The organism is Flavobacterium sp. UBA4197 (genome assembly GCF_002379575.1).
Lineage (GTDB): Bacteria > Bacteroidota > Bacteroidia > Flavobacteriales > Flavobacteriaceae > Flavobacterium > Flavobacterium inviolabile.
Genome location: NZ_DFUB01000033.1, coordinates 118,185 through 233,527 on the forward strand (window position 1 = coordinate 118,185; position 115,343 = coordinate 233,527).

At 40.1% G+C, this 115,343-nt stretch carries 113 protein-coding genes, 1 other RNA gene and 1 riboswitch (2 of these 115 cut by a window edge); of the genes, 61 read left to right on the forward strand and 53 right to left on the reverse strand.

Annotated features, from left to right (window positions below; translation table 11 throughout):
* From B3394_RS17235 to B3394_RS17260, 6 genes are all read left to right on the forward strand, one after another.
* On the forward strand, window positions 1-1,538 hold the 3' portion of the coding sequence (locus B3394_RS17235) for a hypothetical protein (RefSeq protein ID WP_286927670.1). 49 nt of this gene lie to the left of the window's left edge; the window shows 1,538 of its 1,587 coding nt (coding positions 50-1,587); its start codon lies beyond the left edge, outside the window; its stop codon occupies window positions 1,536-1,538.
* A gap of 6 nt (window positions 1,539-1,544) precedes the next feature.
* On the forward strand, window positions 1,545-3,128 hold the full coding sequence (locus B3394_RS17240; protein ID WP_286927675.1) for a hypothetical protein: 1,584 nt from the start codon (window positions 1,545-1,547) through the stop codon (window positions 3,126-3,128).
* 5 nt (window positions 3,129-3,133) lie between these two features.
* Window positions 3,134-3,892 carry a hypothetical protein gene (locus B3394_RS17245; RefSeq protein ID WP_286927679.1) on the forward strand — a complete coding sequence of 253 codons (759 nt, stop codon included), beginning with the start codon at window positions 3,134-3,136 and terminating at the stop codon, window positions 3,890-3,892.
* A gap of 134 nt (window positions 3,893-4,026) precedes the next feature.
* Window positions 4,027-6,462: an ankyrin repeat domain-containing protein gene (locus tag B3394_RS17250; RefSeq protein ID WP_286927684.1), complete on the forward strand. Its 2,436-nt coding sequence runs from the start codon at window positions 4,027-4,029 to the stop codon at window positions 6,460-6,462.
* 18 nt (window positions 6,463-6,480) lie between these two features.
* Window positions 6,481-8,013: a hypothetical protein gene (locus tag B3394_RS17255; RefSeq protein ID WP_286927687.1), complete on the forward strand. Its 1,533-nt coding sequence runs from the start codon at window positions 6,481-6,483 to the stop codon at window positions 8,011-8,013.
* 3 nt (window positions 8,014-8,016) lie between these two features.
* The gene (locus B3394_RS17260; RefSeq protein WP_177733952.1) at window positions 8,017-8,406 is read left to right on the forward strand and encodes a hypothetical protein; all 390 of its coding nucleotides are present in this window, start codon (window positions 8,017-8,019) and stop codon (window positions 8,404-8,406) included.
* A 66-nt stretch (window positions 8,407-8,472) separates the two neighbouring features.
* On the opposite strand, the gene B3394_RS17265 is transcribed toward B3394_RS17260, so the two are convergent.
* The 5 genes from B3394_RS17265 to B3394_RS17285 form a co-directional block, all read right to left on the reverse strand.
* Window positions 8,473-9,240 (reverse strand): T9SS type A sorting domain-containing protein, encoded by a 768-nt coding sequence (locus B3394_RS17265; RefSeq protein ID WP_286927690.1) that lies wholly within the window; start codon window positions 9,238-9,240, stop codon window positions 8,473-8,475.
* Between the two features lie 19 nt (window positions 9,241-9,259).
* Complete coding sequence (locus B3394_RS17270; RefSeq protein ID WP_286927692.1) at window positions 9,260-10,426, reverse strand: hypothetical protein; 1,167 nt, start codon at window positions 10,424-10,426, stop codon at window positions 9,260-9,262.
* Window positions 10,427-10,549: 123 nt separating this feature from the next.
* Window positions 10,550-11,695 carry a hypothetical protein gene (locus B3394_RS17275; protein WP_177733957.1) on the reverse strand — a complete coding sequence of 382 codons (1,146 nt, stop codon included), beginning with the start codon at window positions 11,693-11,695 and terminating at the stop codon, window positions 10,550-10,552.
* 153 nt (window positions 11,696-11,848) lie between these two features.
* The gene (locus tag B3394_RS17280; protein ID WP_286927697.1) at window positions 11,849-12,604 is read right to left on the reverse strand and encodes a LytR/AlgR family response regulator transcription factor; all 756 of its coding nucleotides are present in this window, start codon (window positions 12,602-12,604) and stop codon (window positions 11,849-11,851) included.
* Window positions 12,605-12,610: 6 nt separating this feature from the next.
* Window positions 12,611-14,758: a tetratricopeptide repeat-containing sensor histidine kinase gene (locus B3394_RS17285; RefSeq protein WP_286927699.1), complete on the reverse strand. Its 2,148-nt coding sequence runs from the start codon at window positions 14,756-14,758 to the stop codon at window positions 12,611-12,613.
* A 479-nt stretch (window positions 14,759-15,237) separates the two neighbouring features.
* Between B3394_RS17285 and B3394_RS17290 the strand changes: the two genes are divergently transcribed.
* From B3394_RS17290 to B3394_RS17325, 8 genes are all read left to right on the forward strand, one after another.
* Entirely contained in the window at window positions 15,238-16,671 is a 1,434-nt protein-coding gene (locus B3394_RS17290; RefSeq protein WP_286927702.1) for a hypothetical protein, read from the forward strand.
* A 38-nt stretch (window positions 16,672-16,709) separates the two neighbouring features.
* Entirely contained in the window at window positions 16,710-17,117 is a 408-nt protein-coding gene (locus B3394_RS17295; RefSeq protein WP_177733965.1) for a 5-fold beta-flower protein, read from the forward strand.
* A 13-nt stretch (window positions 17,118-17,130) separates the two neighbouring features.
* Window positions 17,131-18,042 (forward strand): hypothetical protein, encoded by a 912-nt coding sequence (locus B3394_RS17300; protein WP_286927703.1) that lies wholly within the window; start codon window positions 17,131-17,133, stop codon window positions 18,040-18,042.
* Window positions 18,043-18,178: 136 nt separating this feature from the next.
* Window positions 18,179-19,402: a hypothetical protein gene (locus tag B3394_RS17305; RefSeq protein WP_286927704.1), complete on the forward strand. Its 1,224-nt coding sequence runs from the start codon at window positions 18,179-18,181 to the stop codon at window positions 19,400-19,402.
* 27 nt (window positions 19,403-19,429) lie between these two features.
* Window positions 19,430-19,792: a hypothetical protein gene (locus tag B3394_RS17310; RefSeq protein WP_286927707.1), complete on the forward strand. Its 363-nt coding sequence runs from the start codon at window positions 19,430-19,432 to the stop codon at window positions 19,790-19,792.
* 31 nt (window positions 19,793-19,823) lie between these two features.
* Window positions 19,824-20,450: a hypothetical protein gene (locus B3394_RS17315; protein ID WP_286927715.1), complete on the forward strand. Its 627-nt coding sequence runs from the start codon at window positions 19,824-19,826 to the stop codon at window positions 20,448-20,450.
* A gap of 19 nt (window positions 20,451-20,469) precedes the next feature.
* Window positions 20,470-21,621 (forward strand): hypothetical protein, encoded by a 1,152-nt coding sequence (locus B3394_RS17320; RefSeq protein ID WP_286927717.1) that lies wholly within the window; start codon window positions 20,470-20,472, stop codon window positions 21,619-21,621.
* Entirely contained in the window at window positions 21,621-21,977 is a 357-nt protein-coding gene (locus B3394_RS17325; protein ID WP_286927719.1) for a DUF1963 domain-containing protein, read from the forward strand. The genes B3394_RS17320 and B3394_RS17325 overlap by 1 nt, the downstream gene beginning before the upstream one ends.
* 197 nt (window positions 21,978-22,174) lie before the next feature.
* Here the strand turns inward: B3394_RS17325 and B3394_RS17330 are convergent, their stop codons facing one another.
* From B3394_RS17330 to B3394_RS17370, 9 genes are all read right to left on the reverse strand, one after another.
* Complete coding sequence (locus B3394_RS17330; protein WP_177733976.1) at window positions 22,175-23,104, reverse strand: hypothetical protein; 930 nt, start codon at window positions 23,102-23,104, stop codon at window positions 22,175-22,177.
* 2 nt (window positions 23,105-23,106) lie between these two features.
* Window positions 23,107-23,424: a hypothetical protein gene (locus tag B3394_RS17335; protein WP_286927725.1), complete on the reverse strand. Its 318-nt coding sequence runs from the start codon at window positions 23,422-23,424 to the stop codon at window positions 23,107-23,109.
* 370 nt (window positions 23,425-23,794) lie between these two features.
* Window positions 23,795-25,567 carry a tetratricopeptide repeat protein gene (locus B3394_RS17340; protein WP_286927727.1) on the reverse strand — a complete coding sequence of 591 codons (1,773 nt, stop codon included), beginning with the start codon at window positions 25,565-25,567 and terminating at the stop codon, window positions 23,795-23,797.
* The gene (locus B3394_RS17345; RefSeq protein ID WP_286927732.1) at window positions 25,564-27,333 is read right to left on the reverse strand and encodes a tetratricopeptide repeat-containing sensor histidine kinase; all 1,770 of its coding nucleotides are present in this window, start codon (window positions 27,331-27,333) and stop codon (window positions 25,564-25,566) included. Before B3394_RS17345 ends, B3394_RS17340 begins: the two co-directional genes overlap by 4 nt.
* Window positions 27,333-27,464 (reverse strand): hypothetical protein, encoded by a 132-nt coding sequence (locus tag B3394_RS17350; protein WP_286927737.1) that lies wholly within the window; start codon window positions 27,462-27,464, stop codon window positions 27,333-27,335. The genes B3394_RS17345 and B3394_RS17350 overlap by 1 nt, the downstream gene beginning before the upstream one ends.
* A gap of 9 nt (window positions 27,465-27,473) precedes the next feature.
* Window positions 27,474-28,151: a hypothetical protein gene (locus B3394_RS17355; RefSeq protein WP_286927744.1), complete on the reverse strand. Its 678-nt coding sequence runs from the start codon at window positions 28,149-28,151 to the stop codon at window positions 27,474-27,476.
* 16 nt (window positions 28,152-28,167) lie between these two features.
* Complete coding sequence (locus B3394_RS17360) at window positions 28,168-28,986, reverse strand: WGR domain-containing protein (RefSeq protein WP_286927745.1); 819 nt, start codon at window positions 28,984-28,986, stop codon at window positions 28,168-28,170.
* 98 nt (window positions 28,987-29,084) lie between these two features.
* A complete protein-coding gene (locus tag B3394_RS17365) occupies window positions 29,085-29,738 on the reverse strand; it encodes a tetratricopeptide repeat protein (protein ID WP_286927747.1) in 654 nt (217 codons plus the stop codon).
* Between the two features lie 173 nt (window positions 29,739-29,911).
* On the reverse strand, window positions 29,912-30,769 hold the full coding sequence (locus B3394_RS17370; RefSeq protein ID WP_286927749.1) for a tetratricopeptide repeat protein: 858 nt from the start codon (window positions 30,767-30,769) through the stop codon (window positions 29,912-29,914).
* Window positions 30,770-31,136: 367 nt separating this feature from the next.
* Between B3394_RS17370 and B3394_RS17375 the strand changes: the two genes are divergently transcribed.
* Window positions 31,137-31,709 (forward strand): hypothetical protein, encoded by a 573-nt coding sequence (locus B3394_RS17375; protein ID WP_286927756.1) that lies wholly within the window; start codon window positions 31,137-31,139, stop codon window positions 31,707-31,709.
* A gap of 25 nt (window positions 31,710-31,734) precedes the next feature.
* Window positions 31,735-31,989: a hypothetical protein gene (locus tag B3394_RS17380; RefSeq protein ID WP_286927758.1), complete on the forward strand. Its 255-nt coding sequence runs from the start codon at window positions 31,735-31,737 to the stop codon at window positions 31,987-31,989.
* Between the two features lie 107 nt (window positions 31,990-32,096).
* Here B3394_RS17380 and B3394_RS17385 read toward each other — a convergent pair whose 3' ends face one another.
* Window positions 32,097-32,225, reverse strand: coding sequence for a hypothetical protein (locus B3394_RS17385; RefSeq protein ID WP_286927760.1), 129 nt, complete (start codon window positions 32,223-32,225; stop codon window positions 32,097-32,099).
* Window positions 32,226-32,558: 333 nt separating this feature from the next.
* On the opposite strand from B3394_RS17385, the gene B3394_RS17390 reads away from it, so the two are divergent.
* The 6 genes from B3394_RS17390 to B3394_RS17415 all read left to right on the forward strand — a co-directional run bounded on the left by B3394_RS17390 (window position 32,559) and on the right by B3394_RS17415 (window position 39,600).
* On the forward strand, window positions 32,559-32,834 hold the full coding sequence (locus B3394_RS17390) for a hypothetical protein (RefSeq protein WP_286927769.1): 276 nt from the start codon (window positions 32,559-32,561) through the stop codon (window positions 32,832-32,834).
* A 148-nt stretch (window positions 32,835-32,982) separates the two neighbouring features.
* On the forward strand, window positions 32,983-33,180 hold the full coding sequence (locus B3394_RS17395) for a helix-turn-helix transcriptional regulator (protein WP_286927770.1): 198 nt from the start codon (window positions 32,983-32,985) through the stop codon (window positions 33,178-33,180).
* A gap of 2 nt (window positions 33,181-33,182) precedes the next feature.
* Entirely contained in the window at window positions 33,183-35,381 is a 2,199-nt protein-coding gene (locus B3394_RS17400; RefSeq protein ID WP_286927771.1) for a restriction endonuclease subunit M, read from the forward strand.
* A complete protein-coding gene (locus tag B3394_RS17405) occupies window positions 35,378-36,841 on the forward strand; it encodes a nucleoside 2-deoxyribosyltransferase (RefSeq protein ID WP_286927775.1) in 1,464 nt (487 codons plus the stop codon). Before B3394_RS17400 ends, B3394_RS17405 begins: the two co-directional genes overlap by 4 nt.
* Complete coding sequence (locus tag B3394_RS17410) at window positions 36,841-38,247, forward strand: restriction endonuclease subunit S (protein WP_286927797.1); 1,407 nt, start codon at window positions 36,841-36,843, stop codon at window positions 38,245-38,247. The genes B3394_RS17405 and B3394_RS17410 overlap by 1 nt, the downstream gene beginning before the upstream one ends.
* Before the next feature lie 12 nt (window positions 38,248-38,259).
* Window positions 38,260-39,600: a restriction endonuclease FokI C-terminal domain-containing protein gene (locus B3394_RS17415; protein ID WP_286927819.1), complete on the forward strand. Its 1,341-nt coding sequence runs from the start codon at window positions 38,260-38,262 to the stop codon at window positions 39,598-39,600.
* Between the two features lie 267 nt (window positions 39,601-39,867).
* Here the strand turns inward: B3394_RS17415 and ssrA are convergent.
* Window positions 39,868-40,264: a transfer-messenger RNA gene (gene ssrA / locus B3394_RS17420) on the reverse strand.
* 216 nt (window positions 40,265-40,480) lie between these two features.
* Between ssrA and B3394_RS17425 the strand changes: the two genes are divergently transcribed.
* Window positions 40,481-41,692 carry an NAD(P)-dependent oxidoreductase gene (locus B3394_RS17425; RefSeq protein WP_286927824.1) on the forward strand — a complete coding sequence of 404 codons (1,212 nt, stop codon included), beginning with the start codon at window positions 40,481-40,483 and terminating at the stop codon, window positions 41,690-41,692.
* A 125-nt stretch (window positions 41,693-41,817) separates the two neighbouring features.
* Here the strand turns inward: B3394_RS17425 and B3394_RS17430 are convergent, their stop codons facing one another.
* Window positions 41,818-42,846, reverse strand: a complete 1,029-nt coding sequence (locus B3394_RS17430) for a proline iminopeptidase-family hydrolase (protein ID WP_286927830.1) — start codon at window positions 42,844-42,846, stop codon at window positions 41,818-41,820.
* Window positions 42,847-42,955: 109 nt separating this feature from the next.
* Here B3394_RS17430 and B3394_RS17435 point away from each other — a divergent pair, with 109 nt between their 5' ends.
* The 7 genes from B3394_RS17435 to B3394_RS17465 all read left to right on the forward strand — a co-directional run bounded on the left by B3394_RS17435 (window position 42,956) and on the right by B3394_RS17465 (window position 48,365).
* On the forward strand, window positions 42,956-43,957 hold the full coding sequence (locus tag B3394_RS17435) for a metal-dependent hydrolase (protein ID WP_286927837.1): 1,002 nt from the start codon (window positions 42,956-42,958) through the stop codon (window positions 43,955-43,957).
* 57 nt (window positions 43,958-44,014) lie between these two features.
* A complete protein-coding gene (locus B3394_RS17440; protein WP_286927840.1) occupies window positions 44,015-45,001 on the forward strand; it encodes a helix-turn-helix domain-containing protein in 987 nt (328 codons plus the stop codon).
* Entirely contained in the window at window positions 44,998-45,966 is a 969-nt protein-coding gene (locus B3394_RS17445) for a helix-turn-helix domain-containing protein (protein ID WP_286927846.1), read from the forward strand. The genes B3394_RS17440 and B3394_RS17445 overlap by 4 nt, the downstream gene beginning before the upstream one ends.
* 133 nt (window positions 45,967-46,099) lie before the next feature.
* On the forward strand, window positions 46,100-46,495 hold the full coding sequence (locus B3394_RS17450) for a hypothetical protein (protein WP_177734034.1): 396 nt from the start codon (window positions 46,100-46,102) through the stop codon (window positions 46,493-46,495).
* Window positions 46,496-46,604: 109 nt separating this feature from the next.
* Window positions 46,605-47,363 (forward strand): peroxide stress protein YaaA, encoded by a 759-nt coding sequence (yaaA, locus tag B3394_RS17455; protein ID WP_286927854.1) that lies wholly within the window; start codon window positions 46,605-46,607, stop codon window positions 47,361-47,363.
* Window positions 47,364-47,444: 81 nt separating this feature from the next.
* Window positions 47,445-47,882, forward strand: a complete 438-nt coding sequence (locus B3394_RS17460) for an META domain-containing protein (protein WP_177734038.1) — start codon at window positions 47,445-47,447, stop codon at window positions 47,880-47,882.
* Between the two features lie 18 nt (window positions 47,883-47,900).
* Window positions 47,901-48,365, forward strand: a complete 465-nt coding sequence (locus tag B3394_RS17465) for a hypothetical protein (RefSeq protein WP_286927857.1) — start codon at window positions 47,901-47,903, stop codon at window positions 48,363-48,365.
* A 51-nt stretch (window positions 48,366-48,416) separates the two neighbouring features.
* Here B3394_RS17465 and B3394_RS17470 read toward each other — a convergent pair whose 3' ends face one another.
* From B3394_RS17470 to B3394_RS17530, 13 genes are all read right to left on the reverse strand, one after another.
* Entirely contained in the window at window positions 48,417-48,767 is a 351-nt protein-coding gene (locus B3394_RS17470; RefSeq protein ID WP_177734041.1) for a hypothetical protein, read from the reverse strand.
* Window positions 48,768-48,952: 185 nt separating this feature from the next.
* Window positions 48,953-50,533, reverse strand: coding sequence for an MDR family MFS transporter (locus B3394_RS17475; RefSeq protein ID WP_177734043.1), 1,581 nt, complete (start codon window positions 50,531-50,533; stop codon window positions 48,953-48,955).
* A 1-nt stretch (window position 50,534) separates the two neighbouring features.
* Window positions 50,535-51,614 carry an HlyD family secretion protein gene (locus B3394_RS17480; protein ID WP_286927865.1) on the reverse strand — a complete coding sequence of 360 codons (1,080 nt, stop codon included), beginning with the start codon at window positions 51,612-51,614 and terminating at the stop codon, window positions 50,535-50,537.
* Between the two features lie 19 nt (window positions 51,615-51,633).
* A complete protein-coding gene (locus B3394_RS17485; RefSeq protein ID WP_273244825.1) occupies window positions 51,634-52,956 on the reverse strand; it encodes a TolC family protein in 1,323 nt (440 codons plus the stop codon).
* Window positions 52,946-53,572 carry a TetR/AcrR family transcriptional regulator gene (locus tag B3394_RS17490; RefSeq protein ID WP_349677598.1) on the reverse strand — a complete coding sequence of 209 codons (627 nt, stop codon included), beginning with the start codon at window positions 53,570-53,572 and terminating at the stop codon, window positions 52,946-52,948. Before B3394_RS17490 ends, B3394_RS17485 begins: the two co-directional genes overlap by 11 nt.
* Window positions 53,573-53,954: 382 nt before the next feature.
* A complete protein-coding gene (gene trpA, locus B3394_RS17495; protein WP_286927881.1) occupies window positions 53,955-54,716 on the reverse strand; it encodes a tryptophan synthase subunit alpha in 762 nt (253 codons plus the stop codon).
* Between the two features lie 170 nt (window positions 54,717-54,886).
* A complete protein-coding gene (gene trpB / locus B3394_RS17500; RefSeq protein ID WP_286927883.1) occupies window positions 54,887-56,074 on the reverse strand; it encodes a tryptophan synthase subunit beta in 1,188 nt (395 codons plus the stop codon).
* Window positions 56,071-56,709 (reverse strand): phosphoribosylanthranilate isomerase, encoded by a 639-nt coding sequence (locus tag B3394_RS17505; protein WP_286927885.1) that lies wholly within the window; start codon window positions 56,707-56,709, stop codon window positions 56,071-56,073. The genes trpB and B3394_RS17505 overlap by 4 nt, the downstream gene beginning before the upstream one ends.
* Window positions 56,706-57,497, reverse strand: coding sequence for an indole-3-glycerol phosphate synthase TrpC (gene trpC, locus B3394_RS17510; RefSeq protein WP_286927892.1), 792 nt, complete (start codon window positions 57,495-57,497; stop codon window positions 56,706-56,708). The genes B3394_RS17505 and trpC overlap by 4 nt, the downstream gene beginning before the upstream one ends.
* Window positions 57,498-57,504: 7 nt before the next feature.
* Window positions 57,505-58,500, reverse strand: a complete 996-nt coding sequence (gene trpD / locus B3394_RS17515) for an anthranilate phosphoribosyltransferase (protein ID WP_286927895.1) — start codon at window positions 58,498-58,500, stop codon at window positions 57,505-57,507.
* An 82-nt stretch (window positions 58,501-58,582) separates the two neighbouring features.
* Window positions 58,583-59,152 carry an anthranilate synthase component II gene (locus tag B3394_RS17520; protein WP_273244837.1) on the reverse strand — a complete coding sequence of 190 codons (570 nt, stop codon included), beginning with the start codon at window positions 59,150-59,152 and terminating at the stop codon, window positions 58,583-58,585.
* 54 nt (window positions 59,153-59,206) lie between these two features.
* Complete coding sequence (locus B3394_RS17525) at window positions 59,207-60,607, reverse strand: anthranilate synthase component I family protein (RefSeq protein WP_286927898.1); 1,401 nt, start codon at window positions 60,605-60,607, stop codon at window positions 59,207-59,209.
* Between the two features lie 258 nt (window positions 60,608-60,865).
* Window positions 60,866-62,161 carry a voltage-gated chloride channel family protein gene (locus tag B3394_RS17530; RefSeq protein WP_286927935.1) on the reverse strand — a complete coding sequence of 432 codons (1,296 nt, stop codon included), beginning with the start codon at window positions 62,159-62,161 and terminating at the stop codon, window positions 60,866-60,868.
* A gap of 37 nt (window positions 62,162-62,198) precedes the next feature.
* Window positions 62,199-62,261: riboswitch (Fluoride riboswitch) on the reverse strand.
* Between the two features lie 204 nt (window positions 62,262-62,465).
* Between B3394_RS17530 and B3394_RS17535 the strand changes: the two genes are divergently transcribed.
* From B3394_RS17535 to B3394_RS17585, 11 genes are all read left to right on the forward strand, one after another.
* On the forward strand, window positions 62,466-62,612 hold the full coding sequence (locus B3394_RS17535; RefSeq protein WP_286927940.1) for a hypothetical protein: 147 nt from the start codon (window positions 62,466-62,468) through the stop codon (window positions 62,610-62,612).
* A gap of 551 nt (window positions 62,613-63,163) precedes the next feature.
* Entirely contained in the window at window positions 63,164-63,859 is a 696-nt protein-coding gene (locus B3394_RS17540) for a phosphoadenylyl-sulfate reductase (RefSeq protein ID WP_286927942.1), read from the forward strand.
* A 25-nt stretch (window positions 63,860-63,884) separates the two neighbouring features.
* The gene (gene cysD, locus B3394_RS17545) at window positions 63,885-64,790 is read left to right on the forward strand and encodes a sulfate adenylyltransferase subunit CysD (RefSeq protein ID WP_286927949.1); all 906 of its coding nucleotides are present in this window, start codon (window positions 63,885-63,887) and stop codon (window positions 64,788-64,790) included.
* 69 nt (window positions 64,791-64,859) lie between these two features.
* Entirely contained in the window at window positions 64,860-66,095 is a 1,236-nt protein-coding gene (locus B3394_RS17550; RefSeq protein WP_286927952.1) for a sulfate adenylyltransferase subunit 1, read from the forward strand.
* A 3-nt stretch (window positions 66,096-66,098) separates the two neighbouring features.
* The gene (gene epsC, locus B3394_RS17555; RefSeq protein ID WP_286927956.1) at window positions 66,099-66,911 is read left to right on the forward strand and encodes a serine O-acetyltransferase EpsC; all 813 of its coding nucleotides are present in this window, start codon (window positions 66,099-66,101) and stop codon (window positions 66,909-66,911) included.
* A 29-nt stretch (window positions 66,912-66,940) separates the two neighbouring features.
* Window positions 66,941-67,852: a cysteine synthase A gene (gene cysK / locus B3394_RS17560; RefSeq protein ID WP_286927962.1), complete on the forward strand. Its 912-nt coding sequence runs from the start codon at window positions 66,941-66,943 to the stop codon at window positions 67,850-67,852.
* A 22-nt stretch (window positions 67,853-67,874) separates the two neighbouring features.
* A complete protein-coding gene (gene cobA, locus B3394_RS17565; protein WP_177734075.1) occupies window positions 67,875-68,690 on the forward strand; it encodes a uroporphyrinogen-III C-methyltransferase in 816 nt (271 codons plus the stop codon).
* Window positions 68,680-70,338 (forward strand): diflavin oxidoreductase, encoded by a 1,659-nt coding sequence (locus B3394_RS17570; protein ID WP_286927971.1) that lies wholly within the window; start codon window positions 68,680-68,682, stop codon window positions 70,336-70,338. Before cobA ends, B3394_RS17570 begins: the two co-directional genes overlap by 11 nt.
* A gap of 21 nt (window positions 70,339-70,359) precedes the next feature.
* A complete protein-coding gene (locus B3394_RS17575) occupies window positions 70,360-72,009 on the forward strand; it encodes an NADPH-dependent assimilatory sulfite reductase hemoprotein subunit (protein ID WP_286927973.1) in 1,650 nt (549 codons plus the stop codon).
* On the forward strand, window positions 71,960-72,748 hold the full coding sequence (locus B3394_RS17580; RefSeq protein WP_286927985.1) for a DUF2490 domain-containing protein: 789 nt from the start codon (window positions 71,960-71,962) through the stop codon (window positions 72,746-72,748). Before B3394_RS17575 ends, B3394_RS17580 begins: the two co-directional genes overlap by 50 nt.
* A gap of 2 nt (window positions 72,749-72,750) precedes the next feature.
* Window positions 72,751-74,205, forward strand: coding sequence for a TSUP family transporter (locus B3394_RS17585; protein WP_273244860.1), 1,455 nt, complete (start codon window positions 72,751-72,753; stop codon window positions 74,203-74,205).
* 79 nt (window positions 74,206-74,284) lie between these two features.
* On the opposite strand, the gene B3394_RS17590 is transcribed toward B3394_RS17585, so the two are convergent.
* The 3 genes from B3394_RS17590 to B3394_RS17600 are packed head-to-tail and all read right to left on the reverse strand — an operon-like array spanning window position 74,285 to window position 75,986.
* Window positions 74,285-74,851: a YceI family protein gene (locus B3394_RS17590; RefSeq protein WP_177734084.1), complete on the reverse strand. Its 567-nt coding sequence runs from the start codon at window positions 74,849-74,851 to the stop codon at window positions 74,285-74,287.
* Between the two features lie 29 nt (window positions 74,852-74,880).
* Window positions 74,881-75,513 (reverse strand): NAD(P)H-dependent oxidoreductase, encoded by a 633-nt coding sequence (locus B3394_RS17595; RefSeq protein ID WP_286927988.1) that lies wholly within the window; start codon window positions 75,511-75,513, stop codon window positions 74,881-74,883.
* 11 nt (window positions 75,514-75,524) lie between these two features.
* Window positions 75,525-75,986 carry a MarR family winged helix-turn-helix transcriptional regulator gene (locus B3394_RS17600; RefSeq protein WP_177734088.1) on the reverse strand — a complete coding sequence of 154 codons (462 nt, stop codon included), beginning with the start codon at window positions 75,984-75,986 and terminating at the stop codon, window positions 75,525-75,527.
* 135 nt (window positions 75,987-76,121) lie between these two features.
* On the opposite strand from B3394_RS17600, the gene B3394_RS17605 reads away from it, so the two are divergent.
* The 3 genes from B3394_RS17605 to B3394_RS17615 all read left to right on the forward strand — a co-directional run bounded on the left by B3394_RS17605 (window position 76,122) and on the right by B3394_RS17615 (window position 77,698).
* Window positions 76,122-76,676 (forward strand): TlpA family protein disulfide reductase, encoded by a 555-nt coding sequence (locus B3394_RS17605; protein ID WP_286927992.1) that lies wholly within the window; start codon window positions 76,122-76,124, stop codon window positions 76,674-76,676.
* Window positions 76,677-76,698: 22 nt separating this feature from the next.
* On the forward strand, window positions 76,699-77,310 hold the full coding sequence (locus tag B3394_RS17610) for a thioredoxin family protein (protein ID WP_177734092.1): 612 nt from the start codon (window positions 76,699-76,701) through the stop codon (window positions 77,308-77,310).
* A gap of 70 nt (window positions 77,311-77,380) precedes the next feature.
* Window positions 77,381-77,698 (forward strand): rhodanese-like domain-containing protein, encoded by a 318-nt coding sequence (locus B3394_RS17615; RefSeq protein WP_177734094.1) that lies wholly within the window; start codon window positions 77,381-77,383, stop codon window positions 77,696-77,698.
* A 57-nt stretch (window positions 77,699-77,755) separates the two neighbouring features.
* Here the strand turns inward: B3394_RS17615 and B3394_RS17620 are convergent, their stop codons facing one another.
* The 11 genes from B3394_RS17620 to B3394_RS17670 form a co-directional block, all read right to left on the reverse strand.
* Window positions 77,756-78,478, reverse strand: a complete 723-nt coding sequence (locus B3394_RS17620; RefSeq protein WP_394353044.1) for a TIGR00730 family Rossman fold protein — start codon at window positions 78,476-78,478, stop codon at window positions 77,756-77,758.
* A 432-nt stretch (window positions 78,479-78,910) separates the two neighbouring features.
* Entirely contained in the window at window positions 78,911-79,300 is a 390-nt protein-coding gene (locus B3394_RS17625; RefSeq protein ID WP_273244869.1) for a nuclear transport factor 2 family protein, read from the reverse strand.
* Between the two features lie 68 nt (window positions 79,301-79,368).
* Complete coding sequence (locus B3394_RS17630) at window positions 79,369-79,788, reverse strand: MoaF-related domain-containing protein (protein WP_286927997.1); 420 nt, start codon at window positions 79,786-79,788, stop codon at window positions 79,369-79,371.
* 23 nt (window positions 79,789-79,811) lie between these two features.
* Window positions 79,812-80,651 carry an MBL fold metallo-hydrolase gene (locus B3394_RS17635; RefSeq protein WP_286928004.1) on the reverse strand — a complete coding sequence of 280 codons (840 nt, stop codon included), beginning with the start codon at window positions 80,649-80,651 and terminating at the stop codon, window positions 79,812-79,814.
* Window positions 80,652-80,794: 143 nt separating this feature from the next.
* The gene (locus tag B3394_RS17640) at window positions 80,795-81,373 is read right to left on the reverse strand and encodes a Crp/Fnr family transcriptional regulator (RefSeq protein WP_286928009.1); all 579 of its coding nucleotides are present in this window, start codon (window positions 81,371-81,373) and stop codon (window positions 80,795-80,797) included.
* 43 nt (window positions 81,374-81,416) lie between these two features.
* Entirely contained in the window at window positions 81,417-82,178 is a 762-nt protein-coding gene (locus B3394_RS17645) for a DUF2185 domain-containing protein (protein ID WP_286928014.1), read from the reverse strand.
* Between the two features lie 116 nt (window positions 82,179-82,294).
* Window positions 82,295-85,129, reverse strand: a complete 2,835-nt coding sequence (gene uvrA / locus B3394_RS17650; RefSeq protein ID WP_177734105.1) for an excinuclease ABC subunit UvrA — start codon at window positions 85,127-85,129, stop codon at window positions 82,295-82,297.
* A 148-nt stretch (window positions 85,130-85,277) separates the two neighbouring features.
* Entirely contained in the window at window positions 85,278-86,231 is a 954-nt protein-coding gene (locus B3394_RS17655; RefSeq protein WP_286928036.1) for a Fic family protein, read from the reverse strand.
* 55 nt (window positions 86,232-86,286) lie between these two features.
* Window positions 86,287-88,107: a chloride channel protein gene (locus B3394_RS17660; RefSeq protein WP_286928041.1), complete on the reverse strand. Its 1,821-nt coding sequence runs from the start codon at window positions 88,105-88,107 to the stop codon at window positions 86,287-86,289.
* Between the two features lie 83 nt (window positions 88,108-88,190).
* Window positions 88,191-88,856 (reverse strand): DNA alkylation repair protein, encoded by a 666-nt coding sequence (locus B3394_RS17665; protein WP_286928043.1) that lies wholly within the window; start codon window positions 88,854-88,856, stop codon window positions 88,191-88,193.
* Window positions 88,840-89,442 (reverse strand): acyl carrier protein phosphodiesterase, encoded by a 603-nt coding sequence (locus B3394_RS17670; protein ID WP_286928048.1) that lies wholly within the window; start codon window positions 89,440-89,442, stop codon window positions 88,840-88,842. The genes B3394_RS17665 and B3394_RS17670 overlap by 17 nt, the downstream gene beginning before the upstream one ends.
* Window positions 89,443-89,496: 54 nt before the next feature.
* On the opposite strand from B3394_RS17670, the gene B3394_RS17675 reads away from it, so the two are divergent.
* Together B3394_RS17675 and glmM are read left to right on the forward strand one after the other, a co-directional pair.
* Window positions 89,497-90,564, forward strand: a complete 1,068-nt coding sequence (locus tag B3394_RS17675) for an acyltransferase family protein (RefSeq protein WP_273244884.1) — start codon at window positions 89,497-89,499, stop codon at window positions 90,562-90,564.
* 87 nt (window positions 90,565-90,651) lie between these two features.
* Entirely contained in the window at window positions 90,652-92,040 is a 1,389-nt protein-coding gene (gene glmM / locus B3394_RS17680; protein WP_177734126.1) for a phosphoglucosamine mutase, read from the forward strand.
* Window positions 92,041-92,096: 56 nt separating this feature from the next.
* On the opposite strand, the gene B3394_RS17685 is transcribed toward glmM, so the two are convergent.
* The 8 genes from B3394_RS17685 to B3394_RS17720 all read right to left on the reverse strand — a co-directional run bounded on the left by B3394_RS17685 (window position 92,097) and on the right by B3394_RS17720 (window position 98,423).
* A complete protein-coding gene (locus B3394_RS17685) occupies window positions 92,097-93,224 on the reverse strand; it encodes a hypothetical protein (RefSeq protein ID WP_286928050.1) in 1,128 nt (375 codons plus the stop codon).
* Window positions 93,225-93,246: 22 nt separating this feature from the next.
* Entirely contained in the window at window positions 93,247-93,774 is a 528-nt protein-coding gene (locus B3394_RS17690) for a GNAT family N-acetyltransferase (RefSeq protein WP_286928058.1), read from the reverse strand.
* Between the two features lie 96 nt (window positions 93,775-93,870).
* Window positions 93,871-94,629 carry an SDR family NAD(P)-dependent oxidoreductase gene (locus B3394_RS17695; RefSeq protein ID WP_286928061.1) on the reverse strand — a complete coding sequence of 253 codons (759 nt, stop codon included), beginning with the start codon at window positions 94,627-94,629 and terminating at the stop codon, window positions 93,871-93,873.
* 98 nt (window positions 94,630-94,727) lie between these two features.
* On the reverse strand, window positions 94,728-95,246 hold the full coding sequence (locus tag B3394_RS17700; protein WP_177734134.1) for a 5' nucleotidase, NT5C type: 519 nt from the start codon (window positions 95,244-95,246) through the stop codon (window positions 94,728-94,730).
* Entirely contained in the window at window positions 95,243-95,674 is a 432-nt protein-coding gene (locus B3394_RS17705) for a GNAT family N-acetyltransferase (protein WP_286928064.1), read from the reverse strand. The genes B3394_RS17700 and B3394_RS17705 overlap by 4 nt, the downstream gene beginning before the upstream one ends.
* A gap of 183 nt (window positions 95,675-95,857) precedes the next feature.
* Entirely contained in the window at window positions 95,858-97,117 is a 1,260-nt protein-coding gene (locus B3394_RS17710; protein WP_286928068.1) for an agmatine deiminase family protein, read from the reverse strand.
* Between the two features lie 45 nt (window positions 97,118-97,162).
* A complete protein-coding gene (locus B3394_RS17715) occupies window positions 97,163-97,543 on the reverse strand; it encodes a VOC family protein (protein WP_286928072.1) in 381 nt (126 codons plus the stop codon).
* 76 nt (window positions 97,544-97,619) lie between these two features.
* Window positions 97,620-98,423, reverse strand: a complete 804-nt coding sequence (locus B3394_RS17720; protein ID WP_349677599.1) for a helix-turn-helix domain-containing protein — start codon at window positions 98,421-98,423, stop codon at window positions 97,620-97,622.
* 90 nt (window positions 98,424-98,513) lie between these two features.
* On the opposite strand from B3394_RS17720, the gene def reads away from it, so the two are divergent.
* From def to B3394_RS17755, 7 genes are all read left to right on the forward strand, one after another.
* A complete protein-coding gene (gene def, locus B3394_RS17725) occupies window positions 98,514-99,164 on the forward strand; it encodes a peptide deformylase (RefSeq protein WP_273244897.1) in 651 nt (216 codons plus the stop codon).
* Between the two features lie 434 nt (window positions 99,165-99,598).
* Window positions 99,599-100,693, forward strand: a complete 1,095-nt coding sequence (locus tag B3394_RS17730) for a porin (protein WP_286928399.1) — start codon at window positions 99,599-99,601, stop codon at window positions 100,691-100,693.
* 26 nt (window positions 100,694-100,719) lie between these two features.
* A complete protein-coding gene (locus B3394_RS17735; protein WP_286928074.1) occupies window positions 100,720-102,150 on the forward strand; it encodes an anion permease in 1,431 nt (476 codons plus the stop codon).
* A gap of 16 nt (window positions 102,151-102,166) precedes the next feature.
* Complete coding sequence (locus B3394_RS17740) at window positions 102,167-102,823, forward strand: succinate dehydrogenase cytochrome b subunit (RefSeq protein WP_286928082.1); 657 nt, start codon at window positions 102,167-102,169, stop codon at window positions 102,821-102,823.
* Window positions 102,824-102,860: 37 nt separating this feature from the next.
* A complete protein-coding gene (locus tag B3394_RS17745; protein ID WP_177734152.1) occupies window positions 102,861-104,777 on the forward strand; it encodes a fumarate reductase/succinate dehydrogenase flavoprotein subunit in 1,917 nt (638 codons plus the stop codon).
* Window positions 104,778-104,793: 16 nt separating this feature from the next.
* Window positions 104,794-105,540, forward strand: a complete 747-nt coding sequence (locus tag B3394_RS17750) for a succinate dehydrogenase/fumarate reductase iron-sulfur subunit (RefSeq protein ID WP_177734154.1) — start codon at window positions 104,794-104,796, stop codon at window positions 105,538-105,540.
* A 158-nt stretch (window positions 105,541-105,698) separates the two neighbouring features.
* On the forward strand, window positions 105,699-107,195 hold the full coding sequence (locus B3394_RS17755) for an aminotransferase class V-fold PLP-dependent enzyme (protein WP_286928087.1): 1,497 nt from the start codon (window positions 105,699-105,701) through the stop codon (window positions 107,193-107,195).
* 16 nt (window positions 107,196-107,211) lie between these two features.
* On the opposite strand, the gene B3394_RS17760 is transcribed toward B3394_RS17755, so the two are convergent.
* Window positions 107,212-108,123, reverse strand: coding sequence for a lysophospholipid acyltransferase family protein (locus tag B3394_RS17760; protein ID WP_286928090.1), 912 nt, complete (start codon window positions 108,121-108,123; stop codon window positions 107,212-107,214).
* Window positions 108,124-108,228: 105 nt separating this feature from the next.
* Between B3394_RS17760 and B3394_RS17765 the strand changes: the two genes are divergently transcribed.
* The 8 genes from B3394_RS17765 to B3394_RS17800 all read left to right on the forward strand — a co-directional run.
* Complete coding sequence (locus tag B3394_RS17765) at window positions 108,229-108,867, forward strand: rhomboid family intramembrane serine protease (protein ID WP_177734160.1); 639 nt, start codon at window positions 108,229-108,231, stop codon at window positions 108,865-108,867.
* A 49-nt stretch (window positions 108,868-108,916) separates the two neighbouring features.
* Window positions 108,917-109,603 carry an SIMPL domain-containing protein gene (locus B3394_RS17770; protein ID WP_177734162.1) on the forward strand — a complete coding sequence of 229 codons (687 nt, stop codon included), beginning with the start codon at window positions 108,917-108,919 and terminating at the stop codon, window positions 109,601-109,603.
* A gap of 135 nt (window positions 109,604-109,738) precedes the next feature.
* Entirely contained in the window at window positions 109,739-111,268 is a 1,530-nt protein-coding gene (guaA, locus tag B3394_RS17775) for a glutamine-hydrolyzing GMP synthase (RefSeq protein ID WP_177734164.1), read from the forward strand.
* 76 nt (window positions 111,269-111,344) lie between these two features.
* Window positions 111,345-113,369, forward strand: a complete 2,025-nt coding sequence (locus tag B3394_RS17780) for a LysM peptidoglycan-binding domain-containing protein (RefSeq protein ID WP_286928100.1) — start codon at window positions 111,345-111,347, stop codon at window positions 113,367-113,369.
* Window positions 113,369-113,770 carry an OsmC family protein gene (locus B3394_RS17785; RefSeq protein WP_177734168.1) on the forward strand — a complete coding sequence of 134 codons (402 nt, stop codon included), beginning with the start codon at window positions 113,369-113,371 and terminating at the stop codon, window positions 113,768-113,770. The genes B3394_RS17780 and B3394_RS17785 overlap by 1 nt, the downstream gene beginning before the upstream one ends.
* Before the next feature lie 3 nt (window positions 113,771-113,773).
* Window positions 113,774-114,214 carry a DUF805 domain-containing protein gene (locus tag B3394_RS17790; protein ID WP_177734170.1) on the forward strand — a complete coding sequence of 147 codons (441 nt, stop codon included), beginning with the start codon at window positions 113,774-113,776 and terminating at the stop codon, window positions 114,212-114,214.
* Window positions 114,215-114,218: 4 nt separating this feature from the next.
* Complete coding sequence (locus B3394_RS17795; protein WP_177734172.1) at window positions 114,219-114,449, forward strand: DUF3820 family protein; 231 nt, start codon at window positions 114,219-114,221, stop codon at window positions 114,447-114,449.
* Between the two features lie 102 nt (window positions 114,450-114,551).
* On the forward strand, window positions 114,552-115,343 hold the 5' end (the start) of the coding sequence (locus tag B3394_RS17800; RefSeq protein WP_177734174.1) for a CTP synthase. 825 nt of this gene lie beyond the right edge of the window; only the first 792 of its 1,617 coding nucleotides appear in the window; its start codon is at window positions 114,552-114,554; its stop codon lies beyond the right edge, outside the window.

Here is a 115,343-nt window from a genome sequence, read left to right on the forward strand (position 1 = left end):
AACCGATATTGACCAAACAAGAAATAATCGCCTATTGCCGTCATTTCGGACAGGCGACACCAGAACTTAATGAATTTCTGACGCGTTTCGATTTTGACGAATGGAAATGCATGCGAATTGCTTTTGATTATGTTTACGGCAAACATTCCGATAAGGACGGTGCTGTGGGTAGTGATGCCGTAGCCTATCTCGGGCTTATTGCAACAACCTTCCTTTCGCGCGAAGGTGAAGCAAAACTACAGGAGTATGTCGGTAAGGAACGTTTTATGTATCCTGAAAACAATCGCACGTCATTTCAGGTTTTCGACGATTGTCCGCTTTGGATTATCCAGGTCGTGAAAAAGGAAAAACAATATGCAGACTGTTTGTTTTTTATGCCTGCCGTTTTCTGGAAAGACGCACAGATGCGTGACGATTCCTATGGATATGAGAAATACACCGTTGGTGAGCATCACAAATGGTATGGCGACTTTGCAAAAAACCAGCGCCCGATTCAGTACTGGCGCAAAAGGATCGGTTCGTATGCACCGAATTTTATCGAACGCGAAGGAACCAACATCGAATTTGAAAAGGCACTTCCTGTTTTCGACAAGTGGCATAACCGCATTGTATATTACGATAACAGCGATTCTGAAACCATGTATTTCCACGATCTTGCCAATCCGGAAATCCGACACGAAGCAAAAGGCTATCTGGTTGATTCGTATAATGGCTATTTTTTGATCACACCGGAGGAGTACCATTTCGGACAAAAAGGCAGCCTGGTGATCACCGACAAGCAATTCAACAAAATTTCGAAGACAAAAACCAACGTCTATAATTCGTTTGAAAACGATTTCTGGAGTGTTTTTCTCGATACAAAAGGTATCGTGATGACCAGGAAAGAGACGAATGAAGAAAGACGCTTTAAATACAGCGAAGTCAACTTAAGCAATAATATTGGCGGGAACAACAGCACGGAACTTTCGATTTGGACGACAGACGATAACACCGTTTGTTTTTTCGAAAGTCGTAATTTTATTACTATCGACAAAGATTTCAATGCCACTACCATTTCACCGAGCAAACATTTCAAAAAAGAAATCCCGGCCTATTTTTATGATTGTTACATTTGGAACAAATCACTCGAACTTTCCAAAAACAGACGGCTGTTCTTTACATACGAAGGTGTCCTGATGGTAAATGCCAACGGAACACTCGAATATTTTAATCCGAAGCTTACTGAAATCACAGGCGAAGCGATTTTTTACAATGGTATTAAAGACGAAGCGTTAGGCGGAATCTGGTTCGTCACAACGAATGACCGACTGGTTTTTACGGATGAAAATTTCGAAAAAGGTTACGTGTTTAACTTTACCGAACAGTTTTCCGATCCGCATCGAAGCGATAATTATTATGCGCAACTCTATTTCGATAACGAACAAAATCTATGGACTTCGTTCTACCGCAATAAACTTTATAAAATCAACCGGGAGGAATTGGAAAACAAACTGAAAACAGCGGTTGCCTATTCTCCAAAACAACTTCAAACATTCTAAAAATCGATGGCTACACAAATTTTTGACGTTCAGTGGAACGATACACCTGCCGGAAAACCGATACTTTCAAAACCGGAAATTGTTGATTATGCGCGACATTTCGGACAAGATACTAAAGAATTGCACGAATTCCTGACGCGTTTTGACTTTGATGAGTGGGTTTGCATGGAACTTTTTGTCGATTACGTCTACGGACGAGTGGATAAAAGCGGTCGAGTAGGAAGTGATGCGGTGGAATATCTAAACATCGTTTCGGGTACTTTTTTTACCGATGAAGCCGAGCTCGCACTTCATAATTACGTCGGATTCAACAACAATAGATTTGAATACAACTACGAAGGATCGCCGCCATTCGCGCCTTTTCCGGATTGTCCGCTTTGGATTATCCAGGTTACAAGTCAGGAAAAATATGAGTCGAGTGCGATTTTCTTTATGCCTGCGATTTGGTGGAAAGATGCCCGTATGACAAGCGAATCGTATGCCTATAGTCATTTTACCGTAAATTCGAGATGGAACAAGTGGTATGGTGAACCTTTTGGGAAAAATCAGCATCAGAATATGTACTGGAGAAACCGGATCGGGAGTTATTCCCCAAATTTTATCGCGCGTGAAAACGGTTCGACGATTCCGTTCAATAGCTATAATATTCATTTCGATACCTTTAGAAATCGGGTGCTTATACAGGAATCGCGAGCTGAAGACTTACGTTATTACGATTTATCCGATTTTAAAACCGAACATACAACGCAGAATTTTCTTAAAGATAGCGAGAACGGATTTATTGAAAGTTCGGCCGACGGTTATCGCTTTTATACCGAGAAAAAATTGTTGATCACCGATGCGAATTTCAATGTGATTTCGGAATCCACTTCTAAAATTGTCAATATTTTCGAAGACGATTTCTGGAAAGTGGTGCTTGATAACAAAGGTGTTTTGATGACGAAAAAAGAATCGGGAGACGAAAAACGCTTTAAATATAGCGAACTTAAACTGACGACTTCGGCATATTCGAACAATCCGGACAGTTTGAAAATTTATGTAAATGCGAACCGTTCGGTGATTTTTTACGGAAACCGAAACCAGCTTTCGATTGTCGATGTTTCGTTTAACGTGGCGAACATGAATTTGGAGCGTCTGTTTAAAAAAGAAATCGCACCGCATTATTACGGAAACTACCAAACAAAGGCGCTTGTTATGCTTTCTGCGGAAAGACAATTACTACTGACCGAAAACGGGGTTTTCGAACTTGGAAAAGACGAAAAACCAAAAATAATCAACGAAAAACTTAAGGAAATCACCGGGGAAGCCTTGTTCTATAATGCTGTAAAAGACGAAGCTTTAAACGGAATCTGGTTTATTGCCGGTATGGATCGTTTGGTTTTTACCGATGAAAATTTTGAGAAAGGTTATGTGTTTAATTTTACCGAGCAGGATCTTTCGAGTGAGTACTTGAATATGTACCGTTGGTGTAATCTCTTTTTTGATCAGGACGGGAATTTGTGGTATTCACTTTTCGGACGAACACTTAACAAAATCGCCAGAAAGGAACTCGAATCGAAATTAAAAACAGCAATCGCTTTCGGAAAATAAAAGTTATGGAAACACAGGAATTATTGCGAACTTTTATAGTTGAGGAAGAAAAGGAACTGAATAGGGAACTGGCGAACCACTCGGGCGAACAAGGCCACAACTTCCTAAGTGAAAATTATTCGGCGCTGGTCAAAGCATTTCCGAAGGCTGTAAAACTACTGGAACCGCAGGAATTGGAGCCGTTTTATTTCCATTATATACGAAGGGGTTTACTTCCGTTAAAAGGAATCGAAAAAACCTATGCGCTTTGGGAAACGGCCTACCGAAAGCAATCCATTTTCCTCGACAAGAAAAAATACGATACTTTTTTTTCCTATTGGACCTCGATCAAAGGTTTGTTTGTTTTTGGATTTGATCATCAATTCGAACTGGATCGAAATAACGGTTATGACGATTATGTCCGATACCGTACCGTTTTCGAAAAGATCAATTCGTATTCGAGCATACCCGGAATGTTATCAAAAGTGAACTTATTTTCGGAATTCGCCCGGGATCAAGATGTGGTAACCCGGATTTCAAAAACCGTTTTGGCGCTCGAATTTATCCAGGATCATTATTGGGACAGAAATCCTGAGCAACAGTACCACTATCTGAACCTGGAGTTTTGGGGACTGATTTTTGTATTGGTTTCCAGTGATTCCGAAGTTGCCAAAGAAACAATTTCAGCATTTAAAAAAGTAGATTTTTTGCCGAAATTTGAGGATCAGATGGAAATCCTGACCCGTTTTGAAACCGCAGCAAGTCAATTCAAAAACAAAAAATAAAGCACGTTTCCTTGATAAAAATTTGCGGATTTAAAGATCCCCATGAAATTGGAAATTTTATAAATGGACTTTGCTGATAGTAGTACTAAACTTTATACAATCCGACCAACCAAAAATAAAATACTATAGAAAAAATGACGCTTGAAAACGCCAGATCCATTCTTAAAAAACACAATCTCGAAGCCGACGGAAAACACCTTTTTGATGCTTTTGGAAATATTGAAGTATTCGAAGCACTTCTGGCCGCCGGCGCAGATGCGAATCACTTTAATACCTATTTTAATGTTCCTATTCTTTCGTTAGCTTATAGTCGGAAAGAATATACGAACTTTAAATTGCTTCTGGAATATGGTGCGAATCCGGATATACCTTCGAGTGTGTTTGAGAATCGTGAACCAATTATTTTCGAGATCGCTTCTCCGCAAAAAGGAGTTGACAGCTACCTTCGACCGATGATCAAAGCCGGAATCGATTTGAATCAATGGCATCCGGAATCGGGTTATACGGTATTGCAGCACGCGGCAAGCCGCTATTATGTGTCGCTTGAAAATCTTGAATTCCTGATCGAAAACGGTGCAGATCCGAACCTGCCAAACCAGGATGGAGTAACGCTTTACGACCTGATCGACAGCGAAAAAATAAAACTTCGGAAACCGATGGTACTCGCTTTGAAGAAACATCAAACGGGTTATGTTGAGCGTCCAATCGAATTACAAATAATTCCGCCGCCACAAATACCAAAACTGGATACACATTTTTATCATTCGCCCGGTTCGTTCCGTGGGATAAAAGTGCTTGACAAGACCAACGATACGCTTACCGTAAGAATGTACCGAACCAAACAGTACGACCTCGATTTTCCGCGAACGCATACCAATTCGCTAAACATCATTTTTTCGCTTCTGGAGCATTCGGAAACAGCATCTGCCTGGAAAGATGCGGCTACCGTATTCGATTTCTGGAAAGATCACGTTGCCGTAGCACGTCACTATATCAAATCACATATTGTTTCGGATTTCGAATTAACTTTTCATGCCGATCTTTGGGAAGAAAGTGGATTTATGGCTTTCGATGAGATATCTGAAGAAAGGCGCGGAAAATTGCAACAGGCTACGATGACAATCACCGTAAACGAACCGGAAATGCTCAAAACGATCGAAGTTGGGAGCTGGGCTAAAATCCCAGAGTTTAACGTTGCACCGCTGTGGTATCTCGAAAATAAGGCAACTGCTCAGTATTATTTCTTTTATATGAGCGAAGGTGGCAGATGGATGGCAAAAGAAGGTACAATCGGTACGGAAGCAAAAGGAAAAGTTATTGGAGGTATTAGCAAAGGTTACTACAAAGAACAGAACAATAGGGCGGAAGCGTTTGTCTTTAAAAAATTAGAGGAAGGTTTTACGCTCGTCTACAAAAATTTTGATACGGCTTATAACCTCGAAGAAGGAATTGAGGAAGCCGTGCGGGAAGTCAAAATCAACGAAAACAAAAATCAGGATTATAGTGAAGATGCCATTAAGGCGATTAAAAGCAAAGACGTGGCCAGGCTTGCGGAAATTCTGAAAAAAGGTGTTCATCCGGATACGCTGAAAGAAGAATATGGAAAACTCGCGCTCGAACGCATCGCTAACGAGTATATTCCGCAGCAAGCCCATCTTGACATGCTCAAACTGATGCTCGAAAACGGAGCCGATCCGAATCATGAGCTGTATGAACACGAACCCTTGTTACAGAAAGTGTGCCGACATGCAAAAAATGAATTAGCGGATGAAATGGTACGTGCATTACTTGATGCCGGAGCGGATATTTCGACCGTCGGGTCTGAAATGTACCAATATACTTCAAATCTGCAAGCCGCTTGCCAGGGTGGTATGTTGTGGTACATTGAACACCTTCTGGAAAAAGGTGCCGATGTGCATTACAAAGATGTGAACGGCCTTTCTGCCTTGAATTATGCCGTGAGAGCGGAACGCAATGCGGTTGAAGCCATCGATTTGCTGCTTAAGAACGGAGCAGACAAAAACGATCTGAATACGTTTTACTATTCCGAAAATATGTTTGAATATGCCGAAACTCCTGAAGTTGTGTATAAGCTTGTCGATTTAGGATTTGACATCAACATGCCGACGCATCACAGTGATTATCCGGCTATTCTGACCATTGCAAAAAGAGGTTCCGTAAAAATGTTTGACACCTTCCTGAAATTAGGAGGAATGGACGAAATGCACCGTGTTCTGGATCGTCTTTATGAACCGCTGGACAGAAACAGTCAATCCACAATCGAGGAACAAATCGAAAAGATGCGATTGTTGCATAAACTGGGATATTCGTTGATTTCGATTACGGATGGCAATCCAATTGAGCGGCTTGTTGACAAAAATCTTAAAAAGCGCAAGAAAATTACCAAATGGGAAGAAAAAGCCCTGCTTGATCTTTGGGAAATGGATTGCGCACCAAGACGTCTGGATCAGCTCAACAAACTATACGAATACGTCACAAAAGTAGATTGTAAGCCGATGATCGAAAAATGCGGACAGTATATTACCGACATTCAAGCCGCATTGAACTAACCCCTGAAAACGATTCAAATGGAAAACTATTACGCCAAAGCCGTCGACTTATCCGGAATGCAATTTGACATTCCGGTAACCGAAGACGGAACGGTTCAGATATCGAGCGTGCTCAAAATAAAATCGCTCGAAACAAATGCACGCAAGGTTTTTTGCCGCAATAATGAACTTCAGACGCTTATTGCGCCAAACGCGGTTTCGGTTGGATGCAACAAAAACAAACTCACGTCGCTGCATCTCGAAAATGCCGAAAACGTGCATTGTGGTGAGAACAAAATCACGGAATTGTATGCGCCAAAAGCTACGGTTGTGAAATGTTATATCAACCAATTGACAGAATTACGACTTGACAGCGCAGTCGAAATCGAATGTTATGGAAACGACGATTTGAAAGTGATCTATGCTCCGAATTTACATAAGATCGATAGGTTTGAAAATCTTGTGCAAACCGAGAATTTTGCTTCGCGCAAAGAAATCGAAATCACAATCAAAAATCATTTTGATCGCAGAGATCCGGAAGGCTACACAACCGAAACATTTGATCTTGAAATCGCACTCGATCTGGACAAACCCAGAACAGTCGATAATGTTGCGTTCGCGATATCGATTTACGATCCGGCAGTGATGTTCGAGGTTTGCCTTATGGAACGCAACGATCAATTCGGTCAGCAGGCCAGTATCGCAGCGCAAATCGAACTTCCTTTTGTGGCAGACAAACCGATGCGTTTTGCTGTATCCGTTCCTATCCGATCATACGTAACCGGTACGAAAAACCTGCTCGACATCATTCGGGAAGCACCCGAAAGCGAACGGGTGTACGAACGGGAGTTTCACATTGACGTGACGTGTTATCTGGAATCTGAAAACACGCAGGACAAGAGTTTTACCAAAACGTTTGCGATCGGCAATCCGTTTGCAGGACGTTATCAATGGGAAACGGACTTGTTTACCGAACCCGCTACAATGGAACAGGACGAGAAATTCCTGCCGGAAGCACTTGCAAAAGTTTCGGATGATCTTGAAGACGCTTTACTGGAGCTTTTCGAATTACACAAAGACGAAATTGCGGAAATAGCCGGTTCTGTGGATGGCATTTCATACGATATCCTGCCACACGAACGCTATGCGGCCATTTCATTCCGGACTACCGAAGACGAGGAAAGATACAGTCCGGCCGATTGGGAAAACTACAGTTTGTTGGAGTACAGCAATTGTAAGTCGGAGAAATTTAAGGTGTTTTCGAAAAGGTTGTTTCAATTGTTTTTTGAAATCCAGGCGAGTTCGGATGATTTTGAAGACATAGAAACACGCATCAATGATTTGTTGTTCACGGCAATTGCCAAAGCCGTGCTGCGTTCGCCGGTTGCCGAAAAACTGAGAGTTTGCGGGATTTCGAAAGCACCGATACTTACGGACACTTTCGACAAAACGGTGGAATACATTGTTTCTGCTTCCGAATACGGTGAAGATCCGTTCAATTACTGTGAATCGGTGATTTCGGATACAGAAACAAAACCTACAGACGGACGCATCCGTCTTGATAAATTCTGATATATGAAACAGCTAAAAACCCGCGAATTACTTTATGACGGAACAGAAGGCGAATCGCTTTATGGCGAAAGCCATTACTTTTTCGGGAACAGTTTTGAGATAAAAGACATTTTGCGATACGAATTTGCCAGACTCAAAAGAAAAATTGAAAACGAAGCCTACGAGAAAATTATTTCGGATGCCGGATTTACAAGTGTAAGCTCGTTTTTTAAGCATTTGGAAGAAACCGGGGAAGTACAGTATCGTTCCCAAAACGGATTGCCTTTGTATTATGTGACGTACCTGCATATGCTATTTGTTTTTTCATTTGGCGAAACCCAACCGGCACGTTACCAGCTGTATTGTGAAGGCGTTTGGGAAATGTACGTGAATCGTTGGGAAGACACACCGTAAGCTATGGATAAAGAAAAAGCCTGTAATACTATTACAGGCTTTTATTCGACTTCATTTTTCGGGTTGTTAGCTTTTAATCATTTTCTTAGTAAAAGAATGACCATCAGGAGTGGTTATTTTTAAAACGTAAGTTCCGGCAGCTAAATCAGCAATATTTAATTGATGGCTGTCGCCGGATGTTTTGATAAGTCTTCCGTTCAGATCCAATACCGTTACTTGTGTTATTTCTTTATTGAAATGTACAGTTGAAGTAGCCGGGTTGGGGTAGAAGTAGAAATTAGAAGCCGTTGGATCATTAACGCTTAAAGTGTTTTCCACACTAACGACATTCCTGAAAGTAGATCCCCAAAGTCCCTGGTTATCTTTTAAGCGAATGTTAAAAACGTGCAGTCCGATTGCATTTGGAACAGGAATTCCATTAGCCAGCAACTTTTCGTAGGCACTATTAAAATTCCCGTCGGCAGCCAGTATAGGCGTTCCGTTGCCATAGCCCGGATCGGTGTCCCAAAAATATTCCGCCTGTACAATTCTAACAGGTTCAGATGTTACTGCAGCTTCTACATTAACAATACTTGTAAAAGTGGATCCCCATAGATTCTGGTTGTCTTTAAAACGGATGTTGAATTTATGCAAACCAACACCCGGCAGATTGATGCCTGAAGTGACAATTTTTTCGAAAGCACTGTTAAAGCTGCCATCGGCGGCTGCAATTGCGATACCATTGCCATAGCCCGGATCGGTATCCCAAAAATATTCGGCTTGCGTTATGGAAACTTGTCCCTGAACAAAGCTTGCCATAAATAAAGCGATCAATATATAAAGTTGTTTTTTCATCTCTTTGTTTCGATATAAATTATTTGGAAAAACCAGAACCTGAAACATTTAATGTTGCACCGGTTGTAATTCTTCGGGGTACGTTTAAATAATTTATTTGCGCTCTGTTGCCTCCGTCAGCCGGCCAATAATTGCTCCAGCTGTTCGAACCGCCTCCGTTTCCGGCATCATTTCTTGTCAAATCCAGATCGGTGTATTCTACTGCCGGAGAACCTGCGTTTACATTGGCACCGCTAACACTTTGATTGTTGGCGTTGATGGTAAAATTTCCCGAGGTATTCGATCCCTGATTGGCAACATTATTTAAAACAAAAGAAGTTTGTGACATGTTGTAGAAAGCCGAAACCGTTGCATTGGAGTTGTAATTGTAGATCAGAAAATCACCTCCAAGTGCCAATACATTATTGTATATCGAAATCGTTCCGGTATTTCCGGTGGTTAGATTGATGGTGATACATTCGCCATACTGACCGCCGCCATTGGTTCGTGTGTCGGCTACATTATTGGTGATTTCATTTGTACTTCCGTTTTTTACACCCCAAATGCTGATTGAACTTTGCGGAAGGAAGTTGTTTAATATTTTAAACGTATAGTTTCTTTGATAATTGGTAATACCGTAATTAACGCTATTGGCGATGATTTCTACGTCATCTGTAGCTAAACTGGTATCTTCGGTATGCGTTACAAACAGCGATCCCAAAAAATTACCGGTACATTTTCCATGCGCTATAATCGTTTCGTTATCTATAGTACATCCGGAGAGATTGGCAGTTGCATTTATTTGACCGGCATCAAAAAAGCCTATTAAAGAATTGAAGATGTTTAAAGTGGTTCTGCCACCGGTTGTTGCGCCGGAAATAGTAATACTGCCTGCATTTGCATTGTGAATGGTGACCACTCTTCCTGCAAGAGGTGTTACGACCACGGTTCCCTGCAATTTGTATTTTTGATAATTGGTTTCAGAGACAAAAGTCAAAGACTTGTTGATCGTCAGGTTTTCAATATAAGCGGCTCCTGCATTTTTTGGTTTGATAATGATCCGGTCTCCGTTTGTTGCTGCCGTAATGGCGGCACTCACGGTTGCATAAGCGCCATTGGCACCATTTTCTCTAACATATAAATCGGCTGCTGAAGCCATTGAAGTAAACAGACCTGCGATGGCAATAAAAAGTAGTCTTTTTTTCATTGTTTTTTTTTAAATTGATTGAATTCGGATTGAAAGATGATAGGTTTTTTAAAAAAAATTACCATTATCTTTTTCACAACAAGCATTAAAAAGTGAAAAAAATAATGGTAAAGAATAGCGCTGTTATTTCTCCAGTTTCATCCAGAAATAGTCATTCCAGCCTTCTATTAGTCTTGTCGGATCGGTATTTTTAGTTCTGTCCTGCTCCGGAATCTGTACGATTCTTTTATCTTTTACAGAAAAGCTGTATTTTCTCGGTTTTGCTTCTCCTTCAATGGTCAGTTCCACTTTGTAAGCTCCGTCCGTAAGGTTGGCAAATTTGAATTCTCCCGGTTTGTCTACTAATTTTAAAGCACATCGGTATTCATTCCATTTGGCTTGTTCTACCTGAGCCACATTCGGAGCACCTGTTCCGTATTGTTGTGCAAATGGCTTGTTGTCTTTTAGCACTTTCACGCTCCATTTTACACTTTTATTGGTTTTTCTGTTATTGGCCGGATTCGGTTGGAATTCTTCATGGTTAAGATAATATCCGAAAACCAGGTTACCGGACTCATCATAATTCATATAAGCATAATTATTCCACGGACCGCGTGTTACATACATTTCGTTCATAGCAGCGTAGGCGTCGGTGTTTGTTAGCTTCTGAATTTCGAAATTAAACGAATAGAACATTTTATCACCCGCGATAAAGTCAAGTCGGTATTCGCCGGTACCCCATTTTTTAACATCAATTTCAGTTCCGCCAACCCATTCGCCATCACGTTTGTATCGGCTGGTTGGTGTATTGTATTTTATTTTTTTGCCGTCGTCAAATTGTTGGAATCCGTCATATTCGAAGTAAGTGATGTATTGGTCCCCTTTATACACTTTAATTTTTAGAAATTCGGCCTGGTCATGAACGGTGTTTACGGTAGCACCAGCAGCAGTTTTGTTTGGAACAAAAGTTGCGGTGTAACCTGTAAACTGAGTTAGTCCACCAGTTCCTATATTAGTCGCATACAATAAGGAATTAAAAGTAACTGCCGGTGTTTGTTTGTACATATTCCAGTCCAGTTTTAAGGAAGATGTTCCGCTGGAAGCACCACCTTTATTTTTTACCTTTTTGGCAACTTTTTCTCCTGTATTAACAACTTCTTCGGCTGTTTTTACGGTTTCAACGGCATTATTAGCCTGATTTGCAGTTTTTTGAATCTTGTTTAAAAGCTGCGCATTGGAGTTGGTATACGCGCATAACATCAGCCCGATGATTACTAATTTTTGTTTCATTTTTTTTCTGTTTATTGGTTGAATGCAAAACCATTTTCCGGAATTACAATGCAATAATAAATCAAAGAAAAATGCGAATTTTTACCAATGTATATCCGTTTGCTTTGGGAAGATATTCGTTGGAATTGGAGAGATATTCGTTTTTAGTAAAATTTATACATGAAGGTTTTCAAGTAAAACCAGAAACTCTTCTTTTTTTCGCACAGAAAGCGGAATGGGCGTTTTGTTTTTCATGACAACCGTATTACCGCCATCCGATTTAATGAAATGGTCGAAATAAGCCATATTGATCAGGTGCGATTGGTGCGTTCTAAAGAAATTGTGAGGCGTCAGCATCGTTTCATATTCTTTAAGATTGGTGGAAACAATGAGTTTTGGCGCATTTATAAAATTAAAGGTGGTATAATTTTTATCGGATTCGCAGTGCACGATATCCTGAATATTGACCGAATAAATTCTATCGGCAGTTTTAAGCACCAGCTTTTGCAAATTTTTTGGCCTTTCAAGATTGCTAAACAAATTATTGAGCTTCATGTCAAAAATTTCACTGCTTAGCGACACTTCCGCCTTTTTAACGGCTTCTACCAAATCGACCGAATCCAAAGGTTTCAGCAGGTAATCTATGGCCGAAAAACGAAAAGCCCTGATGGCAAAGTCTTCATAACCCGTAATGAAAATTACTTTAAAATTAATTGGTTGTAGCTTTTGAAGCAAATCAAAACCGGTTCCGTCGGGCATTTCTACGTCGAGAAAAACAAGATCCGGCGATACCTGCCTGATCAGATTTATTCCGGATGTTACCGAATCTGCCTGGCCAATAATGGCAATATTAGGGCAGTTTGATTTTATGGTGGTAATATTCTTCTTTCGGATTGTTTCAATATCGTCAATGACAACAGCTCTTAACATAGGTAATTAATTTTCGTAAATGTAAGGGATTTCAAAAATAACTTTGGCTCCGACAATATTGGTATGCTGATCCAGGATATTATCGGTTTGTACCAGGAAATCCTGGTTTTTGGTATAGCTGATCAGGCGTTCTTTGGTAATTGTCATTGCCAGTGATTTGTGGTTGGTTAATTTTTTGTCGGTTTCAAATCCTTTTCCGTTATCAGTGACTTCAAAGAATAATTTGGCTTCCTTAAGATAAAAATGAATGGCAATCATACCATTTTCGGACTTGTTGCTTAAACCGTGCTTGATGGCATTTTCGATGAAAGGCTGCGTTAACATTGGCGGTAAAAAGATGGTTTCGGCATCAATAGCATCTTCGATAGAAATGGAAAAGCTGAATTTATTGTTGTATAAAAGTTGCTGGATCGCTAAATAATTCTGAGTCATTTCAACTTCTTCCGACAGCGAAATATAATTTTCGTTGGAGTTTTCAAGAATCTGGCGCGTCAGTTTTGAAAATTTACTCAGGTAATCTACTGCTTCCTTGTCTTGTTTATCCTGGATCAATCCCTGAATGTTATCGATAGAATTAAAAATAAAATGCGGATTCATCTGTGTAACCAACAGTTTCTGTTTGATCTGGTCTTTTTCGAGCAGCGTAATTGCTTGTTTTTGTTTGGTATTTCGGTAATAAAAATAACCACCCAAAAGAAACAATAAAAGTACTCCCGAAAGTCCGATAAGCCAGTTGTTTTTAACTGCCGTTTTCTTTTCGCCCTCTAATTTGATTGCCGCTACTTTTTTGCCCTGAATTAATTTTTGGTTGAGCGCTTTTTTCTCAAAATTATATTGGAGCTGTTGTTGCGCCAATTTATTCCGGGATGTTTCCAGCGCCGATTTCTTTTCATTTTCCAGCTTGATGGCTGATAATTTATTTTGCTGTTCTAATTTAACTTCCGTCAATTTCTTTTGCTGCATTATTTTTTGCTGCAGTTCTTTTCTCTCGAAATCATATTTGAGCTGTTGTTGCGCCAGCTGGTTTTTTGAAGCTTCAACATTGCTCGAATCTTTTATAATGACCGATGCTTCGTGCATTTTAAGGGCTTTGTCATATTGTCCGCTTTCTTTGTAGATTTTATACAATAAGCTGCTCATGCCCGTTCTGGAGTTCAGATTTTTTAACTTTACTGCTAAGGCATAACACAATTCGCCATATTCAGCCGCTTTTTCATAATTTTTTGATTTGTAATAGATTCGGGCAGCATTGCCATATACGCCCTGTCTGGAAACGTCATCTTTGCACAAAGCCAGTGCTTTCTCCAGAAAAGTTTGTGATTCTGCACTATTTCCCAAATCATTACTGGAACTGGCCAGCTGTACCAGCACTAAGGATTCTCCCTGCGGATCTTTGTTAGGCTTTATGGCGTCATAAGCTTTGAGGTAGCTTTTATGTGCTTCAGGAAACCTTTTAAGCCGTGTGTAGGCAACTCCTAAATTATTATTGGTGACAGCAATTTCATGCCGGTCGCCTATACTCAATTTTGAGGCAGGGACGTCATAATAAACCAGGGATTTTTTTAAGTAAACAATTGCTTTTTCCCAATCGTGTTGCGCTAAGCAGGTTGTTCCGATTTCCATGTTCACATATGATATACCCATTTCGCTTTTGATGCTTTCATAATATTTAAGCGCTTCAAAAAAGTTTTCAAATGTTTTGGACCAATCGGCCATCTTTCGATAGTAGGTACCTTTGCCAGTCATGGCCATGGCCATTTCTTTATGATTTTTGGATTCTTTCCAGTATTTTATGGCCTGATCAAAATGTTCCGGTGCTTTATCATTGCCGTCAATGATTTCTTTTTTGGCGGTATTGTAGTAATAAACTCCGGCAGCATTCAAATATTGTTGCTTTACTTTCTTATTAAGATTGCTTGATTTAAGTCCTTTCGAAAAAACAGGAAGCAATTGGTTGTAAAAAGCAATGTGCTGTTTGCTCCAGCCAACAGAGTTATCCATTGCCGTAAGAATAGTGTTTATTCGTACCGTATCGCTGATTTTAGGATTGGCGAGAATGGTTTTTAAGGAATCAATAGTCTTATCCTGAGAATAACAAGCTGAAGAAATAAATAAAAATACAATTACGGTGGCCAGCCAAGTAGTTTTAAACATAACAGAATTTTGGAGGTTATAAATTCGAGGCTAAATGTAAGTAATAAAAAAATAACTTTTTTAGAAATATACTGACAAATTCAATGTTTTAAAGTTAAGTTTTTTGGTATAAAATTTAAAGTAATACCGTTTCTTCCACTGTATAAATTCAATGGAGGTAAAAAATAAAATTACTGTTCGTGTGAAGTTTTGGAAAAGAGGAGTGAGGATATCCATTTAGCGCATTATGTGCAGTATGAGGCAATGATAATGGCTAATATGGGTGTGTTCATATCATGTAATTATTTAACGGCAGTTATTCCGGTTTTTTATTGTTTGCTACTGTAAAAATATTTTTGGCGCTACGAACTTTCATTATGATGTTACTAAATTGTTTCAAACAGCTACAAATATTCATTTATCCTTAGAATTGTGGGATTAAATTTTATCTTTAGCTCAAATAATAATAAAAATCTTATCTATTTAACATATCTACTGTAATGGACGCTAAAAAACAGGAACTAAAGAATACCATAGGCGAAGCCTATAGTCCCTACCTTGAAACCGGTAAAATTTATCATAAAGATGTGATCAAGAGTACTTATGGTTCTCAAAGTAGCGGCATATTTTATACAAAAAATGGTATAAAATATAATCATAACACAAATCTCCCTGCAAAAGAAAGAAAGGAACTAAATAAAGAGCTACGCGAATTAAGCAATAATATAAATGAGCTGCGCGGCATTGCCGACCTTGGAGAGCTTTATAACGACCTGCCTGGAAATACACAGGTACGGTTTACTTTTATTAAAGATGAGCCTGTAGCCATGCAGGTGTATGGCGTGCCCGAGCTTATTTCGGGGCTAAAGGAAGAACTCCTTGAAAATTCCATACAGGTTACGGATCAGGGCGCTTTTAAGAAAGCTGTGGGCATGGGTGCTTTTGTAAAGCAGGCAAACAAGATCAATATAGCGGGCGATTACAGTCTTGAATTTGAAAACAAAACGTTTTCGCTTAATTCTTTTTACGGGTTAGGAATGGACCTGCTGAACACTGCGTTAGACGAGCAGCTGCAACGCATCTGGTTTCGCCTGGAGCAAGATAAGCTTACCGTACAAACCGAACCGGCATTCCCCGAGCATGGGCTGCACCCTATTGAGGATGCCTCAGTAAACCTTGATCCGGCTTATGCCAAAAGGAAAGAAGCGATTACCGAAGCCATACGCCTGCGTCATGAGTTTTTCAGGTCGGTGGGTACATTGCATGACGAAATACTGTACCTGAACATTGGTGGTTTCCGTGATCACAACTGGCCGGGATATACTTCGGGAACAATTGTGGCAAAATTCCGTGTCATTTATACCGAAAATACAACCATTGTAATCACCGACGGTCTTTCGGATATTTATGCCAAAGAGCAACAGGATAAGGAATTGGTTTACAATGGAACAGGGGCGGAATACTATATTGAATTTGACAGCATAGTGCCATTCCGTAAAGTAAAAGACCATTATATGCTGGCTTTGCTGAACAGTGTAACGCAAGTGGCTTTGGGGCACGGTGAATTTAAAGGGCTGATAGAAAAATTTGAGTCGCTCACACTGCAGTTCAACAGCGACAATGTGGAGACGTGGGTGATAAAGGATAATGATTCGAATGATGAGGCGTCTACATTTTTTAACAGCTCGCAGTATGATGCCAATGAGCCATTTGGGACGTTGTTAACAATGGGGTCGAAAAACCTGCCGAAAAGCATTGGACTGAACATTGAAAATATAGTACTGGTAAGCGTGAAGCCATTCGGGAAAGAGTGGTTTAGCAGCGATAAGCTTTCCCATCCTGATGAAGCTGTAAAAACAGCTGCCCGTATGGCTATGATAAAAGGCTTTGAGGAGGACGGGTCGTTTAATACCATACCGGTTTCCTACCGGTAACAATCTTAAGTATTTAAAACTATAAAAAATAACCAAACATGAAAAAATTAGTAGTACTTCTTGCCGTACTTGGCGGCACAGCATTTTTACAGGCACAAACCATAGAATCCGGCAGCCGCAGCACGGCAGGTTATATTAAAAGCGATGGGACAATAGAGAACAGCAGCCATTCAACGGTGGGTTACATCAAGAGCAGCGGTACCATTGAAGACAAGAGTCACAACACGATAGGCTACATCAAAAGTGATGGCACCATTGAAAATAAAAGCCACTCTACCGTGGGCTATGTAAAAAAAGACGGTACAGTAGAGAACAGCAGCCATGGCACTATAGGCTATGTGAAGGACGACGGTACCGTGGAAAACTCCAGCCATGGCACTATTGGCCGTGCAAGCGGCGTAAAAAAAGAATGGGCAGCCGTAGCATTCTTCTTTTTTAAACTTTAGTTATCGGTAAAACATGAGTAAAGCAAAAAAATGGGCTGAATCGTATTTTCAGCGTCTGGATAGTATAATTGAGGAACTAAAAAAACACCCTTTAATTGACCATCTAAGTTATATCCGTTTCAAAGGGCTTTCGGATGAGGAGATAACGGCTATTGAGGCCGGACTTTCGGATGAGGTGTATTCCAATATGGATCAGGGCAGTGAAGTACCGTCATTTAAGATCGATGCATATATGAAGGCTTTTTATAACATCAGTAACGGACTGAACATTGCATGGGATTCGCACATCGTGCAGTCGTCCCTGGATAATAGCAGGGTGATTACCAACGCAGATCAGGATGATTTTGCAGTGGCCAATAATGACCTGTTGCAGGCGGAAGGATTCCTGTCATTGCTGCCCCTGAAGAACCTCATATCTTATGCTGATCTGGACATCTACGGAGACCCGCGGGAAACGAGACTTGGAAGAGAAATGAGCAACAGCGGCAGGCACTTTACCTATCTTGACTTTTATAATTTCTATTACGATACCTGTATCGCTCTTGATCCTAAGGGGAATACGCAAAACAATTTTCTTTATTCGGGTGAAGACCATAGCGCCTGTTACAACGACTATAAGGTTTCTGACTTTGTAATTTATATGGAAAACCTGCTGGCCAACTATTTTTCTGTGTTTTTGCGAAGCAATGCTTTCTACGATACAGATGCTGTTGCGGCCTTCCGGGATAATGATTATGAAGATATCGCGAAAAAAATAGCTTCGGAAAACCAATATGCTTCCATTGACGACGTACTAAAATACCATGTACAGGACGAGGAACTTCTTGAAAAATTTGGTGACCTTGACTTCCTGCAGGAAAAACCGGAAGCTATTTATGAAAAGATAGAAGAACTGCTGGATGTAACGCTGGAAGACGAATTATAGCAACAGTACCTGATTTTGAATTTAACGGAAGGTATTCAAAGTAACCGTTCCCTTAAGAAATGCAATCAGATAATTGAAGGCCCGGATCTATATGTTCCGGGCCTTAAAATTGTCACAATGATAAAAAAGATACCCAATGGAAACTACAGAAAAACCCTTTGAAATACGTTTTTATAAAGAGGCATTGTTCGACGAGGAACAGCTATTCATGGAAGTCAGCGCTGGCTGTCTGGGTGATGAGGTGAGTTGCCATGTTACACTGGATAACTATCCTGCCGAACAAACCGATAAGACCTCTGGAACGCCTTCCCTTAGCTGGGACATTCCCATAGGTTCTTCATTTTATGAAGTGATGAAAGAGGCTTTAACCGGATCTCCCGGCGAAGAACAGGAGTATTTAAAGTTTCACCTCACTATTCAATTCAGGACAGCCGATACCCCGAAAAGAATGTTGGAGGAAAAGCATACTATCCGTATCAAAAACCCGCTGTCAGGAGTAAAAAGAGAAGCATGGCCGGAGTGGAATGAACCGCAGTTTGACCTGCCTGAAATGCTGGATAAAGCGCCGCAACAGGATGATTTCGTTATCAGCGTTTCCCCGCAATATACCGGGGGCGATAGTTGGGATTTCCTTGATGGTACGGGACATTTTGTAATAATGATCCTGACCGGCATAGCACTTAAAAAGTGTGACGTCACCGCGCAATTGATGCAGGAATGGCAAAAAGAAAAATTGACGGTAGCAGTAAACCCCATGGACAAAGCCCATGAGATTACGGTTAACCTTTCTGCCAATCTACTCGACCAGGTAAAGGATCTGGGTACCTTCAGCCACGGCGAAAACGAAAAATTTGATTACTTCTTTGAACTGGAAATAACCGACGCAGCGGATAAAAAGCACAGGCGAAAGGTATCGGTACAATTGCCAAACCCGTATTATGAAGGGATACAATCCGAAAAACAGATTGCACGCGAAGCACTGGCTGAGGTATTTCAAAGAAAATACGGTGAAGACATTGCCGAGCTGAAAATAGGAGGGCAGCCGGGCTGGTGGGCCTGGAGGAAAGACGATGCACGCTTTCAATATGGCTGGAAAGATGAGGTCATTGTATTGTACCGCTACTTTGGAGCCGTAGATTATGATGCTGACGAGGATAAGGTATGGGAAGCGATGTGTGAACTTACGGAATTTGCCGATGGTGCCGGGGATTTTGTGTATGTAGACAATTACTTCGTACTAAAATATGAATTCAGCCCCGAGTGGATGGACGCGGACGACCTTGAAAAGAAGCTTGACGAGTTTGAGGAATTCGCCGGTTCGGAAGAGCTAACGAAGTTTCTCGCTGCGTATGCGGAATAACGTTAAATTATATTGCAAACAGAGATTATGAAAAATATACAACTTGCAAAGCTCGATAAATATAAGGACAATCCAAATTATGAGCTTATTGACGGCAACATATACAAAGATATTGAAGAAGATCATTACGTTTTTGCCCTTAGCTACGAGCTTGAAGGCGAAGAAGACTCACAATACCCGCTGGAAGACATACTGGATAAATTCCTGCTGCATGTGTCCGATTTTATCGACGAGGACAGTTACTATACTAACAGGGAAGTTACCCTTGAACTGGGCGGTGACCTCGATGATATCAAAGAGGCTATCGATTCGATCATCGGAAAGCGCGTATACAATGAAGAATATGATGATAATGATGGCGTTACCCGTGTGAAACTGGTGATAGCATAAATACGATAGACTTACAGCTAAAAAATAAAACATGAGTTATAACGACGAACAATACATTGCGCATTACAACCTGAAACAGCAGGCAATTGAAAATATTCTGGGACCTTCGGCAGAAGTGATCGGTCATGCCACTATTCCCTTCAGGGTCATTGCAGGCATGACACTGGGATCTGTGGACATGCACTATTTCCCCAATCATCTGGAAGGAACCGGATTTACCACAATGGAACTTATCCAGACAGACGGAACCGGTCCAGTGCCCAATAAAAACGGAACCTATGAATTGATAGCTTTTACAAAGCAGCCGTTCAATGACATTGACCAGGATCCGCCAACTCCATTCAACATAATGGAAAGACGCATTTGCGAAAACTTTACACAAATCGCAGCTGCGGCACAGGAAAAGACTTTCAATCCGTATGAGATATGCCAGATATCCGGAAACGACGGCAAGCCAAGATATATTATGTTTGATATGTATGCGGAATTTGAGGTAGAAAACCACAAGCACCACTTGCTGCTTTGTATGGAGATATTCGAAGAAGAACTGGCTACCGTAGCAAACTTTGGACATAAAGGATTTCTCGAAATGCTGAAAATGATAAAAATTTACCCTTACAGCGACCTGGACAGGAACTGGGTGGGCATTAAAAAATAATTCCTCTGAATTTTAAAAGATGAAAGAACTTATACTATCGCCATCAAAAAAGAAATCTAAAATAGAAGGTTTTCCCAGTCTAAAAAGCTGTATGACCGATATAAAGGGTTTTAACAAAGTGCTGCTGCCTATTGTAAGGCTCGACGGCGGTGTGGTTAACGAAAAATGGGAAGGTATTCCGTTTACTTTTATTGTCCAGAATGTGGATGTAAGCCGTATGGATTTCCAGCTGGTAGCCGGCAAATATCAGCTACTGGCTCCGCTTAAGCTGAGGAAACTGGAAGCATATGACGAATCGGATGTAAAACGCGAGTACCTGCAGACTACGGTAGACAAGATCGAAGAGATCAGTTACAGGCAGGTAGACCAATATAGTAACGACGGAGTGCTGCTGCAATCCGGGTCGTTTAGTTATAATCCCAACAAGCGTCTGGTATATGATTATGCTGAAATTAACGGGACGTCTATGCCGGTTACCAAGACGATACAGTATTATCTGGGCAATGGGGAGTGGCTGGACTCGGAACTATATACGTACCATTATGATGCCGCTGGCTTTTTGGAAAAAATTACCATGCACCAACCGGCACAGGAAATAAAGATGACTGAAAAAATACGGTATAAAAAGACCCGTAAGGGTTTCACGGCATACAAGGAACTGGCACCACACCTTCTTCCGGCAACAGATGAGAAGCTTGGCGTTACCTACACAAAGGTACCTTTCTCCGCTGTCTTTAGAGAGGATGAAACCGATTGGAATGTTAACTTTAGTACAAATGGCTGGTATATTGGTGGTAAAAAAGACGAGAATTACAGTACCGATCAGGGAAGACTCATACACCTGCATGCATTTAACCATTTCTATGATCTGAATTCCGGATTCCTTGAATATACCTGTAATATTGAAAATCAAAAAGATATAGCTGTAAAAGTCAATGAAATCGATGGGTTTCCGGATACCATTGAATATACCTTCAGTTGCCCTGAGGCAAGCGACGAAGAGGTGTTGCAATATCCCGAAAAAAGCGATACAAAAGTTGTGATGCAATTGCAATGGGCGGGCAAATATACGTTTGAGCATCTGGGCCATGAGATACAGGTAACCAAAGAAAATCAGTATGGCACTGTACGTTTACGCTTTCAGGACAATATACATTGCAACAAGTTGTAATGATGATACGGCTTCAAAGCTATTTGTGGTGGTATGATTTTGAACAGGATAAGATTTTCGACATGCTTATGAGTATGAACTGTGCTATTCCTATGGAGTTCAATTTTATATATACTAAAGTCGAAAATGGTATAGAGCGTGTTTTACAGGAGGTAGAAATTAAGGAAAACAGGACCGAAGGAAAACTGAGATTGGGCAAGCCGTACTGGCAACAGAGCAATGAAACCCCACGCGACCCCGACGGGCAAAAGATGGCATTTGTAGCGCAGCTGGACCACAGTAACATGTTCGGGACGCTGTACCTGTTTTATTCAGAAAAGCACCAGCTTGTATCGCAGGTATTCCAGTGTACATAATGAATAAAAAACAATTCCTGTACAGCCCCTGGAGCTGTACAGGAATTGTTTTCCTGAAGTCCGGAATTGCAATGCAGAGAAGTTCCGGGAAACACCGCAATACATTTTAGCCTGTAGCGGTTATTAACGGAAAAACCTTTGTTGATTTTGATTTTATAAAAAACGCCCGTTAAATACGGGCGTTTCTATTGGCAGTTTTAATTTTGCTTTAGCAGGGCAATATCCTTGATGTGAAAAAGGCTTTCGTACTTAGAAGCTTCATGTCCCCATTCGTTCGGTCTGGAGAAGGTAAAAGAAATAGCATCAATGGAGATGTTGGTCCAATTGTCCGGACTGCTGAAGTCAAGATCCCTGTGTCCGTTAATGTGATTGATTGTGAATACACCCACTTTTGTCTGGCCAAAAATGTCATCCGTCATACGCACTACTTTTTTATGCATTTGACCCAGACTGTATAGGGCAAGCACCTCCATACCTTCCAGCTCAAACTCCACCTCGTGGTCATCCGAAAGGATCAGTTTCCGTTGCTCTGGCGTAAAGCTGATTTCGTCATCTTCGCCTTCTAATGCTATGCTGTCATTATAAATGCTCGGGTTGTTTTCCTCTTCGTATTCCGGTTCCTGTCTGCGTTCATTGTGGTATACTTCTATTTCCTGTGTAAGGGTAGGGTCGAACAAGTCTAATGTTTCCTTCACATCCACTTCTCCTTCAAGGAAAAAGGTGATACCATTTGCTTTCGCACTGGCAGGCGTTTCGCCACCCCATTCGGCCAATGCGGCAGGAACGTCCATATCCATGATGAAAAAGCCGAAAGAAACCTCGCCATCGCCTTGCAGCGCACATGGAAATTCTTTTACGAACTCACCGTTGCGTTCTGTACGGCCACATTTTTCAACGTTGCTGATGTCAGTTCCCAATACGATCTTCTCTTCTACATTGTTTACGGTACGCTTGGCATAAAAAGTACCTTTCGTGCCCAGGATGGTCACGGCATCTTTACCGGCTTTCACATTTATAGTGGCCTTAATCATCGGGTCGAAATACGGCCATGGATTCTCAATCCATGTATATTCCAGTTTCACACCGGTGACACCTACCATGCTTTTAATCTTGTCAAAAAGTCCCATAATTATTTACAAAGTTTAATTTCTTTTCCGCTATCTGAATCTTCAAATTTTTTGTACAACTTACCGTCCACATGTACTTCATATCCAGCCTTTACAGGTACTTTTATTTTTTCGCCTGCTTTGTATTTTGATGTTGAGGAAGAGCCCTCCGCACGCACGCGCACCTCGATCTCTTTCGTGCAGTTATTTACCAGATACACGTCGAAGTAGCCGCCAACAGTTTCTATGACCACCGAGGTTTCTCTGGTCGCGGCAGTTACCGCCTGTGATACCATTACGGCCAGCAGTACTGTGGCTGAAATTTTTTTAAATGTGTTCATATTGCTTTGTTTTTTAAGGTTATAGACGGGGTTGTTTAAGTCAAAGGAACTAAAGTAATAATAAAAACTATTCCTACAACACTGCTACAAAAACTTATTCATTATTTCTTAATTTATTAAAAGAATCATATCCCGTGTGCTATGGCTCTTGATGTAAAGATACTTTGCAAACAACGGCATGTTACCCTTTCAATAATTTCCTGCTCAGGAATGTCAGCAGTCAGGTTCTTTATTGCCGGATAGTTGCTATAATCCCAATAGCTGGATATTCTGACAGCAAATTACCACTTAATGTGCAGCTTATATTTGTAAATGATTATTCGTTGGCGTTTATTGAAAGTTCGTAGTTAATTGTAATAAAATCGTCATGTTAGTCATCGGTAATGTAGTGTATTTCCAACTGTGTCCTTACACCGGTAGTACCCTCTTCGAGGATGACATTTTTTATCGTTACAGGTGCGGCAAGTCTTTCGGCGGTTATGTTTATAGTCCACGATTCCAAAATGCGTTGTAGTTCACCCGGCTTTAACGGTCCGCCGGAGTCGCTTACCCCAATCAGTAGCTTGTTGTTTTTGAGCAGCAATTGTACGGTAACAGAATGTTGGCTGGTACCGGTCAATACTCTATTTACGGCATTGGCAAGCAATGGCTGTGTGAGCATAGGAGGGATGTAAATGGCTTCGGTATCGATGCCATCGTTGTCAACGGTAAAGCTAAAGCCACCTGGATGGAGTAGCTGCTGAACCGTGAGGTAGTTGGTTATCATGGCGATCTCTTCATCCAGCGAAATATAGTCGCTTGTACTGCTTTCCAGTATCTGGCGGGTCAGACGGGTGAATTTGGAAAGATAGGTAGCAGCAACCTCCGGCTTGTCTTCCCTGATGAGGTTTTGTATGCTTTCGATGGATGATGTTATAAAATGGGGACTCATTTGCGTGAGGAGCAATTGCTGGCGTAGCGTGGCGCTCTTTTTGGATAGCAGCAGGTTTTTCTTTTTGTTGAATCGGTACAGTACCAGTGTAACTGTAACCAGAAAAAGGGCTACAGCTACCGAAACGCCTATTTTTACGTTATTGCGGAAACTCACCTGTTCCTGTTTTACCCGTTGTAGTTCGCGCTGTTGTTTAAGGAGCTTGTTTTGCGTTTCTACCCTTCCGGTTTTAAAGTTAAAGGCCATCATATCTGCCGTGCTTTTTTTCTGCGCGGTATTGTACTGTTCTTCGAGCGCTTCGTGTTCCTTCAGGTAACGGTAAGCCGTTTGAAAATTGTTCCTGGCAAAGTACATCTCACTAAGGCAAAAGGCGGCAACCGACAGCTGATCGTTGTTATTGGTGGCAGCGGCATCGTGGTACACTAGCTTTAACTGATGTTCTGCTTCTTTGTACTTTTTGTTGACGATGCACATTTTGCCATACTGTATGCGGCTATCGTTCACTTCCTTTTTGTCATACTTTAGCGCAGCCTGCAACGCCATCTGGAAATAACGTTCAGCAATAGCAGCGTCATATACTGTGGTATAAGGCTCGATATAGCATTGCCCCAGCGAATTGTAAATGTTATCCAGGTTGTGCCGCTCCAGTATTCTTTGCGCCAGAACCAGCGCCTCTTTGAGCATGGGTATAGCCAGCGCGGTATTTATTTTCCGGTATACTTCTCCTTGTCGCCAAAGGGCCAGTTCCAAGAGTGTATCTTTTTTTAAAGGCCTTAAAGCCTTCACGGCACTGTCTGCATAGATCATGACGTTGATTACTATTCCACGCTTCCGCCAGCATGTTTCAAGGTTCATCAGGCCTTTGGCAATGGTTTCCTTATCGTCCTGTTTTTGGAGTACTTCCACACATTCTTCGCCAAGTTTTATCGCGGTTTCATAATTGGCGGTTTCGGTATACAGTGCCGAAAGGTTGTACAGGCTCTGACCTAGTTTTTTGTCGAGCCTGTGCATCCGGCAAAGGGCTATGGCTTTCTGGAACAGCGATTCGGCCTTTTCAAAATTTCCTTTTTCATGGTAGGTTGTACCCAAACGATTCAGGATGTCGATCTGCACTTCAGGCGAAGTTTTCCCGTGATTATGCTGCGCAATCACTGCCTGCGGCAAAAGCAACAGGAAACAGGTAACGAAGTATAAGATACAGAATTGCTTCATGCAAGGTTGTTTTTTATTTTGTACGGAATCGGGAAACGGCTTACAGTGCCTTTTACAATGCCGTTATCGACTATGTTGGCTATTTCAATGGTTCCCTGCATGGCATTGAGCCTTTCGGATGTAATTTTTGTAGCCATAGACCGATGTCCTTCTCGTGTTTTTCCGGTAAGCCCTTTTCCGTTATCTGTTACCTCAAAGTAAAGTTTGTTGCGCTTTTTGTAGAATCGGACCTGTATCCAGCCATCTGATTTTTTTCCTGCGATTCCGTGCTTTACAGCGTTTTCGATAAATGGCTGGGTGAGCATCGGTGGAATAAAGGTTGTTTCGGTGTCAATCCCATCTTCTGCGACGATTTCATAATCGAAATTATTATAGAGCAGTTGCTGTATAGCGAGGTAATTGACCGTCATGTTGAATTCTTCTCTGAGACTGGTGTATTGCAGCGAAGAGTTCTCCAGTATCTGGAGGGTAAGCTGTGAGAGTTTCGAAAGGTAATCGACAGCTTCGTCATTTTTATCTTCGTAAATAAGGTTTTGTATGGTATCTACGGAGTTGAAGATAAAGTGCGGATTCATTTGCGTAAGCAGTAATTGCTGCTTCAGTTCGTTGTTTCTGTTGGCTGTGATGGCTCTTTTCTGTCTGAAGTAAAAATGGAGGAATACCAGAAGAGTGACCAACACGATAATGGTAAATATAAAACCGAGCAGGAATACGTTTTTCTTTACGTTCGCCTGTTGTGCCCCGACTTTTTGTATTTCGGCGGTAGCCTGGAGGAGGCTGTTTTGCAGTGCCAGCTGTTCGGTATCGAATTTTACCGAACGGGCTTCGGTATTGGTGAGCATTGCCTCGTTCATTAGTCCCATTTTGGCTTGTACGGCTTCTATTCTATAAGTATATGCCTGTTCATAGTTGCCCTCTTTTCCATATAATTCTGCCAGCAGCCGGTTAGCCAGAACATAATCTTCGCTTTCCTCGTTTAATGGCTTTAGGGCAATGCATTGTTCCAAAAAGGACTTCGCTTTTGGAATGTCGTTACTGGAAAGGTAAAGTTCCCCCAAATGTTTTAAAATACTCATCCGGATGTCCACATACCGATTTGTTTTTTCATGGGCCAGTGCCTCGCGGTAATACCGCTCTGCTTGCCGGGGATTGCCAAGCATGGCATGGTAAAAACCTAGCTTGTCCTTTATGTAGGCCTTTGTGTTATAAAAGCCTTTGCCGGATGTTACGGCAAGGGCTTCGGATAGTGGTTTTAATGCTGCGGCATATTTCTTTTGACGGATAAAAAAATCGGCATAAAGTACCTTGGCCGTAGCAGTGTTTTCTTTTTGAGGCGCGTTTCTTCTGAGAATATTCAGCGCTTTATGGTGGTAATCGGCAGCTTTGGTGTAATCTTTTTTAAATCCGAAGAGCTGCCCCATTATGCTATAGCAATATGCAATGCCAATGGAATCGTTAGACTGGCACATTCCTTCAAATGCTCTGGTGATATGATAAAAGGCCTCGTCATATTGCCGGGATCTTACATAGGCTTGTGCGGTGCGGTATGCCGACCTGTCCCGAAGCGGCCTGTTGGCGATCATAAAGGCGACATCCACATCAATTTGGGCCACGGCGGCCTTGTAGTTCTGTCCGGCTCTGCTGTAGGTATCGGCTACGTATTGTAGCGAGTCGATGTGTTTATAATTCTGAGCATGAAGCAGGCTGCCCGCACCGAAAAGGCTGCAGTAAAACAGATATAGCCACTTGATTTTAAGGTTTTTCATTATTTCAGGCGTTCCTCGGCTTTTTTACGGCCCTGGCAATTACGGCCACACGCTGGCAATACTGCTTCATGGCAGTAATGTTTTTTATTACTTATTTTATCAATGTCGGCTATAACAATGGCTTGCGGCATATTGTAGTTTTACGGTTCCAATGAATAACCTCTTTCCTGAAGCTCTTCAACTTCTGCGTCGGTCATTGTGGCTCCTTTCTCTTTCAGTTGGGCAAAGAAGTCTTTATTGTTGTAATAGGCCATTCCCAGTATACTTCTTTTGTTCAGACCTATAAAATCCTCACTCTCAACAACAAGGTTCAGGTCAGATCCGGCATCAATGAGCTTTTGGATAATAGTGGGGGATACCCCGTGTTTGTTTATTGTATACGCAAGTGCGCTCCATCCCAGGCTGTCTGTTTTATTAGGATCCGCACCACCATTAAGCAGCGATTCAACGATTCGTGCATAGATAGCTGTAGCGTTATGGCAGGCTTCTGCAATTACGGTAAGTGGTGTCTTGCCGTCTTTCGTTTCATTAAGGTCTACCAATCCGTTATTTGCCATAATGTCTACTATCCTGTCATAGCCCTTTTCGGGAAACCATGAATCTTCAAAATTAAGCGCCAGATAAATTGAGGGTGCATTATCCTTAGTAACGGCATTCATCAGTTCCTTTATTTCATTAAAATTCCGGTCGTCTATCGCTGATGTTAACTCATTATGCATTTGCTCACGCGATATAACAGCTGGAGGATTTCCGGTAGTAATTTTTTCTGCTGCCTGGTCGGTTGGTTTATTTTTTTTGAAAAAATTAAATAAGCTCATAATTGTAAATTTTGAATTAGTTTGTTCTTGTATATCCTTTACCCAGTTTTTCGTTTATCAGTTTGTCGCGCTCTTTTTCGGCTTTTTGTACGGAATCCAATTCTTTTATATTTTTCTGTCCGGCAGTTCCTGTTTTTCCGTAGGTAATATTTAATGAGGCACCATCCTGTACAACCTGCCAGAACTTATCGCTTTTAGCATCTTTATAGTGTAGTAATACCGCTTCGCCTTGTGCAACGTTTATTTCAGGCTTATAATATGAGGAAAGGTTCCATGCTGCCGACTCATAGATCATCTTTTCCCGAAGGTGGTGCAGGTATTCCACATCGGCAACTTCAAACTCCAGAGTGTACAGGTTCTTTTCAAGCTTCCTCTTGACAGGTTTTGATAGGATTACTTTGTTGGCAGCATCGATTACTTTCAAGGGTTCATTATCAAAGTGAACATAATACTGTCCATCCGACATTCCGCTGCTTGAAACTTTCCTGCCATATTGCAACGCAAGTTCCTCGTTGTGTTTTTGCCAATAGTCACGGTCATTTCTTTTTTTTCCTTCTTCAGGGGTGATTTCAAGCTTCACACCGTTATTATACTGATGCATTAAATCATATTCCTCCTTTCGCGGATGTTCCGTCACCAGTTTTTTCCATTCCTCTTTAGGAATCGGAAGTTTATTGAAATAAGGTCTTTCAATGTCCCCTGTTTCAAGCAGTATTTGCAAAGCAAAGTCTTTGGAACCGATATCGCTCCCCGCATCGGGGTGGTCTACGCGAACTTCGGCTATTACTTTGGTATCTTTTATGCTCTTTATTGTGATCGTGTATAGTGTTGCCATTTTGTAATTATTTATATTGCTAAGGTATAAAAAGAACCTGTCCTACAGTTTCTTAATGAAAGTTCGGCGGGAGTAAATGTATATTCGATTTTAAAAAATTACATTTCGTCCATACGGCGTAAAAACGCCTCACGTTGTTCGTTTTCCAGTTTTTCGTAGGTATCGGCTTTCGCTTCGTCCTGCGGCACACCCTCACCATAGCGATACATCAGGCCAAGGGTTTCTGTAGCCCGTACATTTCCAAGCTGCGAAGCTTTATCATACCAGTTTACCGCTTTTTCCATATCCTGCGGCATATTGTTTCCGGTGGCATAAAAAGTACCCATATTGTAGCATGCCCTGTCGCTGCCAGCATTGGCCGCTTTCAGGTTCCAGTCTGTAGCTGTTTCTGAATCTATTTCGGTCCCGATGCCGGTGGCGTAATATACATACAGTTCAAACATAGCATCGGCGTTGCCCGATGCGGCGGCTTTTTGGTGGTAGTCCAGGGATAATGCATAATCCGAAGGCAGCCAGAATTCGCCATTGTAATACAGCAATCCCAGTTCGTACAGCGCAGGACTATAGCCTTTTTCGCCAAGTTTTTTATAGATGTCGACATATATCCCGAGGGTTTCTTCCCCAAAGAAAGGTGCCGATTTCATCGACTCAAAATAGTATTTTGTATCGCTGAATAGTTGTTCGCTGGTGTATTTGTCAAAAGCATCATTGCTGATTACCGCTTTCAGTTCGTCGTGATCAATATGTTCCATGTTTTTTGATTTAGGTACTAAGGTTATAAACATACAATTTTTTTCTCCATAGCGCTGCCTGATAATCGCCCGGGGAGGATAAGGTTTTGGCTAATGATAGAACAGGAGATAATAAATGTAAAAAGCCCGGCAGGTAACCACCTTACGGGCTTTTTAATTTTCTGTAAAAACGATTACTTTAACGCTTCGAAATTTTTCTGCAGCTTGTTGTATTCTTTTCTGTCCGATGGGGAAGCTACCAGTGCTTCAACCTTTGGAAGCTGTACTTCAGCATCTGCTTTACGCTTGTGGTAAACCAGGAAGTCACCGTAGTTCCAGTTGTTAAGGAAATAGGATTTAATAGCGATGCTTTCTTTGTAATTGGCGTCAGCATTGGTCAGGTCTTTATTCATAAGGTAGCATGAAGCCAGCTGATCATGCAGGAACGCTTTGTCGGTATCATCCCATTGCTCGTTAAGTGCATTCTTATACACATCGATGGCATCCTGGTATTTGCCTTTCATAATAAGCTTTCCGGCATTATTGATATAAGGTGTTGTTCTGCTGCTGGTTTCAGGAAATGACGAATTGTCTGAAGAAGCAGAATCAGCCACGCCGATCTCTCCGTTAAAAACAGAATTCTTCAGGTAGTTAACCAGTTTTTGATCAGAGTCGGTTTCATCAAAGAAATTCTGTAGCGGCTTGTAGTTCCCTTCGTTAAGCGGTACACTAACAAGAGTTGAATTGCTAAGCTTGTCATAAAGCGGATCGATAAGCTTATTGCCAGAAATATTCATTTCAGCAAATATCTTTTTCAACAAATCCAGCACCGCGATAAGGTGGGCTTTTTGCTCGGCATTTACCTGATCGTTAAAAGGAATTACAAATGCTTCTCCCAAAGTCCTTAAGGCAGCATTGATTTCGCCCGCATCAAATTTTTCCTTTGCTTCAATCAGTTTTTCCGGTGCTTTCTTCATGTTCTTTTTTGCAGAAAATAGCGAATAAATAATGAAGAGTGCGACGGCACCTCCTCCGATGTAAAAATAATTCATAATTTTTGGATTTAAGTCAGATGGTTAATTAGATGGTTTTTAAACGTCATCAGGTTAAAACGATGAACCTCACAAAAATAGAATTATTATTTATATAACCAAATGCTTACAAAAAAAATCATAAAAATTTTACATTGAAGGTAAAGCTTAATGAAACAGAAGGTAAAATTTATGCCAGAGAACGAAGCTGCGATGAGCAAGTGACTTGTTTAGCTATTATTAAAAACGCTTCATAATGTTTTTATGAAGCGTTTTGGTTACCTGTATATTTTTTATTGGGTTAGATTGTTTAAGGATTTTATATTTATTTTATAATGCACTTGCCATAGGAGTAGGTGTATTAATCACAGAAAAAGCTAATCTTCCCATGTTTATAAAAAAATATAGAATTACCCTTTTAATGTTTTTGGCTTTAAATGGTTTTGTTAGTAAGGCACAAAATAAAATTGAAAATTATATCAACGTTTATGATGGTATGTCGGTTGAGAAATTTGACGGTACTAATGTTGATGAGAATAAATATAATGTAGATAATAAGATATATACAAATGGAACAAGACTGACCTACACGTATTGTTATGAAAAAGAAGGAAAGCGTTATTTAATTGGCAAAGGAGCTGCTGTACAAAAAGGAGATTACAAAATATTTGACTGGAAATTTGTGCCGGCTGATAAGCATGATAACGAAACAGTTAAAAATATTATTTTACAAGCGGTACCGGGCAATCCTTTTAAGGATAGTGATCCTGATTATAATCAAACGGCTATTCGTTACGAATATGTAACCTATGGAGGCAAACCATTTTCAAGAGAAATTACCGGTGCAATTGAAAACGATATGAACTGCTGGATACATCCGCCGCGCAATAGTTTCTTCCGTATTTTAGAAACCAATCCTTTTCCTTACATCAAAGCTCCTTATGTAGTTGGGACTAAGTAGAACTGGAAATTAAAAAATAAGAGATGTGTGGTCTGACAAAAGATGGCTTGAATGGAAAGGCGACATTGAAAATACCTATGAGTATGAAATTACAGATAAAAGGGAGATAGAAACAAGAGTAGGTAAGTTAGATTGCTTTGTAATTAAATCTATTGCAAAAAGCCGGATTGGGAGTAGCGAACTTGTTTCGTATTTTAATGAGGAATTTGGTTTTGTAAAACTTGATTATAAAAATATTGATGGTTCTGCAACGGTACTTGAACTTGAAAAAACAAAATAGCGGGCTTGCAATAATAACATAAAAACCGCTTCGTAACTTAATACGAAGCGGTTCTTTTTTTAATGACCGTTAAGAGAATAGATTACGTTACTACTTATTCTTTAGGGTTACTTTTTTTTATTTCGTACTTTTTGCGCTTTGCGATTTTTTAGCATAGCCAAATAAGCCTTGTTAAAGCCAGAAGTACCTAAGTTTGCATTTGGTTGATCAGCCTCGTTGTTTGATTTTTTTGACATAATAGTAAATTTTAACTGTTATTTTGTCAAAGTTATTTGTATAAAGTTTTGGGCAATGATTTAACAGGCTGTTTTTGCAGTAGTTGCAGTATTTTTAGTAAAGTTTCTTATATAGTACGTTTAAATACAAAATTGACTTAATTAAAAGGAAAGATTTATAGTTGTCCAATTGATTCCGATCCTTTACCGGAATCCATAAAAGATGCAATCGTAAAGGAATGCCGGTTATCCTTAAATAAGAGAATCAGAAAAAACAGACTAAGCCTTATTGATCATCAAAGTAAATTAAAGGAAGCGGAACTGAAATTATCAGCGGTAGAGGAGAAGTGGATATTGGGAGAAATCAGCAAGGATGTATATGAGAAATGGCGATTGGAGTATGGCAGCCAAATTTCAGAACTGAAAGCCAAAATGGAAAAAGAATACATTTTACTGGAAACTACTGGTGGTATTCTTGACCGGAATTTAGACATGCTTACTGATATAAACAAGATTTACGAAAAAGCTACTTTATTACAAAAGAGGGAGTTAATTCGGTTGTTGTTTGATGATAATTTGTGTTATCGAAAAGGGGAGTATCATATTGTAAATGATAAATTACAGAACTAAGGATTAAAAATAGTTTCCATCAAAGTCTTATTAAATAATACCTGACTTTTTAGCAGTCCATTTTACTTTCTTTTTATTAAAGAAATAGAATAGGACAATCCTTTATTTTTTTATACATTAGCATAATATGCATATTAAATAACATTAAATGAAAATCAATCGGCTAAAAATTGTATTGGTAGAACAATCTAAAACTAGTAAATGGCTGGCTAAGGAATTGGGAAAGAGTGAAAGTACTGTTTCTCGTTGGTGTACAAATGAAATACAGCCTTCGGTAGAAACTTTGGCAGAGATTGCTGAATTATTGAAAATTGATGTACGGGAATTATTAAATTCAACAAAATAATTATGAGCCTTATACAACAAGGAATAGGTAAAAAACTGATTAAAATATCAGAAGATCAAAAAACGATAACCTATATTCATCAAAATAAAAATAGAAACTATAACAATCCAGAAGAAAAAGTTCAGGCAGAAGCTTTTTTAAAATTAGTATTGCAGTACAAATACAAACCAGAACGTATAAAACAATATGTATCTGTAACTATGGGATCGGGTATCAAAGAGGCAGATATCGTCGTATATAATGATGACGCTTGTGAACAACCACATATTTTGGTAGAATGTAAAAAACCGAATGTAAGTCAGCAAGAATTTTTACAGGCTGTAGAACAAGCGTATAGTTATGCCTATGCAATGCCTAACGAGGTAAAGTATGTGTGGGTAACTAATGGCGACAATAATGAATATTTTGAAGTAGATAAATCTAAAAATACCCGCATTACCCAGCCTGATATACCTCAATATGGAGTTAAAAAACTAGCTCATTATAAATTTGTGTACGATGCCGAGAGTTTGAAACAAATAGAAGGTAAACAAGATTATTTTGATTTGATAGAAATTGGTGAGGACGATTTAACGCGAAGATTTAAACAAGCTCACGATGCACTTTGGGGTGGCGGGCAACTCAATCCCTCAGAAGCATTTGATGAATTGGACAAACTTATTTTTTGTAAAATATGGGATGAGAAAAAGGATAGAAAACCAGGACAACCTTACGATTTTCAAATCATAACCGTAGATACAGAAGCCGTACCTAGTTATACCAATTTAAGCCCTTCACAAATAGAAGCCGAAAAAAGAAGAATAGAAAACCAGCAACTAAAGGAGCGTGTTGAAAGTTTGTATGAAGAAGGAAGGAAAAAAGATAGAGAAGTTTTTAGAGATAACATACGCCTAAGTGCCGAAAAAATAAGAACCGTAGTAGGCTATTTACAAGATGTAAATATTGGTGAAACAGACTTAGATGCAAAAGGACGAGCTTTTGAAACCTTTATGGGTACATTTTTCAGAGGAAATTTTGGACAGTATTTTACCCCTCGACCTATAGTAGAGTTTACAGTGAAAGTGTTACCCATTACCAATAATTCTTTAGTGTTAGATACTTCTTGCGGTAGTGGCGGCTTTTTGCTGTATGCCCTCAACAAGGTACGTAAGCAAGCCGATGAGTTATATCCTAATCATAAAAATGATGTAAGGCAAAGTCAAAAACACCGCAAATTTTGGCACGACTTTGCTGAGAAAAACCTCTATGGAATAGAAATAAATGAGCAGATTTCTCGTGCTGCTAAAATGAATATGATTATTCATGACGATGGACATACCAACGTCATCACATCTGACGGATTGCTCACACCCGAAGCCATCGAAAGAAATACCGAAAACAAAGGATTTCAATACAACAGGTTTGATTTCATCATTACCAATCCGCCTTTTGGTAGTATTGTAAGACAAACAGAAAAAGCTTATCTCAAAACCTTTCAACTCGGTAAAAAAGAAGAAGACTGGTTAGCTGTAGTTGCTAAACCCGAAACGTACCGAGAAAATCAAAGTACCGAAGTATTGTTTATAGAACAATGTTACCGCTTTTTAAAACCAAATGGTTATTTAGCCATTGTGATACCAGACGGCATACTAACCAATAGCAGTTTACAATATGTGCGTACCCATATAGAAGAAATCTTCCGCATTATAGCGGTAGTTTCTCTGCCACAAACGGCATTTGCGGCTAACGGTGCAGGGGTAAAAAGCTCGGTATTGTTTTTAAGAAAATATAACGAAAATCAAACAGAACAAATTAGAAGCATCAAACAAAAAACACGTTTTAATCTTTTAGATACTAATCAATATAAAACATTAGTTGAAACTTGGGATAAAGAGAAAAAACAAGCTATAAAAGAACTGGAAAAGCAATACAAAACCGACTACCCTGAAAAAGATAAAAAGGAAATTACGGAATTAATGCAGGAAGACAAAACCGAAATTAATAGCCGATTTGCTGACCAGTTACAGGAATTAAAAGAAAGCCTACAACTGCAATATCAGCAAGAAAATGAAAGACAATTGCCCGACTATCCCATCTTTATGGCAATAGCCGAAGATATTGGCTACGATGCTACAGGTAAAAAAACCAATGTAAATGAGCTGGACACTATTGCAACAGAGTTAGAAAAATTTATTAACGCAATTGAAAACAACGAAATATGATATTGAGAGGTGTAATAGAAAATATATTTGGAGGAGCATTATCGTTCAGAGGGTTTGCCAAAATATCAGATTTAGCAAAACTATCCAAAATAGAAGACACTTATCAGCGTCCGGTTGATGTTGAAAGAAGCAAAGCTATCTTGGAGTTTTTAAAAAATAGCGAGTTTAGATTTTTTTCGGAAGTAACCTTGTGTCTCAATTTCAATGACGGAAATGCTATTACAAAAATTCTTAGCGGCACAAAAGGATTAGTTGAAGAAGATATTGATCTTACTGTTATTAATAAAGATTTTAAAGATTATAAGATTTCGGATAAATTCGACAGTCCCTTGCTTCGTCGAATAGCTCTTGAATTTAAAACAACTGATAAAAAATATTTGAGCCGTATAGATGGTAGTCATCGTTTAAGTGCTATAGATATATTACTTGCCAGTGCAAAAGAGGAAGATAAGCAGATCTTAAATGGTACTGTATTAGATTATTATGTGCCATTTAATATTTTATTACAGCAAAAAAATGATGAGTCCTTACGATTAGAGACGGCATATTTTCATTTAATTAATTCAAAATCGGAAAGACTTACATCCGAGCAAAATTTAAAATCTATTTTAGAAGGAAATTTATTTTCGGATGCTCAACTAATTGAATTGTTAGGAAAAAATGCACTACAAACAAAACAACTTTATAGTTATGTAAAAGATTATCAATTTCTAAGTATAAATAGTTTAATTGATAAATCCCTAAAAACTTTTTGTTTACAATGCAGCAATCTTTTAGTAGATGAAAAAGCAAATACAATTCAAAAGAGTATACAACAAATAGACGCTATTTATGCAGATGAACCCAAACTATCTGCCAACAAAAATGTAAATCTTTTATTAGCTTTTATTTATATTAAAGTAAAAGAAAAACCAGAAGTTTTCAAAAAATTCCGCACTTGGATATTGACTAATCAATTGTTTGATATTCCAGAAGTGAATACTCAAACTATTATTGATGTTTTCATAAAAATGCACGAAAAACGTTCTTACAATGTTTTCGTTGCTATGCCTTACTGGAGCCACGCCGAAGTGACCGAATATAACAAATTGTTTGATGAAGTATGTAAAGAAGTAACAAAAAAAGCCGATACAACAGTAGAGCTTACTCCGATAATGCGGTTTAGTGGCAAAAGCCAAAGGATAGATAAAAGATTGATTGATAAAATAATAGAATGTGATATTTTTATAGCCGACATAACAGGTTGCAATCCAAACGTTGTATTTGAAGTTGGTTTTGCAGAAGGGCAAAATAAACATATGATTTTGCTAAAAGCAGAAACTGACCCAAGTGTACCTCCATTTGATATGGACAAATTGCAATATATACCTTACAATCGTGACACCTACTACAACAGTATTAAAGGTATTGCAGTTAGAAATATTTTGAGTTTACTAAAATCTGAATTTAATATCCTGTAATGTATAACCTCCCCGCACATACCAACCCCAATAAAATATTCATCATCAATCGTTCTGAATTGGTTGATAGATGGGATGGAGATATGGTATTGTACAATAAAATATTACATAATTTTAAGTATAATATTGTCTCTTTAAAAAGTTTACTAATAAAAAATCCGCAATATGGAGCAAATGAAAGTGGTGTAACTAGAGCATCCTTTCTTGAACCAAGATATGTTAGAATAACAGATATTGACGAATATGGGTTACTTAAAAACGAAATTGGAGTAACTGCTCAAAATATTGAGAGTAGGTTTATTCTAGATAATGATGATATACTTTTTGCTCGTAGTGGTAATACTGTTGGGAAAGCATATATACACAAAAAAGATACTGTAAATTATGATTGCTTTTTTGCTGGTTATATGATACGATTTGTTGTTGATAAATCTAAAATTTTACCGGATTATCTTTTTGCTTATACTCAACTAGGAGCATATAAAAATTGGGTGAAAGCTATTCAAAGAACGGCAGGGCAACCAAATATAAATGCTGAGGAATATAAATCTTTGCAAATTCCATTGCCTGGCATTAATATTCAGAAAGATATTGCTTCAATATTTCAATCTGCCTATACACAAAAGCAAGAAAAAGAAGCCGAAGCACAACAATTATTAAACAGTATAGACACCTATCTATTGAGCGAGTTGGGTATTACATTGCCCGAAAAGGACAATAGCCTAAAATCTCGAATGTTTACAGCACAATTTAGTAAGATGGTTGGAGGGCGATTGGATCCTTTGTTCTATAATTCTGACTTATCTCTTTTTGAACTTGGAAAATATCTCTCTAAACCATTAAGGGATATTGTAAAAGCTTTCAAATCGGGAATTGGAGCAGGAAAACAAGATCAAACTTTGGATGGAAATGGTTTAATTCAAATTAGGCCCACAAATATTGATGAAAAAGGGAATTTAATATTTACAAAAAATGTCTATTTACCTTTTCATTTTCGTGGAGACAAACTGAAATATGATGATGTATTATTCAATAATACTAATAGTCAAGATTTGGTTGGTAAAACAGCTATCGTGAAAACAAATGAAGAGTTATTCTATTCTAACCATATAACTGTTTTAAAAGCTAATTTGGAGCAACTCGTCCCTGATTATTTGCATTCAATATTGAATTTATTTCAAAAAGAGAAAATATTTTATTCTCTATGTACAAACTGGAATAATCAATCGGGTATAGGTATTGACCTATTGAAGAACCTTAGAATTCCTGTCCCGCCAATAGAAAAGCAAAACGAAATTGCCAATCATATAAAAGGCATACAAAATCAGGCCAAAGTTTTGCAACAAGAAGCCGAAGCCATCCTTAACGATGCAAAAGCCGAAATAGAACAAATGATATTGGGCTAAACACTATAAACCATGATACCACAAGATAAAATAAAACAGATTCAGACTATTTGGGATAACTATGTAGCATCCAATAAAAGAGTATTAGATACCAAAGGAAATGAATTTGACAATATAGATGAAGCAAGACTTAACGCAATTGTAGAGCTGAAAAAATTTATTGAACAGTTTCAAACTGGAATAATCAATGTATTTGAGTTTAAGACGAATGTAGATAGCTTTAATAAAAGAAATAATCTTTGGGGCTTCACAGCGACTAAAGGTCAGATGTTTTTCAACCAGTTAGTTAAAAATAGTGAATCTGATATAGAAAAATTATCTAAACTGCTTAAAGAATGTCTTTATCTACCTTCCAATTTAACAGAAGCCCTTTCAAAGATAGAGGCGTTAGAAAAATATAGTCTTGGCATATCATCAAAAGTTAAAGATAAAAGAAAAGCTCCTAATCCTGGTTCTGTTGGTTATTTTCTGTCTTATTTTTGGCAGATACAGGATAATAGAGCTTGGCCAATTTTATATACTTCTCTGATAAATGCATACAAAGAATTGGAGTTTTGGCAAGAAAAAGAAAATCAAGTACAGACGTATCGTTTTTTTTATGATTTAAACGAACAGATAAAAGTTGTTTTAAAAGAATACACAAGTAAGGAAATCAATAACTGGGATGCAGAACACGCATTTTGGAATTTTAAGGGCAATCCTAATAAAACAACTAACACTACTACAATTAAAAAGAATAAACCTATTGTTGTTGAGGAAGAAGAAAAAATCATTGCTGTCAATGCTTCATTTGAGTTATCAGATTATCTAATCCCTAAAGTTTCTAAATTAATCGAATTAGGAAATGATAATGAGAAGTCTTCATCTGCTAAAGGGTTTGCGTATGAAAAATTGGTTGCCGAAATATTTAAACAGCTAGATTTTGAAGTAGAAATTTTAGGTCAAGGTACAAGAAGAAATCCCGATGCTATCATAAGATACAGAGAAGAAAATACTGTTTTTCTGATAGATGCAAAAGCATACTCAAATGGATACAGTTTAGGTGTAGACGATAGAGCAATTAAAGAATATATCAATCACTATTGTCCAAAATTGCAGAAAGAAGGTTATAAAAAAATAGGTTTTATTATTGTAAGTAATTCGTTTAAATCCAATTTTGACGGATTTATTAATGAAATTACCTGGAATACAGATATTAAGAGGTTTATACTATTATCATCAGAAGCATTACTATACCTTTTAGCGTATAAAACAAAAGATAGAATCCCTCCGGCAACTATTATTGAAACATTAGTAAGTCTTGGTAATCCAATCGAATCCAAAAATATTATAGAGGAATTTGATGATGTATAAATTTTTTAATACTACCCTGTATATAGAAAAGGGATTTAATAGGTTTAAACTTAGCCTATGAAATTAGTTTCAATTTATGATTAATACATGCAAGGTGTTCGATTCCCTTTCACTCGTCATGAAAAAAACTATTTGTAATTTGCTAATATATTGTAAATTAGATATTTGAAAGTCTAAAAGAAATTTTGATGTCGAACCCCTGTAAAGCCTATATTGATAGGGGGTTATAAAGAAAAAAAACCTTGTAAATTATTGATTTACAAGGCTTTGTGGAGTCGGAGAGAATCGAACTCTCGTCCAAACAAGCAATCGAAGAGCTTTCTACACGTTTAGTTTCCGATTAAATTTTCGACAAAAAGCAAGGCCGGAAACCGCCACTTTTTGCTTAGCTTTATGAATGTCAGAACGGATTTAAAGCATTACCGTTCCTAGGTTTACTTTTACGGTTCCCCTGAACAAAACGCCATAAACCAAGGCTTTTTAGAGGAATCCAGCTTTCTCGTCTAACGAGAACTAGGCAAATCGTACTATAATTCGGATTAAGCAGCTAAAGCGTAATTATTTTCGCCGTTTATAAGTTTGAAACATGATATTTACGAGCTGTGTCCCGGCGCTCGACGTGCTTACTGTCCAATTCCACTCGCTGTCAAAACCAGTCGACCCCAAGTAGTAGGAAAATACTATAATGAATATAGCAAAAACCAGACCGCAAATATAAATCATTAAATTTTCAATTAAAAATAATTGCAACACTATTCTTTAAATGTTACATTTGGGAACTATTTATTAAAAACAAACTAAACAATCCCTGAGAAGTTACATTATTAACAGTTTTTGACCTGTTTAAATGTTAATTTTTCAAAAGCTACTTACGATAAAAATGAAAATTGGACTTATCAAGGAACGAAAAAACCCGCCCGACAGACGCGTTGTTTTTTCTCCTGCAGAATTACTGAAATTAAAAGAACTTTATCCGCAGACAGAAATTAAAGTAGAATCATCCGATATCAGAATCTTTACCGATGCCCAATATGCAGCATTAGGCTTCGAAGTAACGGAAAATATGAATGATTGTGATGTATTAATAGGTGTAAAGGAAGTACCTGTTGATGCTTTGATTCCGGATAAAAAATATTTTTTCTTTTCGCACACCATTAAAAAGCAGCCGTATAACCGAAAATTATTAGTGGCTTGTCTTGAAAAAAATATCCGTTTGATCGATCATGAAACAATTGTAAACGAAACCAACCACCGCCTGATCGGTTTCGGAAGATATGCCGGAATTGTGGGAGCTTACAATGGTTTTAGAGCATTCGGAATCAAATACGAACTATTCAACTTACCCAAAGCAGAAACCCTGGCAGATAAGGCCGCTTTGATTGAACGTTTAAGAAGACCTTTTTTACCGCCTATTAAGATTGTCCTGACCGGTCACGGAAAAGTAGGAATGGGAGCCAAGGAAATTCTGGACGGTATGAAAATAAAACAGGTTTCCATTGAGGACTATTTAACAAAGAATTACTCGGAACCGGTTTATACACAAATTGACGTTTTGGATTATAACAAACGCAAAGACGGTCAGCAATTAGACAACCAGGATTTTTACCACAACCCTCAGGATTATGTATCCGATTTTGAACGCTTCACAAAAGTATCGGACATTTTTATGGCCGGACATTTTTATGGAAACGGCGCACCGGTAATTTTGTCACGGGAAATGCTGAATGCACCGGACAACAGAATTAAAATCGTGGCCGATATTTCCTGTGATGTGGAAGGGCCTATTGCCTGTACCTTAAGAGCATCCACGATTGCAGAACCTTTATACGGTTATTACCCGAGTGAAGACAAAGAAGTAGAGATCACACATCCGGGTGCTATTGTAGTAATGGCGGTTGATAATTTACCTTGTGAATTGCCAAAAGATGCCAGTGAAGGATTTGGTGAAATGTTTTTGGAACACGTTATCCCGGCTTTCTATAATAATGACAAAGACGGAATCTTGCACCGCGCTAAAATTACCGAAAACGGGAAACTAACCGAACGATTCAGTTATTTACAGGATTATGTAGATGGCGAAAAAGTAAGCTAATAAATATAAGACAGTGATTATAATAAAAAGCCTTTCATGACTATGAAAGGCTTTTTATTTATCAGCACGACATTGCCCTTTGCCAATTGTCCTTTGCCCTTTGCTTATTGCCTTTTACCAATTACTCACCCCTTTTTCAAAAAATCCACCAAACCTTTAAAATAAGTATTCTGGTCATCATACATACTCATGTGTGCCCCGTTGGAACAAAACAGATAACTGCCTTTGGGCAATAATTTCGACATTTCTTCCATGTGTTTCGGATCCATCGTATCATATTGAGCGCCGATAACCAAAGTCGGAACGCTGATGTTTTTCAAATCCTTTTTACGATCCCATTTTGCCAGTTTTCCGGATATTCCAAACTCGCTGGGTCCCTGCATCGTTACATATAACGACTGATTTATTTTGGAGAAAGAACGGTTCATTGGTTCCGGCCAGTCATTTACCGGTAATCTGCAAACGTGTTTCGTATAGAAATTAGGCAGCAGCAGCTCCATATAACGCGGATTATTAAAATCTCCTTTGGCTTCAATATTGCGGATTTCCTGCAATACTTTCGGATCCATCTCTTTAGCCAGTACATTTTTGGCATAGAGATCATATTCCGGAGCACTCGACATCATATTGGAAATAATAAGCCCTTTCAGATTGTTCTGGTATTTTAACGCATATTCCATGGCCAGAATTCCGCCCCAGGAATGTCCCAGCACATAAAAATTATCCTTATTGAGCTGTAATGCCTGCCGAACCTGTTCGACTTCCTCTACATAACGGGGAAGATCCCAAAGCGTTGTATCCTGGGTAGCGCTGGAATTTCTGCAGCCTAACTGATCGTAATAAATAAACTCAATTCCTTCTTTTGGGAGGAAACTCTCAAAACACTCAAAATATTCATGGGTCGCTCCCGGACCGCCATTTAACAATAGTACTTTAATCTTCGGATTATTTCCGATCCGTTTTGTCCAGATATTAAACGTCCCTTTAGGTGTTGTTATCGGAATAACCTGTACACCGCCGTTTTTTATACCGCTGCCGGTATCTTCAAAATAATCCAATGCAACAGTACCGGCTGCTGATTTTTCCATTTTAGTACAGGACGTAAAACCTATCAGTAACAAGGATATAAAGGTGATTATTGTTGTTTTTCGCATGATGATATGATTTAGAAAGGATTATAAAGTTATTAAAAAAGAATCAGATTTTACGCGTTATAACCCGCTTCCGTTTGTAAAGAAAATCCATTAACAGTATCTTTACCCTATGGATTCACTCACACAGATAGTATTGGGAGCAGCCGTTGGCGAAAAGATTCTGGGAAGAAAAATCGGAAACAGAGCCATGCTGTATGGCGCTATTGCCGGAACAATTCCCGATCTGGATGTCCTGGTCGGCAAACTGTTCGATCCGGTCACAGCGGTAGCCATACACCGCGGATTCAGTCATTCGATACTCTTCTTTTTATTGCTGTCGCCCTTATTAGGCTGGCTGATATCCAAAAGAGAAAAAGACAGTAAAGTTTCCGTAATGAACGGAGCCGGCCTGGTCTTTTGGGCCTTGTTCACCCATGCTTTACTGGATGCCTTCACCACCTGGGGAACGCAGCTGCTATGGCCGTCGACGTATAAATTTGCCTTTAAATCAATTTTTGTCATTGATCCGTTATATACCGTTCCGTTTATCATCTGCCTGATTGCCGCAATGCGGAAAGAGCGAACCGATTACAAGCGTACCCAATGGAATATTTTAGGACTAAAGATCAGTACCGGCTATCTTTTAATTACGCTGCTGCTAAAAGGAATTACCTATTATAAATTCCGGCAGGCATTATTGGATGCTAAAATTGAATATGCACAAATGGAAACCAAACCGTCACCGTTCAATACCATATTATGGACTGCCAATGTGGAAACTGCAGATGCCTATTTAATAGGGGACTATTCTTTCTTTGACAGCCAGCCCATTACTTTTAAAGCCTATCCTAAAAACCATCAGCTTTTAGGAAGTCTTTCCGGTACTACAACAGTAAACCGGCTGATTGCCATTTCGGAAGGCTGGTACACCATTAGTGAAAAAGGGGGGAAGCTTTACTTTAACGACCTGCGTTTCGGACTACTGAATCCGGATGAAAACAATCCGCAATTTGCCTTTAGTTACGAACTGTTACCGGAAAACGGAGCATTAACCGTTAGGGAAGTACCCAAAAGTAAAAAAGACGGTATGCTTTTACTGCAAAAGTTATGGAATAGGATAGGAGGCAATTAAAGGTATCCTATTTTTTCTTAACTTGTTTTCTGTAAATAGTCAGGAAAGAAACAGCCGATGAAAAAAATCACACATCATTACGGTATTGGATTGGACTGGGTGGAATCGCTTGCGAAGCAGCTGGAAGGGGAAGTAGAAGGTAATTTTATGATAATTCCGGAGCATATTCACACGGGACAGCGTTACTTCCTGAATTGCGGTCCCGAAATAACAGCACTCTATATTGATGTGGTGTACCATACGGAAATCCATTTCCGCCAACAAAACCTGACCGATGATTTTATCGGGATGTATTATAACCTTACGGAAGGTGAAGCTGTCCTGCTTTCCGATGATATTGCCAATCCTATCGGGCGTTGGAATTACAACCTGGCCATCGTTGACGGAGCGCTCTATTCCGATTATATTGTAAAGGAAAACAGCCATACCTTTGCCCTTTGTATTTTTATTAAAAAGAGCCTGATAAAAGAATACATTAAAGACAACCCTTCTTTGCGGGAGCATGTCGATACAATAATGGATACCGAAAAAAATACCATTATCCGGTTTACCCGAATGAGCAGTGAAAGTTACCACCTTTTGAACGACTTGCGCAATCAGCAGCTCGAAAGCCTTTCGTTTCCGTATTATCTGCAGGGAACCATTCAAAGCCTTTTGGCCGATTATATTGAGAAAATGACCATCAGCGATATTGTCATCGAAAAAGTAAATGAGGACGACCTGAACGGTATTATAAAATCACAGTCTTTCCTGATTGAAAATTTAGACAGTGTATTTCCGGGAATTGAACTGCTGGCAGCACAGGTTAACATGTCGGAATCCAAATACAAGAACCTTTTTAAAAAGATAACCGGGATTCCGCCCAATACGTTTTTCCTGAATAATAAGCTTTTAAAATCAAGAGCACTGCTGCAGGAAAAGGAACTGACAATTTCGCAGATTGCCGATGCGCTGCATTTTGCCAACAGTTCCTATTTTATCTCAAAATTCAGGGATTTTTTCGGAATGTCGCCCAAAGAATATTCGAAACAACTCTATTCATGAAAGAAATTAACCATACCTATTCCCTGAAACCGGATTGGCAGTTCGCTATTGCGGCACAAATAGGCGCGCCGTTAATTGATAATAAATGGATTGTACAGCCGGAAAATTTAGGAGCAGGCGGAAGCTATTTCCTGGAAGTGGCTCCGGGGTTATCGGTAGTGGTACTGGATCTGGTATTCAACCAGCCGGTCCGGATTCGGAGGGATCGTTCGGAAGAAGACTTTTATATCATTCATTACGACTTTAGCGATGAAATGAATGTGATGAAAATCAACGACGAAAAACATAAAATCGGGTACCGGTCTATTTTGGGACTGGGAGTTATTGATAACAGGATCAGCAATGTTTTTGAACCGGTTGTCGGAGAACGCGTTTTTGCAATTCGTTTGCTGGTGGCTAAAAAAATACTGGATTTTCCAATGAAAAGCGGAACCGGTAAAGGAAAAAAGAATCCGGAAAAGACCCTGTATTTTTACGACCATGTAGACAGTAAAAGCAAAGTCATCATGCACCGCATCAAAAATAAATCCTTTTCCGATCCGGCTTACGATCTGTACCTGAGAGGAGTGGCCTTTAAACTGCTGGCCAAATTTATGGACCGTTATGCCAATCTGAAAACGATTAACCGGATAACGGAAAGTGATGTAAAAGCCCTGTCGGTAACCAAAGAATATTTAATGAATAATGTACTCGAACCATTTCCGGGGCTTGATTTTTTATCGGATATAGCAGGAATGTCCGTCTCAAAATATAAAGCGCTATTTAAAGAAGTCTATCTTGATGCTCCGAATAAGTTTTATATCCGGGAGAAAATGCTGCTGGCACAGGAATTACTGAAAAGCGGCGCTCATACTACTTTATCGGCGGTGATGCTCACATTAGGCTACAACCGACTGAATTATTTTGCTGCACAATACCACCGTTATACCGGTAATCATCCGTCTGATGATCTTAAAAAAGAATAAGAGTAAAGATATTTTGTTATTTTAAAACGGTATTTTGTCTTATTGTGTGATTTTTATAACTTTTTAGTGCAGTTTTTGCCAGGTGTTTGTACCAATTTTGCAGCGTCGATAACTGACGTTAAAAAGAAAGTATATGAAACACACGGTATTAAAAGGACTGCATATAGTGATGGTTTTATTTGTTGTACTGAAAAACCTGTGGTCTGGTATGGCAATAATGACGGAAGATACTGCCACAGCATCATTTTTTCTGGAATTGGGCTTTTCGAATGATGGGATTATGATGTTAGGGATGCTGGCGGTTGCCTGTGCCGGTTTAATACTGATACCGCAAACCTATATAATCGGGAATCTGATAACGGCTTCGATGACCTTTCTGATCATCTGTTTTAACCTGCTGGAAGAAAATCTCTGGGAGGCCATTACAGAAGTTCCGTTCTTATTACTCATCGTGGTCATGGTAAGGCTCAACCACCCCTATATAAACCGGTATCAATGGATAGATGTTATGTTTGAGAGGGATAGCTGATTCCGGAACTAAAATCGATTTTACCAATACTGAAATCGAAACAATCCATTTTATCGTATAGCGTTTTAGCACCGGAATTTGTATTTTTGAGCATCCTAAAAAGTAAGCCATGAAAATTGTAATATCACCAGCCAAATCATTAGATTTTGAAACGCAGTTACCCACAAAACAATATACCGAAGGAAATTTTTTAAAAGAAGCCAATACGGTTCATAAAGTACTGAAGAAAAAGAAACCAAAAGAACTTTCGGAATTGATGGCTATTTCTGAAAAATTAGCCGATTTAAACTGGCAGCGCAATCAGGAATGGGCAACCCCGTTTACACCCGAAAATGCCCGTCCGGCGGTATATGCTTTTAATGGTGATGTTTATATCGGACTGGATGCCTATTCGCTTCCGGAGGAAAAACTGGAAGTATTGCAGAACAAACTCAGGATCCTGTCCGGTTTATACGGTTTACTGAAACCATTGGACCTGATCCAGCCATACCGACTGGAAATGGGAACCAGACTGCCAATAGGAAAAAGCAAAGATCTGTATGAATTCTGGAAAACAAAGCTTACCAAAGCCTTGAATGCCGAGCTGAAAAAAGACGAATTATTCATCAATCTGGCGAGTAACGAATACTTTTCTGCCATCGACAAAAAAGCCTTGAAAGTACCGGTGATCACTCCGGAGTTTAAAGACTATAAAGACGGCAAACTTAAAATGATCAGCTTCTTTGCCAAAAAGGCGAGAGGAATGATGGTGCGTTATATTATTGAAAACAATGCCGAAACCATTGAAGACCTGAAAGGCTTTAATTATGAAGGATATCAATATGATGCGAACCTGAGCAAAGGGCATACCCTGGTTTTTACACGTTAATATTAAATCGGTATAAATTAGGTACTTGTAAGTGATTTAAACAGAATTTTCGTAAATTTAGTCAACCAAAACTATGTCCCTATGAAAAAACTATCATTTACCCTGGCTATGGCCTTGGTTTTAGTGCTTGGAGCGTGTACCGCAACGAAAAAGGCGACTGCTTACGATAAAATGACCGGTAACAGCTGGCAGCTGGAATATATAACCGGCGTCAGAATTGCTTTTGAAGGCCTGTATCCGGAACAAAAGCCGCAGCTTTCATTTAATCAAAAAACACAGGAAGTAAACGGAAATACAAGCTGTAACCCGTTTTCGACAAACTATACGGCTAAAGATCCTGATTTTATTAAAATTGAAGCACCCAAAGCGATGACCATGCGTTTCTGTGAAGGAGAAGGAGAAAAACGCTTTTTGGACATGCTGCAAAAAATAAACAAATATGATGTCACACCAGACGGAAAACTGGTTTTACTGATGGATGATATTGTAGCGATGCGATTTATAAAAAAAATAGACTAATTGTAAAGGAGAGCAGGTATGAAAAGCAGATTAATCCTCTTAGCATTAGTAGCGATAGCAGCAACAGGCTGTAAAAAAGAGGCAACCAGAGAAAAAATTGAAGATAAAGATATTTCAATGGTTCCGACTGTCCAGGAAGATTGTTATGCCTATAAAAAAGACGGCAATACAATTTATATGCGCCTTAAAAAAGACAATACAACTACAGTTAAAGGCGATCTGGAATATGCATTTAGTGAAAAAGATGCCAATAAAGGAACTTTTGAAGGAACCGTTAAAGGCGATACTTTAATTGCCATGTATACCTTCACTTCGGAAGGTGTGGAAAGTAAAAGAGAAGTCGCTTTTCTGATAAAGGATAAAACCTTAATTGAAGGATATGGAGAAGTGGAAGAGCATGAGAGCGCTGTAGCTTTTAAAAACAGGTCTAAATTAGTATTCAATTCGAATATGCCGCTCACAAAAGTGGACTGTAAGAAATAAAAGAACCCCGTTTTAAAACGGGGTTCTTTTTTTATAAATGTTCATTCTGGATTAATGCATATAAAAATACTCCTCATAATCGCGGAGTGTTTCACGGGTCATTTTGCGCTGGTCGCGTGATAATTCCCGCAAAGCTTCGACACCTTTTTTAGCACAACGCTTTATTCCCGTTAGGCGGATCGAAAAATCCATCAGTCTGGAAACATCGTCAGGGCTTAACTTCTGCTTCAGTTCCTCAATATAGTTTTTGAATTCATAAACAACCTCGCGATTTTGTTCATAATCGGATTTTAAATCGTCTAATAGTTCATTTATCTCTTTCTCAATATCATTACAACGATCTTCACTCTTTTTGCTGAATTCTTCAAGAATCTTTTTTTCTGAGTTGCTAAATAATCCCATAGTAATAGTTTTTTGTTGTGTATAACTATTTTAAAATCAATGATTTGATGTGATATAAAGGTACGGTGTTTTTTTGAAAATAAAAAGGGAAATTTATTTTATAACGCAATGATAATATGCCAATAAAAAACGCTGGAAATATAATCCAGCGTTTTCTACAACAAATTAAATAACCTTAATTAAAATTAGTGAACATTTGACATGTCTACTTTTCCGGAACCTTTTCGGATTAAGAGTACAAAGGGTACACAAACCAGAAACAGGATGCCCAGATACATAAATACGTCCATATAGGATAATACAGTCGCCTGTTTCATAACGGAATAATCAATAGCCTGATGTGCTTTGTTAAGCGCTTCACTGCTGCTGAATCCTTTGGACATGAATCCGGCCTGTAATTGCTGAATACGTTGCTGTACTTCAAATTTGGCACCATCCAGGTTGGCAATTAAATCCACGCGGTGCCCTTGTGTAAAGCGGGCAATAAAAGTGGTTATAATGGCAATACCGAATGAACCGCCCAATTGTCGCATCATTCCGGTAAAAGCGGCTCCTTCACCAATGCTTTTCCCTTTCAGGGTGGAAAGTGCCAGAGTGGTAATCGGAACAAACAGTAAACCTAAACCAACACCACGCAATATCAATGGCCAGAACATATGTTCGGTTCCGGTATCGGGAGTGATGACATTATGCATCCAGAAGGTAAAACCAAAGAATAACATAAAACCAACAGCAACCATATAGGATTGCGGTACACCGCGCTGAATCAGCTTACCGATAATCGGCATCATAATCCCGGTCATGATCGAACTCGGAATCAGTAATAATCCGGCATCGGTTGCCGTCCATCCCAGTACAGACTGGGTATAGATCGGAATGATAAAGGTGGAACCGTATAATCCGAAACCTAATATAAAACACATGATGGTTCCCACACGCAAATTACGATCCTGCAGTACTCTTAAATTAACAATAGGATGTTTGTAGGTTAACTGTCGCCAGATAAATAAAAGCAATCCAAAGAACGATACAATACTTAATGTAACAATCAGATTATCGGCAAACCAGTCATCCTGTTGTCCGTGTTCCAGTACAAACTGAAGCGAACCGATAAAAGAGGCCAGAAATACAATTCCCCACCAGTCTACCTGGCTGGCTTTTAGTTTCTCACCGTATTTAGGGCTTTTCACGAATGAAAGGGTCAATACGGTAGCAATGATTCCCAACGGAATATTGATATAGAAAATATACGGCCATGAAAAATTATCTACTAAATAACCTCCTAACGGCGGACCTAATGTTGGCCCTACAATCACACCCATTCCATAAATAGCCTGTGCCATTCCTCGTTTTGCAACGGGATAACTCTCCGTAATAATGGTTTGTGCTGTTACTAGCAGCGCACCACCACCCATACCCTGGATGAAACGGAAAGCAACAAGCTCCCAGATATTAGTCGCATTACCACAAAGGAAAGAGGAAACGGTAAAGATAATAATGGATGCGGCGAAATAGTTTCTGCGTCCGAATTGCTGGGACAACCAGCTGGTCATTGGAATAACGATTACGTTAGCAATGGCATAAGCGGTAATTACCCAGGCAACATCGGTCAGAGTAGCCCCTAAACTTCCTCTCATGTCGTTTAGGGCTACGTTTACGATAGTAGTATCGACAATCTCCAGCAGCGCACAAAGTACGGCAGTGATTGTGATAATGACTCTTCTAAAGCCATATTCTACTAAATTATCTTCTCCTGCTGCTTCCATATTATTTTATATGTACGTCCACTTCTACGTTCATTCCCGGACGTAATAATTTTACTTTTTCGGCATCGTTATTTCCTGTTAATTTGATTTTTACAGGTAAACGCTGAATGGTTTTTACAAAGTTTCCGGTAGCATTATCCGGAGGCAGGATTGAAAAACGGGCTCCGGTAGCCGGTGAAAACGAATTGATTTCCCCTTCAAATTTATAATCAGGGTAGGCATCTACTTCAATGATTACTTTTTGTCCGGCTCTCATTTTGTTAAGCTGTGTTTCTTTAAAATTAGCCACAACCCAGGTTTCCTGGTTGTTAATGATATAGAACAATGCCTGTCCCGGTTGTACCATTTGTCCCGGCTGGATATCAATGCTTGAAACCTGTCCGTCAATAGCTGCTGTAACTACAGTGTAACCTAAATTTAAGGCTGCAGCATCAAGAACCGCCTGTGCTCTTTTAATATTGGCAGCGGCAACAGAAGTCTGTTTGTTGGCAACAGTTGTTTTAGAAACCACAGCATCACGTTGGTGTGCACTGGCATTGCGTTGCTGTTGTAAAACTTCAACTTCTTTTTCGGCCTCTTGTTTGGCTGCTAAAGCCTGCTCATACTGTTGTTTTGTTATCGAATGATTTTTGTAAAGATTCTCGTAACGCTCGAAATCGTTTTTCGCTCTTCCGTAACGGATTTTAGCAGCATCAATGTTTCCTACATTCGACTGGATTGTCGCATCGGAAATAGAAATATTGGCAGCAGAAGCACTAACATCGGCTTTGCTTACTTCCAATGAACTTTCAGCACTCGCTAATGCCGCTTTGGCTTCTTCCACTTTTACTAAATAATCTTTATTGTCGATTACAAATAAAGTATCTCCTTTTTTTACAAAGTCATTGTCTTTTACATAAACTTTGGCTACATAACCCGATACTCTTGGTATAATAGGGTTCATGTTTTTTTCAATTTGAGCATCATCAGTTTCTTCGTGAGCCTGTGCATGCATATATTTAAAGATTCCGTAAACAGTTCCTAAAACAACTAAGGAGCCCAGAATGATTATGAATTTTTTATTAGATGGTTTCTTTTCCATGATCTTAAAGAAATTAGTATTAGTTTTTGGTAAGGGTTGCTGTTGCTGTTAATTTTCCGCTGGCTGCTAAAGCATCATAGTATTTTTCAATACTGTTGGCTTTCGAAAAGGCCAGGTTTATTTTGGATTGCAGCTGTTCTACATCGGCTTCCAGCAAATCATTGGTATCCGAAAGACCGTTGTCGTATTTGTCTTTTACAATACGGTAATTTTCGGTAGCCTGTTCTACGGCTTCCTGGTATACTTTGTTTTGTTTGATTGCCAGCTGGTAGTTTTCATTTGCCTGTTGTGTTTCCACTTTTACGCGGTCGGTCATGATCTCTACAGCCTGTTCTGCCTCATGCGCTTTGCTTTTGGCGGCTTTTACTTCTTTTCCGTTTTTGAAAATAGAAGACAAGTCATAGGAAACACCAACACCAAAATTCATCGCATTGGTTACCGTCATCACATTTTGCAGATCCAAAGCAATATAACCGCCCATCAGTGAAATAGAAGGGTAGTAGCTCCCTTTGGCAACCTTAACATTCGTTTCGGCAGCTTTGTGTTGCGAACGCATGGCTTCAAGGTCATTTCTTCCGGTTAAAGCTTCGTCCACACTCGCGTTAAAAGAAGCATTTTTTTCAAAAACCGCTTCATTCGGAACAACTTGTGTGCCTTCGGCCAGTTTTAAAAGTGTAATCAGCTGATAATTCACCGTGCTGACATTTTTTTTCGCTTCTTCCAGGGCAATTTTGTAGTTCGAAACCTGTAATTGTGCTTTTAATAAATCATTACGGGCAATCAGTCCGTTTTGTTCCATTGCTGTAAAATCTTTTACACGTTGCTCGGCACTTTTAATGTTTTCGGCAATTAAAGATGTGCTTTCCTGCGCTTTAAAAAGGTTTACATACAATTTTACAACATCCAGTGCCAGCTGCTCTTTTGTATTCTTAGCAGTATATTGCTCCGCCTGATAAAGGTTTTCTGCAGCTTTGATGTTGTTCTGGATTTTAAATCCGGCAAAAAGGGGTAGGGAAGCACTAGCTTGTCCTAACATTAACTGATTCACTTTTGGTGCAGCTCCCGATTCTTCTCCGCTTCCTCCAAGTTTTAGCTTGACGTCGGCGTTCGTTAATCGTTGGTATTGACCGCTGATTTTTAAATCAGGGTACTGACGATTTTTGACCGTTTGCATTTCAAATTCCTTTGTAGCGACTTTGGTGTCGGCTAATTTTGCTTCGGTACTTTGTGTCATAGCCAGTTGTATCGCTTCATCCAATGACATTTTCTTTTTCTCCTGAGCTTCAGAAGTGAAAACGCCAAAAAGGAAGAAGGCTCCCAACCAGATGGAACTATTCTTCATAGGTTAAAAGTGCTTTAATTGTTTTCTGAATGTGTTTTGTTAAATCATTTTTGATGTAGTGGTCGTATTTATCATCGGTGTCAAGACCTAATAGTTCGGCATAAAAAGTTTTATTCATCTGGAAATGAAAATAGGTACCCATGATGGTTGGAGGAATCAGAGTAACATTAATATCCTTTTTAAACTGTCCTAAATCCTGACCTTCTCTGATAATGTCTTTTAGCGCTTCAAGATTGTATCGTTTAACCTCATTAAAGGATTCGCAGTTAATTTCCCGTTTCTTCGAGCTGATCTCAAAGTGAATGATCTGATACATCCCTTTATTTTTATTGATGCGGGTAATGTATAGCTCGATTAGCTTGTCAATCTTTTCAAAAGGAGTAAGTGCTTCTTTATACAGGTTTTCGATTTGCAGACGCAAGCCTGCTATTCTTCCAATGATTAAAGCTTCCAGTAGTTTTTCTTTGGAGCCAAAATAGTAAGATATCATGGCAACGTTAATGTTCGCTTCTTTGGCAATGTCTCTGACGGAAGTGCCGTCAAAACCATGTTCGGAAAACAACCGTTCTGCTACCGACAGAATCTCCTGTTGTTTATCGTTAAAATCAGACATCATTTACATTGTTAAAATGAGACTGTAAAATTAAACACTTGTTTAAATTAAACGTTTGTTTAGTTTTAATTTAACGTTATTTTAACTAAATTAAAAAGAGGCTGATGCTACGCTGTTCCTATGATTGTAGAAAGAAATTACAGGCTATAGCCTTGAAAATAAAACAAAAAGGGCAGGGCAGAATGACGGAAATAATTTGTTTTAAGTGCTGCACATATTCCAACTTTTTTATACTTTTACCCACCGCAACTGCGCTAAAAGCAAGAACAGTTTTTCAAACGAAAAACTGCTCTTTTACAACCGGATAAAAGCTTATCCGGAATCATAAATAAAATCGATAGCTATTCGCTAATTTGTTTTAATTCAGTATTTTGTAATGCATTAGTTAAATGATACTTTTAATAAAACTTTCAATGCCGTCTATTTTGTTGTGGTTAAGGTAATTGACGAAAGCACTGCCGATAATGGCACCTTTTTGATGTCTGACAGCCTCCGAAAACGTTTCGGAATTACTGATTCCGAAACCGACAATCTGCGGATTTTTCAACTTCATTCTGGCGATTCTTTCAAAGTAATCTTTTTGTTCCGTGCCAAAAGCATTCTGGCTTCCGGTTACACTGGCACTGCTCACCATATAAATAAATCCGTTTGAAATACTGTCGATGTATTCGATGCGCTCAACCGATGTTTGAGGTGTTATTAAAAAAATATTGATCAGTCCGTTTTTCTCGAAAACGGCTTTGTAATCCTGATCAAAAACGGTCACCGGAAGATCCGGAATGATCAAACCGTCAATGCCGATTTCGGCACATTTTTCACAGAATTTTTCAACGCCATATTGTAGAATAGGATTGAAATAGCCCATAATCAATAACGGAATCTGTACTGTTTTCCGAATGTCTTTTAGCTGTTCAAACAGTAAATTGGTTGTCATGCCGTTTTCCAGTGCCTGTGTGGAACTGGCTTGAATTGTTGGCCCGTCGGCTAAGGGATCACTAAAAGGCAATCCGATTTCAATCATGTCAACACCGCTTTTTTCCAGATTTTCAATAATGGAAACAGTGTCGTTGCGATTCGGATAACCCGCTGTAAAGTATATAGACAATATTTTTTTGTCTTCCTGAAGTTTTATATTGATGCGATTCATTGTTAGATACGGTTTTTGATTTTTGAGGGTTGTTATGTGAGGTTTGAAGCAAGAAGCAAGAGGCAAGAAGCAAGAGGCAAGAAGCAAGAAGCAAGAGGCAAGGGGGTTTTCTATAAATCAAATTTCATACTTCTAATATCATATATCTAAAATCCTACCTCTAATATTCTCTAATATCCAAAATATCCTATATAGGTGTTTAAATCCTTATCGCCGCGACCGGACAGGTTAATCACAACGATATTGTCTTCTTTAAATTGTTGCTGTTCCAAAACGGCAAGGGCGTGGGCACTTTCAATTGCCGGAATAATACCTTCCGTTTTACACAAATTCAATCCGGATTGCATGGCTTCATCATCGGTTACCGCGACAAATGCTGCGCGGCCGCTTTTAAACAAATGGGCATGCAACGGACCGACGCCGGGATAATCCAAACCGGCTGAAATGGAATAGGGCTCCGTGATTTGTCCGTCTTCAGATTGCATCAGTAACGTTTTGCTGCCGTGTATAATACCGGTTTTACCTAAAGCGGAAGTTGCAGCACTTTCTCCGGAGTTGATCCCTTTTCCGGCCGCTTCCACAGCAATTAACGTAACCTTTTCATCGGCTAAAAAGTGATAAAAAGCACCGGCTGCGTTACTGCCGCCGCCAACGCAGGCAACTACATAATCCGGATTTTCCGTGCCTTCCTTTTCGAATAACTGCTTTTTGATTTCCTCCGAAATAATGCTCTGAAAACGGGCAACCATGTCCGGATACGGATGTGGACCCACAACCGAACCGATGATATAATAAGTGTCAACAGGATTATTGATCCAGTCACGGATCGCTTCATTAGTAGCATCTTTAAGGGTCCTGGAACCGGATTTTGCCGGACGTACTTCGGCACCGAGCATTTTCATCCGTGCCACATTCGGAGCCTGGCGTTCAATGTCGATTTCCCCCATATAAACAATACATTCCAGTCCCATTAAAGCACAAACGGTAGCGGTGGCAACACCATGCTGTCCGGCTCCGGTTTCGGCTATGATCCTGGTTTTGCCCAATCGTTTGGCTAATAAAATCTGCCCGATCGTATTGTTTATTTTATGTGCACCGGTATGGCATAAATCCTCTCTTTTCAAATATACCTTTGTTTTGTATTGCTGTGATAACCGTTCGGCAAAATACAAAGGCGTAGGACGACCTACATAGTCACTCAGTAATTGCTGTAATTCTTCGCGAAAAGAAGATTCCTGAATAATCGACAGGTATTTTTCCCGTAATTCGACTACATTCGGGTATAGCATTTCCGGTATGAAAGCTCCGCCAAATTCACCATAATAACCCTGTTCGTCTGCCTGATATGTTGTTTTCATGTGGTAATATTGTTAATCGTTAAAATTGCTTCTTCACAAAGCGTTTCGTTTTTTAGTCCGGGTGCCATTTCTAATTTACTGTTGAAATCTATCGCATAAACCGGTAATCCGGTTTCCAGTAAAAGGGAGATGTTTTCCCAATCCGCTACGCCTATACCGCCGCTAAGGAAGAATGGTTTTGAGGACGGATACTGCTGCAGGATGTTCCAGTCAAAAGCAAAGCCGTTTCCGCCGGGTAATTTTCCTTTGGTATCAAATAAATAGTAATCGCATGCCATATTATAAGCTTCGAGTACATTGAAATCAAAAGAGGAATCCATTGAAAATGTTTTGATGATTTCAATACCCGGAAGTGCTTTTAGTGCCAGACAGAAGTCGGCAGATTCTTCCCCGTGCAATTGTACCGCCTGTAAATCATATTGCTTCACTTTTGCCGTTATTACGGCTATTGACGCATTTACAAATACACCGGTTTTTTTAACTGTACCAGCAATTTCCGGAACAACGGCATCGAAATAACGCGCTGATTTTTCATAGAAAATAAAGCCCAGATAGTCCGGTTGTAACGCTGCAATTGCCTGTATGTTTTCGGAATGTTTCATGCCGCAGATCTTTACCTGAATCCTGTTTTTCATACCGTTACATTTATTTGATTTATAAAATCTTTACAGGCTTTACCTGAATCATTACTTTTCATAAAGTTTTCACCAATCAGATAGCCTTTATAACCATAAGGTTGCAGGGCGTGAACGGCTTGAACGGTACTGATCCCGCTTTCGGAAACTTTTACAAAATCATCCGGAATAAAGGCTGCCAGCTGTCTGCTGTAATCCAGGCTCACCTCAAATGTTTTCAGGTTACGGTTGTTCACCCCAATTATGTTCAGGCTCGGCATCACTGCTTTTTCCAATTCTTCCCGGTTGTGTATTTCCAACAGTACTTCCAATCCTAAACGCTGGGCAAATTCGGAGAGCTTTTTGATTTCGGCTCTGGACAAAACAGCAGCGATCAATAAAATAAGATCGGCGCCATAAGCTTTCGCTTCCAGTATCTGATATTCGTCAATAATAAACTCTTTTCGCAATAAAGGAAGGTTTACCGAAGCCCTTGCCAGTAACAGATCCTCCAAAGAACCGCCAAAATATTTCCCGTCTGTCAAAACGGAAATACCACAGGCACCGGCATTTTCATAACCTTTAACGACTTCTTCAACACTAAAGCTGTTATTGATAACCGACTTTGAAGGCGACCGCCGCTTGTGTTCGGCAATTATCCCTGAAGTACTGTTTTTTAAATTATGGCTCAAAGAAAGGGGCGTGCGTTCAAACAAGGCGGCAGCTTCCAGTTGGGAAACCGGGATTATTGTTTTCTTTAAGGCCACTTCGCGGCGTTTGTCGCTGATAATAGCATCTAAAATGTTCATCTTTCTTTTAATTATTGCTGATACGTTGTAATTTTTTCAGGCTATCCAATGCTTTTCCGCTGTTTAAGCTTTCCTTAGCCAGTTCAAAACCATCCTGTAGTGTAAGATTGTTAACCGTTGCAATCGCCAGACCGGCATTGGCGCAGACCACATTGTTCTGGGCCTCGGTTCCTTTTCCGGAAATAATATCCATAAAAAGCTGAGCCGATGCTGCAATAGTCGTTCCGCCTTTAATGTCGGCAGCCTTTAACGGCTGTAAGCGGAAATCTTCCGGTTTTAAAATTTGCTCCCGCTGTTTGGAAATCACTTTGGTATTACCGGTTAACGATATTTCATCATAGCCGTCGAGGCTGTTCAGGATGGTAAAATTGATCGTGGTATTCTGGTATAAATAGGCATACATACGCGCTAATTCCAGGTTAAAGACCCCAACCAGCTGATTCTTCGGAAAAGAAGGATTAACCATTGGTCCCAGCATGTTAAAAAATGTTTTTACGGCCAGTTCCTTGCGAATGGGGGCTACGTTTTTCATAGCCGGATGAAACAGCGGTGCATGCAGGATGCTGATATTGGCTTCTTCCATACAGTGCTGTAAAAAGCCGGTATCGTTACTAAAACGGATGCCAAGGCTTTCCATGACATTGCTGGAACCGGAAATGGAAGAAACCCCATAGTTTCCGTGTTTGGCGACTTTTATTCCCGTTCCGGCTACAATAAAAGAAGCCAGGGTGGAAATATTAAAAGTATCTTTTCCGTCACCGCCGGTTCCGCACAGATCAATAGTGTTGTATGCGGAAAAATCTACCGGGATGCAAAGCTCCAATAAGGCTTCCCGAAATCCGGCCAGCTCGTCAATACTGATGTTACGCATCATATAGACCGTTAAAAAACCGGCAATCTGGCTCGGGTTGTATAAACCGTTTGAGATATTGACCAGTACGTTTTTTGCTTCTTCTTTCGAAAGCAGCTCCTGATTAATTAATCTGTTTAATATTTGTTTCATGATTTTTAGGTATAAGTTGTGCCGGGCTTCAAATTTTTCAATTTAAAACCAAATCGTTTTTGATGTAGTATGTGTTTGTTATTTAGTTATTTACCCAGTTTTTAAGGATGGTTTTTCCTTCCGGGGTGAGAACACTTTCCGGATGGTATTGCACGCCTCGGACATCGAATGTTTTATGGCGCAGCGACATGATCTGACCGCTATCGTCCACAGAGGTGATTTCCAGTACTTCCGGGAAATCATCAGGATTAACAACCCAGGAGTGATAACGACCCACTTCAATATTTTCCGGTAAACCGTTAAACAGGGATTCGTCGCCAACCGTTATCGTCACCGGTGTTGCCACACCGTGATACACTTTTTCCAGGTTTATCAGGCTTCCGCCAAAGACTTCTCCGATAGCCTGCTGACCGAGGCAGACACCCAAAATACTTTTGGTAGGCGCATAGGTGCGGATCACTTCTTTTAACAGTCCTGCTTCATCGGGAATTCCGGGACCGGGAGAAAGTAAGATCTTGTCAAAGTTTTTGATCTCCTCAATATGAAACGCATCGTTGCGATAAACCGTTACTTCACAGTCTAAATCTTCCAGATAATGTACCAGATTGTAGGTAAAACTATCGTAATTGTCTATAACTAATATCTTTTTCATGAGGTTGTCTTTTTGATAAATGTTGCTGTTTGCCTTTTTCTATTGCTTTTTTAATTAAATCGTTTCCGCTACATCAAGCGCCTTGTTGAGTGCTCCCAGTTTGTTGTACACTTCCTGCATCTCATTTTCTGCAACGGAACCGGATACAATTCCGGCACCGGCCTGGTAGTGTAATGTATGATTTTTGCTTAAAAAAGTACGGATCATAATTGCGTGATTAAAATTACCGTCAAAATCCATAAAACCAATAGCCCCGCCATAGAAATTTCTGGATATATTTTCAATTTCTTCAATCAGCTGCATGGCTTTGTGCTTTGGAGCGCCGCTTAACGTTCCGGCAGGAAAAGTATCGGCAACCGTTTGCATCGTTGTGGCATTGTCCTGCAGGTTACCGGTTACTTTGGAAACCAGGTGTATCACATGGGAAAAGAACTGGATCTCTTTATATTTTTCCACTTTAACGCCGTGTCCGTTCCGGCTCAGATCGTTTCGGGCAAGATCAACCAGCATTACGTGCTCACTGTTTTCTTTCGGATCTTCCGATAATTGCTTGGCGAGCAACGCATCATGTTCGTCATTTCCGCTCCGTTTAAAGGTTCCGGCAATGGGATGGATCTCTGCCTTTCTGTTCTTAACAACCAGCTGCGCTTCCGGTGACGAACCCATGATTTTGAAATCGCCATAGTCAAAAAAGAAAAGATAAGGCGAAGGATTGATGTTTCGCAAAGCTCTGTATACATTAAATTCATCGCCTTTGAAGGACTGTGAAAACCGTCGGGACAATACCAGCTGGAACACATCGCCGCGATAACAGTGTTTTTTGGCAATGACAACGTTTTGTTGGAATGCTTCGTCGGTAAGATTGGAAATGGTTTCTCCTTCTTTGGCAAAAGAATAACTGGCAAAATTTTTAGCCTGCAACAGCTGTTCTATTTCGGATATGTTGTTCTGGTTTTCAGTGCTGTGGCAGAAAATATAGGCTTCATTGTTAAAGTGGTTGATCGCAATGATGTTCTGGTATATCGCATAATAAATGTCCGGAATCTGTAAATCACCTTGCTTTTTGGTGATGTCCACGGCTTCAAAATAGCGAACGGCATCATAGGCTATATAGCCAAACAAACCGTTGTTGATAAACTTAAAGGCATTTTTTTCTGTTTGAAACTGTGCAGCAAAAGCTTGAATAACTTCCGGAATACTGGTTTCTTTCTGAATGGCTTCCGTTGTAAGGCTTCCGTCCGGATAGGATTTGACAATGTTTTCCTGCTGAATTTTAATACTTGCAACAGGATTACAGCAGATATAGGAAAAACTGTTGTTATTAGCATGATAGTCACTGCTTTCCAGCAGCAGGCTGTTGGGAAACTTATCGCGTATTTTCAGGTAAACGCTCACCGGAGTTATCGTATCGGCAAGGATTTGTTTGTATGAAGTATGTAGTTTATATTTTTTCATGATTTTTGAATAAGAAATATTAGAAAACAAAAAAGGCTTGTCGTGATGACAAGCCTTATATCTATTTTGGTTTTAAAAATACAGATAGGAGGTTTCGCTCACGATATTCGACGTAAGTTACTCCACCACCAAGTATTGTTTAAAATTGTGTTCATGTTTTTTATTTGTGCTACAAAGGTATAAAAATGATTTTCATTTATGCAAGAGAATTTTAAATAAAATAACAAAAATACTGTTTAGAGTGTGTTTTATAACATTTTAAAGCTTATCCTTGACGTCAGACAAAGGCTTTCCTTTTAGCTTTTGGTAGTACAAATGTTTGGGACTGCCAATAATCTGGGAAGTGTAAATACCGGTATGACCCGAGAAAAAATAGGCCACCACACAGGCAATGGCAATATAGATACCGCTGTCAACACCAAAAAGCTCTATACCCATGATGGTACAGGCAATAGGCGTATTGGTTGCTCCGGAAAACACTGCAACAAATCCCATTCCGGCCAATAACGCTATAGGAAGCGGTACAAACCAAAAGAGCGCATTGCCCAAAGCGGCACCGATAAAGAACAATGGCGTGACTTCACCGCCTTTAAACCCGGCACCTAATGTAAAAGAAGTAAACAGTATTTTTAATAAAAAATCATAGGAATCCAGCTGCTGGTCAAATGCGTCAACGATAGTCGGAATACCCAAACCAATGTATTTTGTGGTTCCCATGCCGTAAACTGCCAAAGCAATAACAAGACCACCAATCAGCGGACGTAAAGGCGGGAAAGGGATATTCTTTTTAAAAATTGTACCCCAAAAATGAGTAGCTTTTGAAAAAAACATTGCGGTCAGTCCGAACAAGATTCCGGCGAATAACGACCATAACAGGTTTAAAGCGGTCATTTCCGGTATGCTGGGAATACTGTAATGCGTATGATTCACATGCCAAGCCAGGCAGCTGTAATGTGCAATGACTGCCACCAATACACTTGGTAAAATCGCTTCATAGCGGATGCGTCCCAGGACCATTACTTCCAAAGCAAAAACAGCTCCGGCAAGCGGTGTCCCGAAAACGGAGGCAAATCCGGCACTGATTCCCATAATGAGGATGATTTTCCGGTCATCGTTATTCAGTGAAAACCAACGGGAAAACTGGTCGGCAATGGCACCGCCCATTTGTACAGCTGTTCCTTCACGGCCGGCAGAACCGCCAAAAAGATGGGTCATTAAAGTGCCGAACAAAACCAAAGGCGCCATCCGGAACGGGATGATCTTTTTAGGGGAATGAAACTCTTCCAATAGCAGGTTATTGCCCTTAACAACACTTTCGCCCAGATAATGATAACTCAGCCCGATAAGCAATCCGGCTATGGGCAGCAGACAAATGATCCAGACATGATTTTCGCGGTAATTGGTAACCCGGTCTAATGAAAGCAGGAAAAAAGCCGAGACGGAACCGATGATCGTACCGATAATCACCGCAAGCAAAAGCCAGCGAAATAAAAAAGCCAGTAAAGGAAGTTGCGGAAAATTGGCAAAGTGTCGGTTAAAAGAGTGTTTATCCATAATTGTCTTGATTACATGCATCTATAGTGGCATAAGCCATTCAATAGACGTCATCAGCTTTTTAAGGCGGTTCAAGGCAGACATCATTGCCGTATTTGTGTTACAAATGTAAAAATAAAAACAAGAATGGTATTTTTTTATGGTCTGTTTTTTTATCCTGAGCAAAGGAATTCGGTATATATCCCAAAATTTTAGCCTAAGTCCAAAACGAACTACCGTTATACAAAGAAAAGATGAACATTATTGCGGTTCAGCTTTATGCCGGAAAGAGGAACATTTACATGCATGCAATGACACAGCCGGAGTGCTCACAGTTTATCCTTTTGCATTAAAAAAGGATAAGGTTCAGGGTAAAATAATCGTTTCGAAACAGCCGGCTGTATTGGAAATCGATCCGGATGTAAAGAATATTGATACTTTTAACGAAGACAACCGGAAAGAAATCGATTAAAATTTTGTTAAAGGAAAATTTATGAAAATAGACGCTAAAAGCTGATTTTTATACGTTTTTCAAATGAAAAAGACTGTTTTTGAGATTCCTTTTGAGAAAAATTTATTTCAAAAAATATTTTTTATTTGGAGCGTAATTAAAAAATGTTATAAGTTTGCAGTGTTCAAAACAGAATAAAAAAATGAAAAATCAGGTTTTATGTATGGCGATGTGTATGTGCTGCTCAGTTTATGAGGAGGTACCTGCTATTCGTTAATGTCAATAAAACATTTCCAATATCAGTAAAACTCCTCAGGCAATTGAGGAGTTTTTTTTTACGCTTAATTTTTCTAAAAACACAAAATAAAATAAAGATGAACACGACAACGGCTATAACAACATTACGAACAGCATCTGCAGCTTGTATGATGATGATGTGTTGTATGCGAAATTTCGCAAGAGGCCGTCTGTCATACTATTTGCTGTAAAAAATAGTATTCCGTAATAGAAGCCTCTTGAATTCAAGAGGCTTTTTTTATACCCATTTATCACGATTGCAAACAAAACAAACAATGAACGAAACGATAATTAATACGCTAAAACAAGGGAAGAACATTGCCGAAAGCCTGAAATTCCTGTCTGAAAACATCACCGGAAAGATTGTTTTTTCTACCAGTTTCGGTATTGAAGACCAGCTAATCACCGATGCTATCTTTTCACAGCAATTGCCCAACATAACGGTTTTCACGCTGGATACGGGCAGACTGTTCCAGGAAACCTATGCCACCTGGGATAAGACAATATTGCAATACGGTAAAAAAATAAAAACCTATTACCCGGATGCTGCCAACCTGGAAACATTTGTAACCGAAAAAGGGATCAACCCTTTTTATGAAAGTATCGAACTCCGGAAGCAATGCTGCCACATCCGGAAAGTGGAACCCTTAAAAAGAGCCTTGAAAGATGCGGAAGTCTGGATCACCGGATTGAGAGCCGAACATTCCCCAAACCGGAACAGCCTGGAAATAGTACAGTGGGACGAACAATACCAGCTGTATAAATTCAATCCGTTACTGCACTGGACCACGGAGGAAGTAAAGGAATATGTCACCCAAAACGCCATCCCGTATAATGTGTTACACGACAAAGGATTTGTAAGCATTGGTTGTGCTCCCTGTACCAGAGCGATTAAAGAAGGAGACGATTTCAGAGCCGGAAGATGGTGGTGGGAAGATACTTCTAAAAAAGAATGCGGATTACACAGTTAAAATAAAACAGATAAACAAATTGAATATGAGTAACTCAAAAGAATATTTAAACCAATTAGAAGACGAAGCCATTTACATTCTTCGCGAAACAGCGGCACAGTTTGAAAAACCGGCTTTATTGTTTTCCGGCGGAAAAGACTCAATCGTTTTGGTTCATTTGGCTCTGAAAGCCTTCCGTCCGGGGAAATTCCCGTTTCCGTTAGTCCATATCGATACCGGGCATAATTTTCCGGAAGCCATTGCTTTCAGAGATTATCTGGTGAATCAGATTGGTGAAAAACTGATTGTAGGCTCGGTTGAAGACAGTATCAAAAAATACAATCTGAAAGAAACCCAGGGACGTTTTCCTTCCCGGAATGCTTTACAAACCTATGCTTTGCTGGATACCATTCAGGAAAATGAATTTGATGCCTGCATTGGCGGTGCACGGCGTGATGAAGAAAAAGCCAGAGCGAAAGAGCGTATTTTTTCCGTTCGGGACGATTTCGGACAATGGGATCCCAAACTGCAGCGCCCCGAATTATGGGATATTCTCAACGGAAAAGTAGCCAAAGGACATAATGTCCGTGTGTTCCCGATTAGCAACTGGACAGAACTGGATGTCTGGAACTACATCCAGAAATACAACATCGAACTGCCGGAGCTGTATTTTGCGCATGACAGGGAATGTATCGTTCACCAGGATAAACTGGTCGCTACTTCAACGTTTATTCAGCCGCTGCCAACGGATACCGTGGTGGTCGAAAAAGTACGCTACAGAACGGTAGGCGACATGACCTGTACCGCAGCGGTTCCTTCTGAAGCCGCCACAGTACAGGATATTATTGAAGACATTATTCAGACAAGGATCAGCGAACGCGGACAAACCCGACTGGACGACCAGCTTTCGGAAGCCGCGATGGAGGACCGTAAAAAGCAGGGCTATTTCTAAAATGGTCTTGCAGCTAACGAACTAAAATATAAGCAATAAGGATTTGTAAATCCGCAAAAAAAAAACAGCATGAACACCTTAAAATTTATAACAGCAGGAAATGTAGACGACGGTAAAAGTACCTTGATAGGCCGGTTGCTTTATGATTCCGACAGTATACATACCGACCAGCTGGGAGTATTGCAGCAACAGACAAAACAGGAGGGAGCCACTATCGATTTGTCGTTAATCACCGACGGACTGCGTGCCGAAAGAGAACAGGGAATCACGATAGACGTAGCCTATAAATACTTTTCCACCAGAAAAAGGAAATTCATTATAGCCGATGCACCCGGCCACGAGCAATATACCCGGAACATGATTACCGGAGCTTCAAACTCCGATTTGATTATTATTCTGGTCGATGCCCGCAAGGGAATTACGACCCAAACCAAACGACATGCCAGTGTGGGATCCTTAATGGGCATTAAAAAAGCCATTATTGCCATCAACAAAATTGACCTGGTGGATTATTCCGAAACGGTTTTCAATACGATTAAAGCCGGTTTCGAAAGCATAAAAGGAAACCTGAACTATGATGAGGTGGCCTATATTCCGGTTAGCGCTTTGGTTGGGGATAATATCGTCGCAAAATCGGCGAAAACCCCATGGTTTGAAGGCGATACCTTGTTGAGTACGCTGGAACATATCGAAATACCGTCCAAAGAAAATTTAGCGACCCGTTTTCAGGTACAATGGGTTATTCGTCCCAAAGACGAAGAAAATCACGACTACAGAGGATATGCCGGGCAGATATTAAGCGGAAGCTACATAACCGGAGATACGGTAAAAGTACTGCCATCCGGAATTGAAACGACTATCGTAAAGATTGAAAAACACCAGAAAAGCATTGACAGCGCTAAGGCGGGTGACAATGTGGTTTTGCACCTGGCAGACAATATAGACATCAGCCGCGGGGACAGTATTGTGAAAACAACCGAATTACCAACAACTTCCAACGAACTTAAAACCTGGGTATGCTGGCTGGATAATACGCCGCTGCAAATTGGAAAAACTTATCTGCTGCAGCATCGTTTCAGAACCGTTCGGGTAAAAATTCAGGCTGTAGACCGGAAATGGAATGTTAACGAATGGCAGTTTAACGACACAGCAGAAGTGAAACTTAACGATATCGGGCAAATTTCATTACGGGCAAACCAACCGTTATTCTTCGATGCTTTTGAAGAAAATTCCAAAAGCGGTAATGCCATTTTAGTTGATGAAACCACTTTTAATACAGTGGGCGCCCTGATGTTTTTAGCATAAAGTATGGCACATCCGATTTACAATAAGAACAGGCAGAAAATCCGGAAGTTACCGGATAAAGCCGAAACGGAAGCCTGGGTGGAACACATCTTCCAATGGCTGTTTTCGATAGGAGAAGACTATTCCGATGCCGATTTTTTTACCGCCCGCGAAGCAGTGTTAAAAACGGAACTGGAAAAAATATTGAACAGCATTTTGACGGATCATGAAACAAAAACAGTCGTAAAAGACTTTTTTAACGCTCTGGAAACAATTCACAGCTGGCTGGAAGCCGATCTGGAAGCTGTTTTCAACTTTGATCCGGCAGCGAAATCCCGTAGTGAAGTATTGGTGGCCTATCCCGGTTTTTTTGCCATTGCCATTTACCGGTTGGCACACCAGCTCTGGAAAAGCAAGGTTCCGGTAGTACCCCGGCTGATCTCGGAATACGTACACAGCAAAACCGGAATTGACATTCATCCCGGAGCGAAAATAGGAGAGCGGTTCTTTATCGACCACGGAACCGGTATTGTTATAGGCGAAACCACGATAATCGGGAATGATGTGAATATCTACCAGGGGGTAACACTGGGAGCCTTACATGTCAGTAAGGCTAAAGCCGAAGAAAAAAGGCATCCCACTATTGGCAACAAGGTGATCATTTATGCCAATGCTACCATTTTGGGCGGCAATACCGAAATAGGGAATGATGCCATTATAGGAGGAAATGTCTGGATAACCAATTCCATTCCTAAGCAATCACTGGTATACCATAAAAGTGAAATCGTAATTAAAAACAAAGCACCGTTTCCGGAGCCATTGAATTTTGTCATATAAAACAACAACAAAACAACAAAACAATAAAAATGAAAGCACATAATATTTTAGAAACGATAGGGAATACACCCGTTGTACAACTTCAGAAACTATTTGAAGGGAACAAAAATGTATGGATTAAACTGGAAAAAAACAATCCGGGAAACAGCATCAAAGACCGTATTGCCTTGGCAATGATTGAAGATGCCGAACAGAAAGGGCTGTTAAAACCGGACAGTGTGATTATCGAACCTACTTCCGGAAATACCGGTATCGGACTGGCATTGGTGGGCGCTGTAAAAGGATACCGTGTGATTTTGGTCATGCCGGAATCGATGAGTGTAGAGCGACGAAAACTAATGGAAATCTATGGAGCGGAATTTGAACTCACGCCAAGAGAAAAAGGAATGAAAGGCGCGATTGAAAAAGCGAATGAACTGGTTTCTCAAATTCCGAATGCCTGGTCGCCGCAGCAATTTGACAATCCGGCGAATGTAGCGATCCACGAAAAAACAACTGCTCAGGAAATCATCAGTGATTTTCCGGAAGGAGTGGATTACCTGATAACCGGCGTTGGAACCGGAGGACATATTACCGGGGTTGCGAAAGTTTTAAAGGCAAAATATCCGCATATAAAAGTTATCGCGGTAGAACCGGAATTGTCTCCGGTACTAAGCGGAGGAGCGCCGGGACCGCACCCGTTGCAGGGAATCGGAGCCGGATTTGTACCGGCTGTTTTCCAAAAAGAATTAATAGATGAAGTGATTCAGATCGGTAAGGACGAAGCCTTCGAATATGCCCGTGCCATTGCTAAAAAAGAAGGAATACTGGTAGGGATTTCTACCGGAGCCTCTTTAGCTGCCGTGGCTAAAAAGCTGGATGAAATTCCCGATGGCGCGACCGTACTGACCTTTAATTATGACACCGGGGAACGTTACCTGTCCATCGAAGGATTGTATTAATCCGTAAACAAAAGAAAAACCAATGAGTATAGAAAACAAAGGGAAAGTAATATTGGCCGGAGCCGGTCCGGGCGATCCCGATTTAATAAGCGTAAAAGCACTGAAATATTTACAAACAGCCGATGTCATTCTGACCGACAGATTGGTTTCGCCGCAAATGATAGCCGATAATGCAAAGAAAGCCGCGATAATTATATATGTAGGAAAACAATGTTCGAAAGGAATACACACGCCACAAAGTGACATCAATACATTAATGGTGGAATTTGCGAAGCAAAACAAACTGGTATTGCGACTAAAAGGTGGAGATGCTTCGCTTTTTTCGAATGTTTTGGATGAACTTGAAGTGTTGAAAGCAAATCACATTCCGTATGAGATTGTTCCCGGAATATCGGCTGCTTTTGGTGCTGCTGCCTATACCGGAATCCCTTTAACAGCAAGGGAACACGCCAGGGGAGTACGCTTTTTAACCCTGTTCGACCTGAGTACGGTTACCGCGCTGCAATGGACCGATTGGGCAACGACAGATGACACCCTTGTTTTCTATATGAGTGGACAGCGGTTGCACCAGCTGGCGAACTATTTACTGACAAACAATATTGATGTAAACAAAGGAATAGCTGTTGTCCAGCAGGCGACAACCCCTTTTCAGAAAACCAGGGTTTTTTCCTTTGAAGAACTAAAAACAAAAGAATTGCCGGCATTTGAATATGTCCCTACTTTATTAATAGTAGGAAATGTGGTCAACCTGCACCGTCATTATGCCTGGTTTAAGGAACAATCCAAAGCAAGCTCTTATTTCGATAACCATATAATAAACTTACAACATGCTGGCTGAAAATAAATTAGTAGTCTTAAAAGATCTGGTAAAACAGTATTCCCGGGAAGAAATCATCTGGACAAGCGGTTATCTCGCCGGTATTCTAGCGCAGCATGAACCACAGCAGCAACCGGAAATCATAGCGGAAGTTGTAGTCAAACCAACCATCATTTATGGAACAGAAACCGGGAATTCTAAAAAACTGGCATCACAATTACAGGCGGTATTAAAGAAAAACAAGATACAGTCCAAAGTAGTGGATGCCTTTCAGTATCCGGTTGAGAAAATTGAAAAAGAAGACTTTGTGATTGTGATCATGAGTACTCAGGGAGAAGGAGATCCGCCACAGAATGCGATCAAATTTTTTGATAACCTGAGCAATACGGCTGCAAACCTTTCCAAAACCAGATTTACCGTTTTAGGATTAGGCGATTCTTCTTATCCGTTATTCTGTAAGGCGGGTGAAGTTATAGACGGACAGTTTGAACGGTTGGGAGCACAGCGTGTGATTGCCTTTCAGAAAGCCGATGTGGATTATGCTCCGGTTGCCGAAAGCTGGTTTGCCGAAATCCTGAAAGTGCTTCAGCATACGGGAACAGCAACAGCTTCCGAACCGAAAAAGAGTACCGCCAATGCAGCTTCCCATAAAAAAACGTATGAAGGGATTATAACGCATAAAGTTATTTTAAACGACCGGGATTCAAATAAGGAAACCTATCATATTGAGATCGTATCCGAAGCAGAAATTACCTATGAACCCGGCGATGCCATAGGGTTTTACCCTAAAAACAACCCGAGTGAAATAGCCGCAATAGCAGCTTTTTTCGGAGCCGGAGAGCAAGGCCGGGAGCTTGCCGGTAAAAATATCAGGGGATTGTCTAAAAAATCATTGGATGCTATAGGGCAGTTGTTGAATGTGGCTATTACAGAAGATAAAGCCGATTTACTGGATATCCTGGAAAAATATCCTGCTCAGGAAGCGATTTCATGGGATGCTTTGATTGCACTGCTGCACCCGATAGCTCCGCGTTTGTATTCCATTTCTTCTGCATTGGAAGCCCATGAAGGAGAAGTGCATGTTACTGTAAACCGGAATACGTTTACCGTTGACGGAATTCAGAAAACAGGCTTATGTTCCCAGTTTTTAGCCGATTATGAAAAAGACACCCCAATAAGCTTTTATATTCATAAGAACCAGAATTTCAGATTGCCGGAAGAAGACAAGGACATTATTATGATAGGACCGGGAACGGGGATTGCCCCATTCCGAAGCTTTCTGGCACACCGCGATGCTACTGGCGCGGAAGGTAAAAACTGGCTTATTTTCGGAGAACAGCATTTTGTTTCCGATTTCTATTATCAGACGGAAATACAGGAATGGCTGGCTACCGGCGTACTGACAAAACTGGACACGGCTTTTTCCCGGGATCAGAAACATAAGATCTATGTTCAGGACCGGTTAAAGCAGCAGGCAAAAGAATTTTACGAATGGCTGTCCAACGGTGCCTATATATATGTGTGCGGACAAAAAGACCCGATGAGTACCGATGTGGAAAACACCATACTGGAAATTATAGCAACAGCAGAAAACATCAGCATTCCGGAAGCGAAGCAGATATTGGAAAACCTGGAAACGGAAGGACGCTATCAGAAAGATGTGTATTAGAACAACGTATAAAATAATAAAATGAGTAACGATAAATTATCCCCGATTGAAGCCATAAAAGTAAAGAGTGACGGACTTCGAGGCACATTAAAAGAGAGTTTAACAGACAACCATACCGGTAATGTTCGTCCGGACGATGAAGCACTGGTGAAATTCCACGGAATGTATGTTCAGGATGACCGGGACAGAAGAGCAGAAAGAGCAGCGAAAAAACTGGATAAGCTGTATTCTTTTATGATCCGGCTGCGTATTCCGGGAGGAGTGATCACTGCTGACCAATGGCTGGCTACCCATGAAATTTCGGAAGAATACGGAACCGGAACTTTAAAAATTACAACCCGGCAGACCATTCAGCTGCACGGATTGCTAAAACACCAGTTACAGCCTACTATCCAGGGATTCCTGCTGGCAAAACTGGATTCCATTGCTGCCTGTGGCGATGTAAACCGGAATGTGACCTGTAGTTCGCATCCGCAGGTTTCGCCTTTGTTTCAGCAGATATATGATTATGCCGATAAGATCTCGACATTGCTGCTGCCCAAAACACAATCGTATTATGAAGTGTGGATAGACGGAGAAAAGATCTACGAACGTTCCAGCGAAGCCGATCCGCTGTATCAGGATCGCTATCTGCCAAGGAAATTCAAGATTGCGATTGCGATTCCGCCATCGAACGATGTGGATGTATTTTCGAACGATATCGGATTGATTGCCATCATAAAAGACGGTCAGTTAAAAGGATTCAATATTGCCATTGGAGGCGGTTTGGCAACCACACACGGTAACCCAAATACCTATTCGCGCCTGGCAACCATCATTGGATTTACCGATACCGAAGCCAAAACACTGAAAGCCGTTTATGAGGTGCTGACCATTCAGCGGGATTATGGCAACCGCAGCGACCGGAAATTATCCCGTTTAAAATATACGGTCGATAAATTAGGAGTCGATAATTTTAAAAAAGAACTGGAAAAAAGAATCGGATTTGCGCTGCTTCCGGAAGAAAGTTATGCGTTTACGGAAAGAAATGACCGTTACGGATGGCAGGAAAACTATGAGAACAAATGGTTTTATACCTTGTTTGTGGAGCATGGTGTGATAAAGCCGTATCAGAAACAATTTCTGCATGAACTGGCGCAATTGCAAATATCCGATTTCCGCTTTACCTGTAACCAAAACCTGATTTTGGGAGAGATTTCCGCAGCCAATAAAGAAAAGGTTACGGCACTGATTGCGAAATATAAAATTGAAGAGCAGGATAGTGCGATGCGAAAAAGCTCGATGGCCTGTGTGGCGATGCCTACCTGTCCGTTAGCCTTAGCCGAAGCACAGCGCTACTTACCCGAATTGGTCACTAAAATCGAACCGTTCCTTAAAAAATATGATCTGGAGCAGGACGAGATCAGTATCCGGATGACAGGATGCCCGAATGGCTGCGGCCGGCCTTATTTGGCCGAAATAGGCTTTGTGGGTACCGGACCGGCGCAATATAATTTAATGCTTGGTGGCGACCGTTTAGGAAACCGCCTGAATCAGGTTTATAAAAAGCAACTTACAGAAACAGAAATATTGACGGAACTGGATGGTCTTTTTGACCAGTACACAAAAGAGCGTATACAGCATGAAACATTCGGAGACTTTACCCACAGGAAATTTTTTGCGGTTCACTAAACGATCCGGTTCGGTCATCGTCCTGTTTGTATCCTGTTCGCTATTGGCTCAAAAATCGGTTACGCATCAGCAATTGCTTTGGTATGGGTATTATAACACTTTAAAGATAAATGAAAACTGGAACGTGTTAAGCGAGGTTCAGGAAAGGCAGTTTTACAATCCCACCGCACAGCATCAGCTGGTTTTCAGGAGTAATGTTCAGCGGAAGCTGATTGAAAACTGGAATGCTTCGGCCGGAATGACGCTCTTTTTGCAAAGTCCGCAGGATCCGGAAGCGGAGAGCAGCCTGATCGTTCCCGAATTGCGTCCGGATATTGGTTTTGACAATAAGCAAAAGTTCTCTTTTATGACAATTTCGCAACGCTATAAAGCCGAAGCCCGTTTTTTTCACGATATGGAAAATAATGAACTGAGCGGCGGTTACCGCTTTTCAAATTTCCGGTTCCGCTATCAGCTGGGATTTGATATTCCGGTTATCCGAAAAAAGCACACCAGAGAAGAGATGATAACGGTTAAGGTAAAAGATGAGGTGATGTTTAACGCAGGCAGTACCATTGTAAAGAATGTTTTTGACCAGAACCGTATTTATGCCGCAGTCAATTACCGGCTGAATCCTGCCTTTGCCGTGGAGGTTGGCTATATGAACTGGTACCAGCAACGCACTTCCGGAACGGAATATTATGACCGTGATATTCTCAGAATATCCTTGCTTCACACGATATCTTTAATAAATAAATAAACATGGAAAATACATTATTTCCAATATTTTTAAAAACCGATACCTTCCGTTTCCTGATCGTAGGCGGTGGGAAAATTGGTCTGGAAAAAGCAGAAACACTATTAAGGCAGAATCCGCTGGCTGCCATCCGGATTATTGCCCGGGAAATCAGCAATGATTTATGGGAATTACTAAGAGAATATCCGCATATCGAATGGGAGGAACGTGCTTTTGCCGATGGAGATCTGGCAGCTGCCGATTTCCTGATCATTGCTACGGACAATACCGGATTGAACCGCGAAATCAAGGAACGGGCCAATGAGAAAGGGATCCTGGTAAATGCCGCCGATCAGCCCGATCTGTGTGACTTTTATCTGGGTTCGATAGTGAATAAAGGCCATTTAAAAATTGCAATTTCCACCAATGGAAAGTCACCGGTTTTAGCCCGTCGTTTGCGGGAACATTTGCAGGAAGCCATTCCGGAAAATATTCACGACAGTATTGAAAATCTGAATGCTTTCCGGGCGAGGCACAAAGGAGATATACAAACAAAGCTGGCTTCCCTGAATCAGGCAACGGCATTGCTGGTTAGCCGGGATAACAGTAAAAAAGAAGGGAAGCAGTACAAAGAGCTGACTTTTGAAATAGCGGTTGTTTTTCTGGCTGTTTTCTTTGGATACGGATTGTCCTCGGTAATTTCGGTACATGACCTGAATGGTTATATCCGGGAAATTCCGCCGGCTTTTTACGGGATGGTACTGGTTGGTTTCTTTGCGCAGCTGGTTGATGGTGCTGTCGGACTGGGCTATGGCGTGACCTGTGCGACCAGTATGATGCTGTTTGGAATTAAGCTTCCGGCCATTAGTGGTAGTATTCACACCGCCGAAATGTTTTCCAGCGGAATCAGTGGTTTTTCCCATTATAAATTCGGGAATGTCAACAAAAAACTATTGTTATGGCTGGCTATTCCGGGTGTTGTTGGTGCCGTGAGCGGCGCTTTATTGCTCATTTATCTCGGGAACAAATACGAAACGGTTACCTATGCTATTTTAGCATCCTATACGATGATTATCGGGATACGGCTTATTATTATTGCTTTTCGCAAAAAGATTGTCCGAAAGAAAGTGAAACACACGGGATTATTAGGTTTTTCCGGCGGACTTTTTGATGCATTTGGCGGCGGCGGCTGGGGACCTATTGTGACCTCTACCTTATTGGCCAAAGGACGAAAATCCAGCTATGTGGTGGGTACCGTTAGTCTGGCTGAGTTTTTTGTAACGCTGGCGGCTTCCATTACATTTTTTGCTTCTTTGGGCGTAAGCCACTGGTATATAGTGATCGGTTTAATTGTGGGCGGTTCCATAGCCGCACCGTTAGCGGCGCGATTAGCCGGTAAACTGCCGCAAAAAACAGCAATACTGGCAGTTGCCTTTTTAGTGATTATATTCAGTATCCGAATGCTGTTTAAGATTTTTTAAACGCAAAATAAATCCAATAAAAAAGAGGCTGTCATCTGACAGCCTCTTTTCTTTTTCATAGCAAAGTTTTGTTCGGATATTAGAACTGTAAGCTTACAGTTAAATCAAACTCATCGTTGATCGCTTTATCTCCGATAGAACTGAAGATAGAACCAGAGTTGTACTCAATTCCGTATTTAGTTCTGTCAATTTTGAAGCTTGTTGTAGCTGTGTTTCCTTTTACAACGATATCAAAAGTTACAGGGTTTGTTTTATCTTTAATTGTTAAATCAGCAGTTACAGTATAAGTATCGTTTCCTTTTTCAGCGATAGTTTTGAAAACCAATTTAGAAGTTGGGAATTTTTCAACACCAAAGAAATCATCTGCTTTTAAGTGACCGTCTAAACCAGCTTTAGATTTTCCGGTTACGTCTGTTGCACTAATGGTAGTCATGTCTACAGTGAAGTTACCACCTTTTAATTTTTTTCCTTTGAAAACTAAAGCGCCTTCTTTTAAGTTGATTGTTCCTTCGTGCTGACCGGTTACTTTTTTACCAACCCAGTTGATAGTACTTTTAGAAGCATCTACTTTTTTTGTTTGAGCTGAAGCTGATAATGTACCTAAAGCTACTACTAATGCTAACGCAATTGATTTTAAATTTTTCATTTGATTTTAAAATGGTTTTAATTAATTGATTATAAATTGATAAATAATTCTTCGTTTGATTTTCTCACTTTTGCATAATGCTGTGTAGCATCTTCTTCATGACGGTATCCTAAAGTTGCAATAAGGGAAGCGTTTAATCCTTTTTCGGTTAGTCCAAGAATTTCGTTCACTTTTGCTGGCTCAAAACCTTCCATTGGCGTTGCATCAATTTTTAAAGAAGCAGCAGCAGTTAAAAGGTTGCCTAAAGCAAGGTAAGTTTGTTTTGAAGTCCAGATATTTCTGGCTTCTTCTGATAAAGCGGTAAGGGTGGTTTTCATAAAATCACCATAACCCTGGATGCTTTCCATAGGAATGTTTCTTGTCGCTACGATATTATCCATAAAAGCGTCGATTTGCTCGGTACCAAAATTAGTAATGTTTGCAAATACTACTAAATGAGAAGCGTCAACAATTTGTGATTGTCCCCAGGCAGCCGGTTGTATTTTGGCTCTTAATTCCGGATCTTCAACGATAAATATTTTGTATGGCTGTAAACCATAAGACGAAGCACTCAGGCGGATCGCTTCTTTGATTGTTTCTAAATCTTCGTTAGAAATTTTTTTTGCAGCATCAAATTTCTTTGTTGCATAACGCCATTTCAGCGTGTCTATTAAATTACTCATATAAGTATGTTTCAAAAATTAACGGTTCTGTATTTTTCTAATAAATCATTTAATTGTTCCAATTCGTCTGTTGTGAGATTCTCTGAAAAAGCAGCTTCATGCTGTTCCACTTTCGGATCCAGTTCTTCTAATAAATCCATTCCTTTTGGCGTAATGGTCACTTCCATTTTTCGCCGGTTATCCGGACAAACTTCGCGGGTAACCAGGTCTTTCAGTAATAGTTTGTCAACAAGACGGGTGGTGTTACTGGTTTTCGCAAGCATGCGTTCCTGTATTACACACATATTGGTTGGTTTGGCCTTCTGACCTCTCAAAATTCGCAATACATTATATTGTTCACTTGATAATTCATAAGGTTTTAATACCTCAGCGAATTTCTCTGAAACCAAGTTTTGAGTGTACAAAATATTCAGCACTGTTCTTTTGCCCAGTGATAAAGCTTTTGTAGATTTGATGATGTCTTCGATTTTCATTGCGTTATTAAATTTGTTGGTACAAATGTAGTAATGTTTTTAATTGTATATACAAATGTTTGTTTAATTTTTTGTTAAATTTATTTCGAAGGCTGTTATAATGCTTAATTTTAGTGACCTAAACCAATATTCTAAATGAAAAAAATAATCATTATGCTGGCTGTTTTCAGTTTTATTTCCTGTAAAAAAGAAGTCAAAACAGAAGAAAAAGCAGTCACAGAAGCAGCAGCAGCTACGCCAAAACCATTAAAAATATATGAAAAAGACAGGGTTAAAGTAAAATCGTTTGACTTTAACGGACTGGAGCCTTTATTAAAAAAAGATAACGATACTACCTATGTGGTTAACTTTTGGGCAACCTGGTGTGTACCCTGTGTAGCAGAACTGCCGCATTTTGAAAAGCTGAATGCAGATTATAAAGATAAAAAAGTAAAAGTACTGCTGGTAAGCCTTGACATGCCGCAAAAAGTGGAAAGCAACCTTTTGCCTTTTATCAAAAAAAAGAATATGCAATCGGAAATCGTGTACTTAAACGATCCGGATGCGAATGCCTGGATTTCCAAAGTTGATACCGCCTGGTCCGGAGCAATTCCGGCAACAGTGATTTATAAAGGGGACAAACGTAAGTTTTTCGAGCAATCGTTTACGTATGAAGCCTTACAGAAAGAATTACAATCCATCATGAATTAATTAACCAGATTTATACATTTATATGAAAGCAATTAAATTTTTAGGATTAGCACTTGTCATCGGAGTTATGAGTGCATTTACATTAATAAAGCCGGCTGAAGGCTATAAAGTAGGGGATATCGCTACCGATTTCAGCCTGAAAAATGTAGACAACAAGAAAGTATCGTTAAAAGACTTTTCGGCTGCAAAAGGTTTTATCGTAGTGTTTACGTGTAACCATTGCCCTTATGCACAGGCCTATGAAGACCGGATTGTTGCCCTGGACAAAAAATATAAAAAACTGGGATATCCGGTAATTGCCATCAATCCGAACAACCCTGCAAAACAAAAAGACGACAGTTTCGAATTAATGCAGGTGAGAGCCAAAGAGAAAAACTTCACCTTCCCGTATTTATTGGATGAAGGACAAAAAATCTATCCGCAGTATGGCGCTACCAAAACACCTCATGTTTATATTTTACAAAAAACAAAAGCCGGAAATCAGGTAAAATACATCGGAGCAATTGATGATAATTATGGTGATGAAAAAGCAGTAAAAGTAAAATATGTTGAAAATGCTGTCGATGCGTTACTAAAAAACAAAGAAGTAGCGGTAAAAGAGACCAAAGCGATCGGATGTTCAATAAAAGCGTAATAATAGCTTTGATGATTTAATGTTAAATGTTTTTTCAATACATTTGAACTTTAAACCTCGAACAAACTATATGGACATTACACAAGAAAAATGGTGGTCTGAAGCACAACAGGATGAAAATGCAGTTATCCTGGACGTTCGCACCGTAGATGAATGGAATCAGGGAATTATTCCCGGAGCTGTTAACATCGATATTTACAAAGGACAAGGCTTTATTTATCAGGTTGATGAATTGGACAAATCCAAAAACTATTATATCTACTGCCGCTCGGGCGGACGTAGCAGCCAGGCCTGCAGTTTAATGCAGCAATTGGGTTTTACCAATACGTATAACCTTATTGGCGGTATTATGGACTGGGCCGGACCGGTAGTCATGCCGGAAGAATAACAAAAACAAAAAAGGGACTTTACATTAAAGTCCCTTTTTTTATGCTGCAGCCGCTAATTAAAAATTAGGGCTCAGGTTATATTTCTTGTAGAAGTTGTCCAATACATCAAGCACTTCATCTTCGTTGTCCACGATCTTGATAAGATCCAAATCGGCCGGATTGGCATTGGCATGTTTTTCAACAATTACATTTTTAATCCATTCAAATAAACCGGACCAGAAATCTTTACCAACCAGGATGATCGGGAACTTTCCGATTTTTTTGGTCTGGATAAGCGTGATTGCTTCAAACAGTTCGTCCAAGGTTCCAAAACCTCCCGGCATTACTACAAATCCCTGTGAGTATTTCACAAACATAACTTTACGCACAAAGAAATAATCAAACTGTAAGTTCTTATCTCTGTCAATATACGGGTTGAAATGTTGTTCAAAAGGCAGTTCAATGTTTAAACCTACAGAAGTTCCGCCGCCAAAATGAGCACCTTTATTTCCGGCTTCCATAATTCCGGGACCACCACCGGTAATAACGCCATATCCGGCTTTACTGATTTTATAGGCGATACGTTCCGCTAATAGATAATATTTGTCTTCCGGCTTTGTTCGGGCAGAACCAAAAATAGATACACAAGGTCCCATACGGCCCATTGCTTCGTATCCGTTTACAAACTCGGACATAATTTTAAAGATTGCCCAAGAGTCATTGGTTCTTATTTCGTTCCAGGTTTTTTGCTTGAATTTATCCTGTATTCTGTCGTCTTCATTTTCAAATTGATCTTTCATCATGTTCTCTTTTATCTTTTAAAAAATTATATAATCGTTTCTATAGTGTGCTAAAATGGCAATCCGATAGCGGTTCAGCTGGTATAACCATTTGAATAAATAATACCACTATTTATTGGATGTGTCAGTTACTGTAAGTAGAAGTGTTGTTGGTGTTCTATTTCTTAAAACTTTTAACAGCTTTCAGGAATAATATGCTAAAACTATTATCTTTTTGGAATGTAAACAAATTTGGAGCTTGTTTTTTTTACTATAAATTGTAAAAAAAGGATTTTGTTTTGGTAACGGATTGGTATGTAGTTGTTTGAGGCGGTATTCAAACCGGTTAGGAAACGATTGTGTTTTTCGTGTAAAACGGTAAAAACCGGAAAAACTGTTAAATGTTTTATAACAGTTTTTCCGGTTTTTGAGGAGCTTTATATGGGACTGGTATTATTCCATCGCATCGGTTACCGACTTGCTGTCGACAAATTGTTCGAATGCAATAACCTTTTTATTGTGGAGCTTCCAGATGTGTGTTACCCGTGCCGTAAAAGGTTTTCCGGTTTTTTTATTCACTCCGGAATAGGTACCGTAAGCGGCAACCCGGTCACCATCGGCAATATAATCTTCAATGGTTAGCTTGTAGTCGATCCATTCGGATGCAAGCCTGTCGAACACATTTTTTTTGACGGCTTCAAAACCGATATAGGTTCCGGCATAGGGAAAACCGGCCGCTTCTGTCCATCGGGCATCCGGAGCCAAGGCTAAGGCCGTATTTTTTCCGTTTTGTTCCGAACTTCCGCCTTCATAGGTGCTTTTTATTATCTCGAGATTTGTCATCGTATTGTGATTTTGGCAACCGGCCGTCAGTAAAAGAAGTATCAGACCGGTTTTAAAAGGGAATAACATTACTTAATAAATTCAAATTTTCCGTCCACGAAAAGGGAAGAACGTCCGGCTTTGTCACTTTTCGGATCATGGAATGACCAGAATGCCTTTACGGTTCCGTTTTGTGTATCAATAAGCTGGCTAACCGTAAAACCGTCTTTTTCAATCCAGTTCAGGAAGTGAAGGTTGTCGGTTAATTTCTGATAATGCATTTTTTCATCGCCTTCGGCTGTTTTCCCGGCCGTATCGGTCGTTTTCCAATGCAGTATCGAATCGTTTTCATAGTATACTTCGGCAGTCATTTCGGGGAAGGTAATTTTTCCTTTATGACCGATCAATGTATAATCTGCCGTTGGAATGACTGTTGTTACAGGTTCTGCCTTTTTAGTACAGGAGCAAAGCAGCAGTGTAGCGCATATAAGCGGAATTAGTTTTTTCATACGATCAGCTTTAAAATTCAGGATTACCATTTCATTTCGCCTTTGTTCACTTTGGCACCAATTTGAAGCGCAATGTCAAAAGTAGCCTCAGGATAGTGTTTTTTCATGGCACTAATCAGTTCTTCCGATGATTTTGTTTGGGCAACTTCTGCTTCATAGGTTTTTAAATAGGCAATGTCATATTGTACAGAGGCTACTGAAAAAGCCGCTCCGTTTTTTGCATGGGCAGGAATCACAATTGCCGGATGAAGGGCTTCTATTTTTTCCAGAATGGAGATCCAGTTGGCACGGGCTTCTTTGGTTTGTGAATCGGCTGTCCATAGGTGAAAAGTGTTTCCAAACACATTGATTCCGCCCACAACGGCTTTAACAGAAGGAATCCAGACAAAAGTACGTTCCGGAAATGCTTCCAATCCGTATATTTCCAGTTGGTGGCCTTCCAGGGTAATGCTGTTACCTTTTAAAACCTGTGGCAGTACTATATTTGAAGTTAAAGCCGCTCCCAATCGTTCACCCCAGACATCCAGTTTTTTCTGCGCTGTTTTTTGGATATGCTCAACAGTAAGCGGTGTGGCATAAACGGTTACTTCCGGGAAGTATTTTTTGAAAACTTCCAATCCGAAATAAAAGTCCGGATCGCCGTGGCTAACATAAATAGTGGTTAGTTTTTTGCCACTGGCTTTTATCTCTTTGGCAACGATTTCTGCATCGGCAAGTGTGAATTGGGCATCAATTAAAACCGCATCGGTTTTACCACTTATAATTACAGAGGCTACTCCAAAACTGTTTTCGGAGGCATTGTACACTTTAAATTGTAACGTTTTGGCGTCAATAGTTTTAACGCTTTGTGCTTGTGTTTCCATAATATTGAAAATATTGGTTATTAAAAATAAGAATGTAAAGAGGTGTTTTGAGTTCATGTATTGGTCCTTAAAAATTACAATACAAAGCTACATTCATCCTATAACCAAAAAATTGAACAAGTTCAATAAATGAAAATACAGTATTATAATTTTGAAATCTTCTTTCGGATTTTACTGAGGAACTCATGCGAGATCCCTAAATAGGCGGCTATTTGCAAGTTAGATAATCGTTGGGCTAAGTGCGGGTATTTTTCTATAAAATCCAGATAACGTTCATCGGCGGTTTTACTCAGGTTACTGATCATTCTGCGCTGTAATGCCACATGTGTTTTCTGTGTCATGATCCGGAACAGTTTTTCCGTTTTCGGAAATTGCTCATATAGCAGTTCTTTCTCTCTTTTTGAAATTAAGAGCACTTCGCTGTCTTCCAGTGCTTCGATAAACAGGGAAGCCGGTTTTTCATTGGTAAAACTGTCAATATCGGTAATCCACCAGCCTTCAATGGCAAAATAAAGAACATGTTCCACACCTTCATTGTTAATATGATATACTCTGAAACAGCCTTTATTGACGAATCCTTCAAATTTGCAGACCTCACCCTGGCGTAGCAGAAATTCCTTTTTTGGAATCTTTTTTAAGTTAAACGGTTTACAGAATTGTTCCAGTTCCGTATCGGAGATTGTAATATGGCTTTTAATGTTGTTTTTAAGCAGGTCGTACATAGACAGAAAGATTGTATATAAAGTTACAGAAAAATAGCATTGATTATTCCGGTTCTATCATTTTCCAGGTTTCTAATGCCCAATCGATATCTTCAGGTTCATCAAAATACAAGGCAAGCTGTATAACCTGATTATCAATTATAGAAAACCCGTAAACAACGCCATATTCTTTTTCACCGTCTTTTTCGGAAACCAGATAGCCTGTTCTTAAAACACGATTGTCGGAAAACTCAAAAGTTTCCAGTGTCTGATCAAAATTTTGATTTCTATTTGCAATAAGCTGTTTGTGAGTATGGTAAATTTCCTCTTTACTTTTTCCCTTTTCATTCCAAATGGCAAGCCGGACAGATTTGTCACCAGTAGTATAAAATAGGTCGCCGTTATCTTCGATACTGCGCTCAAACAGGTTGTTGATTGTAAGCGTCCATTCATTGGTGAGTTTGTGCATAACGGGATAATCGTCTTCTAACTCAAAATCGGTAACCCTGTACCATTCTGAATCATCATCTGTTCTCTCATAAACAGCACCTATTCCTTTTAATAAAATGGATTGCAGCGAAGGATCGATTTTGAGAATACTGGAAGGATTGTATATACCTGTATTATTCGGATCGTTTATATAATCGTCTGTTTCAAAACCTGTAAAAATTCTCCAGCCGCTATCTTCCGGCCGGGTTCTTTTTTCCCGGTACATAAACCTTGGTTTTATATTTTGATCGGTAACCATTTTTGAAACCATTAATCCGCCTATAGGAGGGAAGCTGTCAAAGTTTTCTTCTTCCTGCTTTTTTTTAAAAAAATTCATTTGTGAACGTTTTTTAGGGTTATGTAGCTTTCTATTGACGTAAATGTACAAATTTAGCCAGCACTCCATAAAAAAAGCAGCGTATCACGCTGCTTTAAAAATATATAGTACGGTTGTTATAGATGCAATTCCTTTTTAAGGAACTGAGCGGTATAACTCTTTTTGTTTTTAACGACTTCTTCCGGAGTACCTTTAGCGATCAGCTGTCCGCCGCCTTTTCCGCCTTCATAACCGATATCAATAATATAATCGGCCAGTTTGATAACGTCCATATTATGCTCAATAATAAGCACAGTATTGCCTTTATCGACCAGTTTGTTAATAACTTCCATTAAGACCCGGATGTCTTCAAAATGCAAACCTGTAGTGGGTTCGTCCAGGATATAAAAAGTATTCCCGGTATCTTTTTTAGACAATTCCGTAGCCAGTTTGATACGTTGTGCTTCCCCGCCCGAAAGGGTTGTGCTCTGCTGTCCTAAAGTGATATATCCCAAACCAACATCCTGTATGGTTTTGATCTTACGGTATATTTTCGGAATGTTCTCAAAGAAAGGCACTGCTTCATCAACGGTCATCGCTAATATATCGGAAATGGATTTTCCTTTATAGCGTATTTCAAGCGTTTCCCGATTAAAACGTTTTCCCTGGCAGGTTTCACATTCCACATATACATCCGGAAGGAAACTCATTTCAATGGTTCTTACACCCGATCCTTCACAGGTTTCGCAACGTCCGCCGGACACATTAAAGCTGAAACGTCCCGGTTTGTAACCGCGGATCATTGCTTCCGGTGTTTGGGTAAACAGGGTTCTGATTTCTGAAAAAACATCGGTATAGGTTGCCGGATTCGAACGTGGTGTACGCCCGATCGGACTCTGGTCGATATCAATCACTTTATCAATATGCTCCAAACCTTCAATTTTTTTATACGGCTGTGGTTTTTTAACCGCATTAAAAAAGTGCGCATTCAAAATAGGGTAGAGCGTTTCATTTATCAAGGTCGATTTTCCGCTTCCGGAAACTCCGGTCACGCAGATCATTTTACCCAATGGCAGTTCTATGGAAACATTTTTCAGATTGTTTCCGGTTGCTCCGGTTAATTTTAAAACCTTGCCATTACCTTCACGGCGTACTTTTGGAACGGCAATTTCCATTTCGCCATTCATATACATAGCCGTTAGTGTCTTTTCTTTCAGCAATTCCTTCGGCGTGCCTTTGCTGATAATTTCACCGCCAAAGCGGCCGGCTTTCGGACCGATATCAATCACATAATCGGCACGTTCAATCATATCCTTGTCGTGCTCCACAACAATAACGGAATTTCCGATATCGCGCAATTGCTCCAGCGAACGGATTAAACGCTCATTATCCCTTTGGTGCAGTCCGATACTCGGCTCATCCAGAATATACAGGACACCGACAAGCTGTGAACCAATTTGTGTTGCTAAACGGATACGCTGTGCCTCACCGCCGGAAAGCGATTTGGAACTTCTGTTCAGCGACAGGTAATTTAAACCCACGTCGACTAAAAAGCTCAGACGGGCTTTTATTTCTTTGACAATCTCAACAGCGATTGCTTTTTGTTTTTCGTTCAGGTGAGGAGTCAGGTTTTCAAACCAGTCACTCAACTCGTCTATATCCATTGAAGAAAGCTCTCCAATGTTCTTTTCATTGATTTTAAAATAAAGGGCTTCCTTTTTAAGTCGGGTCCCCTGGCATTCCGGACAATTAACCTCGTCCATGAATTCCTTTGCCCAGCGTTTTATAGAAGCCGAATCGCTTTCGTCAAACTGATTTTTGATAAAATTGGAAATACCTTCAAAGTCAATCTTATAATCTTTGGTGATTCCCATCACTTTGGAAACAACGGAGAACTTTTCGTTTCCGCCGTTTAAGATCATATCCATGGCTTCCTGCGGAATTTTCTCTATCGGGTCGGTTAATTTAAAACCGTATTTTTCACCAATAACTTCCAGCTGTTTGAATATCCAGGAGTTTTTTTGCTCACCTAAAGGGGCAAAACCACCGTTTTTAATGGATAATTTCGGATTCGGGATAATCTTGTTCAGGTTTACCTCATTTACTGTTCCCAAACCGTTACAATGGTCACAGGCTCCTTTTGGAGAGTTGAATGAGAAATTGTTTGGCTCCGGATTCGGGTAGGAGATACCGGAAGTAGGACACATTAAGTTTCGGCTGAAATAGCGTACTTCCTGACTTTCTTGCTCAATAATCATCATGACGTCTTCACCGTGATACATCGCTGTTTTGATGCTTTCGGTTAAACGTTTGTCATTGTCTTCCGTATTTTCAATGGCCATACGGTCAATCACAATTTCAATATCGTGTGTTTTGTAGCGGTCCACTTTCATACCGAACTCCAGGTCGCGGATTTCACCGTCAACACGCACTTTTACAAAACCCTGTTTGGAGATCTGCTCAAACAACTCGCGATAATGTCCTTTACGGGAACGGATAATCGGTGCTAAAATATTGATGCGCTTTCCTTCGAAGTTTTCATGAATAAGCTGTTTGATCTGCTCATCGCTGTAGCTCACCATTTTTTCGCCGGTATTATAACTGTATGCCTCACCGGCACGGGCATAAAGCAGACGAAGAAAATCGTAAATTTCCGTAATTGTCCCTACCGTGGAACGCGGACTTTTACTGGTTGTTTTTTGCTCGATAGCAATTACAGGAGATAAACCGTCGATCTTATCCACATCAGGACGTTCCAGACCACCCAAAAACTGACGGGCATAGGCTGAAAAAGTTTCGATATAACGGCGTTGTCCTTCTGCATAGATCGTATCGAAAGCCAATGACGATTTTCCGGAACCGGAAAGACCGGTAACAACCACCAGTTTTTCACGGGGAATAATAACATCTATATTCTTTAAATTATGCGCTCTGGCGCCTAATACTTCAATGGTTTCTTCTGTGTTCAGCATATAAAAGTTGTGCAAAACGCAAAGGTACTGTTTTGAAATTTAATTTGATACGGAGAATAAGAAGAAATTTTGTTTAAAAAGTTAATAAATAGCATCACCTGGATTGACTTAATATTGTTATTATAAAAAGCGCTGATGGCTTATGCTGTCAGCGCTTTCTTTGCCTGTTTTCAATATAATCCTCAATAGCTTTTTTGGTCGTTAACCAGTTACGGCCTTCCTTATAAGCATCAATTTTTCCCTGACGGGCTAACAGGCTGATATATTCCTGGCCATAAGGAACACCGGGTTCCTGAACCAAGTTTGTGATTTCCTGAAAATCATAATCGTTGTCCGGCAACGAACCGATATAAATATTTAAAGTTCTTTCCACAGCCTGGCACATCAGTAAAATCAGCTTTTTATAATTGCCGTTATTGGCCTGGTTGAGGGCTTCATAATATTTTTTCCGGTCGTTTTTCAGAATGATGGCAGGAGGAAAGCCCTTTCGCATCAGTAATAAATTCATTGCCAGGCGCACTGTTCTTCCGTTGCCGTCAAAAAAAGGATGGATCCAGACAAATTTATGATGAAAAATAGCCGCCAGCTCAATATCGTTGAGACCTAACGGATTTTGTATCACAAATGTTATCAGTTCTTCCAGCAAATCGGAAACTTTGTTTGCATTTGGCGGAACAAAATTTGCCCCGGAAATGCGGACACCGCCATTTCGTAACCGGCCGGCATATTCTTCTTCAATGGAGCGCATGACCAGCTGATGAAGTGACAGTATATCTTTACTGCTGATTGTATAATCGTTTTTGGCAATGTCATAAAGATAATGAATGGCATTCTCGTGGTTTTTGGCTTCAAAATGTTCCCGGAGTGATTTTCCCTTAATGGTGATTCCTTCCTGAAGTACCATTTGTGTTTCCCGCAGGCTTAGCGTATTGCCTTCAATACTATTGGAGTTATAGGTCCATTCGATGGATAAGGCTTCCTTGATTTTTTTCAAAGCAATTTCAGGCAATGGTCTGCTGTTTTTCAGAATTGCTTTTTTTTCATACAATCTATCGAAAGTAGCTTGAAATTCAGGCTTATATGTCACATCAATTTTCCACATACCACAAATATACAAAAATCGGATGGTAAAAAAATACACCCTATCCGATAATAAGCTATTCTATCCGCATGTCTTTTAGTTTTTCTCTGTAGCTTTCGAGTACTTCAATTTTGGAGAGATAACCCAGGTATTTTTTGTCTTTCAGTACCAAAAGTATATCGGTATGGTTACTGTCAAATTTATCCATTACGGTTTCCATGATTTCATCATAGCAGATGATTGCTTCCGTTTTCAGGATAACATCGCTTAAAGCGGTATATTTTATCTGGAAAGGTTTGAAGACAATGTTTCTGATTTTATCAAAATCCACAATACCAAGCAATTCCTCGTTTTCATTCAGGACCGGGAAGATCGTTTGTTTGGTGGTGGAAAGCAGTTCGATAACATCTTCCAGTTTGGCATGTGCAGTGATGGTTCTGAAATCATTCCGGATGTGTTTGGACAATTCTATAGAGGAAAGAATATTTTTGTCTTTATCACTTGTAAAAACCTGCCCTTTGTCGGCAAGATTTTTAATATCCATCGAGTGGATTTCCATTTTTTTGGTAATCGCAAAGCTAATGGACGAAACAATCAGCAAAGGAACCATTAAGGCATAACCGCCGGTAATTTCCGCAATAAGGAAAATAGCGGTTAACGGCGCATGAAACAAGCCGCTCAATACACCGGCCATACCAACAATTGTAAAATTGCTGATGGGCAGATTATGGGATAAACCGATAAGGTTAAACAATTTTGCAACGAAAAAACCCAGATAGGAACCAACAAATAAGGAAGGCGCAAAATTACCGCCATTACCGCCGCTTCCAAGCGTTAATCCCGTAGCAAAAACCTTAATCATCATGGTTGCACCAACAAAAAGTACCAAAACCCATTCGTTATCCTTAAACGGATTCAGAAGAGTATTTTCGAGTAATTTCTCCGGATTCCCGTTGGAAAGAGCTTTAATACTTTCATATCCTTCCCCGAATAGTGTCGGGAAAAAGAAGATCAGTATTGCCAATGCCGAAGCACCAACGATGGCTTTTTTATAGGTTTTGTTTTTATACCGGTCAAAAAAGTGTTCCACTTTCCGGAACGTACGGGCATGGTAAACCGAAACGAGTCCTGCAAAAATACCGATGATAATATAGTAAGGAATATTGTGATAATCAAAGCTAAGCTGTTGGTGAAACGACAGCAGAATATCCTCTTTTAAAAGCACATTGGTCACCAAAGCACCCGTTGCGGCAGAAATCATGATCGGGATAAAAGCCGTCACACTCATGTCGGCTAAAATCACCTCGATGGCAAATAAAACGCCGGCTATAGGAGCGTTAAAAGCAGCAGCAATACCGGCGGCAACACCACAGGCAAGCAATAACGTCCGGTCTTTATAGCTCAGGCGGTATTTCTGGGCATAATTGGAACCAAAAGCCGCTCCGGTAATCGTAATCGGGGATTCCAGTCCTGCCGAACCACCCATACCTACGGTAAGGGAACTTGTAATGATCTGGGCATACATTTGCTTGCGGGGCATGATTCCCGACTTTTTTGCCACAGCAATCATGATTTGTGAAGTCCCTTTTTCGATACTGCCGTCAAGGAATTTTTTAATAACAAATGCCGTCAGTAAAATCCCGGCAATGGGAAGGATACTGTTACTATACGGTAAATGTAAAATTCCGTCGATATAATTGGCAAAACGAAAAACGGAATGCGAAAAGGTCTTTAAAACAATTACCGCTAATGCCGATGAAATACCCACTAAAACACAGGATAAATAAATAAACTGACGGTTGTTTAAGATGGATTTTAAAAAGAACAAAGTGGCTTCTAAACGCTTGAAGTTTTTTCGGAAAAACAAGGTTATAGGAGAAACTTTTTTAGTTGGCATTTTAGAGAAAATTTAGGTGAATTTGTTATAAAAACTTTGAAATGCTAAAATACGCCTTTTGAATAACTCTGTTTTTAAAAACTTCATAAATTTTTCAGTGCTTCTCTTTTGCTTAATGGTTTTAGTGTGGTTGCCGCCACAAATGTTTTCACGGCTTCGGGATTCGTTTTGGCATATTCCCGCAATGCCCATCCGATCGCTTTTTGTATAAAGAACTCTTTTGATTCAGCATGTTTCCGGCACAAAGAAAAGAGTAAAGTGGCATCGGTTTTTGACTTATAACCCAATTGGAAAAGAATTGCAGAACGATTGAGCCACATGTTTTCCGAATCGGAAAAAGCGGTAGTAACAGCCGGGATTGCTTCCGGGTATTGTATAAGATAATTGCCCAGTAAGTACTTGGCAAGGAAGTCAACGGTATCCCACCAGGAATTGGTAGTGATCACCTTTTCGATTAACGCAATGTCCTCTTTCAGATACTTGTTTTTAAGCTCTTTTTCCAGGATTTCTATCGCAACATAATGCAATTCCCTTTTATCTTTATTGAATAGTTCCCAGCCGATTTCCCGTGCTTTTAAGGCTACTTCTTCCTTGTGCTGTTTCCAGATTTCTTTGGTAATGGCTTTTCTGGACGTAGCTTTTATGCCATAATAGCTAAAAAGGTTTTTCATATACGCTTCCATTGGCAGGGCAATTTCAGCAGCGGCATTCCCGGAAAATGATTTTTCTAAATCAGTTATGAAAGTCATGGTTTATCTGAGTTAATTTGGTGGCGGCAAAATGGCGTAATTCTTCAAAGAAAAGCGTAAACTCTTCTTCAAAATCAGTATAAAATTCCTGTAATTCTTTTACGGAGTTTTGCATACCGGAACGGTTTTTTGTGCGGTGGTCCATCTGGAAAAGGATAGTCCCGATACCTTCGATGGTAGCATAGCTAACCAGCCAGTTCCGGCCAATCATATAAGGCATCAGCCCTTTTGTTTTTTCCGTTAGCTCATCATAATGCACTTCAAGGGAATTATAAAAAGCCGCAACATATTTTTCCAGTTCAACATCAGCATACACTTGCCAGTTCTTAGCGAGAAAATGATCGTAAAAAACATCGATTATCACGCCCGAATAATGACCGTAAGCTTCATGAAGACGATGCTTGCTTTTTCTGAAAACGGGATGGGCATCAGTAAAAGTATCGATAGCGCGATGCAATAAGATGCCTTTCTGGATCTCCGGGTTGAAATTTTTGTATTCGTTGCCGCGAATACCATCGGCCATAAAGTTGCCAATTTTGATCAAATCGTTATTTCCGGACAAGTATATGTGCGCTAAAAAATTCATCTGTAATCGGGTTTATGTAAATGTAATAATTACTTTTGGAAAAAGATATTTTTAATGAAGGCATTGCCAAACTTAACCGCTCTTCGATTTTTTTTAGCACTATTTGTAGTCCTTTTTCATATCCCGCAATTTTGCAGAAACCAGGAAATTCCTTTTTTTGACGCTTTATCCATATTTCATAAAGGTAAAGAAGCGGTATATGTTTTCTTTTCTTTAAGCGGATTTTTGATTATCAGGCAGGTATATATCGAAAAAAAAGAAACCGGTTCCATTTCACTTCCGAAATTTTACATGAAGCGAATTTTAAGGATTTTTCCATTGTATTACCTGATCCTGTTTACAGGCTTCTTTTATTACCGTTTTTTATTGCCGCAGTTAGGCTATGATTTTGAAAGCAATTATAACCTTTTGGAAGGGATATTGCTTTCCGTATTCTTTTTGCCCAATGTATTCGGCAATTTGTATCATCCGGGTGGAATCATCGAAATACTTTGGTCTATCGGTATAGAAGAACAGTTTTACTTATTTATTGCACCGGTTATGTTATGGGTAAAAAGAAACTACATACTGCCGGTTTTAGCCGGTTTTACGATTGTTTATTTTGCGGTTTTCTTTTCGGATCTACTACCGCAGCTGTATCAGTTTAAAATGTACTTTTTTTATTTCTCGTCAAGCGGTCTGGCATCCGTTTTAATGCTGGATAAAAAGGTGAACGGAAAAGGAGTAAAGGCGGCAGCGCTGCTGTTGCTCGTGATGATGACAGCCTATTTTACCACCAGTATCTTTATCGATAATTTATCAGAAATGGGATATCACTTGTTCAGCATGATACTGTTTGCCGTATTTCTGTCTGCAATTTGTCAGGTTCCGTTTTCATTCCTGGAGCACCGCATCATGAAATATTTAGGAACCATTTCCTATGGCATTTATATGTTCCATGCCATAGCAATGCAGCTTGTCGGATTGGTGTTTATCAAGCTTATTTCTAATATGGGATTACCGGATACCATACAGATTTTACTTTTTAACACGCTGGTAATTGTGCTGACTATTTTATTTGCCGGCATATCCTATCGTTATTACGAATCGTATTTTCTCAGATTAAAAAAGAATTTTCGATAAAAACCGGAGCCGGTAACCTCGTGGCATGCCACAACTTTTTTATATTTGTAAACATTTTAAAAATAAACATTGAAACCCTGAATTTATATGACATTAATAAAATCAATTTCCGGAATTAGAGGAACTATTGGCGGAAAAGTAGGTGATAACCTGACACCGGTTGATGCGGTTAAATTTGCATCGGCTTACGGGACTTTTCTGAAACAAAACAGTACAAAAGAAAAACTGACGGTTGTAATTGGTCGTGATGCCCGGATTTCGGGGCCGATGATTCATAACCTGGTTGTCAATACGTTAATTGGTTTGGGAATTGATGTTATCGATTTAGGCCTGTCAACAACGCCTACAGTTGAAGTAGCGGTACCATTGGAAAAAGCAGATGGCGGAATTATCCTGACAGCTTCGCATAACCCGAAACAATGGAATGCCTTAAAACTATTGAATGAAAAAGGCGAATTTTTAAGCGGAGCCGATGGTGCTAAAATTTTAGAAATTGCCGAACAGGAAGCTTTCGATTTTTCCGATGTGGATAGCTTAGGTGTAATTACCGAGAACGATGCCTATATGGATATCCATATTGACGAAGTGCTGGACTTACCTTTAGTGGATGCGGAAATCGTTAAGAAAGCCGGATTTAAAGTTGTCGTAGACGGTGTGAATTCTTCAGGCGGAATCATTATTCCGAAGCTATTGGAACAAATGGGCGTAGAGGTTGTAGAACTTTACTGTGAACCAAACGGACATTTCCCGCACAATCCGGAGCCTTTAAAAGAACATTTGGGCGATATCTGCGAATTGGTGGTTAAAGAAAAAGCAGATTTCGGTATCGTAGTTGATCCGGATGTTGACCGTCTGGCATTTATTTCAAACGACGGAGAAATGTTTGGAGAAGAATATACGCTTGTAGCGGTAGCCGATTATGTATTGAGTAAAACACCCGGAAATACCGTTTCCAATATGTCTTCTTCAAGAGCATTGCGCGACATCACAAACAAACACAACGGAAACTACGAAGCGAGTGCGGTTGGTGAAGTGAATGTAGTGGAACTGATGAAAAAAAACAATGCCGTGTTGGGTGGCGAAGGTAACGGCGGAATCATTTATCCGGAATTGCATTACGGGCGTGATGCTTTAGTGGGTGTTGCTTTGTTCCTGACGTATTTAGCCAACCAGGAGAAAACCGTAGCAGAATTAAGAGCCGGATATCCGCAATATTTTATGAGCAAAAACAAGATTGAATTAACACCGCAGATCGATGTTGATGCCATCTTAAAAGCAATGACGGAAAAATATAAAAATGAGAATATTTCAACTGTTGACGGTGTCAAAATAGACTTTGCAACCGATTGGGTACATTTGAGAAAATCCAATACCGAACCGATTATCCGTATTTATACAGAAGCGCCAACGCAGGAACAGGCAGACAGCCTTGCCCTGAGAATTATTGACGAGATCAAAGCGATAGCCGGAATATAAAAATGAAACCCTGAGATCTCTCAGGGTTTTTTTATACAATTTCCGAAACGAATAACTTATAGTTCCTGAAGCAGCACTGCATTCATATTTTCCGGAGTGATTCCGATTTCCCGGAGCAGTACCCGGATGTCGCTATTGTTTTTGTTTTGCAGTAATTGCAGCAATTTTTCCCGGTCGTATCGTTTTAAGGCTCTTTCACAAATTAAAGCCCCGATCATATAAGGAACGGAAGTTTCATTGTCAATATAGAACCTTTCAAACGGATTATCGATATAACGCTGAAAATCGATCGTATTGCCTTTTTGGAGGAACTTTTTAAGATTGTTTTTATGCCAGTCATAACTGTACAATCCGCTGCCGCCCAAATAGGTTGCAATACCTTCATTCAATATTGCAGGCACATTGGGAAAGAGTTTGTTTACATAGATATGGACAATTTCATGCGTATAGCAATCGGCGTTATTGCCTGAAAAAACGGTATTGTTGGATTCTGCCAGGCCGCCGGTTTCCGAAACATACATCAGCGGATTATAATCAAAACCTTTTATCCGGAACAGTTCCTGCGGACTGGTGCAGGAGTAATAATGGATCGGAATCGGGCTGCAATTAAAGAACTTGCAGATTTTTACAATATCAAGCTTTTGCTGATTGGCTTCAGCACTGTTTAATTTCTTTAAAGGCGAGATAAAATAATGAATACTTTCAATTGTCACAGGGGTATAATCCCGGGTGGCATAGTCCAGATAATGACTAAATAGGATGTCGTTGTGGATGTGATTGGCCACAATATTGTAAATACACCGTATCGTATTGTCCTTTGTTTGGGTATTATAACCGATGTAGGCAATTTTTACGATCTTACAATCGACAGTTTTAGTATCGATGATCTCCATAAGCGTAGGCTTATAGAAGTCCGTCCCGAATTTGCTGTTTTCGATATTAACAAGGTCTGTATAAGGTGTTTTGTATTTTTCAAAATCACTTTTCAGCCAGTATTTATTTTCCTGTGACGATTGATTTTTTGTAGCCAGAAATCCGGTCAGCGCCGTGATGATCTTTTTGTTGATTTCTTTTTCACGGTCAATTACCGGGGATATCGTCAGATGGATCGACGGCTCCTCTTGTTTTTGGGAAAAACAACCGATATGCAGTGCGATAAAAACAAATAGCAGGATCTTTTTCATTTTAAAAACCAATCAGTGTTAATTATAGGGCATAAAAACGTTCCCGGTCCAGGATCCAGTGTATCATGTCGTGACTTCGGGACCATTCCGTAAAATTTATTTTCGTTAGTATTTTTGCAGAATCGGCATTGCTAATTAAACTTCTGGCGGTTATGGTCACCACTTTTGGATCGGAAAATGCCCGGTCTACCAGGTTTTTAGCCGCTTCAAACGCATATCCTTTTTTGCGCTGCTGCCGGATAATACCATATCCCAGATCTATTTCGCCCTGGGCATTCGGTATTCCTTTAAAGCCCACATCGCCAATGATACACATATCGTCCTGTTTAATGATCATCCAGGACTCAAATCCGGTAGGATAACCTGACAACTGCAGATTGTTGATTATTTTCGGCAGGGTTTCCATTACATCGTCATCCGGCCAGCCGTCGGCAATATGAATCCCGAGATTGTGCAATTCGGTACAATTGCCTTCAAGGACATCCATCGCTACGCTGCGGGTAAAAGGAATTAAAAACAGCCGTTCTGTGGTAATTTTTTCAGTGGTCATCAAACAGTAATGATTAGTGTTTAAAAGCTGAAAAATAGTAAATAAATAAGAAACCCTGAGAATTTCCCAGGGTTTTATATATTGTTTTTCGATTGTTTACAGCATCATCCCGCCGGATACCTCAATACGCTGGGCATTGACCCATTTGGCATCATCGGTACATAAAAAGGCAACAACACTGCCAATATCGTCCGGAAGTCCCACACGGCCTAAAGCCGTTACGGAAGCAATCTGTTTGTTCAAATCGGAATTGTCACGAACAGCGCCGCCGCCAAAATCTGTTTCAATGGCTCCCGGTGCCACCACATTAACACGGATACCTCTTGAACCAAGTTCTTTTGCCTGGTATTTTGTTAAGGTCTCTATAGCCCCTTTCATCGAAGCATAAGCAGCATATCCCGGAAAAGAAAAACGGGCTAATCCGGTAGAAATATTAACAATTCCACCGCCATCGGCAAGAATTGGCAAAGCCTTCTGCGTCAGGAAAAAAGTTCCTTTAAACTGAATGTTCATTAAGGTGTCGAATTGCTCTTCGGTAGTTTCTGCAAAAGAAGCGTGAATACCAATACCGGCATTGTTAACCAGATAATCCAGGGTAGCGGTCTTGAAATGTGTTTGTAACGTTTGGGCTGTTTCCTGCCAGAAAGCATCAAAGCTTTTACTTTCCGCTACATTCAGTTGGATGGCAGCCGCTTTTAAACCGTATGCTTCAACTTGTCGCACGACTTCAAGAGCTTCCTCTTTTTTACTGTTGTACGTCAGAATAATATTGATTCCTTTTTGAGCAAGACTTAAGACCATGTTTTTACCAAGTCCGCGGCTTCCTCCTGTTACTAAAGCTATTTTTTGTGACATTGTTCTGAATTTTAATGTTTTACAAAGGCAAATTTAAAGCAGTCCTGCCGTTCCGTTATGGTGACAGCTTAAGTATTAATGGTGACAGTTTAAGTTTTTTAGGTTAGTAAATGCAGTATTTCCTGCCAGTTATTAACCCTGGTATGCGGATGGTCGTGATTGTTATTATTGTGTGGCTGCGAGAACAGTAAAGCCCTGCCTTCAAAATAGTCCAGGTTTTTAAAATGATCGTCAATCATAATGTCGCCTTTAACAGCTGTTTTGGAACCGCAGAAAACAATTTGTTTCCAGGTAATGAACGGGAAGTGCTCCTCAAGCCAGTAGAACTTTTCTTCCAGGCTGTTTGGAAATTCCATGGCGGCAGAAACAATAAACAAATCGTATTTTTCATTTAAGAGTTCCAAAGCTTTAATACTGCCTTCCATAACCGGAAGTGTTCTGAAAAAACCGGCAGTGTTTATGTATTCATAGGCATTTTTAAACACGGTAGCTTCCGGTTTGCCATTTAAATTTTCAATACGCTGGGTTATACCCATTTCGACAGTTTCATACTGAATAAGTTGGGCATATATGTCGGCTAAAACACCATCCATGTCTACTAATAATCGTTGCTTCATAGTTCTTGTAATGATTTTACTAAATATTTGGGTACTTCGGTATATCCTTGTCTGTAATAGAATTTATGTGCTTCCGTTCTTCTGGAATGCGAATGCAGTTCGATACGGTCACAGTTGCGCTGTTTTGCCAAAGCCACACTGTATTCTTCCAGCTGCTTTCCGATACCTTTACTCCGGGCATCGTGGTCTACGGCAAAATAGCTGATTCTTGCGAAATCGCCTTTTAAAGCGAGTTGCGGAATAAAATGAATGGAAATAAAAGCCAGTACCTGTTTGTTTTCTTCATAAACCAGTAATGCTTCATCCGGATGCTTCAGTAATAAGGCTATCTTTTCGCTGAGAAAAACAGCAGTACCGGGATAATCCATTTGTGCCAGTAAATCGCAGATGCGGTCACTATCGGCTAAGGTAGCTTTACGTATCGACATAAGGTAAGAGTATTATACTCAAAGCTAATTTTTTATCAAGGAGTAACAATGGATCCGCCTGTTAATTTTACTATAATTTTTGATAAAGAAATACAGGCATTCAGGACTTTGCAGCAATGCTGCTTTTATCGGCTTTGCCAAAATTGTTTCCTGGATATTAAGCGCACTTTCCGGTCAGTAAAGTTAAGGAGTATGGCCTTTAGGCACATTCCGGGTATAGCAATGGATCCCGCCGCCATATAGATTTAAAGCAATGGTAGCCATTGCCACCACCTTTCTTTCCGGAAACACGTTTTGCAGGATGCGCAACGCTTCCTCGTCTTTTTCCTTTACCTTATACGGCATTCCTTCCCGGTAATATTTCTGGGCAATAACCAGATTATTGGTAATTAAAAAGTTGCAGTAACTCAAAGCCGGCATCACTTTCATTTTTTCTTTCGGAAACGGACTTCCGTCGCGCAATTTCCCATGAAGCATGTCGTGTGCCTGCTGATAATCGTCAAAAACAGGATCACCTTCCTGAATGTTTATATATATGGGTTCCGGAACCGGCATTTTTATAATGGTAAACGGATCGCCGTGATTGTCGGTTTCACCTTTTAAATGTAAATAAGCGATATCCAGACGTTCCTTATTATAAGCATGGATCGGATTACTCAGGGCTTCTTCTTCTTCTTCTTCTGTAACATCGGCAATAAGGATGGTATTGCGGTTGACAAAACGGCACATCTCATCGATATGCCCGTTTGCCGATCCTGAACGATAAGCAATAAGATCACCGTTTTCATCAGGGATAGGACCGCTGTACATATCTTCATCGTCATAAGTGGCATACGGCAGCCAGATTATTTGGGACAGGTTGAAAACCCGTTTGAACTCCGCTTCAACCTGTTCTTTTGTCCAGCCTTTGTTGCGTTTGTTTACTTCGGTATCTTCAATGGTCATCAGGATTCCGTCGCCGTTAAACTCCCGGTTTCCGCCTTCGCTGGTTAAGCGGGTAAATATTAAATTTTCAACAGCCACGAATTTCGCGTGAACACGGTCAAATTCCTCCAGTTTTTTCGAAACAGGATGATTGTTCGGATACATACCGTAAGTATCAAAATTGAAATCGGCTACGGCACGCTCTCCCTGGTTGTTGACTAAAATTTCAGCCCCAAAATCCCTTGAAAAAATAAGCTCGGCTGGGAAGATCATAAAACGGATTTTGCTGACGTCGATCCGGTTGTTTTCCAAAGTAGTTATCACATACTTTTTCTGCGCATCGTCATAACAACTAATAATCACCGCAACATGGTCGATTAAGTACTGTACCAATTCCAGGCTTACCGCTTCGATATCAAATTCCTTCGACTGTGTTGCATATTTATTGACCGGCCAGATTATTAAAACCGATTCCTGTTCTTCAAATTCACCAACCGTTTTAAAATCATGTACTTTCATTTTTCAAACTTTAAAGGGAACCTATAAAGTTACGGAATATATCGCTTAGTTTGTAGGCGGAGCATAGGTAACAATGTCAATTCCAATACCGTTCGGGTCAACTATTGCAAAATGCCTGTCGCCCCAGGGTTCGTCGCGCAATTCGATGGCAATGGCGATGCCTTTGCTTGTTATCATTTCATATACGGCATCAACATGGTCAACTTCTATGGTGAGATACATACCCTGTCCGGCAAACGGTTTTTGGAATAATGGTTGTTGCGAAGGATGATCGGGAAGTAAAAAACTAAGTTCACTGCTGTTGTCCGGAGCGTGCAGCAACAGGTAAAAATCATTTTCAAAAGTTACTCCAAACCCCAGAACGGATGTGTAAAAGGCTTTACTTTCGGCTAATTTTTCGGTTACGATACCGGCATTTAGTTTCATAATTGTAGTTTTAATGGTTTATCTGTGGCAAATTTCGGAGATGTTACCGGAACCGGATTGTAAAAAACGGACAATCTTATTTGAGTACATTTCCGGGAGTAGCGCCATACATGTTTTTAAACTCTTTGATAAAATGCGCCTGATCGTAATAACCTGCATCAAAAAATAACGGATTCTCCCGCAAGGAAGGCTTTTCTTTCAGGATGCTTTGAAAGCGGACGACCTTGGAAAACGTTTTAGCCGAATCGCCGATGTAAAATTCAAAAAGACGGCGCAGCTGCCTGGAGCTGATGCCGGTATCCAGATCTTTTTCGACAGCCAGTGTGCCGGAGTTTTCCAGAATAAGGGTCATTGCCTTAAAAAAGCGGTTGTCCGGCTGGAAAGCAGCGGTGCTGATATGTTTTAAATAATAATGATCCAACAGCGTTTTAATAGCCTGCGGATCCAGCTTTTCATTAAAATGCTGTGCTAAAAATGTAGCATTATCCGGCAAGACCAATGCTAAAAGTTCATACCTGTTAGCAAGTTCAGCGGCATTGATGCTAAAGAGCAGCGGAAACATGGCCGGGTAAAAACGAACACCTATATAATTAAATGTATTATCCAGCGGGAATTCGGTATACGTTTTGCTAAACCCGATAACATAGCTTTCTTCGGGATTCTGTAATTCAAAGTAAATATCAATACAGCCATCGGCTACCACCCGGTAATGAAATGGCGCGGTTAGTTCAGCCATTGTCTGTAGCTGCCAGTAGCAATGAATGTAGTGCTGCAGACGGCTGTCCGGCAGAAATTCCCGATAGTGAACCTGTTCTGCCGTATCGGTAATGGTAGGCTGAATCGGTTGGTATAAGTCTTTTATAGTGAGTATGCCGCTCAAATTGATATTGTTTTTTTGTTCGTTGAATATTCCGGAACAAAGCCGGTCCCTACCCAAACGAATGTAAAAATAATGTCTTAATTTTAGAAAATGAAAAAGATATATCATATAACGTTGTTCATTTTAGTTAGCATGACGGTCACAGCACAAAATTTTACCAAAACAGAAAAAGAAATAATCCATTCCGGAAATACCAAAAGCAAACTGAGAGTGATTCAGATTACGGAACCGGCAGAATTAAAAATACTAAAAACCGTTTCCCGGGATATCAGCCCAAACGATAAAGACTTACCTCTTTTGATTGAGAGAATGTTCAAAGCGGTTACCGATCCGTCCGAAGGCGGTGTGGGTATTGCAGCGCCGCAGGTTGGCATCAATCGCAACGTGATCTGGGTACAGCGGTTTGACAAACAGAATGAACCGTTTGAAGTGTATATCAACCCGCAAATTGTATGGCGCTCCGAACTGTTACGCAAAGGAAACGAAGGCTGCCTGTCTATTCCGGACAGTAGCGGCGACGTATATCGGAATTATACAATACGATTAAAATACCTTGACAGGGAAGGAAAGGCTCAGGAAGAAATCATTGAAGGATTTACGGCAGTTATCTTTCAGCATGAAACAGATCACCTGAACGGTATTTTGTTTACGGACCGATTACTGGAACAAAATAATGTGCAGTTTCACAGTATTAATAACGAAACAGCGCTTTTCTTGCAAACCAAACTCAGAAGACAATAATCAGGACGTTTGAGGTCGCTTACGACCTGATTGTACATCGTTTATAAAAGTCCGCATCAGCCAGTATAATGCTGCGCCGGTGCGGACTTTTTTACAATAGAGCCAAATAGGTTTAACCTTACAAAAACTGCGGGTTTGAAATGTTTGACTGAATATACAGTAAGCATTTTAAGAAATAAAAACTGACATAATAATACCGCGTGATAAAATTAACCAATTGTTATATCTTTTAACTTTGAGATGAAATTATCGATAATTTTTATTTTGTAAAGTATTTCTTTACGAAAATTTTGTTAATTTTATAGTGATAACAATTTCCCTTAATAAGATAGATACCCAATATCTATCGAGGCCTAAAATTCTTCACTATGGAAATTACGTTTACATTATCCCCTTTAAAAAAAGTATTTCTTCTTTTGTTCGTTACTGCTGCAATGCAGGCACAAACCGGCAAAGACTCTACGGCAACGGTGGCTCCGGCCAAAGTAAAATACCCGGTATTTCAGTTTAAAGGACTTTTTCAGGCACGTTATTTAACCGGACTCACGGAGAATATAGACCTTAACGGTCTGCATCATTCCGAAGGCGATGTCACCCGGAACTCGTTCGATATTAAGAGAATGAGAACTCAGGTAAAGGCTGCCATTGGCGACCATACCGAAGTAGTGGCACTGGTAAATTTAGCCGATTTCAAATCCGATCCTAAAAATAAGGTTTTGGAGAATGCATATATCAAATATACCTTCAACAAACATTTTGCATTCACTTTGGGACAATTCCGGCCGTGGTTCGGGATCGAGGAAACCTATCCGGTAGACATTATCAAATCGATGGATTTTTCGAACCAGTATTACGAATTCGGGAAAAACGGCTGGACCAGTTTCCAGATCGGCGCTTCGATGAGCGGAAAGTTTGACATTGGTAAACTACCCGTAACGTATGCAATTTCGGCAGTAAACGGCAACGGCAGAAACCAGGAAATGGACAAAGACAATGGTAAACAATATTCATCAAGAGTAGTATTGGAACTCTCAAAAAAGTACAATATAAACTTTGGTCTGAATGGGGGAATAGGCGAAGTGTTTAAAAAAGAAGTATATGCGGTAGGACTTGACCTGACCGCCGATTATCAAATCATGGACCGCTTGTTTTTTGAAACGCAGATGGAAGCCAAACAGGCCATTAACCATAACCTGTACTTCTCACTGCCGGTTGATGAAAGAACCCCTTATTTAAGTAACTACCAGATGAGAGGATTCTACTTCCTGCCGAATGTCCGCTACGAAATCAAATACAAAAAACTTAGCGCGATTGAGTTTTCCTGCCGCTACGAATACCTGGATTCCAATTTCAGGATCAATTCCAACCCAAGACAGTCACTGGTACCAATGTTAGGATTCGAATTCCTGAAAGATTACGGTGCCCGGATTCAGCTGGGAATGCAGATCGACCGCTACAAACACACGGTTGACAATACAACCACACACAATAACAATCTTTTGATATTACAGGTTCAGAGCCGATTATAAACGTTTATTAATATAAAACAGCACTTATGAAAGAAGTAAACATCACTAGAGTATTGATTACTTTGGCAGTGGGAATGCTATTATGGTTCATTCCCGAGCCGGAAGGCGTAAAACCCGAAGCCTGGCATCTTTTTGCCATTTTTGTGGCCACGATCCTGGGCATCATCCTCAAAGCAGCACCAATGGGTACGATGTGTATGATTGCCATCGGGATTACGGCATTTTCACAGGTATTGGCACCGGGCGAAGCCGGGAAGTCAATCACTTTAGCATTAAGAGGATTTGGGGATAAGGTTATCTGGCTCATTGGAATTTCTTTCTTTATTGCGAGAGGATTTATCAAAACCGGACTGGGAAACCGGATTGCCTTCCTGTTTATCCGTATTTTCGGGAAAAGCTCATTGGGGCTGGCGTATGGTCTTGGACTGGCCGATTTGTGCCTTGCTCCGGCTATTCCGAGTAATACCGCAAGAGGCGGCGGGATTATCTACCCGATTATGAAATCAATGGCGATCAGTTTCGGTTCCGAACCCGATAAACCAGAAACCCATCGGAAATTAGGTTCGTTCCTGACGCTAAACAGCTATAACATGAACCTGATTGCTTCATCAATGTTCTTAACCGGAACAGCGAGTAATCCGATGTGTCAAAAATTTGCAGCCGATTTAGGGATTAAAATTTCATGGATGTCCTGGGCTTTGGCAGCAATAGTTCCCGGACTGGTATCCTTTTTTGTTATTCCGTTTGTACTGTATAAACTATATCCGCCGGAATTAAAGAAAACCGGCGATGCGCCACAGGTAGCCGCAAAAAAACTGAAAGAAATGGGACCAATTTCCCGTAACGAATGGCTGATGCTGTTTGCTTTCTTCCTGCTGTTGTTTTTGTGGATCACCGGCGATTTATTTTCTATTGATGCCACCACAACTGCTTTTATCGGTTTGATCATGCTGTTGCTCACATCGGTATTAACATGGGAAGACATTAAATCCGAAAAAGGAGCCTGGGACACGATTGTCTGGTTCTCTGTTTTGGTCATGATGGCAAGCTCCCTGAACGAATTGGGCTTTATCGGCTGGTTTAGTAACCTGGTAAAAGTTCAGATCGGCGATTTAAGCTGGCAGATTGCCTTTCCGGTAATCGTTCTGGTGTATTTCTTCAGCCATTACCTGTTTGCCAGTGCCACGGCCCACGTAGCAGCCATGTATGCCGCTTTACTGGGAGTAGGAGTATCTTTGGGAATTCCGGGACTGCTATTGGCATTCATGCTGGGATTCATCGGGTCTTTATACGGTACGTTAACCCATTACGGACACGGGCCGGCTCCGGTATTTTTCGGAAGCGGATATGTGGATCTGAAAAACTGGTGGCTCCGCGGTCTGGAAACCGGATTGATACTGTTGTTTATTTATATGGCAATAGGCGGACTCTGGATGAAAATCATAGGTTACTATTAATTAAAAACAATATCGCATGCAATCACTTTCAAGAAAAATATTAATGTGTCTGACAGGATTGTTTCTGTGTTTCTTTTTGGTCATTCACCTTTTAGGAAACCTGCAATTGTTTCTGCCGGCAGAAAAAGCACAGCTGCAGTTTAATGCATATTCCCATTTTTTATCGGGCAATCCGCTAATAAAGATTGTTTCGTATGTGCTGTATGCTTCCATTATTCTCCATGCCGTATATGCGCTGGTCATTACGGTAAAGAATAAAAAATCGGGTGGTGATTATAAAAAGGACAACAGGGGAAGAGCCAGTAAATGGTACAGCAGGAACATGGGCATCCTGGGAACGATCATCCTGATTTTTTTAATCATCCATTTTAAAAACTTCTGGTACGAATACAAATTCGGCAGCCTGCCTTCGGACGCTAATGGCAACCGGGATTTATACACACTGGTTGTTACGACCTATCAGGAATGGTGGTATGTGGTGATCTATGTATTGTCGATGATTGCTTTGGGCTATCATTTGCTGCACGGTTTTTTCAGTGCGGTAAGAACACTGGGTGTTTTTCATCCCAAATTCGTAAAATGGTTCCGCTATTTCGGCATAGCCTATTCGGTAGCCATTAGTTTCGGATTTGCGGTAATCCCGGTGTATGTCTATTTTATCAATAATAAATGAGCCGGTGGAATTCCCGGATTCATAAAAAAGTAGTAGTATGAAGATAGATGCTAAAATACCAGCCGGACCTTTAGAAGAAAAATGGTCCAATTATAAAAAAAATGCGAAGTTGGTAAATCCTGCCAACCGAAAAAAAATAGAGGTCATTGTCGTAGGAACCGGTTTAGCCGGAAGTTCTGTTGCAGCCTCCCTGGGAGAAATGGGCTATAATGTCAAATCTTTTTGCTTCCAGGACAGTGCCAGACGCGCACACTCCGTTGCGGCACAGGGCGGTGTGAATGCCGCAAAGAATTATAAAAATGACGGTGATAGCGTGTACCGGATGTTTGTGGACACCCTGAAAGGCGGCGACTTCCGTTCCAGGGAAGCCAATGTGTACCGGATGGCGGAATGCTCACTGAACTTAATTGATCAGGCGGTTGCACAGGGCGTTCCGTTTGGCAGGGAATACGGCGGGTATCTGAACAACCGTTCTTTTGGCGGTGTTCAGGTGAGCAGAACGTTCTATGCCAGAGGACAAACCGGGCAGCAATTGCTTATCGGGGCGTATCAGGCCTTAATGCGGCAGGTCAGCAAAAAAACGGTACAATTGTTTACCCGGCATGAAATGCTGGATCTGGTTGTTATTGATGGAAAAGCAAGAGGCGTTATCGTCCGGAATTTGGATACAGGCGTTATCGAACGCCATGCTGCCCATGCGGTAGTGCTGGCAACGGGAGGATTTGGTAAAATTTACTATTTATCCACATTAGCGATGGGATGTAATGGTTCGGCAATTTGGAGAGCCCATAAAAAAGGCGCTTTAATGGCAAGTCCGAGTTGGACACAAATACACCCGACTTCGTTACCGCAATCCGGCGATTACCAGTCCAAACTGACATTAATGTCTGAATCCCTGCGAAATGACGGCCGTATCTGGGTACCGTTAAAAGAAAACGAACAACGGCCGGCAAATGATATTCCGGAAGCGGAACGCGATTATTATCTGGAAAGAAAATACCCGGCTTTTGGAAATTTAGCACCCAGGGATATTTCGTCCCGGGCAGCAAAAGAACGCATCGATGCCGGATTTGGTATTGGTGCCTTAAAAAATGCCGTATATCTCGATTTCTCCAAAGCGATAAAAGAACAGGGCGTTGCTAAGATCAAAGAAAAATACGGAAACCTTTTCGATATGTATCGCAAAATAACCGGGATTGATGCCTATAAGGAACCGATGATGATTTCGCCGGCAGCACACTTTTCGATGGGAGGTTTGTGGGTAGACTATGAACTGATGACGACAATTCCGGGACTGTTTGCATTGGGAGAAGCAAACTTTGCCGATCACGGGGCAAACCGCCTGGGGGCCAATTCGCTGCTGCAGGCATCTGTGGACGGTTATTTTATAGCGCCCTATACAATGGCAAACTATCTTTCCGGAGAAATCCATACCGGGAAGATCGATACCAATCATCCGGCTTTTGAAGAAGCAGAACAAACGGTTAAAGAACAGCTGAATCTTTTGATACACTGCAAAGGCGATAAAACGGTGGATTACTACCACAAGGCATTGGGCAAAATACTGTATGACTACTGCGGACTTTCCCGCAGCGAATCCGGTTTAAAGTTTGCCATTGAAGAAATCAAAAAACTCCGGACTGCATTTTACCAGAACGTACACATTCCCGGCGAAGCCGGAGCGATGAACAATGAGCTGGAAAAAGCCGGACGTGTAGCCGATTATTTGGAAATAGGCGAGTTGATGTGTTATGATGCCTTAACCCGTAATGAATCCTGCGGCGCACATTTTAGAGAAGAATATCAGACACCGGATGGCGAAGCCTTACGAAACGATGCCGAATACCAGTTTATTTCGGCATGGGAGTGGAAAGGCAAAAATGCAATGCCGGAACTGCATAAAGAAAATCTGGTTTTTGAATATGTGAAACCAATTGTCAGAAGTTACAAATAACCTAATGAAAAAGAATATGAAGTTACATTTGAAAATTTGGAGACAGGAAAACAAAGACACCGAAGGAAAATTAGTCGATTATTCACTGGAAGATATCAATCCGCACATGTCCTTTTTGGAAATGCTGGATACCCTGAACGAAAAACTCATTTTAGCAAACGACCAGCCGGTAGAATTCGACCATGACTGCCGGGAAGGCATCTGCGGACAATGTGGTGTAATGATTAACGGACTGGCACACGGGCCGCTTAAAAATACAACCACCTGCCAGCTGCATTTACGGGAATTTAAAGATGGGGAAACAGTAGTGATCGAACCGTTCCGTTCCCAGGCATTTCCGGTAAAGAAAGATTTAAAGGTAGACCGGAGTGCGTTCGACCGGATTATCTCTTCCGGCGGATACGTATCGGTAAATACCGGTCAGGCACCGGAAGCAAACGGTATTCCGGTGAACCATAATACAGCCGAAGCAGCTTTCGACTCGGCGGCCTGCATTGGTTGTGGGGCCTGTGTGGCTACCTGCAAAAACGGAAGTGCCGCTTTGTTCACCTCGGCCAAGATTACCCATTTGGTCAAACTGCCGCAGGGAAAAGAAGAAAGAGACCACCGTGTGTTGAGCATGGTACACCAAATGGATGCGGAAGCTTTCGGACATTGTTCCAATACGGAAGCCTGCGAAGTAGAATGCCCGCAAAGTATTTCGGTACTCAATATTGCCCAAATGAATTATGAATACAACCGGGCAAAAATTTTAAAACAATAAACGCACCAATTTTATATATTTTTAACAGAAGAAAAGAGGACAGCCACAACGGTCCTCTTTTTTTATAACTATCGTTTGGAATAAATAACATTTATAAATTCTTTTTAACAGTTTTCGTGTTTATAAATTATAAATTTGCATTTCAATAGCAACAAAAAATGACAACGACCGACACGAAACCAACAACAGCATTAGAACAGTATTTCCAGCAATTCAGAAAAAATATTATTGGTATTGACCAGGAATTTGAATCTCCTTTCGGGAAGCAGAAAATTATCTATACCGACTGGACCGCGAGCGGACGTTTGTATCGTCCCATTGAAGAAAAACTAATTAACGAATTTGGTCCGTTTGTTGCCAATACCCACACGGAAACCACCGTTTCCGGAACTGCGATGACAATGGCCTATCATGAAGCCCGCCATATCATTAAAAAACACGTGAACAGCAACGAAGACGATGTATTGATTGTGGATGGTTCCGGAATGACAGGCGTAGTCAATAAATTCCAGCGTATTTTAGGTTTGAAAGTTCCTGAAAACCTGCAAAAGTATACGCAGATTCCGGAAGAGAAAAAACCGGTTGTTTTTATTTCGCACATGGAACACCATTCCAACCAGACTTCATGGCTGGAAACAATTGCTAAAGTTGAGGTAATTCCGGCTTGCGAACAGGGATTGATCTGTTTGGAAAGCTTCCGTGAATTATTGGAAAAATATAAAGACCGCACTTTAAAAATCGCTTCGGTAACGGCTTGTTCTAATGTAACCGGAATCCGTACGGCATATCACGATATCGCTAAAATAGTACATGAATACAACGGGGTTTGTTTTGTGGATTTTGCCTGTTCGGCACCCTATGTTAAAATAGACATGCACCCGGCAGATAATCCGGAAGGCTATCTGGATGCTATTTTTATGTCTCCGCATAAATTTTTAGGCGGACCCGGAACTTCAGGAGTACTGGTTTTCAATAAAAAATTATACAACAACATGATCCCGGATTGCCCGGGCGGAGGAACCGTAAGTTGGACCAACCCGTGGGGCGAACACAAATACCTGGATAATATTGAAGAAAGAGAAGACGGTGGTACACCGGGCTTTTTACAGGTTATCAAAACCGCATTGGCCGTTCAGTTAAAAGAACAGATGGGGATTGATAACATCCTGAAAAGAGAACATGAAATTACCGATTATGTTTTCGGACAATTAAAACAGGCGTCCAACATTAACATACTGGCAGGCCAGCATGAGGATCGTTTGGGGGTGATTTCTTTTTATATCAATGACCTACATTTTAACCTGGGTGTAAAGATCCTGAACGACAGATTCGGAATTCAAACCCGCGGCGGCTGTAGTTGTGCCGGTACCTACGGGCATTACCTGCTGCATGTGGATCAGGAAACCTCCCATTATCTTACCGGAAAAATTACTTCGGGTGATTTAATCGAAAAACCGGGATGGATCAGAATGTCAATACATCCAACCACTACCAGCGAAGAAGTGGCGTATGTATGTGACAGTATTAAAGCCCTGGCAGCCAATCACACTGCATGGGCGAATGATTATGAATACAACAAAAACTCAAACGAGTTTGTACACAAAGCAGCGCTTAACCTGGAAAAAGAAATGGTAAAGAGTTGGTTTAAACTATAAAGCAAAAGCCCTGAAATTAATTCAGGGCTTTTTTTATTCTTGGCGATTTAAGCGATTGCTTGTCGCGGTGTTTCCATCGTTTATGCGTCCATAAATAATATTCCGGTGCTTCATGGATCTGCTCTTCAACCATTCGCAGGTACATGCTTGTAATTTGATAGTTGGGAACTTCTTTAGGGTTTTCTACCAAAGGCACAAAGGTAGCCTGATAATGTCCCCGTTTCACTTTTTGGACTTTTACAAACACTAAGGATAAATCCATTTTTTTGGCCAGCATTTCGGCTCCGGTAAATACAGGAACATTAATGCCCATAAAAGTGTCGAAATAGTTGGTTCGGTGCAGCTGTGGCGATTGGTCACTTGCAAAACCGTAAAAACCTTTGATGTTGTTAATCTCATTTTTGCGGATAACATCTACCGTTTCTTTGGCTTCAATTAATGTTGCGTTAAAATGCGAACGGATGTCGCGGATTAACTTGTCAAAATATTTGTTCTGGATTTTTTTATAAACGGCAAAAGTCCGGAAATCGATGTACTTGTCAAGGATGATAAGCCATTCCCAACTGGCATAATGCGCGCACATCATAATGATACTTTTGTTCTTTTTCTCCATTTCCCTTACCATTTCAATATTGGTAAAAACAAAACGCTTTTTCATCTCTGTTTCCGAAATGGTCATGGTTTTGATCATTTCCAGAAACATATCACACATGTGTTTGAAAAACTTCTTTTCAATCCGGATGCGTTCTTCTTTGGAAAGGTGTGGCAGCGTTAATGCGATATTGTCCCGAACCGTTTTTTTCCGGTAACCGACAAGGTGGTATACCACAACATAAGTACAATCAGACAGAAAGTAAAAAAGAGGAAACGGAAGAATGGAAATACACCATAAAAAAGGGTAGGCGATTATATAGAGTAAAAACTGCATTTCGATATTTTTTACAAATATAACTTTTAAAAATATTTTTACCATCCCAAATTAACATTACCTAAACAAACAATCTGTATTTTTACAGAAAGAAAACCAACCGGAATGAATTCTGTACTATTAATTATTATTGCAATAACGGTAATTGTAAGCTTTAAAGGTTTTAATGACCTTTCGTTTTTTAGAAAATATGAATTTCACGTGGGAAGCATCCGTGCAGGTGAGCAAATCAGAATGTTTTCGTCTGCTTTTCTGCATGCCGATATTGCCCATCTGGCCTTTAACATGCTGACGTTATTCTTTTTTGCACCGGTGGTTATTCAGGATCTGGGTACCGCTTCTTTTCTGATCATATATATAGGAAGTTTACTGTGCGGCAGTTTGCTGACGCTTTACTTTCACAAAGATGATTATTCCTATAGAGCTATAGGAGCTTCGGGTGCGGTAACCGGGATTTTATATGCCGCTATCCTGCTGCGTCCGGATATGACCCTGGGACTGTACTTCATCATTCCGGTTCCGGCATATCTTTTTGGCATTGGCTATTTGCTGTATTCCATTTACGGAATGAAAGCCAAAAATGACAACATCGGGCATGTGGCGCATTTTGGCGGGGCAATTGGCGGATATATTATTACAATTGCCAAAGTTCCTTCCATGTTACAGGACAATACTTTAATGGTAATACTGCTGGCAATTCCCATCGTGATCTTGTTTTTTTTAGCAAAAACAGGAAAATTATAATTTTTGGCATTGGATTTGATTTGTAGTATATAACTTAAAAAGCACAAAAATGAAAAAAGCAATTTTAATCGTAGTAACACTGTTCATGGCAACAGTTTCAAATGCACAAGAAATGAAAACACAACCACAGATAGTTGTTTCCGGCGAAGGGAAAATAAAAGTAACTCCGGATTATGTAATCATTAATGTTGGCGTGGAAAACACAGGAGAAGTGGCAGCCGATGTAAAAAAGAAAAATGATATTGCTATTGATGCCGTTATCAAATACTTAAAAAAATCAAAACTGCCGGAAGCGGATTTCCAGACCAAACAGGTTCAGTTGAATAAAACATACGATTATGAAAAGAAAAAACACTATTTCGTAGCCAATCAGACTATTTCAATCACGTTAAAAGAGCTGTCAAAATACGATACAATGATGTTAGGCCTGGTAGATGCCGGTGTAAATGTTATTAACGGTGTGGATTTCAAATCGACTAAAGTTACCGAGTATGAATCACAGGCAAGAGTAAAAGCAGTACAGGATGCTAAAACAAAAGCACAGGATTATGCTGCTGCTTTAAACCAGAAAATGGGGAAAGCAATCCTGGTAGCCGATAATTCGTCTACATACTACCCGAGACCGTATATGTCAGCCATGAAAATGTCGGCCGATACCGAAATGACAAGAGAGACTTTGGCAATCGGAGAGATTGAAGTTACCGCTAATGTGACGATAAATTTCGCATTGGATTAATCCAATTCTTTATAAAAACTGATAAAACTGCCCGGTTAGGGCAGTTTTTTTTTACGTAAACATTTGAAAATAATTTCTTTACATTTTTTCAATCGTTTAAATTTTTCAATTTTCAAGAATTGTCTATTTTTGCACATGCAACACAACGTACTTATTTTAGATTTCGGGTCGCAATACACTCAGCTTATTGCGAGAAGAGTTCGCGAATTAAATATTTTCTGCGAAATTTTTCCTTTCAATCACTTTCCCAGTGATTTATCAAGTTATAAAGCGGTTATCCTTTCCGGTAGCCCATACTCCGTAAGAGCAGAGGATGCACCGCATCCGGACTTATCACAGATCAGAGGCAAAATGCCGTTACTGGCGGTTTGCTACGGAGCACAATACCTGGCACATTTTAGCGGAGGAGAAGTAGCCCCTTCCAATATCAGAGAATATGGAAGAGCGAACCTGTCCTATGTAAAAGATGACGAAGCCTTCTTTGATGAAGTGGCTTTAAACAGTCAGGTTTGGATGAGCCACAGTGATACCATCAAGCAATTGCCAACAAACGGTGTTCGTCTGGCAAGTACTAAAGATGTGGAAAATGCGGCTTACAGAATTGAAGGAGAAACCACTTATGCTATTCAGTTTCATCCGGAAGTTTACCATTCAACAGACGGTAAACAGATGCTGGAGAACTTTTTAGTAAAAATTGCAGAAGTACCTCAAAACTTTACCCCTAAAGCATTCGTTGAAGAAATCGTAGACGAATTAAAAGGTAAAATTAAAAATGATAAAGTTGTTTTAGGACTTTCCGGTGGAGTGGATTCTACGGTAGCGGCAGTATTGTTAAACAAAGCTATCGGTGAAAACCTGTACTGTATTTTCGTAAACAACGGACTATTGCGTAAAAATGAATTCCAGAACGTTTTAGAGCAATACAAAGGAATGGGCTTAAACGTAAAAGGAGTGGATGCTTCGGCACGTTTTTTGAATGAATTGGCAGGTATTGAGGATCCGGAAACGAAAAGAAAAACAATCGGACGTGTGTTCATTGAAGTTTTTGATGATGAAGCCCATCTTATTGAAGATGTAAAATGGCTGGCTCAGGGAACGATCTATCCGGACGTAATCGAATCGGTATCCGTAAAAGGACCATCGGCAACGATCAAATCGCACCACAATGTGGGTGGTTTACCGGATTTCATGAAATTGCAGGTAGTGGAACCGTTACGAATGCTTTTTAAAGACGAAGTAAGAAGAGTAGGAGCTACTTTGGGAATCAGCCCGGACTTATTGGGAAGACACCCGTTCCCGGGACCTGGATTATCCATCCGTATCCTGGGTGATATCACACCGGAGAAAGTTAGTATCTTACAGGATGTAGATGCGATCTTTATTGAAGGACTGAAAACACACGGATTATACGACAAAGTCTGGCAGGCAGGAGCAATCCTGTTACCGGTAAACAGCGTTGGGGTTATGGGAGATGAACGTACCTATGAAAAAGTAGTTGCGTTGAGAGCTGTAGAATCTACAGACGGAATGACTGCAGACTGGGTACATTTACCGTATGACTTCCTGATGAAAATATCGAACGAAATTATCAATAAAGTGAAAGGGGTTAACCGGGTTGTTTATGACATCAGCTCCAAACCGCCGGCCACAATTGAGTGGGAATAAAAAGAAATTGTAAATTTGAGATAAGTCGTTATAAAATTCTAACTTTATAACGACTTATTCGCTTAAAAATAGTAGTATGAAATATATTGTAACTGTTGTAATTTCAGGACTTTTTATGTCCGGTGTTGTTTTTGGACAAACTAAAAATTACATAGAACATAAGGTAGAAAAAGGAGAAACAGTAGTACAGATTGCAAAAAAGTATAGTGTAACGCCTTACGATATTTATCGGATGAACCCGGATTCGCAAAACGGATTAAAGGAAAATTCGAAAATATTGGTTCCGACAGCTTCCGGTAAAATAATTACTGCAAAAACAGAAGACAAGAAAACCGCAACTAAAGAAGTCCTTAAAGAAAAAGTAAAGGAAACTTTAGGAACGGTAACCATTACACATACGGTAGAACCGAAAGAAGGCGTTTACGGTATTGCTAAAAAATACGGAACCACGGTTGAAGCCATCTACAAGAGTAATCCTGCAGTAGAAAAAGACGGATTGAAAATTGGTCAGGTGCTGACTTTTACCGCTCCGAAAGCAGACAAACAACAGCTTAAAGCTGAGAAAAAAGAATTGAAGCAGGAACTTAAACAAGCGGCAGCTTCCGGATCGGGCTCAGCTTCCGGCAAAGCGGTTTACCATATTGTTGAAGCAAAAGAAACCAAATTCGGTATTGCTAAAAAATACGGCTTAACGGTTCCGGAATTAGAGGACCTGAATCCCGGAATAAAAGAAAACCTGGAAATCGGATACAATTTGCGACTGAACAAAAATGTTCCTTCGGTACAGAAAACCGTAGAAAAGGAAATTGAAAAAGTTGCCGAAGAAAATAAATACCTGAGCTATCAGGTAAAACCTAAAGAAACCATGTACCGTCTGACCAAATCGTCAGGATTGAGTGAAGAGCAATTGATCTCTTTAAACCCGGAATTAAAAGACGGTGTTAAAGCGGGAATGGTTTTAAAACTGCCGAATACTTCTAAATTTGACGATGTTAAAACGAACAAAGCTTCTGTTGATATTGTTAAAACACTTAAAAAAGACGGAGAAAAAGAATTGGTATTGTTCATGCCTTTTAACCTGGATAAAATTGCATCCGACTCGATCCGTTCTACGCAGGAACGTTTAAAAACGGATAAATTCCTGAACATGACCCTTGATTTTTATGCGGGTGCTTTAGTGGCAATCGACTCGGCTAAAGCCTTAGGCCTGCCGTTAAAAGTTAAGATTTATGACTCTAAAGAAACGAAAAACGCATCGGCTGTAGCGGCAATTATCGATAAAAACAACTTTGCGAATACGGATGCCGTTATCGGTCCGTTTTTTCAGTCTAATGTGGAAACCGCTGCCAATTTGCTGAACCAGTATAATGTTCCGGTAATCTCGCCTTTATCGAATGAAAAAGGGAAACCGTATTCGAACCTGTTTCAGGCAATGCCGAATTCGAATGATGTGAAGCAGAAAATGTTTGATTATATGAAGTCTAAAAACGGCAACATCATTGCGGTGGTCGATCCTAAAAAAGGTTCTTCAAGACAATATTTAAAAGATAACTATCCGTTGGTAAAATTTGCGGAATTAAACGAAAAAGGAAATGTGACGCTGGAAAATATCAAAAGCCTGATGGAAGCCGATAAAACCAATTTCGTTATTCTGGAATCGGAAAGTAAAGTAATGGTGCTGAGTACGCTGAATATCCTGGTGAGTGCATTATCGCAATTCCAGGTACAGCTGGTAACGCTGGAGAAAAACGAAACCCTGGATTTTGAAGAAATTCCGTTGAGCCGTTTAACCAAATTGAAATTATTGTACCCTTCGGTAGCCAAAGATAACGAAACTCCGGAAGCAGCTATTTTTGCCGGCACATTTAAAAAGAAAAACAACATCTTCCCGAACCGCTTTGCAACAAGAGGTTTTGATGTAACTTTTGATGTTATTGTGAGAATGTTTCAGGAAAACGGATTCCGGGAATCGGTTAATGAAAATGCATCGGAGCAGGTGGAGAACAAATTTGATTACGCAAATATAAACGGAGGCTATTACAATACCGGTGTTTATATTATGAACTATAGTGATGATTTAACTGTAAAAGAAGCAAAATAATGACCTCAAAAGTAACGTATTTAGGAGATTTAAGAACGTCGTCGATTCATTTGCAGTCGGGAAGTGAAATTATATCGGATGCGCCTGTGGACAACAACGGAAAGGGAGAAGCTTTTTCACCCACAGATACCGTGGCGAATGCACTGGCAAGCTGTATGTTTACCGTTATGGGAATAAAAGCAGCTACGATGGATGTTGACTTTTCCGGAGCAACGGCAGACGTAACCAAAGTTATGCAGGCAGAACCGCGAAAAATAGCTGAGATTCATGTGACTTTTAATATGAATATCGAAGCAGACGATAAAACAAAAACAATATTGGAACGAACGGCTTTGACCTGTCCGGTTTATCTGAGCCTGAACCCGGATATTAAAAAAGAAATAATATTTAACTGGAAATAGATAATGGTAAAAGCAGAAAAAGACTATAATTTTTTCGATTGGTGGAAAAAAGCGTTTATTGAAAATTACATCAACTTTTCAGGGCGTGCCCGTCGTTCGGAATATTGGTATTATGTATTGGGTAATTTTATTATTATTGTTCCGCTGTATATCGTATTTATTATTGCTATTGTAACAGGATCGGAAGCATTAATAGGAATTTCAGGTTTCCTGTTGGTGGCTTTTGCGCTGGCAACGATCATTCCATCGTTTGCCGTTGCCGTAAGAAGACTGCATGATACCAATAAAAGCGGCTGGACCTATCTGCTGGCATTGATACCGTTTATCGGTTCCATGATTATCCTGTATTATTTTGTACTGGATGGCGACCATGGAAGAAATGATTACGGCAATGATCCGAAGATGGCACAGAACAATGAAATTGACTTCATAGGAAGAGAATAATATTTTGGATAAAAATAAAGAAGCACTCATCAGGCTGGCTCATACCAAAATGCCCTTCGGAAAATTTGAAGGGCGTTTTCTTATCGATTTACCCGAACACTATATTGTCTGGTACCACAACAAAGGTTTTCCAAAAGGGCAGCTTGGCGAACAGCTGCAGTTGGTCTATGAACTCAAATTAAACGGACTGGAAGAATTAATCCGGAATATAAAAAAGAACTTCCCCAAACCGTAAACCTTTTATTAACGAATAATTGTCAATCTACAGTTATTAATTCTCAATTTATAATTGTACTTTTGCCAAGTTTTTTACACAACTACAACAAACAACAACACAATGAATCAGACGAAATATATTTTTGTTACAGGAGGTGTGACTTCTTCTTTAGGAAAAGGAATTATCGCAGCTTCTTTAGCTAAATTATTACAAGCAAGAGGTTACCGAACGACAATCCAGAAATTTGATCCGTATATTAATGTGGATCCGGGAACATTAAACCCGTATGAACATGGAGAGTGTTATGTAACAGATGACGGAGCCGAAACCGATTTGGATTTAGGACATTATGAGCGTTTTTTAAATGTTCCTACGTCACAGGCCAATAATGTTACGACAGGAAGAGTATATCTTTCTGTAATTGAAAAAGAGCGTCGTGGTGAATTTTTAGGAAAAACCGTTCAGGTGGTTCCGCACATTACGAATGAGATCAAGGAACGTATGCAGTTGCTTGGAAAGTCGGGTGATTTTGATATTGTGATTACAGAAATAGGCGGTACGGTTGGTGATATCGAATCGTTGCCGTATATCGAATCGGTACGTCAGCTATTGTGGGAGTTGGGAGATAATAACGGAATCGTTATTCATTTAACATTAGTACCCTATTTGGCGGCAGCCGGTGAATTAAAAACAAAACCAACGCAGCACTCCGTAAAAACCTTAATGGAAAGCGGAATCAAAGCGGATATTCTGGTTTGCAGAACCGAGCATGAAATTTCAAGCGACCTGCGTCAGAAATTAGCGTTATTCTGTAACGTTAAAAAAGAAGCGGTTATTCAGTCTATCGATGCTTCAACCATTTATGATGTTCCAAACTTAATGTTGGAAGAAGGACTGGACAGAGTAGCCCTG

What these genes read in the sequence shown, in the direction of transcription:
- B3394_RS17470 (WP_177734041.1), bottom strand. Translation starts at nt 48,767, where the DNA reads ATGGGATTATTTAGCAACTCAGAAAAAAAGATTCTTGAAGAATTCAGC.
- B3394_RS17715 (WP_286928072.1), bottom strand. Translation starts at nt 97,543, where the DNA reads ATGAAACTAAATGCCGGTATCGTAACCGAAAAATTAGCCGAAAGTAAA.
- B3394_RS17400 (WP_286927771.1), top strand. Translation starts at nt 33,183, where the DNA reads ATGAGCCTTATACAACAAGGAATAGGTAAAAAACTGATTAAAATATCA.
- B3394_RS17375 (WP_286927756.1), top strand. Translation starts at nt 31,137, where the DNA reads ATGTTTATAAAAAAATATAGAATTACCCTTTTAATGTTTTTGGCTTTA.
- B3394_RS17625 (WP_273244869.1), bottom strand. Translation starts at nt 79,300, where the DNA reads ATGACAAATCTCGAGATAATAAAAAGCACCTATGAAGGCGGAAGTTCG.
- B3394_RS17580 (WP_286927985.1), top strand. Translation starts at nt 71,960, where the DNA reads ATGAAACATTCGGAGACTTTACCCACAGGAAATTTTTTGCGGTTCACT.
- def (WP_273244897.1), top strand. Translation starts at nt 98,514, where the DNA reads ATGAAAAAGATATATCATATAACGTTGTTCATTTTAGTTAGCATGACG.
- B3394_RS17745 (WP_177734152.1), top strand. Translation starts at nt 102,861, where the DNA reads ATGAAGATAGATGCTAAAATACCAGCCGGACCTTTAGAAGAAAAATGG.
- B3394_RS17475 (WP_177734043.1), bottom strand. Translation starts at nt 50,533, where the DNA reads ATGGAAGCAGCAGGAGAAGATAATTTAGTAGAATATGGCTTTAGAAGA.
- B3394_RS17770 (WP_177734162.1), top strand. Translation starts at nt 108,917, where the DNA reads ATGAAAAAAGCAATTTTAATCGTAGTAACACTGTTCATGGCAACAGTT.
- trpD (WP_286927895.1), bottom strand. Translation starts at nt 58,500, where the DNA reads ATGAAACAAATATTAAACAGATTAATTAATCAGGAGCTGCTTTCGAAA.
- B3394_RS17425 (WP_286927824.1), top strand. Translation starts at nt 40,481, where the DNA reads ATGAAAATTGGACTTATCAAGGAACGAAAAAACCCGCCCGACAGACGC.
- B3394_RS17310 (WP_286927707.1), top strand. Translation starts at nt 19,430, where the DNA reads ATGAAAAATATACAACTTGCAAAGCTCGATAAATATAAGGACAATCCA.
- B3394_RS17685 (WP_286928050.1), bottom strand. Translation starts at nt 93,224, where the DNA reads ATGAAAAAGATCCTGCTATTTGTTTTTATCGCACTGCATATCGGTTGT.
- B3394_RS17735 (WP_286928074.1), top strand. Translation starts at nt 100,720, where the DNA reads ATGAAAGAAGTAAACATCACTAGAGTATTGATTACTTTGGCAGTGGGA.
- cobA (WP_177734075.1), top strand. Translation starts at nt 67,875, where the DNA reads ATGAGTATAGAAAACAAAGGGAAAGTAATATTGGCCGGAGCCGGTCCG.
- B3394_RS17445 (WP_286927846.1), top strand. Translation starts at nt 44,998, where the DNA reads ATGAAAGAAATTAACCATACCTATTCCCTGAAACCGGATTGGCAGTTC.
- B3394_RS17645 (WP_286928014.1), bottom strand. Translation starts at nt 82,178, where the DNA reads ATGAATTTTTTTAAAAAAAAGCAGGAAGAAGAAAACTTTGACAGCTTC.
- B3394_RS17330 (WP_177733976.1), bottom strand. Translation starts at nt 23,104, where the DNA reads ATGGGACTTTTTGACAAGATTAAAAGCATGGTAGGTGTCACCGGTGTG.
- trpB (WP_286927883.1), bottom strand. Translation starts at nt 56,074, where the DNA reads ATGAAAACAACATATCAGGCAGACGAACAGGGTTATTATGGTGAATTT.
- B3394_RS17485 (WP_273244825.1), bottom strand. Translation starts at nt 52,956, where the DNA reads ATGAAGAATAGTTCCATCTGGTTGGGAGCCTTCTTCCTTTTTGGCGTT.
- B3394_RS17490 (WP_349677598.1), bottom strand. Translation starts at nt 53,572, where the DNA reads ATGATGTCTGATTTTAACGATAAACAACAGGAGATTCTGTCGGTAGCA.
- B3394_RS17305 (WP_286927704.1), top strand. Translation starts at nt 18,179, where the DNA reads ATGGAAACTACAGAAAAACCCTTTGAAATACGTTTTTATAAAGAGGCA.
- B3394_RS17785 (WP_177734168.1), top strand. Translation starts at nt 113,369, where the DNA reads ATGACCTCAAAAGTAACGTATTTAGGAGATTTAAGAACGTCGTCGATT.
- B3394_RS17570 (WP_286927971.1), top strand. Translation starts at nt 68,680, where the DNA reads ATGCTGGCTGAAAATAAATTAGTAGTCTTAAAAGATCTGGTAAAACAG.
- B3394_RS17275 (WP_177733957.1), bottom strand. Translation starts at nt 11,695, where the DNA reads ATGAAACAAAAATTAGTAATCATCGGGCTGATGTTATGCGCGTATACC.
- B3394_RS17520 (WP_273244837.1), bottom strand. Translation starts at nt 59,152, where the DNA reads ATGAAAAAGATATTAGTTATAGACAATTACGATAGTTTTACCTACAAT.
- B3394_RS17750 (WP_177734154.1), top strand. Translation starts at nt 104,794, where the DNA reads ATGAAGTTACATTTGAAAATTTGGAGACAGGAAAACAAAGACACCGAA.
- B3394_RS17760 (WP_286928090.1), bottom strand. Translation starts at nt 108,123, where the DNA reads ATGCAGTTTTTACTCTATATAATCGCCTACCCTTTTTTATGGTGTATT.
- B3394_RS17345 (WP_286927732.1), bottom strand. Translation starts at nt 27,333, where the DNA reads ATGAAAAACCTTAAAATCAAGTGGCTATATCTGTTTTACTGCAGCCTT.
- yaaA (WP_286927854.1), top strand. Translation starts at nt 46,605, where the DNA reads ATGAAAATTGTAATATCACCAGCCAAATCATTAGATTTTGAAACGCAG.
- B3394_RS17540 (WP_286927942.1), top strand. Translation starts at nt 63,164, where the DNA reads ATGAACGAAACGATAATTAATACGCTAAAACAAGGGAAGAACATTGCC.
- B3394_RS17260 (WP_177733952.1), top strand. Translation starts at nt 8,017, where the DNA reads ATGAAACAGCTAAAAACCCGCGAATTACTTTATGACGGAACAGAAGGC.
- uvrA (WP_177734105.1), bottom strand. Translation starts at nt 85,129, where the DNA reads ATGCTGAACACAGAAGAAACCATTGAAGTATTAGGCGCCAGAGCGCAT.
- B3394_RS17340 (WP_286927727.1), bottom strand. Translation starts at nt 25,567, where the DNA reads ATGAAGCAATTCTGTATCTTATACTTCGTTACCTGTTTCCTGTTGCTT.
- B3394_RS17550 (WP_286927952.1), top strand. Translation starts at nt 64,860, where the DNA reads ATGAACACCTTAAAATTTATAACAGCAGGAAATGTAGACGACGGTAAA.
- B3394_RS17755 (WP_286928087.1), top strand. Translation starts at nt 105,699, where the DNA reads ATGACAACGACCGACACGAAACCAACAACAGCATTAGAACAGTATTTC.
- B3394_RS17270 (WP_286927692.1), bottom strand. Translation starts at nt 10,426, where the DNA reads ATGAAAAAAAGACTACTTTTTATTGCCATCGCAGGTCTGTTTACTTCA.
- B3394_RS17575 (WP_286927973.1), top strand. Translation starts at nt 70,360, where the DNA reads ATGAGTAACGATAAATTATCCCCGATTGAAGCCATAAAAGTAAAGAGT.
- B3394_RS17370 (WP_286927749.1), bottom strand. Translation starts at nt 30,769, where the DNA reads ATGAATTATTTTTACATCGGAGGAGGTGCCGTCGCACTCTTCATTATT.
- B3394_RS17740 (WP_286928082.1), top strand. Translation starts at nt 102,167, where the DNA reads ATGCAATCACTTTCAAGAAAAATATTAATGTGTCTGACAGGATTGTTT.
- B3394_RS17670 (WP_286928048.1), bottom strand. Translation starts at nt 89,442, where the DNA reads ATGAATTTTTTAGCGCACATATACTTGTCCGGAAATAACGATTTGATC.
- B3394_RS17410 (WP_286927797.1), top strand. Translation starts at nt 36,841, where the DNA reads ATGTATAACCTCCCCGCACATACCAACCCCAATAAAATATTCATCATC.
- B3394_RS17295 (WP_177733965.1), top strand. Translation starts at nt 16,710, where the DNA reads ATGAAAAAATTAGTAGTACTTCTTGCCGTACTTGGCGGCACAGCATTT.
- B3394_RS17460 (WP_177734038.1), top strand. Translation starts at nt 47,445, where the DNA reads ATGAAAAAACTATCATTTACCCTGGCTATGGCCTTGGTTTTAGTGCTT.
- cysD (WP_286927949.1), top strand. Translation starts at nt 63,885, where the DNA reads ATGAGTAACTCAAAAGAATATTTAAACCAATTAGAAGACGAAGCCATT.
- B3394_RS17695 (WP_286928061.1), bottom strand. Translation starts at nt 94,629, where the DNA reads ATGTCACAAAAAATAGCTTTAGTAACAGGAGGAAGCCGCGGACTTGGT.
- B3394_RS17710 (WP_286928068.1), bottom strand. Translation starts at nt 97,117, where the DNA reads ATGAAAGTACATGATTTTAAAACGGTTGGTGAATTTGAAGAACAGGAA.
- B3394_RS17355 (WP_286927744.1), bottom strand. Translation starts at nt 28,151, where the DNA reads ATGAGCTTATTTAATTTTTTCAAAAAAAATAAACCAACCGACCAGGCA.
- B3394_RS17320 (WP_286927717.1), top strand. Translation starts at nt 20,470, where the DNA reads ATGAAAGAACTTATACTATCGCCATCAAAAAAGAAATCTAAAATAGAA.
- cysK (WP_286927962.1), top strand. Translation starts at nt 66,941, where the DNA reads ATGAAAGCACATAATATTTTAGAAACGATAGGGAATACACCCGTTGTA.
- B3394_RS17405 (WP_286927775.1), top strand. Translation starts at nt 35,378, where the DNA reads ATGATATTGAGAGGTGTAATAGAAAATATATTTGGAGGAGCATTATCG.
- B3394_RS17335 (WP_286927725.1), bottom strand. Translation starts at nt 23,424, where the DNA reads ATGAACACATTTAAAAAAATTTCAGCCACAGTACTGCTGGCCGTAATG.
- B3394_RS17430 (WP_286927830.1), bottom strand. Translation starts at nt 42,846, where the DNA reads ATGCGAAAAACAACAATAATCACCTTTATATCCTTGTTACTGATAGGT.
- B3394_RS17255 (WP_286927687.1), top strand. Translation starts at nt 6,481, where the DNA reads ATGGAAAACTATTACGCCAAAGCCGTCGACTTATCCGGAATGCAATTT.
- B3394_RS17465 (WP_286927857.1), top strand. Translation starts at nt 47,901, where the DNA reads ATGAAAAGCAGATTAATCCTCTTAGCATTAGTAGCGATAGCAGCAACA.
- B3394_RS17660 (WP_286928041.1), bottom strand. Translation starts at nt 88,107, where the DNA reads ATGCCAACTAAAAAAGTTTCTCCTATAACCTTGTTTTTCCGAAAAAAC.
- B3394_RS17590 (WP_177734084.1), bottom strand. Translation starts at nt 74,851, where the DNA reads ATGAAAAATTTAAAATCAATTGCGTTAGCATTAGTAGTAGCTTTAGGT.
- B3394_RS17640 (WP_286928009.1), bottom strand. Translation starts at nt 81,373, where the DNA reads ATGTACGACCTGCTTAAAAACAACATTAAAAGCCATATTACAATCTCC.
- B3394_RS17635 (WP_286928004.1), bottom strand. Translation starts at nt 80,651, where the DNA reads ATGGAAACACAAGCACAAAGCGTTAAAACTATTGACGCCAAAACGTTA.
- B3394_RS17360 (WP_286927745.1), bottom strand. Translation starts at nt 28,986, where the DNA reads ATGGCAACACTATACACGATCACAATAAAGAGCATAAAAGATACCAAA.
- B3394_RS17245 (WP_286927679.1), top strand. Translation starts at nt 3,134, where the DNA reads ATGGAAACACAGGAATTATTGCGAACTTTTATAGTTGAGGAAGAAAAG.
- B3394_RS17350 (WP_286927737.1), bottom strand. Translation starts at nt 27,464, where the DNA reads ATGCCGCAAGCCATTGTTATAGCCGACATTGATAAAATAAGTAATAAA.
- B3394_RS17435 (WP_286927837.1), top strand. Translation starts at nt 42,956, where the DNA reads ATGGATTCACTCACACAGATAGTATTGGGAGCAGCCGTTGGCGAAAAG.
- B3394_RS17665 (WP_286928043.1), bottom strand. Translation starts at nt 88,856, where the DNA reads ATGACTTTCATAACTGATTTAGAAAAATCATTTTCCGGGAATGCCGCT.
- B3394_RS17315 (WP_286927715.1), top strand. Translation starts at nt 19,824, where the DNA reads ATGAGTTATAACGACGAACAATACATTGCGCATTACAACCTGAAACAG.
- B3394_RS17300 (WP_286927703.1), top strand. Translation starts at nt 17,131, where the DNA reads ATGAGTAAAGCAAAAAAATGGGCTGAATCGTATTTTCAGCGTCTGGAT.
- trpA (WP_286927881.1), bottom strand. Translation starts at nt 54,716, where the DNA reads ATGAATCGCATCAATATAAAACTTCAGGAAGACAAAAAAATATTGTCT.
- B3394_RS17730 (WP_286928399.1), top strand. Translation starts at nt 99,599, where the DNA reads ATGCAGGCACAAACCGGCAAAGACTCTACGGCAACGGTGGCTCCGGCC.
- B3394_RS17385 (WP_286927760.1), bottom strand. Translation starts at nt 32,225, where the DNA reads ATGTCAAAAAAATCAAACAACGAGGCTGATCAACCAAATGCAAACTTA.
- B3394_RS17290 (WP_286927702.1), top strand. Translation starts at nt 15,238, where the DNA reads ATGGACGCTAAAAAACAGGAACTAAAGAATACCATAGGCGAAGCCTAT.
- B3394_RS17615 (WP_177734094.1), top strand. Translation starts at nt 77,381, where the DNA reads ATGGACATTACACAAGAAAAATGGTGGTCTGAAGCACAACAGGATGAA.
- glmM (WP_177734126.1), top strand. Translation starts at nt 90,652, where the DNA reads ATGACATTAATAAAATCAATTTCCGGAATTAGAGGAACTATTGGCGGA.
- B3394_RS17280 (WP_286927697.1), bottom strand. Translation starts at nt 12,604, where the DNA reads ATGTTAAGAGCTGTTGTCATTGACGATATTGAAACAATCCGAAAGAAG.
- B3394_RS17450 (WP_177734034.1), top strand. Translation starts at nt 46,100, where the DNA reads ATGAAACACACGGTATTAAAAGGACTGCATATAGTGATGGTTTTATTT.
- B3394_RS17705 (WP_286928064.1), bottom strand. Translation starts at nt 95,674, where the DNA reads ATGTCGATACGTAAAGCTACCTTAGCCGATAGTGACCGCATCTGCGAT.
- B3394_RS17765 (WP_177734160.1), top strand. Translation starts at nt 108,229, where the DNA reads ATGAATTCTGTACTATTAATTATTATTGCAATAACGGTAATTGTAAGC.
- B3394_RS17605 (WP_286927992.1), top strand. Translation starts at nt 76,122, where the DNA reads ATGAAAAAAATAATCATTATGCTGGCTGTTTTCAGTTTTATTTCCTGT.
- trpC (WP_286927892.1), bottom strand. Translation starts at nt 57,497, where the DNA reads ATGAACATTTTAGATGCTATTATCAGCGACAAACGCCGCGAAGTGGCC.
- B3394_RS17365 (WP_286927747.1), bottom strand. Translation starts at nt 29,738, where the DNA reads ATGGAACATATTGATCACGACGAACTGAAAGCGGTAATCAGCAATGAT.
- B3394_RS17505 (WP_286927885.1), bottom strand. Translation starts at nt 56,709, where the DNA reads ATGAAAAACAGGATTCAGGTAAAGATCTGCGGCATGAAACATTCCGAA.
- B3394_RS17630 (WP_286927997.1), bottom strand. Translation starts at nt 79,788, where the DNA reads ATGAAAAAACTAATTCCGCTTATATGCGCTACACTGCTGCTTTGCTCC.
- B3394_RS17675 (WP_273244884.1), top strand. Translation starts at nt 89,497, where the DNA reads ATGAAGGCATTGCCAAACTTAACCGCTCTTCGATTTTTTTTAGCACTA.
- B3394_RS17610 (WP_177734092.1), top strand. Translation starts at nt 76,699, where the DNA reads ATGAAAGCAATTAAATTTTTAGGATTAGCACTTGTCATCGGAGTTATG.
- B3394_RS17240 (WP_286927675.1), top strand. Translation starts at nt 1,545, where the DNA reads ATGGCTACACAAATTTTTGACGTTCAGTGGAACGATACACCTGCCGGA.
- B3394_RS17415 (WP_286927819.1), top strand. Translation starts at nt 38,260, where the DNA reads ATGATACCACAAGATAAAATAAAACAGATTCAGACTATTTGGGATAAC.
- B3394_RS17325 (WP_286927719.1), top strand. Translation starts at nt 21,621, where the DNA reads ATGATGATACGGCTTCAAAGCTATTTGTGGTGGTATGATTTTGAACAG.
- B3394_RS17620 (WP_394353044.1), bottom strand. Translation starts at nt 78,478, where the DNA reads ATGAAAGATCAATTTGAAAATGAAGACGACAGAATACAGGATAAATTC.
- B3394_RS17600 (WP_177734088.1), bottom strand. Translation starts at nt 75,986, where the DNA reads ATGAAAATCGAAGACATCATCAAATCTACAAAAGCTTTATCACTGGGC.
- B3394_RS17700 (WP_177734134.1), bottom strand. Translation starts at nt 95,246, where the DNA reads ATGAAGCAACGATTATTAGTAGACATGGATGGTGTTTTAGCCGACATA.
- B3394_RS17285 (WP_286927699.1), bottom strand. Translation starts at nt 14,758, where the DNA reads ATGTTTAAAACTACTTGGCTGGCCACCGTAATTGTATTTTTATTTATT.
- B3394_RS17440 (WP_286927840.1), top strand. Translation starts at nt 44,015, where the DNA reads ATGAAAAAAATCACACATCATTACGGTATTGGATTGGACTGGGTGGAA.
- B3394_RS17480 (WP_286927865.1), bottom strand. Translation starts at nt 51,614, where the DNA reads ATGGAAAAGAAACCATCTAATAAAAAATTCATAATCATTCTGGGCTCC.
- B3394_RS17595 (WP_286927988.1), bottom strand. Translation starts at nt 75,513, where the DNA reads ATGAGTAATTTAATAGACACGCTGAAATGGCGTTATGCAACAAAGAAA.
- guaA (WP_177734164.1), top strand. Translation starts at nt 109,739, where the DNA reads ATGCAACACAACGTACTTATTTTAGATTTCGGGTCGCAATACACTCAG.
- B3394_RS17585 (WP_273244860.1), top strand. Translation starts at nt 72,751, where the DNA reads ATGGAAAATACATTATTTCCAATATTTTTAAAAACCGATACCTTCCGT.
- B3394_RS17395 (WP_286927770.1), top strand. Translation starts at nt 32,983, where the DNA reads ATGAAAATCAATCGGCTAAAAATTGTATTGGTAGAACAATCTAAAACT.
- B3394_RS17265 (WP_286927690.1), bottom strand. Translation starts at nt 9,240, where the DNA reads ATGAAAAAACAACTTTATATATTGATCGCTTTATTTATGGCAAGCTTT.
- B3394_RS17790 (WP_177734170.1), top strand. Translation starts at nt 113,774, where the DNA reads ATGGTAAAAGCAGAAAAAGACTATAATTTTTTCGATTGGTGGAAAAAA.
- B3394_RS17525 (WP_286927898.1), bottom strand. Translation starts at nt 60,607, where the DNA reads ATGAAAAAATATAAACTACATACTTCATACAAACAAATCCTTGCCGAT.
- epsC (WP_286927956.1), top strand. Translation starts at nt 66,099, where the DNA reads ATGGCACATCCGATTTACAATAAGAACAGGCAGAAAATCCGGAAGTTA.
- B3394_RS17690 (WP_286928058.1), bottom strand. Translation starts at nt 93,774, where the DNA reads ATGACCACTGAAAAAATTACCACAGAACGGCTGTTTTTAATTCCTTTT.
- B3394_RS17250 (WP_286927684.1), top strand. Translation starts at nt 4,027, where the DNA reads ATGACGCTTGAAAACGCCAGATCCATTCTTAAAAAACACAATCTCGAA.
- B3394_RS17780 (WP_286928100.1), top strand. Translation starts at nt 111,345, where the DNA reads ATGAAATATATTGTAACTGTTGTAATTTCAGGACTTTTTATGTCCGGT.
- B3394_RS17530 (WP_286927935.1), bottom strand. Translation starts at nt 62,161, where the DNA reads ATGGATAAACACTCTTTTAACCGACACTTTGCCAATTTTCCGCAACTT.
- B3394_RS17655 (WP_286928036.1), bottom strand. Translation starts at nt 86,231, where the DNA reads ATGTGGAAAATTGATGTGACATATAAGCCTGAATTTCAAGCTACTTTC.